This is a genomic window from Bradyrhizobium sp. SZCCT0153, from assembly GCF_018129995.1.
Taxonomy (GTDB): Bacteria; Pseudomonadota; Alphaproteobacteria; order Rhizobiales; family Xanthobacteraceae; genus Bradyrhizobium; species Bradyrhizobium japonicum_G.
Genome location: NZ_JAFCKS010000011.1, coordinates 57,672 through 139,302 on the forward strand (window position 1 = coordinate 57,672; position 81,631 = coordinate 139,302).

Below are 81,631 nucleotides of genomic sequence, written 5' to 3' on the forward strand. Positions count from 1 at the left end.
CGTCGGCGGATTCGCAAAAGGCCGCCGGGAGCCCGCTCGTTTAATGCATCTGCATGAAAATCCCAAGTCGAAAACAATTGCATTTCGAGAAGGGCTGAGGCGGGAGCATTGCATTTCTGGCCGCCTCATCTGACGCGCCAGGCGCGGGTCGACTTGACGGAAATGTGTGCGGCGGCATCTAGCGGCCCGCGGCACTGCGTGATATCTTCGATTTACTCATATTGAGCATATTGACCTCGACGATTCCCCGGCCCTCTCGGCCGGATTTCTCAGGCTTCAAATATGCTCTTATTGAGCATATTTGGTATGCACGGGAGGCTTCGATGCCGATCACTGGAATTTACGGTCCCGACGATTTCGCCAGCCGGCCGCAGGGCCGGGTCGTCAGCTCACCGCGCGCTGCACCCGCGCGAACGGGACCCATACTGCCTGGGCCCTCGCTGGAATGGACACCGGAGGTCGAGCGCGCCACCGCGGCGCTCTATGACCGCGTGAAACACGTGATCCCGCCGATCGAGTGGCCGCTGATGGCGCCGACCATCAAGGCGATCAACGAGCTGAAGCGCACGCGGGGCGCGGTAATCCTCGCGCACAATTACCAGGCGCCGGAGATCTTCCACTGCGTCGCCGACATCGGCGGCGACTCGCTCCAGCTCGCGGTCGAAGCCACCAGGGTGAAAGCCGGCATCATCGTCCAGTGCGGCGTTCACTTCATGGCGGAGACGTCAAAGCTTCTCAATCCGGACAAGACGGTGCTGATCCCCGACTCTCGCGCCGGCTGCTCGCTTGCCGCCAGCATCACGGGTGCCGACGTTCGCCTGCTCCGCGAAAGATTTCCCGGCGTGCCTGTGGTCGCCTATGTCAATACCTCGGCGGATGTGAAGGCCGAGGTCGACATCTGCTGCACCTCGTCGAACGCGGTGCAGGTGGTCGAGAGCCTGGGCGTGCCAAGCGTGATCTTCCTGCCCGATCGGTACCTTGCGACTTATGTGGCCTCGAAAACCGACGTGAAGATCATCGCCTGGAAGGGCGCCTGCGAGGTGCACGAGCGGTTTACGGGCGCCGAGCTGCGCGCCTATCGCGAGGCCGATCCCACCGTGCAGATCATCGCCCATCCGGAATGCCCGCCGGATGTGCTGGCGGAGGCCGACTTCACCGGCTCGACCGCCCACATGATCAACTGGGTGCGCGAAAAGCGGCCGCGGCGGCTCGTGATGATCACGGAATGCTCGATGGCCGACAATGTGCGGGCCGAGCTGCCTGACGTGGAGATGCTGCGCCCCTGCAATCTCTGCCCGCACATGAAGCAGATCACGCTCGCCAACATCCTGGAGAGCCTGCTGACGCTTGGCGACGAAGTGACGATCGATCCCGAGCTTGCAGTGCGTGCACGGCGTTCGGTCGAGCGCATGATCAATCTGAAGAATTGAGAGCGAGCCATGACAAACAACATCCACAATCTCACCAGCAGCACCGACGACGTCGTCATCGTCGGTGGCGGACTTGCTGGATTGTTCTGTGCACTCAAGCTCGCGCCGCGGCCGGTTACGCTGATCTCCGCCGCGCCGCTCGGACAAGGCGCGTCGTCCGCATGGGCACAAGGAGGTATCGCCGCCGCGGTGGCCGAAGGCGACACGCCGGAAGCGCACGCCGCGGACACGATTGCCGTTGGCGGCGGCCTCGTCGATGAAGCGGTCGCACTCGGGATCGCGCGCGAGGCCGGCCCACGGATCCACGACCTGCTCGCCTATAGCGTGCCGTTCGACCGCGATCTCGAAGGCAAGCTCGCAGTCGGGCGCGAAGCCGCACATTCGGCGCGGCGCATCGTGCATGTGCGCGGCGATGGCGCCGGTGCCGCGATCATTGCGGCCTTGAGCGATGCCGTGCGGCGCACGCCATCAATTCGATTGATCGAAGGCTTGGTCGCCGAAGCGCTGTTGACCGAGGACGGCGTCGTCGCCGGCCTTCAGTTGCGCGAAGCCGGCAAGGTCGCCGCACAGCCGATCCTGCTCGCAGCACGCACGGTGGTGCTGGCCACCGGGGGCATCGGCCATCTCTATGCCGTCACCACCAACCCACTCGAGGCCAGCGGATCGGGGCTTGCGATCGCCGCACGCGCCGGCGCTGTCATCGCCGACCCTGAATTCGTGCAGTTCCATCCCACCGCCATCATGGTCGGGCGCGATCCCGCACCGCTCGCGACTGAAGCGCTGCGCGGCGAAGGCGCAACGCTGATCAACGGTCGCGGCGAACGCTTCATGGCGGCGCACCACCCGCTTGCAGAGCTCGCACCGCGCGACATCGTGGCCCGCGGCGTGTTCGCCGAGATCGCAGCCGGACGCGGTGCCTTTCTCGATGCGCGGGAGGCTTTGGGCACGCGCTTTGCCGAAAGGTTTCCAACGGTGCATGCGAGTTGCATCGCCGTCGGCATCGATCCCGAGACGCAGGCCATCCCGATCGCGCCGGCCGCGCATTACCACATGGGCGGCATTGCGGTCGACGATCGCGGCCGCAGCTCGATCGACGGGCTCTGGGCCGGCGGCGAGGTGTCGTCCACCGGCGCGCATGGCGCCAACCGCCTCGCGTCGAATTCGCTGCTGGAGGCCGTGGTCTATGCCGCGCGCATCGCGGACGACATCGCCGGTCGCGCGATCCCTCCGCCTGCCCGGCTTCCCGATGCGCTGGTGACGCCGCGTGGCAGCGCGCCGGATGCTGCGGCCGTGAAGCGGCTGCGGGCGACGATGAGCGCCCATGTCGGCGTCATTCGCGACGGCGACGGGCTTAGAGAAGCGGTTCGCAGCTTTGCGGCTCTCGAACGAGACGCAACGAACATCGCGGTCCGCAACATGGCGTCGGCGGCCTTGCTCGTCGCCACTGCGGCCTGGAACCGGCGCGAAAGCCGCGGCGCGCATTTCCGCTCCGACCATCCCGCCGATGTTCCCGCGCTGGCCCAGCGAACAATGACGACGCTCGCCGCAGTGCGCGTGGTCGCGGAAAGCCTGAGAGAGCGCCCGCTGCCACGCGTTGCCCAACCCATGATCGCCTGAAGGAAGCCCCATGATCACTCCGACCTCACTGCTTTATCCCGATGCCTTCCTGTCTCCGCTCGCGATCAACGAGGCCGTGCACCGCGCGCTCGACGAGGATCTTGGACGCGCCGGCGACATCACCTCGCTGGCGACGATCCCCGAAGCAACGAACGCGCAAGCGATCCTGGTCGCGCGCCAGTCCGGCGTGATCGCCGGATTGCCGCTGGCACTGGCGACGCTGCAAAAGCTCTCGCCCGACATCGAGGTGCGCGCGCATGTACGCGACGCCGCGCGGGCTGCACGCGGACAGCAAATATTGACGATCTCGGGTCCCGCACGCGCCATTCTCACGGCGGAGCGGACCGCGCTGAATTTCGTCGGCCGGCTGTCGGGCGTCGCGACGCTCACGGCGGACTACGTCGCGCGCACCGAAGGCACGAAGATGCGGATCTGCTGCACGCGCAAAACCACGCCGGGGCTGCGCGCGCTGGAGAAATACGCGGTGCGCTGCGGCGGCGGCTTCAACCACCGCTTCGGGCTCGACGATGCGATCCTGATCAAGGACAACCACATCGCGGTCGCCGGCGGCATCCGCCCCGTGCTGGAGCGCGCCCGCGCCCATGCCGGACACCTCGTCAAGATCGAGATCGAGGTGGATACGCTGGCGCAACTGCGCGAAGTGCACGACACCGGCCTTGCGGACGCCGCGCTGCTCGACAACATGGATTTTGCGACGTTGCGTGAGGCGGTGCGGCTCAACGAAGGACGCCTCAAGCTGGAAGCGTCCGGCGGCGTCACGCTGGAGTCGATCGCGGCAATCGCCGCGACAGGCGTCGACTACGCATCATCCGGCGCACTGACGCACTCGGCGCCGAATTTCGACTGCGCGCTGGATATCGAGGCATGAGCGGCTACCGCCGCTCGGTCACGCCCATCTCGGCGGAGCTCTTGGCTTCCTGGGCGAGCTCGGCGGAGAGCGCGGCGGTCTGCGCCGGCGTTCCCCAGCTCGGTTCCTCGCTGCCGTCGCCCCAGGCGCGCGGCCGATAGAAGGTGTGGACGCCGGTCTTGTACATCTTCTTCATCTCGGCGACCCAGGACGGGCGCACCCAATAGGCATGGTAATGCGTGGACTTGCCGACCTCGGGCAACCAGATCTGACCGTCGAGCATAGCCTTCGAAATCTTCTTCGCGCGCTCCCACATCTCGGGCTCGCGGATCACGTCGGCGTTGTTGTCGCAGGCGAAAGTGAACTGGCAGGCAAGATGGCGATGCTTGTTCTGATAGACCGCGCCGCACACGCTATCCGGATATTTGCCGGAGAACACGCGGTTCATCACGACCTGCGCAACCGCTATCTGGCCGCGCACGGCCTCGCCGCGGGACTCGAAATAGACGGCTTCCGCGAGGCATTTTTCAGACTTCGCGCGCGACTTGTCGTCGAGCGCGAGCCGCTCCGCCGGCGATCTGGCGCGTTGGTTATCGGCGTTGACCTCGCCCTTCGGCGCGACGCTCTCGCCGCTCTCGATGTCCCTGGCGATGTCCTCCGTCGGCGGCGACAGTGACGCCGTCACCTTCATGTCGGGGTCGGGCATCACGATCAACGGCTCGGCGCCCGGCTGCCATGTCTCCATGCTTTCGAGATTGCCGCCGAGCGAGGCGCTGCCGAAGAACAGGTTCGAGGTCTTCACCCGGAAAGGATCGCGTGGCGGTGCGGCCGGAAGGGTCGCTTGCTTCAGCGCATCGAGCGGCTGGACCGCGAACGCGCGCGCCGCATCGCTGGCTCGTGGCGGATTGGCATATTGCGGTAGCGGCGGTGCGCGCAGCGCCTCCGCGAGCTCGGGGTCGAGCGCGGCCGCGGACTCCGGCGACATCGCCTGCGGCAACGCGGCAGTCTTGGCGCCGAACACCGAGCTATTCGACGTCGCGGGATTTTCCTGCGCCGGTGCTGAGGTGGGCGCGGCCGTTTCGGGAGACGCCGTCGGCGCAACGATTGCAAGGCGATCACCCTTCATCGAGCGATCGACCTTGGGGAAGTCGGCGGCCTGGTAGCGCGGGGGTGCCTGAAGCGCGGGGTTGCGGCTGATCGCGCCGGTGACATCGCGGCCGTCGAGGCTGGCGAGGCGGACCATCGCGCTCTGCGGAACCGACGTGCCGATGGGGCGGGAAAAACTGTAGGTGGCGAGCTGGATGGAGGACGCCGCCGAAAACACCTGCTTCTGCCAGCGCTCTGCGACGCCGGGCTGGCGCGCCAGCAGCGAGGCAATATCCTGATAGCCGGTCTCTCTCGGCATCAATGCGAAGATGCAGAGACCGATGCCGAAGGACGCGAACCGCGCGCCCTTCGGATGGTTACGCAACAAAAACATCGACACGCTCACGCTACGCTTACGCCAGAAAAATCGAGCCGCAGTACATCCGTGCAATTCGATCTTTATCGTGAGTATCTAATTTAGGTTGCCGGGGCGTTAATCGACGTTGCGCACGGAGCACACTCAAGCAATCGCAGGTGTTTTCACGCGGCGATTGCGTGCGTGGTAAATGCGGACTGACGCGACGGGGTAAACAACTGGTCAACGCGAATGGTGAAGGAACTCTTGCGCGCACGTATCATTACGGGACGCGCGCGAGTTCCCGGTGCTGCAACGACGCGAAGTGGAGACAGCGTTGCGCAAAATGAAAAGAGGCGGAGCCAAAGCCCCGCCTCTCTCGACTCGATCCTGCGCTTCGCCTTACGCCTGGCTCGCGATCGCCTTGCCGAGCGCGGCCTGCGCGGCAGCGAGGCGTGCGATCGGCACGCGGTATGGCGAGCACGAGACGTAGTCGAGGCCGATATCGTGGCAGAAGGCGACGGAGGCGGGATCGCCGCCGTGCTCGCCGCAGATGCCGACCTTGAGTTTCGGGCGGGTCTTTCGGCCGCGCGCGACGCCGATCTTGACCAGCTCACCGACGCCTTCCTGGTCGAGCGCAACGAAGGGATCGATCGGGAGGATGCCCTTGGACACGTAGGTCCCGAGGAAGCTTGCCGCGTCGTCGCGGCTGATGCCGTAGGTGGTCTGCGTGAGATCGTTGGTACCGAACGAGAAGAACTCGGCGCTCTCCGCGATCTCGGCAGCAAGCAGACAGGCGCGCGGCAACTCGATCATGGTGCCGACCTGATAGGCGATCTTGGTGTTGGTGTCGCGCATCACCGCCTTCGCGGTGGCGTCGATGCGCGCCTTGACGAGATCGAGCTCCATCTTGGTCGCAATCAGCGGCACCATCACCTCGAGGCCGACGGCCTTGCCGGTGCGCTTCTCGGCCTCGACCGCCGCCTCGAAGATCGCGCGGGCCTGCATCTCGGCAATCTCGGGATAGGCGATCGCGATCCGGCAGCCGCGGAAGCCGAGCATCGGATTGAACTCCGACAGCTCGCGGGCGCGGTCGGCCAGGCGCCGCGGGTCGGTGTTCATGGCGCGCGCCACTTCCTCGACCTCGGCATGGGTGTGCGGCAGGAACTCGTGCAGCGGCGGATCAAGCAAACGGATCGTGACGGGCAGGCCCTTCATGATCTCGAACAGCTCGACGAAATCCGCGCGCTGCATCGGCAGCAGCTTTGCCAGCGCGGCGCGGCGCGACTGCTCGTCCTCGGAGAGGATCATCTCGCGCACCGTGCGGATGCGCGTCTCCTCGAAGAACATGTGTTCGGTGCGGCAGAGGCCGATGCCTTCCGCGCCGAACTTGATCGCGGTGCGCGCATCCTCCGGCGTATCGCCATTGACGCGAACTCCGATCTTGCGGACCTGGTCAGCCCAGGTCATGAGCGTGCCGAATTCGCCGGAGAGCTCCGGCTCGATCATCGGCATGCGGCCGGCGAGTACCTGGCCGAGCGAACCGTCGATTGTGATGACGTCGCCGGTCTTGAAGGTGCGCGAGCCGATGCTCATGGTGCCGCGGCCGTAGTCGACGCGGATGGTGCCGCAGCCGGAGACGCAGGGCTTGCCCATGCCGCGTGCAACGACCGCCGCGTGCGAGGTCATGCCGCCACGGGTGGTGAGAATGCCTTCGGCGGCGTGCATGCCGTGGATGTCTTCCGGGCTGGTTTCGATGCGGACGAGAATCACTTTACGTCCGTCGGCCTGAAGCTTGGCCGCTTCATCCGAGGAGAACACGATCTCGCCGGAGGCTGCACCGGGCGAAGCCGGCAGGCCGGTCGCGATCACGTCGCGCTTGGCGCCGGGATCGATAGCCGGATGCAGGAGCTGGTCGAGCGAAGCGGGGTCGATCCGCGTCACCGCTTCCTTCTTGGTGATCAGGCCTTCATTGGCGAGCTCGACCGCGATGCGCAATGCGGCTTTCGCGGTGCGCTTGCCGCCGCGGGTCTGGAGCATCCACAGCTTGCCCTGCTCGACCGTGAACTCCATGTCCTGCATGTCGCGATAGTGCTTCTCGAGCAGCGTGTAGATCCGCGTCAGCTCGTTGAAGGCCTCCGGCATCGCCGCTTCCATCGACGCCTTGTCGGAGCCCGATTCCTTGCGCGCTTCCTCAGTGATGTCCTGCGGCGTGCGGATACCCGCCACCACGTCCTCGCCTTGCGCGTTGATCAGGAATTCGCCGTAGAGCTTGCTCTCGCCGGTCGAGGGGTTGCGGGTGAAGGCAACGCCGGTCGCCGAGGTCTCGCCCATGTTGCCGAACACCATAGCCTGCACGTTGACGGCGGTGCCCCAGGATTCCGGAATATCGTGCAGCTTGCGGTAGGTCACCGCGCGCGCGTTCATCCAGGAAGAAAACACCGCGCCGATCGCGCCCCAGAGCTGGTCGTGCGGATCCTGCGGGAAGTCCTTGCCGGTCTCGCGGGCGACCGCGTCCTTGTACTTGCCGACCAGATCGACCCAGTCCTCGGCCGACAGATCGGTGTCGAGCGTATAGCCCTGACTGTCCTTGAAGGTGTCGAGGATTTCCTCGAAGTGATGATGCTCGAAGCCGAGCACCACGTCCGAATACATGGTGATGAAGCGGCGATAGCTGTCATAGGCGAAACGACGATCACCCGACAGTTCCGACAGCGCTTCCACGGTCTCGTCATTGAGGCCGAGATTGAGCACGGTGTCCATCATGCCCGGCATCGAGGCGCGCGCGCCGGAGCGCACGGAGACGAGCAGCGGGTTTTTGGTGTCGCCGAAGATCTTGCCGGTCAACTTGCCGACATGATCCAGCGCCTTCTCAACCTGCGACTGCAACTCCTTCGGATAGGATTTGTCGTGCGCGTAGAAATACGTGCAGACCGAGGTCGGGATGGTAAAGCCGGGAGGCACGGGAAGGCCGAGATTGGCCATCTCGGCGAGGTTGGCGCCCTTGCCGCCGAGCAGGTCGCGCATCTCGGTACGGCCTTCGGCCTTGCCGTCGCCGAATGTGAACACCCATTTGCCGGCCTTGGGAGCGCTCGGCGCTGGCTTGGCAGATGCAGCCTTGGCAGGTGCAACCTTGGCAGTTGCAGCCTTGGCCGGGGCCGGCTTCACAGCGACCTTGGCGGCAACCGGCTTGGTCGCAGCCTTCGCGGCGCGCTTCGCAGCCGGCTTGGCCACGGGCTTCGCAGCGGCCTTGGCGACCAGCTTCGGGGCGCTCTTGGCAAGCGCCTTGCGGGCCGCCGGCGCAGCTTTCGCCTTGGCGGAGGGCTTTGATTTCGCTGGTATTTTCTTAGGCTTCGAGGCGGCTTTGGCCATAGCTTGCACACAACCTGCGAGAGGAATGGGAAATCGCGCGCCTTACACCACTTTGGGCAGGCGCGCGCAAGTCGAAGAGTTCCGCAAAATGAGGCCTAGAGATGGAGCCACTTCAACAATCCGAGCCCGATCGCACCATTTATGATGAGAAAGATCGCGACGATCAGGTTGAGCAGGCGCGGCATGATCAGGATGAGCACGCCCGCAAGCAGCGACAGGATCGGCGAGATGTGGGCGACGGTGATGTGCATGAATTGTCTTTCCGTGACGTGAGGCGAATCGCGGGCGGATCATAGCGGACCAGGTTCCGCGGGTAGAGACGCACCAGCGCCGCACGAGTTCCCGCCTTCGCGAAATCTGCCCGAAATTGCCGCTGATACGGCAGGGCTTTTCCCGGAACATTGCAAAGTCGCAAGCATTGGCAACCAGTCGCGCCACTGGCGCCGGCTCGAAATCACTTCGAAGGGAGTTGCCTATGCGGAACAGGATTCTCGCCCTCACAGTGCTTGGCGTCGCGCTTGGTGCGCCGATCGCGGCGCAGGCGCAAACTGGAATCACGGTGGGACGCGCGCCCGTCGTGGTCGAGAGCGGCCCGACCATTGCAGTCGAACAGCGGCCGGCCTTCCGAGACTATGTCGTCGAACAACGTGTGCCGGCCTTCCGTGTCCCGGATCGCGTGGTGGTCGGCTCTACATTACCCGAGACCGGCATCACCTATTATGACGTGCCGCAACGTTTCGGCGCCACGACCTATCGCTACACGGTCGTGAACGGCGAGACCGTGCTGGTCGAGCCGCGCTCGCGGCGCATCGTCGAAGTGATGGACTAATCAGTTCAACTCCAACGCTCAACTCGATGTCCGGCGCGTCACTTCAGGCTGGCGCGCATCGCGTAGTCGGACATCAGGCTCCGCCCGGTCTTCCCCCCGCCGGGCGGGGCTCTTTTGCGCCCGTCATTCCGGGGCGCGCGGAGCGCGAGCCCGGAATCCATAACCGCGATCGTGAGTATGGATTCCGGGCTCACGGCGTGTCCCGGAATGACGGAAGTATTTGCCGTGCGGCCGCGCCTCAATCCTGGATCTTCGAGAAGTCCGCCACCGCGCGCGTGGCGCTGCGGATCTCGTTGAGCAGCATCAGGCGGTTCTCACGCACCTTCGGATCGTCGTCGTTGACGCGAACCTTGTCGAAGAACGCATCGACCGGCGGACGCAGCTTTGCCATCGCGCTCATCGCGGCGGCAAAGTCCTCTTTGGCGACGGCGGCGCTCGCTTCAGCCCTCACCTCGCCGATCGTCTTGGCCAGCGCCTTCTCTTCACCGAGGCCATAGAGCGCGGCGTCGGGCGCGCCGTCGAACGTGCGCTTGTCCTTCTTCTCCTCGATGCCAAGGATATTGCTGGCGCGCTTGATGCCGGCGAGCAGGTTCTTGCCGTCATCGGTCTCGAGGAATTTGCCGAGCGCCTCGACGCGGCGGACGATCATCAACAGATCGTCCTGGCCACCGAGCGCGAACACGGCGTCGACGAGATCGTGACGCGCGCCCTGCTCGCGGAGCTGCACCTTCAGGCGGTCGGCGAAGAAGGCGAGCAGATCCTCAACCCGAGGCTTCAGCAACTTGTAGACGGACTCCGCGGCCTGGTTGGAAAACGAATTGCTCGGAACTTCCGCATTTCCGGCACTTCCGATCCAATCCGAAAGTTCGACGATCAAATCGGTGTCGTCCTTGTAAATCGCGGACATCACCTGAACTGCATGTTCGCTCAGCAGCTTCCAAAGCGGGAGCCGCAGATCGTTATCGACAATGATTCTGATCACGCCGAGCGCCGCGCGCCGCAGTGCATACGGGTCCTTGCTGCCCGTCGGCTTCTCGTCGATCGCCCAGAATCCAACGAGCGTATCGATCTTGTCGGCGAGCGCCACAGCGATGCTGACCGGATCGGTCGGCACGCGGTCCGCGGGCCCCTGCGGCTTGTAGTGCTCCTCGCAGGCGGCGGCGACGGAAGCATCCTCGCCCTGCGCCAGCGCGTAGTACTTGCCCATCAGGCCCTGCACCTCGGGGAATTCGCCGACGACTTCGGTCAGCAAATCCGCCTTCGCCAGATGCGCGGCGCGCGTGGCCTTGGCGACGTCGGCGCCGACCAGCGGCGCGATCTCGGCGGCGAGACGCTCGATGCGCGTGATGCGCGCGGCCTGCGTCCCGAGCTTCTCGTGAAACACGATCTGATCGAACTTCGGCAGCCGCTCTTCCAGCTTCGTCTTCAGATCCGTCTCGTAGAAGAACTTCGCATCCGACAAACGGGGACGGATCACGCGTTCGTTGCCGGAGACGATGGTCTTGCCGCCGTCCGGCGCCTCGATATTGGCGGTGAGGACGAACTTGTTGGTCAGCTTGCCCGTCTTGGAATCCCTGACGACGAAGCACTTCTGGTTGTTGCGGATGGTGGCGCGGATCACCTCTTCCGGGATCGCGAGATATTCCTTCTCGAACGATCCCATCATGACGACGGGCCATTCGACGAGGCCGGACACCTCGTCCAGCAGCGCCTGATCCTCGACCAGTTCGAACCCTTGCGCGAACGTCAGCTCCTTGGCATCGGCGAAAATGATATCCTTGCGCGCCTGCGGATCGAGGATGACTTTTGCAGCCTTCAGCTTCGCTTCGTAGTCCTCGAAGCGGCGCACGGAAATCGCAGCCGGTGCCATGAAGCGATGGCCGTAGGTGGTCTGGCCGGTCTCGATGCCGTCCACCGAGAATTTGACGACATCGGGCTCTTCGGTCTCGAGCCCGAACGTCGCCGTGATCGCGTGCAGCGGACGCACCCAGCTCAGCGACCCCGGTTTTCCGGAGCGCGCGCCCCAACGCATCGATTTCGGCCAGGGGAATGTGCGGATGATCACCGGCAGGATTTCCGCGAGCACGTCGATCGCGTCGCGGCCGGGCTTCTCGATCAGCGCGATGTAGAAGTCGCCTTTCGGGTCGCGCTGGATCTTGGCCTCATCCAGCGACGTCAAACCCGTCGCCTTCAGAAAGCCCTGCACGGCCGCGTCGGGCGCGCCCATTTTCGGCCCTCGACGTTCGGTCTTCAGGTCAGGCTGGCGTGCGGGGATGCCATGCACGGTGAGCGCGAGACGGCGCGGCGTCGCGAAGGCTTTCGCGCCTTCGTAGACGAGGCCTTCGGCGACGAGCTTGTCGGTGACCAGGCGGCGCAGATCGTCGGCCGCCTTGGCCTGCATGCGCGCGGGAATTTCTTCCGAGAACAGTTCAAGCAACAAATCGGGCATCAGGCCGCTCCGCCCGCTTCGGTATGGATCCAGGCCTCGCCGCAGGCTTTTGCCAGTTCGCGAACACGCAAGATGTAGCTCTGCCGCTCGGTCACGGAGATCACGCCGCGGGCGTCGAGCAGGTTGAAGACGTGGCTCGCCTTGATGCACTGGTCATAGGCCGGCAGCGCCATCAAATGCGCCTCGCGCTTGCCGTCCTTCCAGCCTGCGTCGAGATATTTCCTGCAGGCAGTCTCGGCCATCTTGAACTGCTCGAACAGCATCGCGGTGTCGGCGATCTCGAAATTGTGCTTCGAATATTCCCGCTCGGCCTGGAGGAAGACGTCGCCATAGGTGACCTTGGCGTCGCCGTCGCGGCCGTTGAAGTTGAGGTCGTAGACACGGTCGACGCCCTGCACATACATCGCGAGGCGCTCGAGCCCGTAGGTGAGCTCGCCCGCGACCGGCGCGCATTCGAAGCCCGCGACCTGCTGGAAATAGGTGAATTGGCTCACTTCCATGCCGTCGCACCAGCACTCCCACCCCAAACCCCAGGCGCCCAGCGTCGGGCTCTCCCAATCGTCCTCGACGAAGCGGATGTCGTGCACGGCGGAATCGATGCCGATCGCGGCGAGCGACTTCAGGTACAGCTCCTGAAGGTTCGGCGGCGACGGCTTCATGATCACCTGGAACTGGTAGTAGTGCTGCATCCGGTTCGGGTTCTCGCCGTAGCGGCCGTCCTTGGGCCGGCGCGAGGGCTGCACATAGGCCGCGTTCCAGGGTTTTGGACCCAGCGCGCGCAGCGTGGTCGCCGGATGGAAGGTGCCCGCGCCCATCTCCATGTCGTAGGGTTGCAGGATCACGCAGCCCTGCTCGGCCCAGAACCTCTGGAGCGCGAGGATGAAGCCCTGGAACGAACGTTCCGGGCGCATATGGGCGGGCAATGAGGCGTCCATCGTCAGATCAGGCTCTCGCGGGGGTTTTGAATCGCGCGGGACCGTATCGACGGCGGGGGTGGGAATCAAGGCAAAGGGGCTGCTTCTTACCTCTCCGGCTTGCGGGAGAGGTCGCGCCGAAGGGGCGGGTGAGGGCTCTGTCCTCTGGGGCGGTCTCGCCCGCGGAGATACCCCTCCCCAACCCTCCCCCGCAAGCGGGAGAGGGAGTGCACCGCGCGTGCGGCGGCATCAGCTAACCCGGCCGGTAAGCTCCGGTCGCAGGGTCCTGTTTCAGGGTCTGGATGTCCCCCATATGGGCGGCCTCGGCGACGCGTGACAGGCGCATCTCCTCCAGTTCCTGGTTGATCCGGACAGCGGTCTTGTAGGCCCAGCGGACCACGGCAAGCCCGCCCAGGACGCCCGCGAAAGCGACGAACGGCGGCATCGGTCGTTCCTTGTTCACAATGCTCAGCCCCCACGCCCATTCTTGCGCAGACCGGGCCGCGCCGCAATTGGCTCGGCATCCAGTCCCCTTGGACCAAATGGCGCGGGAGGGACCGCGCCTAGAACCCGAATTTCGCCCAAATCGCCCGCGTTTCGACCGCCGAAATCAGCTCGTCCGGAAGACCGGCCATTGATTCCATGGCCGAAAGCTGGCTCGCGCCGGGCGATTTGCGCCCCAAAAGGCCCGAGAGCAACCCGCTCGGTTGCGCGATCACAGGGGTGAGAACCTTCTCGCCATAGCGGGCACGAAGAGTTGAGCGGAGATCGCCGATGCTGTCGGCAAGCCCCAGCGCGATCGAACTCTCGCCGGCCCAGTATTCGCCCGTGAACAGCGTGTCGTCGGATCCCTTCAGGCGTGCGCCGCGGCTCTCCTTCACCAGCGCAATGAAGATCTGGTGGATCTCGCGCTGGATCGCCTTCAGCTTGGCGACGTCGTCCGGATTTTCCGGGAGAAACGGGTCGAGCATCGCCTTGTGCGAGCCGGCCGTGTAGAGGCGCCGCTCGATGCCGAGCCGCTTGATCGCTTCCTGGAAACCAAAGCTGCCGCCGACCACCCCGATCGAGCCGAGGATCGAGGACGGATCGCAAATGATCTCGTCGCCGGCGCAGGCGATCATGTAGCCGCCGGACGCCGCGACGTCCTCGACGAACACCAGCACCGGCAGCTTCTTCTCCGCGGCGAGCTGCTTGATGCGCAAATAGATCTGGCGCGACTGCACCGGCGAGCCGCCGGGCGAGTTGATCACCAGCGCCACTGCCTTAGCATTCCGGTACGAAAACGCACGCTCCAGCACCCGCGCGACGCCCGCGAGCGACATGCCCGGACGCAGCGGCGTCACCGCGCCGATCACGCCTGACAGCCGCACCACGGGCACGACCGCCGTGCCCGGCCGGAATCGCGCCGGCAGATATTGCATGAGCTTGTCGGCCAGGCCGGAACTCTCACGATCGTTCAATTGTTCGGCCATGCCGTTACCTCTGATTAACCATTTCTTATCACGCGACTGTCATTGGAAGTGCCCGGAACGTGTTTTGCAGATTCCTCGTTGGGAAGCTGCAATGAGGCAGCGGAGAACACCATGAAAATCTATCTGCTGATGCTGCTGGTCGGTGCGCTGTTCATGGCGATCCGCTTGACGACTCCCCAGGAGCAGCAGTCGGAATCGCTTCCGCAATAGGTCAGCACGGTTCCACCAGGGGTAGAATCGCCCGTCCTTCCAGAATATCCATCACCTCTTTTCTAGGCACGCGCGACTCCCCGTTGAGCATGAGGCCCGGCAACAATCGCGTTGGGGCCCTCCCGCCCTTGATCGCGCGCACCAGCACGCGGATCGCGGGCCGCCCGGCTTCACCATGAACCGGCAGAATCGCGAGACTTCCGAAGCCGCGAGACAGCGCCGCCAAGACGTCCGCGATCCCATCGGCGCGCCAAATCAATGTCAGCGCGCCATTCGATCGGAGGATGCGCCGCGCCGCATGCACCCAGGCATTCAGCGTCTCATCCGTCGCCACATGCGCGCTGTGGCGCATCTGATCCGGCGAGCCGCGATGGCGCGCGGGGTCGTTGAAGGGCGGGTTCATCAGGACTACGTCGACGCTATCGGGCTCGAGGCCATTCGCCGCAAACGCCGGCGCGTCGGCCGTGACGTCGAGCACGATGGTCTCGGCGGCAATCGCATTCGCCGCCGCATTGGCGCGGGCGAGCTCCGCCAGCTCCGGATCGATCTCGACGAGGCCAAGCCTGATCCCCGCCACGCGCCGGGCAAGCGCCAGCCCGGCCGTGCCGATGCCGGCGCCGAGATCGACCACGCGGTCGCCGGGTCCCGCCTGCGTCGCCGCCGCAAGCAGAATGGCGTCATGCCCGGCGCGATGGCCGGACCGCTTCTGCTTCAGCCGCAACTGCCCGCCGAGAAAGGCGTCCTCGGTGATGTCTGCCAGGGCGTCAATCATCGCCGCGGAGCTCGTGGCTGAGGCCGGCCTCGGTGAGGAGCAGCCTGGCCTCCTGGGCGTCGTCCTCATGAACCAGGATCCGCCGCGGCAGGATGCCGAGCGAGCCTTCGATGATGCTCATGTTCTGGTCCAGCACCAGATGATGGATGTTGGCACCGTCGAGCAGCGCACCGATCGCCGACACCAGCACCATATCGTTGGTCCGAACCAGTTCACGCAATGCGGGTCTCCTGCCTGACCGGGGTTAAGCGGCAATGTCAATGGTTCCACGGCCCTTGCCGCATCCCCGTCCAGTTTCTATTGTCTTTCCATCAGAATAGCCCTTCCGGGGCAAATATTGGAGACCGGCGTGGCCGTCATCGTACCATTCGAAACTCCCGGCGCGTCGATCGAAGAGCTGGTTGCCCTTGTCGCTGGTGACATGGAGCGCGTCAACGCCACGATCCTGTCGCGGACCGGTTCGGACGTGACCATGATCCCCGAGGTTGCCAACCATCTGATCTCCTCCGGCGGCAAGCGCCTGCGCCCCATGCTGACGCTCGCCATGGCCAACCTCGCCGGCTACACCGGCGACGGCCACATCAAGTTGGCAGCCTCCGTCGAATTCATGCATACCGCGACCCTGCTCCACGACGACGTCGTCGACGAGAGCGAGATGCGCCGCGGCAAGCTCTCGGCGCGCATGCTCTGGGGCAACGAGGCGAGCGTGCTGGTCGGCGACTTCCTGCTCGGCCAGGCTTTCCGCATGATGGTGGAGGTCGGCTCGCTCCGCGCGCTCGACATTCTGTCCGCGGCGGCTGCGACCATCGCCGAGGGCGAGGTGATGCAGCTCGCCGCCGCCAAGAACACCGCGACCACCGAGGACGAATATCTCGCCGTGATCCGCGGCAAGACCGCCGAGCTGTTCGCGGCCGCCTGCGAGGTCGGCCCTGTCATCGCCAACCGCCCGAAGGCGGAGCAGACGGCCTGCCGCTCGGTCGGCATGAACCTCGGCATCGCCTTCCAGCTCGTCGACGACGTGCTCGATTACGGCGGCAAGAGCGCAAAACTCGGCAAGAACACCGGCGACGATTTCCGCGAAGGCAAGATCACGCTGCCGGTCGTGCTCGCCTTCCGCCGCGGCAACGACACCGAGCGCGCATTCTGGATCCGTGCGCTCGAGCGCGGCGAGATCGGCGACACCGATCTCGATCACGCCATCGGCCTGATGAACAAGCATCGCGCGCTCGAGGACACAATCAGCCGTGCCCACCACTACGGCGCCATGGCGGTCGACGCGCTCGCCCTGTTTCCGTCGTCGCCGATGAAGAGCGCGCTGGAGCAGGTCGTGGCGTTCTGCCTGGCGCGGTCGCACTAGGCGGCGGCTTAGCGCTCCGCTATCAGCCCCGTCATCCTGGGGCGCGAGGCATGGACGCAACGCGTCCCATGGGGAGCCTCGAAGGGGAAACGGCCGAGAGCAGCCGGGCCTCCGCCCTTCGAGGCTCGCCGAAGAGGCGAGCACCTCAGGGTGACGGTTATAGATGGGCGGCGCTGCTCCCACCTCGTCATTGCAAACGCAGCGGAGCAATCCGGTCTGTCCCTGCGGCAAGACTCTGAATTGCTTCGCTTCGCGGCGCTCGCAATGCCGGAGCATGGAGCGCAGGTACGGTTCGCCCGACTCGCATCTCAAATCACAGAGGCAGTTTCGCAAGTCCCGCTCCTCGTCCTCCCCTGCGACGAAGCTGCTTTCCTAGTTACTTGCATTTTGCAAGTCACTACCCTACCTTCTTGCCATGCAGCCCAGATCGCCCTCCGTCCTGGAATGCCCGGTCGGCCGCGCCGTGGAGACGGTCGGCGAATGGTGGAGCATTCTGATCCTGCGGGATGCGTTCCAGGGCGCAACGAAGTTCGACGAGTTTTCGCAAAGCCTCGGCATCGCGCCGAACATCCTGTCGCGGCGCCTTGCCCATCTCACGAAGAGCGGCATGTTCGTTCGCCGCCGCTATCATGAGCGGCCACCGCGTTACGAATATGTGCTGACGGACAAGGCGCGGGATTTCTTTCCCGTGATCGTCGCGCTGCTGGCCTGGGGCAACAAGCATCTCGCGCCGAAGGGCGAAGCCATTCTGCTGGCGAACCGCGACGATATTCGTCCGTTCGATCCGGTCATGGTCGACGCCGCCGACATGCGCCCGATCACGCTCGCCAACGCGGTCGTGATCGCAGGTCCCGGAGCGAGCCGCTTGATGCGCCGCCGCCTCACTTCGCTCAAGGCCATGAACCCGGCCCTTGCGCCGGCTGGAGACTGACATGCGTCGTATCGTCGTGACGGGAATGGGCGCGGTGTCGCCGCTCGGCTGCGGTGTCGAACTGTCCTGGCGCCGGCTGCTCGGCGGCCGGAGTGGGCTTCGGCCGCTGCCGGAATGGTCGCAAGTGCTGCCCGCGCGCATTGCCGGGCTCGTGCCTGGAAAGGCCGAGGACGCAGATGGCGGCTTCGATCCCGCGCAGGCCGCCCCGCCAAAGGACCAGCGCAAGATGGACCGCTTCATCCTGTTCGCGCTGCTCGCAACGGCAGAAGCGGTCGCACAAGCCGGATGGACGCCGCAAGACGCGGCCGCGCTGGAGCGAACCGCGACGATTATCGGCTCCGGCGTCGGCGGTTTTCCGGCGATGGCAGAGGCGGTGCGCATCACCGAGCATCGCGGACCGCGCCGGCTGTCGCCGTTCACCATCCCCTCGTTCCTCGCCAATCTCGCCGCAGGCCACGTCTCCATCAAATACGGCTACAAGGGAGCGCTGGGCACGCCGGTCACGGCCTGCGCCGCCGGTGTCCAGGCAATCGGCGATGCCACGCGGATGATCCGCGCCGGCGAAGCCGACATCGCGATCTGCGGCGGCGCGGAGGCCTGCATCGACATCGTCAGCCTCGGCGGCTTTGCCGCGGCCCGCGCGCTGTCGAGCGGATTCAACGACGAGCCGGCACGCGCCTCGCGCCCGTTCGATCGCGACCGCGACGGTTTTGTGATGGGCGAAGGCGCCGGCATCCTGGTGATCGAGGAGCTGGAGCATGCCTTGTCGCGTGGCGCGACGCCGATCGCGGAGATCGTCGGATACGGCACGACGGCGGACGCCTATCACATGACGTCGGGCCCACCGGACGGCGACGGCGCCCGCCGCGCCATGGAGATCGCGCTCCGGCAGGCTCGGCTGGAGCCCGGCGACTTGCAGCACCTCAACGCACATGCGACCTCGACGCCCGCCGGCGACGAGAGCGAGCTCGGCGCGATTGCCACGCTGTTCGGCCGCAATCGAAACATTGCGGTGAGCGCGACCAAATCGGCCACCGGCCACCTGCTCGGCGCCGCCGGAGGGCTGGAGGCGATCTTTACCGTCCTCGCCCTGCGCGACCAGATCGCGCCGCCGACCCTCAATCTGGAAAATCCCGATCCGGGTGCGGACGGCATCGACATCGTCTCGGGCGCGGCGCGGCCGATGCCGATGCAGCACGCCATCTCCAACGGCTTTGGCTTCGGCGGGGTGAATGCCAGCGTGATCTTCCGCCGGATGGGCTAAACGCGAAGGCTTGCAATCGCGCCGGGCATCGCTACCAAAGCAGGATGACCGAAACCAGTTTCTGGCTGTTCCTGGCCGCCGCTTGTCTCATTGCCGCCGTTCCCGGCCCCGGCATCTTCTACGTCGCGGCGCGGACCTTGTCGGAAGGGCGCACCAGCGGCTTTGCCTCGACCGCGGGCACGGCGCTGGGCGGGCTGGTTCATGTGGTGGCGGGCAGCCTCGGCATCTCCGCCATCATTCTCGCGAGTGCCGAGCTGTTTGCCGCGGTGAAACTCGTCGGCGCGCTCTATCTGGTCTGGCTTGGCATCAAGACCTTCCGCAGCGCCGGCCGCACGCCTGCGCTGGGGAGTGAGCCCGTCGGCGACAGGCGCGTATTCCGCGACGGCGTGCTGGTCGAGTCGCTGAACCCGAAGACCGCCGCCTTCTTCCTCGCCTTCATTCCGCAGTTCCTCGATCCCTCGGGACCGAACCCCACTCTGCAGTTCATCGCGCTCGGTGCGATCTCGGTGATGCTGAACACGCTCGCCCACGTCGTCGTGGTGCTGATGGCGTCCGCCACACGGATGCAGCTGATTGCAAGGCCGCATCTGATGCGGCGCCTCACGCAAGGCTCCGGGGTGTTCATCGCGAGCCTCGGCCTCTCTCTTGCGCTGGTGCGGCGGCCGGTCAATGGATAACGCCCCGCAAAGCCGCTTCTATGAGTCACACGGCCTGCGGCTGCACTATGCCGACTGGGGCAACGAGGGCGCGCCCGTCGCAGTCCTGGTCCATGGCGGCCGCGATCATTGCCGAAGCTGGGACCTCATCGCGCGCTCGCTGCAGCCGCACTTTCACGTGCTCGCGCCCGACCTGCGTGGTCACGGCGATTCCGACTGGACCAAAGGCGGCAGCTACGCGCTGACCGAGTATGTCTACGATCTCGCGCAGCTCGTCCGGACCATCGCAGCGCCGCAAGTGACGCTGATCGGCCATTCGATGGGCGGCATGGTGAGCCTGATTTTTTCGGGAGCATTCCCCGAGCTGGTCTCCAAGCTGGTCGTCCTCGATGGTGTGACCATGCTGCCGGATACGCCAAAGCCGCCGGCGCATGAGCGCATTGCCAAATGGATCGGGCAGCTCGACAAGCTGCACGACCGCGCGCCGCGCCGCTATTCGACCCTCGCGGACGCGGCCGCGCAGATGGTGCTTCACAACAAGCGGCTGTCCCGCGACCTTGCGCTGCATCTTGCAACCCACGGCGCGCGGCGGAACGAGGACGGCACCTATAGCTGGAAGTTCGATCCCTACCAGCGCGCCAGTGCGCCGCACCGGCTCTGGCCGGACGACCACGTCGCGCTGTGGTCGCGCATCACATGCCCGACCCTGCTGCTGAATGCCGGCGAAAGCTTTCTCGCGGGCGCCAGGGCCGCTGGCCTGGAGCGCTATTTCCCGCAGGCGCGCGTCGAGACCATCGCCGGAGCCGGACACTGGCTGCAGCACGACAAGCCGCAAGAGGTGCTGGGGGAGATCCGCCGCTTTCTCGAGCTCGGCGAGGACGGCGGCTAGCTCAACGTTCCCGCATGCACCCACCAGCCGGGGTGATCGCGCCGGATCTTTTCGGCGGCGGCATGGGCATCGGTGGACGCGCCATAGATCGCAAAGCAGGTCGCACCCGAGCCCGACATGCGCGCGAGCTTGACGCCTGCGGAAGCGCGCAAGGCCTCCAGCACGCCGCCGATGACAGGCTCGATGCGGAGCGCAGGAGCTTCGAGATCGTTGGCGACGGTCTCGAGAATGTCGACCCAATCGGCAATGGAGGCGCCCTCGTCCGGCCAGGCCGGGGAGTTCAGGACTGACGTGGCGCCAACCAGGAGTTCGCCGTTGCGCAGGCCCAGCGCCTGGAACACGTCCTTGGTCGCGACCGGCACGCGCGGATTGACCATGACGCAGGGCATGGACGGCAATGCGAGCGGCAGCAGCTGCTCGCCGACGCCGGTCATGTCGCAGGCGCGCGAGACGAGGCAGACCGGCACGTCGGCGCCGGTCCCAAGTGCGACCTTCTGCAAGCGCGGATCGCCGAGCGACAGATCGTTGAGACGCGCCAGCAGCCGCAGCGCCGCCGCGGCGTCCGCCGAACCGCCGCCGATGCCGGCCGCCACCGGGAGCACCTTGTCGAGCGCGAAGGCGCCCAGCTTCAGGCCCGGCACGGCTTCGGCCAGAAGCTTGGCGGCCTTGAACACGAGATTGTCGGAGGCATCGCCGCAAGCGGCCGCAAGCGGCCCCGTGGTGGTGAGCTTGAGCTCGCCACCCGGCTCCAGCGTCAGCCGGTCGGCGCAATCGGCGAATGCAACCACGCTTTCGAGATCATGATAGCCGTCGGCACGCCGGCCGACGACGCGAAGGCTCAGATTGACCTTCGCGCGCCCCTCTTCAATCAACGCCGGCATCGGCGACGAACCCCCAAACGCACTCAGAATTTAGCCGCCCTTGCCGTCGTCTTTCTTCTTGTCCGCCTGCGCGGCCGAAGAGTTCGAATCGTCGGTCATGCCGTTGGCGATCTTGGCCTCGATCTTCGGCAATTCTTCCGGCTCGGGCTTGAGATCGCGCGCATGCGCCCACTGGAATTTGGCCTCCAGCGTACGGCCGACACGCCAATAGGCGTCGCCGAGGTGATCGTTGATGGTGGGATCCTCGGGCTTGAGGTCGATGGCACGCTCGAGATTCTTCACCGCCTCCTCGTAGTTGCCGATACGGTAATAAGCCCAGCCGAGCGAGTCGACGATGTAGCCGTCGTCAGGACGCTGCTCGACGGCACGCTTGATCATCTTCATGCCGTCGTCGAGGTTCACGCCCTGGTCGATCCAGGAATAGCCGAGATAATTGAGGACGTGCGGCTGGTCGGGCTGCAGCTCGAGCGCCTTCTTCATGTCGGCTTCGGCCTTGCCCCATTCCTTGGAGCGCTCCTCGCAGATGCCGCGATAATAATACCAGACGCTGTTGGCCTTGTCGGCCCCGGCCGGCAGCACGTCGATGCCACGCGAGTAGGTCGCGCCGCAGTCGCCGAACTTCTTGCGGCCGCGCTCGATGTTGCCGAGCGCCATGATGGCTTCGAGGTCCTTTGCGTCCTCCGTGGTGACGCTTTTGAGAATCTTGATCGCCTCCTCGGTGCGGTCGGCGGCATCCAGATCGATGGCGAGCTGGATCTGGGCGTTGCGCTTCAACGGTGAGGTCGCCGGCACCCTCTCATAGACCTTGATCGCCATCTGCGGCCGCTTCACCGATTCATAGAGATCGGCAAGCGAGAGCAGCGCCAGCGGATGGGTGGGCTGGAGGTAAAGCGAGAGTTGCAGATAGACCAGCGCCAGATCCTCGCCGCCGCGGCGGGTCAGCGTAGCGCCGATGCCGTAGAGCGCTTCCGCGGCGCCCGCCTGCGCGGAATCGACCAGCGGCGGCATCTTCTTGCCGGCCTTGGTGTCGCGCAGGCCTTCCACGATCAGCGGATGGCGGGCGAGCTTCTTGTCGAAGGCCTGGTAGACGGCGGTCGCGGCAGCGGAATCCTTGTTGCGCGAGAGCCAGCGGGCATAGGCCTCGGTGACGCGCAGCATGGAATCGTCGAGCTTGTATGCCCGCTCGAAGCGGGTGCCGGCGTCCTTCTCCTTGCCGGAAAGCTCGAGGATCATGCCGGCGTGGAGATCCTTGAACAGCGGATACCATTCCGGACCGGCCAGCTTGTCGATGGTGGCGACACCGCCCTTGGCATCGCCGGCGCCATAGGCGGCCCAGCCCGACAGCAGCGTGGCGACGAGATCGGTAATCGGGCCGCGGATCGACTGGTTGATGTTGGTCTGCGCGGCCGCGTACTTCTTGAGCTTGAGATCGTGCACACCGACGACCAGACGCGCGACGCGGTTGGTCTTGTCGATGGTGAGGATGCGCTCGGCGAGCTTGACGGCTTCGTCGATGTCACCGTCCGCGACCGACGAGATGAAGGCGCGATCAAGCAGCTCGTTGTTCTTCGGATCGGTGCGCAGAGCGGAGCGGTAGAACGCGGCGGCCGAGGCCGCGTCGCGCTCGACGCTGGCGTGGCGGGCGGCGAGATAACTGCCGGAGGTCGTCAGCGACTTCAGATCGTTCCGGGTCGGAAACTGCGCCGCCGTGTCGGACGGATGATCCGGCGTCTGCGCCAGGACCGCGCCGGGGACCGTCGCGATCGCTGTGCCCATGAGGGCGATGGCGGCAACAGTCCAGCGGTTGAAACGATTTGAAAGCATCAGGGCTCGCCTTGAGTTGGTGGTGCCTGGGTCTGCAGCAGAAGGCCGTCTCGCATGCGAACGCGGCCGGCGACATCGGGACCGGAACCGTCAGGGCCGGACAATGCCGCTTTTGGCGCTTCACCGCAAGGATTCGGACCGGGCGTTCCCCGCCGCACGCCCCAAATCGGCCAAGTGACCGGTCAAGTGCGCCCCAAGACGCTGCTAGTATGGCCTTATCGTGGCCACGGGCCGCACCCCCGGCCCGGTTCTCACGCGAAAGTGCGTCACAATTCCTGGGTCACGCAATCTTGGTCACATTGGGTCTGGCTCGATCGGGCCTGCCTGATCGCGTTGGCCCGATTGCCCGGGCTTACATCGCCTCGTAATTCGGGCCGCCACCGCCCTCCGGGGGAACCCAGGTGATGTTGCCGTTGGGGTCCTTCACGTCGCAGGTTTTGCAGTGGACGCAATTCTGGGCGTTGATCTGGTAGCGCGGGCTCGCCCCCTCCTCGACCCACTCATAGACGCCGGCCGGACAATAGCGATTCGAGGGACCGGCGAACACGTCGTGCTCGGAGGTCTTCTGGAGGTTCATGTCCGTGACCTTGAGATGGACCGGCTGGTCTTCCTCATGATTGGTGTTGGACAGGAACACGGACGAGAGCTTGTCGAAGGAGATCTTGCCGTCGGGCTTCGGATAGGTCCTGGGCGCGTGGCTTTTGGCCGGATCGAGCGTGGCGCGATCGGGCTTCGCATGCGACTGGGTGCCGAACAGCGAAGCGCCGAACAGCGTGTTGCACCACATGTCGAAGCCGCCGAGCGCGACGCCGAGCACGGTGCCGAACTTCGACCACAGCGGCTTGACGTTGCGGACCAGGAACAGATCCTTGCCGACGGAGGACGAGCGCCACGCGTTCTCGTATTCGACGATCTCGTCATTGGCGCGGTCGGCGGCGAGCGCCGCCGCGACATGCTCGGCGGCGAGCATGCCGGTGCCCATCGCATTGTGCACGCCCTTGATGCGGGGCACGTTGACGAAGCCGGCCGCGCAGCCGATCAGCGCACCGCCGGGGAAGCTGAGCTTCGGCACCGACTGATAGCCGCCCTCGGTGATGGCGCGCGCGCCATAGGCGAGCCGCTTGGCGCCCTCGAAGGTGCCGCGGATCGAAGGGTGCGTCTTGAAGCGCTGGAACTCGTCGAACGGCGACAGATAAGGATCGTCGTAGTTCAGATGCACGACGAAGCCGACGGCGACGAGATTGTCGTCATAGTGATAGAGGAACGAGCCGCCGCCGGTCTTCAGGTCAAGCGGCCAGCCGAAGGAATGCTGGATCATACCCTTCTGGTGCTTGGCGGGATCGATCTGCCAGACTTCCTTCAGGCCGATGCCGAACTTCGCCGGCTCGCTGTTGGAATCCAGCGCGAACTTGGCGATGAGCTGCTTGGTCAGGCTGCCGCGTGCGCCCTCCGCAAACAGCGTGTACTTGCCGAGCAATTCCATGCCACGGGTGAAAGAGTCCTTCGGCTTGCCGTCCCGGCCGATACCCATGTCGCCGGTGGCGATGCCCTTGACCTTGCCCTCCTCGTCATAGAGCACCTCGGCCGCGGCAAAGCCCGGATAGATCTCGACGCCGAGCGCTTCCGCCTTTCGTCCCAGCCAGCGGCAGACATTGCCGAGCGATCCGATATAGCAGTGATGGTTGTGCATCAGCGGCGGCATCATGAATTCCGGCAGCTTGATCGCGCCGCCCGCGGTCATCCAGTAGAAGCGATCCTCCTTGACCTGCGTCTTCAGCGGGCAGTCGGAATCCTTGCGCCAGTCCGGAACGAGCTTGTCGAGACCGGCCGGATCGATCACGGCGCCGGAGAGAATATGCGCGCCGACCTCGGAGCCCTTCTCCACCACGACGACGTTGAGATCGGCATTGAGCTGCTTCAGCCGGATCGCGGCCGACAGGCCCGACGGGCCGGCGCCGACGATGACGACGTCGAATTCCATGGATTCGCGCGGGGGAAGTTCTTCGGTGCTCATCTGATCTCAGCCCTTGAGACGGTCCTTGGTCGATTGCGCCCTCTTGTTTCCGATTTTTCCGGGTAGGACAACCTCGGAAATGCATTTCACTGGGATGCAAGGCGGCCCAAGGTGATATAAAAGTCGGACTTTCCCATGATCCCAGAACCCGCCCCCACTGTCCGCGAGCTTCTTGCCTTCTATCTGGAGGCCGGCGTCGATTGCGCGCTCACGGAGGAACCGCTCGACCGCCTGGCGGAATTGGATACCCCGCCTCCGGCTCAGCGCGCGGCACCGCCGGCCGAGGCACCGCGGCCGGTTGCGGCTCCGGCGGTGATGCGCGGCGAGGCCGCACCTGCGCCCGACGTCGCCATTGCGTCCGCACGCGAGGCTGCGCGCACGGCGCCGACGCTGGAGGCGCTGCGCGAGCTGATGCAAGGTTTTGAGGGCTGCGCGCTGAAGCACACCGCGACGCGGCTGGTATTCGCCGACGGCAATCCGCAGGCGCGCATCATGTTCGTCGGCGAAGCGCCGGGGCGCGACGAGGACATCGAGGGGCTTCCCTTCGTCGGACGCAGCGGCAAGCTGCTCGATTTGATGATAGGAGCCATAGGCCTCAACCGCACCACCGCCTATATCGCCAACGTCATTCCGTGGCGGCCGCCGGGCAACCGCACGCCGACACCGCAGGAAACGCAAATCTGCCTGCCCTTCATCCAGCGCCAGATCGAGCTGGTGAATCCCGACGTGCTGGTGACGCTCGGCAATCCCTCGACGCAGACGCTGCTCGGAACGCGCGAAGGCATCATGCGCACCCGCGGACGCTGGTTCGACTACGAGACGGGCGGGCGCACCATTCGCGCACTGCCGACGTTCCATCCCGCCTACCTGTTGCGCTCGCCTTCGTACAAGCGGCTGGCCTGGCAGGATCTGCGCGCGGTCGCGAAGGTGATGGCGGGCGCGTGAGGGGCAGTATGCCCTGTCCCCGTCATTGCGGGCGAGAGAGCACGCGAGCGGCTCAGGTCCCCTTCGGCCGCACGATGGCCCAGCCGATGCGCAGGAGCTGCTGGCGTCCGGTCACCAGCCATTCGAAGGCGCGGGGGACTTCCGGGACGATGCCGGGAAAGCGCGCGAGGATTTCGGGCGGCGGAGTACCGGCCGTGTCGGAGGCACGCCAGACCACGACGCCGCCGGTCTCGCTGAATTTGGCCTGATTCATCCACGGCGTGCGCGCGGGCTGGGCATCGATGAAGAGATGCGGTCGGCCGGAATGCAGCGCGATCAGGCTCGCAAGCTGGGTCTCGCCGGCGACCGCGCGCAGGCGATGGTTGGTGCGGCGGGCAAAGCTCTCGTCGAAGAAATCCGAGATCGCGCGCGCCGGCATCGAGGTCGCGATCTCATTGGCGCCCGTCCAGGGCAGAAACAGCACGGCAAGCACGACGCCGATGGCGGGCGCGACGACGGCGGCGGCCCACACCATCCGCAGCATGCGCGCGCGGCGCATCGCGATGAGATCGCCGGCCATTACGACCACGGCAAGTCCCGACATCACGAGCACGACGCCGGCGCCGCCAACGACGGATTCGAGACCGAGCAGGCCGGAGATCAGGACCGCACCGAGCGCCGGCGCCAGAGCGAAGAAATAGACGAAGTTGCGCGCGAGCGGCTCGACCGGTGGGCGGTAGATGATCGGCGCCTCCTCACTCTTCGGAACGAACAGCCCGGTGTTGAGGAAAGTCAGCGCCGGGATCGCCGCGGCGCCGAGCGCGAGCCCGCCGAGCAGCCAGGCCGCGTGCAGCGCGCGGGCGTTCAGCTCGGCAATCTCGGGCAAGCTCGGCATCACGAGCGTCTCGGCGCGCATCAGCCAGACCGCATAGGGCAGCGCCAGCACGGTGACGACGATCAGCGCGAACAGCGGATCGAGCGCGCGCAGGGTCCGCCGGCCGCCGGCGGTCGAGAGCGCGAAGACGGCGACCAGCAGCAGGAGGAAGATCGCGGCCGGCGTCGTCAGCAGCAACAGGCCCGCCTCGATCGACCAGGCGAACCACGCGTTGCCGCGGCGCTGGCCGATGATCTGCCAGGAATGCAGCAGCAGCAGCGCCCAGAGCGGCCGCGCCAGCACCAGGGGGCCGAAGTCGAGCGCGGGCGAGGAGAAGGCCAGCACCGTCATGGTCAGCAGCACGGCGAGCACCGCCTGCTGCGAACCGACCACGGCGCGGGAGAGATGATAGAGCGTGACGAAGGTCGCGATCTCGCAGAGCTCGGCCAGGACATAGACGCCGAACATATGGCCACCGGCGGCGCGATAGGCGATGTCGGCGAGCCAGACCGGCAAGGGCGGGCCCAGATCAGTACCGACCTGGTATTCCCGGCCGAACGCCAGCAGCGTCGCAAGGGTGCCGGGCGGGCTGCGGTAGAACACCAGCGCCACGAACAGCCACATCGCGGCCTGGAGCAGCACGGCGATCCACACGATCAGCCGCGGCCGGGCGCGAATGAGCTCGATGACCAGGGAGGTAAACCGCATGCATTGCCTGAAAGATGCAGCCAACCCGTCCAGCCGGCTCTATTCGCTCATGTCTGTTTTGATAAAGGGCGCTGCGCGTCGTGGCAACCGCGTCTCGTCTAGAGATTCGCCGGCAGGTCGGCTTCCACGCTCGTCTCCACCTGCACCTCGACTTCGGTGACGGTGAACAGGTCCTGCACGGGCTCGACCGTCCAGGGCATATGCTTGGCACGCGCCGCCGCGACCGGGGCAAAGAAGCTGCGGTGGTGGACGGTGGGACCGAGGCGGTCGAGCGCGTCCAGGTGCTCGGGAACGGCGTAGCCCTTGTGCTGCTCGAAACCGTAGCCGGGGCAGTCCTGCGCCAGGGCGCACATCAGGCGGTCCCGCGTCACCTTGGCGATAATCGAGGCCGCTGCGATCGACAGCACGATGCCGTCGCCGCCGATCACGGCCTCACAGTCGCAGGAGGTGTCGAGCCGGTCGCGGCCGTCGACGAAGACGTGACGAGGCGGTTCGGGCAGCGCTCCCACGGCACGCTTCAGAGCCCACAGCGAGGCGCGCAGAATGTTGTCGCGATCGATCCGCGAGCGCGAGGCGACGGCGACCGAGACCTGCGCGGTGGCGCAGATCTTGTCGAACAGCCTTTCGCGCTGCTCCGCCGTCAGCCGCTTGGAATCGTCGATGCCGCGCGGGATGCGGTCGGGGTCGAGAATTACCGCGGCCGCCACCACGGGACCGGCGAGCGGCCCGCGGCCGGCCTCGTCGCAGCCGGCGACCGGCCAGACGCCGCGCTTGATCAGCGCCCGCTCGCGGCGGAAGCTTGGCGCGGCCTTCTTGACTGGCTTGTTGGCGGACTTGTCCCGAATCATGGCCGGGATCGTGCGCAAGCGACATGGCCTGCGCAACCGGGAACCTCGGACAATTCCCGTTATTCAGATCAGCCGCCCTACTCGGCCAGATGCACCCGCCGGTCCTCGCCGACCTCGATGCCGGGCGCGACCACGACCTCCCAGGGATGGCCGTCGGGATCGGCAAAATAGCCGGAATAGCCGCCATAGTCGGTCTCATGTGCGGCCTTCAGCAGCACCGCTCCCTTGTCGACGGCGAAGGCCAGCACGCTGTCCACCTCGTCGCGCGCGCGACAGTTCCAGGCGAGCGTGATGCCTCGGAAGGTCGATGGCCTCGGCTGGTCCGGCAATTCGGCATCGGCCGCGAGCTCGCACCACGGAAACAGCGCGAGCACGGGGCCACCGGTATCGTAGAACGCAACGGCATCGCCAGTTGCCTTCAGTCGGCGCGAGAAGCCGAGCGCATCGTAAAAGGAGATGCTGGCGCGGATGTCGCCGACGCCGAGCGTGATGACGGTGAGCCGCGGCACCGGGGCCGGAAGTTTTTGACTCACGCTGAGCCTCCGTCCACTTCCCGCTCAGAACAGGCTGAGCTGATCGCCGTTCCGCTGCGGCTTGGCAAAATGGTCCGTCGTCAGCCTAGAGCGCCGCTTGTTGAGACCTAGCCTGTCGCAGGCGATCTCGAAGCGGCGGCCGATGGTCCAGGCCATCGGTCCGGTGCCCTTCATCCGCTCGCCCCATTTCGCATCGTAGTCGCGGCCGCCGCGCATATCGCGGATCAGGGTGAAGACGTGGCGGTAGCGGTCCGGATAGTTGGCCATCAGCCATTCGCGGAAGAGGTCGCGCACCTCCAGCGGCAGCCGCAGCAGCACGTAGGAAGCTTCCTTGACGCCGGCATGGGCGGCGGCATCCAGGATGCGCTCGATCTCGGAGTCGTTCAGCGCGGGGATCACGGGCGCGACCATCACCGTTGTCGGGATGCCGGCCTCGGAGAGTTGCTTCAGCGCCTCCAGCCGCTTCGGCGGCGTCGACGCCCGCGGCTCCATGGTGCGCGCCAGCTTCGGATCGAGCGAGGTGACGGAGATCCCGACCTTGGCGAGGTTGCGCCTGGCCATGCGCGCGAGAATATCGATGTCGCGCACGACCAGCGCCGACTTGGTGACGATGCCGACGGGATGGCCGGCGCGCTCCAGCACCTCGAGAATGCTGCGCATGATTTTGCGCTCGCGCTCGATCGGCTGATAGGGATCGGTGTTGGTGCCGATCGCGATCATCCGCGGCTCGTAGCCGGGCGCCGCAAGCTCCTTCTCGAGCAGCGAAGGCGCCTCGGGCTTCACGAACAGCTTCGACTCGAAGTCGAGCCCCGGGGACAGGCCGAGATAGGCATGGGTCGGCCGCGCGAAGCAATAGACGCAGCCGTGCTCGCAGCCGCGATAGGGATTGATCGAGCGGTCGAAGCCGATGTCGGGGGATTCGTTGCGGGTGATCACCTTGCGCGAGGTGTCGACGCCGACAATGGTCTTGAACGGCGGCAGCTCTTCCAGGCTCTGCCAGCCGTCGTCGAAGGCGACGCGGGCCTCGGCCTCATAGCGGCCGCTGGCGTTGGACTGCGCGCCCCGCCCTCGCCTGCGCTGCTTGTCGATGGCAACAGCGAGCTCGGGAAAATCGGAAAGCGCACCCGCCGGCTCGGAGGGCGCCGTGACCGGCGGGTGCTTGAGAGCATGAGAGGATGCTGGACTCATGAAGCCAAGATAGCACGCCGAAGGAACAAATCAAGAACGTAAACAAAAAACTGCAAAACAACCCCATGCACAGTAGCCGCCTAAATTTGCGGCGGGCGTCCTTGACCTCACGCAACACGCCCGTCGTGTCGATTTCGTTTGATGCAGGCCAGGGATCAATCGCCGCAGATCAATGTTGGTGACAATCGCTGGGTGAAGGTCGGCAAGAACATGACAAATCAACGACAATCGGCCGCGGCGAGCGGCGACCTCGATCTGCTCGATCGCTACTGGCGCGCCGCGAACTACCTCTCCGTCGGGCAAATCTACCTGCTCGACAACCCGCTGCTGCGCGAGCCCTTGCGGCCCGAGCACATCAAGCCGCGTTTGCTCGGCCATTGGGGCACGACGCCCGGCCTGAACTTCATCTACGTCCATCTCAACCGCGCCATCCGCGCGCTGGACCTGAGCGTGCTCTATGTCTGTGGCCCCGGCCATGGCGGGCCGGGCATGGTCGCCAACACCTATCTCGAGGGCAGCTACAGCGAGATCTATCCTGATATCGCGCGCGATACGGACGGGTTGCGCAAGCTGTTCCGGCAGTTCTCCTTCCCCGGCGGCATTCCGAGCCACGTAGCGCCGGAAACGCCGGGGTCGATCCACGAAGGCGGCGAGCTTGGCTACGCGCTGGTGCACGCCTATGGCGCGGCATTCGACAATCCCGACCTGATCGTCGCCTGTGTCGTCGGTGACGGCGAGGCCGAGACCGGCCCGCTCGCGGCCTCCTGGCACTCCAACAAATTCCTCAATCCCGTCCATGACGGCGCGGTGCTGCCGATCCTGCATCTCAACGGCTACAAGATCGCCAACCCGACTGTGCTCGGGCGGATGCGCGACGAAGAAATCCGCGACCTGTTCCGCGGGCTCGGCCACGAGCCGCTATTCGTCGAGGGCGACGATCCCAGGCTGATGCACCAGGCCATGGCCGATGCGCTCGATGTCGCGTTCGCCAGCATCCGCTCGATCCAGCAGCACGCCCGCGACGGCCGCAACAGCGTCGAGCGGCCGCGCTGGCCGATGATCGTGCTGCGCAGCCCGAAGGGCTGGACGGGCCCGAAAGAGGTCGACGGCAAGAAGGTCGAAGGCTTCTGGCGTGCGCATCAGGTGCCGGTCGCAGGCTGCCGCGAGAATCCGGCGCATCTGAAGATCCTCGAAGACTGGATGCGCAGCTACGAGCCGGAAAAGCTGTTCGATGCCGGCGGCGCACTCATCCCCGAGCTCCAGGCACTGGCGCCCGAAGGCATCCGCCGCATGGGCGCCAACCCGCACGCCAATGGCGGCCTCCTGAAGAAGGAGCTGAAGCTGCCGGATTTTCGCAGCTTTGCGGTCGAGGTACCGCAGCCCGGCGCCGTTACCGGCGAAGCAACCCGCGAACTCGGCAAATTCCTGCGTGACGTCATCCGCCTCAACGCCGAGGCGCGTAACTTCCGTATCATGGGCCCGGACGAGACCGCGTCAAACCGGCTGGACGCGCTGTTCGAGGCGACCGAACGCGTCTGGATGGAGCCGATCGAATCCTACGACGTGCATCTCGCGCAGGACGGACGCGTGATGGAAGTCCTGAGCGAGCATCTCTGCCAGGGTTGGCTGGAAGGCTATCTGCTCACGGGCCGGCACGGCTTCTTCTCCTGCTACGAGGCCTTCATCCACATCGTGGATTCCATGTTCAACCAGCACGCCAAATGGCTGAAGGTGACGCGGCATCTGCCGTGGCGGCGCCCGATCGCCTCGCTCAACTATCTGCTGACCTCGCATGTCTGGCGACAGGACCACAACGGCTTCAGCCATCAGGATCCCGGCTTCGTCGACTTCGTCGCCAACAAGAAGGCCGATATCGTCCGCATCTATTTTCCGCCGGATGCCAATACGCTGCTCTGGATCGCCGATCACTGCCTGCGCACCTATGACCGCGTCAACGTGATCGTCGCCGGTAAGCAGCCCGCGCCGCAATGGCTCTCGATGGAAGCAGCGGCCCCCCATTGCGATGCCGGCATCGGCATCTGGACCTGGGCCGGCACGGAGGACGCGAGCAGCGAGCCCGATTTGGTGATGGCCTGCGCCGGCGACGTGCCGACGCTGGAGACGCTCGCCGCCGTCGACCTTCTGCGCAAGACGCTGCCCGATTTGAAGATCCGGGTCGTCAACGTCGTCGACCTGATGACGCTTCAGCCCAAGGAGCAGCATCCTCATGGTCTTTCCGATCGCGACTTCGACAGCCTGTTCACGCGCGACAAACCGGTGGTGTTCGCCTATCACGGCTATCCTCACCTGATCCACCGGCTGACCTATAACCGCACCAACCATGCCGGCCTGCATGTCCGCGGCTTCATCGAAGAAGGCACCACGACCACGCCGTTCGACATGGTCGTGCTCAACGAGCTCGACCGCTATCACCTCGCGATCGAGGCGATCGAACGCGTGCCGGGCCTTGCGACCAGAGCCGCGCCTGTGAAGCAGCAGTTCCGCGACAAGCTGATCGAGCATTCGCGCTACATACGCGAGCATGGCGAGGACATGCCCGAGATCCGCGACTGGGCCTGGCCGGGCAAGACGGGCTGACATCATGCCGGCGTCGGCCTCAGTTCTCGTCCTCAACTCCGGATCGTCGAGTATCAAGTTCGGCCTGTTCGATATCTCGGCGGCCGAGCCCGTCCTGCTCTGCAGCGGCCTGCTCGACGAGCACGAGGCCAAGCCCCGGCTCGTCGTGAAAAATCCGGCAGGCGAAGTCCTGTTCCAGAAGCTGAGGGAAGCGTCGGACACGGACAGCGGTCATCTGTTCGCCGACGTGCTCGGCTTCATCGAGGACCATTTTGGCAAAGGCTGCTTGCGTGCCGTCGGCCATCGCATCGTCCATGGCGGACCGGATTATTCAGGGCCAGTCGAGCTGACGGAAGAGGTCACCGCGCAGCTGGCGGCGCTGACGCCGCTGGCGCCATTGCATCAGCCCCGCTGCCTCGCGCCGGTCCGCACCATCAGAGCGATCCAACCTGCGCTGGCGCAGATCGCCTGCTTCGATACCGCCTTTCATCACCCCCTCGCGCCGCCCGCGAGCCGCTTCGCCATACCGAGGCGCTTCGAGGCGCGCGGCATCCGGCGCTACGGCTTCCATGGGCTCTCGTTCGAATATGTCGGGGGCCGTCTCGCCGGGATCGCGCCGGACCTCGCAGCCGGCCGCACGGTCATCGCACATCTCGGCAATGGCGCGAGCCTGTGCGCGCTGCGCGATGGCTGCAGCGTCGACACCACGATGGGACTGACGCCGCTCGATGGCCTCATGATGGGCACACGCTGCGGCACGATCGATCCCGGCGTGCTGCTCTATCTGCAACAGCACGACAAGATGTCGGCCGAGGCGGTGCAGCACCTGCTCTATCACGAGTCCGGCCTGCTCGGCGTGTCCGGGCTTTCCTCCGACATGCGCACGCTGCTCGCAAGCAGCCAACCCGCCGCGCGCGAGGCTATCGATCTCTTCACCTTCCGCGCAGCGCAGCAGGTCGCGGTGATGGCGAACACGCTCCAGGGACTGGATTGCCTGGTCTTCACCGGCGGCATTGGCGAGCATGCGAAGGAAATCCGCAGCGAGATCGGCAAGCGGCTCGCATGGCTCGGCGTCCGCATCGAGGCTGCGGCGAACGACGCGTCGCGCGAGCGCATCAGCACGGGCGACAGCACCGTCGGTATCTTCGTCATCCCAACGAACGAGGAGTTGATGATCGCGCGCCATTGCGCGGCGGCGCTGCAGCAGGCTCAGTGAATGCCGGTATAGATCTGGAAGCAGCCGATCGCGACCTCGATCACGATCAGCACCACCACCGCGATTTCGAGGCGGAGCGAGCGCTGGGTGTCGATGATGTCGGTGAGCGCGTTGGCGGTTTCCGACACGGCCGTGAGCTTGCGCTCGAGCGTGTCGAGGCGCTCCTTCAATTCGTACTCGTCTTCGAGACGGGCATAGAGCCGGTCGAGCTCGGGCTTCTCCCAGAGCACGTCGGGTTTCTCGGCCACCGCGACACGGCCGGCGACGCGCTGCTGGACCAGAAGCGCATTGCCGATCAGTTGCAGAATGCCCTTGCGCCGGGGCGGCGTGCGGCCCTGCTCGGCAAGCGTGCGCGCAAAGGGCTCGATCACGTCGAAGACCGCGGCGACGCGCCGCTCGTCGCGCGCGAGCGAGGTGCTCTTGGCGAGTGCGTCCGCGATCAGCAGCAGCCGGTCGTCGGAGAATTTGGCGAGGCGGATCGGGCCGCCCGGCTGGATCGCCTCACTGCTTTCGTCCTTGCAGAGCTGCGCCTGCGCGATCTCCTCCTCATGGGGGCTGAACTCGCCGATGACGCGGGGCTTCAGGCTGTCGATCAGCACCTTCTCCTCCGAAGGGAGGAGACCGATCAGGACGACGACGCCGTAGCGGAAGATCACAACGAGGCCGGCATGGACGCGAAAGGCAGCCGGCGTCGAGGAGATGGGCGGACCGATCTCGAGCCCGGAGGGATTGATGCGTTCGCCGAGCATCACGGCCCGAATCCGCAGGGTCGGCGCACCATCCGGCTTGGGAGACGCGGCCGGCACATTGACAGCAAGTTGATCGGCGTTCATTCGAAGCCTCGTCTGATTGCACGTTTTTCCTGATCCGGTGCTCGTTCTCTATCGCATCCTCGCTTTGCAGGATTGCGAACGGCCCCGGGCGGCGCGCAATATCGCGGCAAATCTCCGGATTAATACGGTCAGGACGCGTTGGGCGCCGAAACATTCGGAAATATCGCCACCCCGCGCGAGACATATTTGGATGCGATGGCTCGAGCGGTTTACCATCGAATACCGAAGCACGGCCGAAAAGTTGCACTCGGCGACGCCTCGTGTTTATGACAACATCATAACAAGCTACGCTTCTCCCGAAGTGCAGACATCGAAGCCGTAATCATGCTGAGCGTCATCATTCCGACCGAAGGCGTCGAGCAGACGGCGGTCGCAACTCTGGCCGCGCTGGTGCCCGGTGCCGCTGCGGGCATCATCCGGGAAGTGCTCCTGGTCGACGGCACCCGCAACGGCGTCATCGAGCGGGTTGCCGACGTCGCAGGCTGCCGTTTCATCGGCTTCGAGGGATCCTCGCAGGGTGCCGCGCTCGCCGCCGGCGCGCTCCAGGCCCGTTCACCCTGGCTGATGTTCCTGCCCGCAGGCGCCGTGCTGGAAACCGGCTGGATCGATGAGACCACCCAGTTCATCCAGAGCGTCTCGAGCAGCGGCAGGGACCGTGCGGCGGTATTTCGCTATGCACGCTCGCCATACGCCAATACCGGATTCCGCGACATCCTCCAGGCCGTGACGCGCAAGCTGGTCGGCCCGTTCGGCGATCAGGGACTCTTGATCGCCCGCGATCATTACGACCGGATCGGCGGGTATCCGCCCCAGGCCCGCCACTCCGAGGCGCGGCTGCTCCGGCGACTGGGCCGTTCGTCCCGGATCATGCTGCGCAGCCGGATCGTGATGATCGGCTAAGGCCACCGATACTTGCCATTGTCAAATAATTATTTGACAATGGCAAGTATCGAGGTGTCCTCATGTCATCTAACGGTACCGACGACCCCATCGCAGCGGTCCGCGCCTTCAACCGCTTCTACACCCGCAAGCTTGGCGTGCTCGACCAGCACCTTGGAAAGAGCCCGTTCTCGCTCAGCGAGGCCCGCGTGCTCTACGAGCTCGCGCAGCGAGACGACCTCGCGGCAAAGGAGATCGGCAATGAGCTTGGCCTCGACCCCGGTTATCTCAGCCGCATCGTGCAAAGCTTCGACGAAAAGGGGCTGATCACCCGCAGGCCCCTGCCCGCGGATCGCAGGCAATACCAGCTCAGCCTCACCGCAAAGGGCCGCCAGACCTTTGCCAAGCTGAACCTGGGCTCGCAAAATGAGGTCGCCGCAATGCTGGCTCAGCTTTCGGCCAGCGATGCAACGCGGCTCACGCAGGCCATGGGGACCATCGAGGCTGTGCTGGAGCAACGTCGAAGCCAGCCTGCGGCTTTCATGCTGCGCAGCCATCGCGTCGGTGACATGGGCTGGGTCATCTCCCGGCAGGCCGCCGCCTATGCCGCCGACTACAACTGGGATATCAGCTACGAGGCGCTGGTCGCCGAGATCTGCGCACAGTTCATCAAGAACTACGACGCCATGCGCGAGCACTGCTGGATCGCGGAAGTGGGGGGCGAGGCGGTCGGCTCGATATTCCTGGTCAAGGCCACCGACGAGATCGCCAAGCTGCGCCTGTTGCAGGTGGAGAAGAAAGCACGGGGGCTCGGTGTCGGCCGCGCGCTGGTCGAGCAATGCATCCAGGGCGCACGCGAGAGGGGCTACGGCAAGATGACGCTGTGGACGCAGAGTATTCTGGTGGCGGCCCGCGGCATCTACCAGAGCGCCGGCTTCAAGCTCGTGAAGGAAGAGAAGCACCACAGCTTCGGTGCAGATCTGGTGGGCGAGACCTGGGAGCGGGATCTGTAACGATTTGCGATAAGCGCGATGCGCGTGAATGCGCCCTCGCCCCTTGCGGGAGAGGGCAGCGACGCTGGTAGACGCGACCTCACTTGGGTGAGGGGTATGCCTCCGCGAACTTCGGCGCTTGCAGATAGATACCCCTCATCCGGCGCTTCGCGCCACCTTCCCCCACAAGGGGGGAAGGAAGAAAGAGCAAGCTACACCGTCGCGCCCTGCGCCTTCGGCCTTCGCAGATGCTCGTCCAGGCGCGGCATGATCTCGACGAAATTGCAGGGGCGCGTCCGGTAGTCGAGCTGGGCAGCCAAGATGCCGTCCCAGCCGTCGCGGCAGGCGCCGGGCGAACCCGGCAGGCAGAAGATGTAGGTCGCGCCAGCAACGCCTGCTGTGGCGCGGCTCTGGATCGTCGACGTGCCGATCTTGGCATGGCTCAGCAGGTGGAATGCGATCGAGAACCCGTCCATGCGCTTCTCGAACAGGGGCTCGATCGCCTCAGGCGTGACGTCCCGCCCGGTGAAGCCGGTGCCGCCGGTGGTGATGACGACGTCGATGCCGGCATCCGCGATCCAGCGGCGGATCACGGCGCGGATCGCCTCGACATCGTCGGTGACGATTTCGCGCGCGGCAAGGTGATGGCCGGCAGCGGCGAGACGGTCCGCCAGCGTCTGGCCGGATTTGTCATCGGCGAGCGCTCGCGTGTCGGAGACCGTGAGCACCGCGATGTTGAGCGGGATGAATTGTTTTGCTTCGTCGATGGAGGCCATTGGTGCTTCCTCACGTGTCCCGGACGCGATGCAGCGTCATAAGCGCGTTCACGCGCGTCTTCAACGCGCTATGGCGGTGCAGCGCATAGCCGGGACCCCACCCACTGATCTTGGGAGACCGGCGTTGTGGGCCCCGGCTCTGCAGCGCACCGCTGAAGAAGCGCTGCGCTGGGTCCGGGGCTCGAGGTCGGACAACTACTGCTGCCCGCCGCCGAACGTGTTGCAGGCCTGGACCGAGCCCTGCTGGTAGCCGGTCATGAACCATTGCTTGCGCTGCGCCGCCGAGCCGTGGGTGAAGGAATCGGGCACGACGCGGCCGGTGGCCTGGCGTTGCAGCGTGTCGTCGCCGATCGCGCTCGCCGTGGTCAGCGCAGCATCGATATCGCCCGCCTCCAGGAAATTCGGCCGCTTCTTCGCCTCGCGGTTGACCCAGACGCCGGACAGGCAGTCGGCCTGCAACTCGACCTTCACCTGCAGCGCATTGGACTCGGCCTTGCTGCCGGCCTGCTGCTGCAGCCGCGTCACGCGCGGAATGATGCCGAGCAGGTTCTGGATGTGATGGCCGGCCTCATGCGCGATGATGTAGGCGGTGGTGAAGTTACAGGCGGACTTTCCGGAGCAGCCGCGGAAGCGCGTCTCGACCTCGCGGAAGAATCCGGTGTCGAGGAAGATGGTCCTGTCGGGCGGACAATAGAACGGTCCCATCGCCGACTCTGCCCGGCCGCAGCGGCCGCCGTTGGTGACGTTGCGGAACAGCACGACCTTCGGACCGGTGTAGGACTGGCCCGAGGCCTGGAAGATCTCGCTCCAGCGGTCGTCGATCTCGCCGAGGATGCCGGAGATCATGCTGCCCATCTCGTCGGTTGGCGCGCCGCGCTTGGCAGAGGTCGACTGGCGATCGGTCTGATAGCTCGGCGCCTGGCCACCGCCGGTGAGGATCTCGGCGCCCCCGATCAGGATGCGCGGGTCGATGCCGAAGGCATAGCCGACCAGGCCGAGCACGATGATGGTGCCGATGCCGAGCCCGCCGCCGCCCATCGGCAGGCCGAACCCACCTCCGCCACCGCCCCCGCCGCCATCGTCGCGACGATCCTCGATATCGTCGCTGCGGCGGAAATCATCATAGCGCATGGCGGCTTCCCTCGGTCCTGGATGGCATCATTTGGGCGCAAGGCGCCGAAGCTCAACGCGCCACTCACGTAAAATTTCCATTGCGTTAATCAATATCCCGCTCGGCAATTATTGCCTAGTGCGACAGCATGGCAATGCCAGCAATTTTTTCCGAGGGTCGTGCATTTTTTTCCGAGGGAAATCCGGAGTCATTTTGCGCTCCGGCCGCTCCCGCAACGCGAAGGCACGCGAAATACACTGCAAAACACGGCGATTGCGCGCAACAAACCGCACATCACGCGCGATGCGAGAATTGCTCACGAAAGCGGCGGGTTAAGTCGATTTTTACTTTGCCGCTTCAATGTAACGGTCAGTCGGTTGTTTGGTCCCGCGTCGCCGACAGCGTCGCCTGAGTCAGAGTTCTTGAGTCATGGTAGAGTCGCGTCGCGGGGCGTCTGCAAGGGCGCCCCGCACAAATTTTGAGTCTCCCGCGCATCGCATCATTCTCGGCGATTGCGTCGCCGAGATGTCGAAGCTTCAGGCTGGTTCGGTCGACCTCGTGTTCGCCGATCCGCCCTACAATCTCCAACTCAAGGGCGACCTCAAGCGCCCCGACGAATCCCATGTCGATGCCGTCGACGACGACTGGGACAAGTTCGATTCGTTTTCCGCCTATGACGATTTCACCCGCGCGTGGCTGCTCGCTGCCCGCCGCGCAATGAAGCCGTCGGCGACGATCTGGGTGATCGGCTCCTATCACAACATCTTCCGCGTCGGCGCGATCATGCAGGACCTCGGCTTCTGGCTCCTGAACGACATCGTCTGGCGCAAAACCAACCCGATGCCGAATTTCCGTGGCCGCCGCTTCACCAACGCGCACGAGACCATGATCTGGGCCGCGCGCGACGAGAAGGCCAAGGGCTACACGTTCAACTACGAAGCGCTGAAGGCCGCCAACGAGGACGTGCAGGCACGGTCCGACTGGCTGATCCCGCTCTGCACCGGCGAGGAGCGTCTCAAGGGCGCCGACGGCAAGAAAGTGCATCCGACGCAGAAGCCGGAAGGCCTGCTCGCGCGCGTGCTGCTGTCGTCCTCCAAGCCCGGCGATCTCGTGATCGATCCTTTCAACGGCACCGGCACCACCGGCGCTGTCGCCAAGCGCCTCGGCCGCTCCTATATCGGGTTCGAGCGCGACAAGACCTATGCCAAGGCTGCCGAAGCGCGTATCGCCGCGGTCGAGCCGCTGCCGGAAGCAAGCCTCGCCCCGTTCATGACCGCGCGCGAGGCGCCGCGGGTGGCGTTCTCCGAGCTGATCGAGCGCGGCATGATCATGCCCGGCACGAAATTGTTCGACGCCAAGAAGAAGCTCGGCGCACTCGTGCGCGCCGACGGCGCCATCATGCTGGGAGACAAGGTCGGCTCAATCCATCGCATGGGCGCGGTCGCACAAGGCGCGCAAGCCTGCAACGGCTGGACCTTCTGGCATGTCGAGACCAAGAAGGGTCTCAAGCTGATCGACGAGCTCCGCGCCGAGATCCGTGCCGGCATGGCGGCAGGGTAGGCTTTCCGCGATCTTGCAGGGTGGGCACGGCGCTTTGCGCCTTTGCCCCGCCCTGCGGCTCCTTGAATGAAGCGACGGCCGGGACTAGATTGAGCGGGTCAGTCCCGACCGGCGGGCTCCCATGCGACGACAGTCCGAAACATTGCTGCTGGTGCCGCTGCTGCCGATCTTCCTGGTCGGCATGTTTCCGATGTTCCTGATCGCGCTATTGGGATTTTTCGGCCTCGCCTTGTTCGGCGTGCTGGTGGTCTGCGTCGGGCTCGCCGGCAGCAACGAGGCGCACGACAATTTCAATCACGACGTCATCGTTCACGGCTATGCGCGGGGATCGGAGCGCGCGGCGCGGGCTTCCGACATGCATCTGGCGGCGCGGCTCGGGCTGCGGCTGGAGGCCGTGGGCGCGGCCATGGTCATTACGGCGGCGATCGGCCTTTGTTACGCCGGCTGATCTGCGCGGCGCGCAGATACCGCCCGGCAAACTCGCCGGTTGCCCTCCCGGACAAGGTTCAGGCAAGAGAGGCCGTCGGCGGCAGTGACGCTGCGTTCGCTCTCGGCCGGCAACAATGGGGAGATGCCCGATGCTCAAGTTCTATTTCAACGGATCGCCGAACCCGACCAAGGTCGCGCTTTATCTCGAGGAGTCCGGTCTGCCCTTCGAGCCGGTCAAGATCGACACCCGCAAGGGCGAGCAGTTCACGCCGGAATTCCTGAAAATCAATCCGAACGCCAAGGTGCCTGCGATCGACGATGGCGGCACCATTGTTTTCGACAGCAACGCCATCCTGCTCTACCTCGCCGAGAAGACCGGAAAATTCCTGCCCGCGGCCGCCGTTCGCGGCGAAACGCTGTCATGGCTGATGTTCATCGCCACCGGTGTCGGGCCCTATTCGGGCCAGGCCGTGCACTTCAAGCATTTTGCGCCGAAGGACCAGAACCACGACTACGCCCATAACCGCTACCAGTACGAGACCGATCGCCACTACAAGATCCTCGACGGCCACCTTGAAGGCCGCCGCTACATGGTCGGCGATGCCTATTCGATCGTCGACATGGCGCTGTGGGGCTGGGCGCGGATGGTGCCGTTCAAGCTCGGCGACGAGGCCTTTGCGCGCTACCCGAACGTGAAGCGGCTGGTCGACGAGATCTCGGCGCGGCCGGCGGCGGCGCGTGCGATCGCGCTGAAGGACAAGTTCACCTTCAAGGCCGAGATGGACGACGAGGCCCGCGGCAACATGTTCAAGCACATGACGACCAAGGTCGCCTGATCGCACTGGATTGTTTTGGAAGGCCACGCGCATGCGCGTGGCCTTTTGCTTTTACGCGGCGTGGACCGAGCTCAGGAATTTTGCGACTTCCTGCTTCAACCGGTTGCTGTCGGCCGACAGCGAGCGCGCCGCCGACAGCACCTGCGAGGAGGCCGAACCGGTCTCGGAGGCGCCGCGCTGGACGTCACCGATGTTGGACGACACGCGCTGCGTGCCACGGGCCGCCTGCTGGACGTTGCGGGAGATCTCCTGCGTGGCCGCGCCCTGCTCTTCCACGGCGGCGGCAACCGTCGAGGAGATTTCCGACAGCCGCTCGATGGTGCCGCTGATCTCCTTGATCGAACCGACCGATTCCTCCGTCGCGGCCTGGATGCCGGAGACCTGCTGAGCGATCTCGCCGGTGGCCTTCGCGGTCTGCTCGGCGAGAGCCTTGACCTCCGAGGCCACCACGGCAAAGCCGCGGCCGGCTTCGCCCGCGCGCGCCGCCTCGATGGTGGCGTTCAGCGCCAGCAGGTTGGTCTGGCCGGCGATGGTGCTGATCAGCTCGACCACGTCACCGATGCGGGCGGCGGCCTTGGAGAGCTCGCCGACGCGCGCGTTGGTCCTGCTCGCCTGACCGACGGCTTCGCCGGCGATGCGGGCCGACTCCTGCACCTGTCGCGCGATCTCCGTCACCGATGAGGACAGCTGTTCGGTGGCCGAGGCAACGGCCTGCACGTTTGCCGTGGCTTCCTGCGATGCGGAGGCGACTTCCGTCGACAGATCCTGGGCACGCGAGGCGGTCGTGGTCAGGGTGCCGGCGGAGGCTTCGAGCTCGTTCGACGCCGACGACACGGTGTTCACGATCTCGCCGACGGCCTGCTCGAACTGGTCGGCCAGCTTGACCATGTCGGCTTTGCGCTGCCCGGCCTGCCGCGCCTCGACCTCGGTCTGCTCGTGGCGCATGCGCTCGGTCTCGACCATGTTGTCCTTGAACACCTGGATCGCCATCGCCATGTCGCCGATCTCGTCGGCCCTGCCGCGACCGGGTATTTCGACCGCGAGATTGCCGCCGGCAAGCAGTCCCATCGCCCGGGTCATCGAGGTCAGAGGACCCACGATGCTGCGGGCGATCAGCACGGCGACGAGGCCGCCGAACAAGACGGCGAGGCCGCCCGCGATCTCCTGGATCGACGTCGTTCCGGCAATCACGGCTTCGGCATTGCTGCGCGAGTCCTTATAGTCCTTCTTCAAGGTGGTTTCCGCGACCTTGAGCTTGCCGATGCTCTCGACGATGAGCGGCGCGAGGTTCTTGTGATAGATCTCGTCGGCCTGAAGCATCGCAGCGGATGTCGTCTCGAACGCGGATTTGTAGATTCCGAGCGAGGTCTTCACCGGCGTGAGCGTGGTCCGCAATTCCGTCGCCTGCGGGCTCTTTTCGATCGCCGTGAGCCGCTGCATCGCCCTGTCGACGTTGGTCCTGAAGTTCGCGGGCCCCTTGACGTCGCGCAGGGCCAGGAAACGCCAGTTCGCGATCTGGACGAGAAGCAGCCTGGATTCGAGGTCCGCGACGAGGGACGCGGTGTCTTCGTCGACGGCCGCACGCGCCGTGTCGACCAGCTTGGCCATCTTGACGGTCAGTTCGTCGCCACTCGGCAGCAGCGTCGCCTTGCCCGTTCTCGCCTCGTTGACGGCGTCACTCAGATTGTCGCGCAGGCTCCGCATCCTGGCGATGTCGCCGATGAGCCCCTCGTAAAGCTTTCGCCGCTCCTGCGACAGCGTACCCTTCGCCCCGACCTGCAACAACTCGGTAGCTGCGGTCTCCCGCTCCGCGGCCTCCTTCATCGCGGGCTCGCTGGCGTCGTAGATGTATCGCAAATTGGCGCGCTGGATGGCCTGAAGGTGGGTCGAAATCTCCAGCACCCGCGCGGTGCTGTCCGAAAGCGCCGATTGTCGCCCGACCTGATCCTGGACCTCCCGCAAATTCCAGACGGCAACCACCGCCATCACGAGACCGACCGCCACCAGGGCCATGAAGCCTGCGTACAGGCGTCCCCTGATCCGCAAACGAAACTTCGGCATTCCCACTATCCACCCAGATGCATGTCACTTCGAGCGGCCGAACGTCCGGCGATCGTCACCGGCCACCCTGGCAGCCGCGCGTCGCATCCATGCGACCCACGCTGCACCGCGGCACAATGGGGGACACTTGTTAATTGAACCTTCCAATTTTTCGCGTGCGAATGCATCCGCCCGCCGAAATCTGCTGATTTTATCGGCAGCCATGCACAGATTGCGGTGTGGCCCGCGGCGGCATGCAGGGTCCTGCATGCGTTGCCTGAAAGCATGCGTTGCCTGACGAATGGCTATTGCGCGCTCTCTCGCTGCAATTTGCCGAGCGCGTTCTCGACCACTTCCAGCGTGTACGGCTTCTGAACCACAGGCGCCGAAGCCAGCTCCACCGGAATCGGGGCGCGCTCGCCATAGCCGGTCGCGAAGATGAAGGGCACGCCGATCTCCTTGAGCTTCTGCGCCACCCGGATGCTGCTCTCGCTGCCGAGGTTGAGGTCGAGCAGAGCAAAGCTCGGGCGCATGCGCTCGATCGAGCGCAGCGCCTGGTCGACGCTCGCGGCGGTGTCGACGTGGCGGGCGCCGAGGTCGAGCAGGATGACCTCCGCCGCCATCGCGATGATCAGATTGTCCTCGACGATCAGCGCCGTGTCGGAAATCCGCGGGCGGGACGATTGCTGCTCTTCGATGCGCATGGCGGCTCCTGCGATTGATGACACGAGTTGGACGAAGTTGGGGGGAATGATGAACGTCGCTTGCACGCCCAGCAGGTCGAAGCGGATTTCGGCTTCGCCCTTGAGGTCGAACGGGACCGAGCGCTCGATGATCGTGGTCCCGAAGCCGCGCCGCGACGGCGGCTGCACCGGGGGGCCGCCGCTCTCCTTCCAGTCGATGACGAGGCTCGACGACGGATCGAGGCGCCAGGCCACCTCGACGCTGCCGGTGGAATCGGCGAGTGCGCCGTATTTGGCGGAATTGGTCATCATCTCGTGCACGACGAGGGCCAGCGTCGCGAACGCCCTGGGATCGAGCGCTACGTCGGGTCCGCCGATCTTCACCCGGTCTGCGCGCGCGCCCAGATAGGCGCCGGCCTCGGATTCGAGGAGCGAGCGCAACGCGACAGGCGCCCAGTTCAGATTGGTGATCTGGTCGTGAGCGCGGGCGAGGGCCTGGATGCGGCCGCCGAGCACGCCGGCGAACTCCTCGACGCTGGCCGCGGTGTCCTTGCTCTGCGCCACCAGAGCGCGGACGAGGCTCAGGATGTTGCGAACGCGGTGATTGAGTTCGGCGATCATCAACTCCTGCCGCTCCTGCGCGCCGCGCCGCTCGCGCGCGGCAAGATCGGACAGTTGCAGGATCACCTCGAGCAGCGTCACCCGCAGGCTCTCGGCGATACGGATGTCGGCCGACGACCACGGCTTGGACTGGCCCGCCACCGTCTCCTGCCACAGCTCGAAACTCTTGCGCGGCGTGAGGCGCGGCCCGTTCGGACCCTGGTCGTAGACCTTGTTGGGATCGCCGGCCCAATTGACGGAGCGTGTGACCTCGCGACGGAAGAAGATCAGGCAATCGCGCGGCGTGCGCGAGATCGGGATGGCGAGAAAGCCCGCCGCGCGGTCGCGAAAGGACTGGCCGGCGGCATAGACCTTGGCGATCTCGGCGCTGGCGAAGATCCGTCCCGGCGTGGTCCGGTTGATGAAGGCAACGAGTTCCTTCACCTCATCCTCGGTCGGCGTCTCGCCCTGAAGCGCAATCCTGTTGTCGGACCACACCGCCACGCCGTCGCAATCGATCATGTTCCCGTAGTCGCCGAGGAAATCGACGATCGCGCGCCGGCTGTGCTCGTGCAGGGCCGCGGTCTCGATCAGCCGCTCCTGCACCTGGTGGGCGCGTGTCTCGTAGGCGACGTCGCCCTCGCGCTCGCGACCCTCCACGATCCAGGAGAACATCTGCCCGAACAGCTCTGATGCCGTGCGCTTCTCGAACGAGATGTAGCGCGGCGAATAATGATGGCAAGCGAACAGGCCCCACAGCTTGCCGTCACGCAGGATCGACACCGACATCGAGGCGCCGACGCCCATGTTGCGCAGATATTCGATGTGGATCGGCGACACCGAGCGCAGTACGCTCATCGAGAGATCGAGCAGCGCCGCATTGTGCGTGGCCGTCGACACCAGCGCGGCCGGCTGCGCATCGATGTCCGCGATGATGCGCAGCCAGTTGCGCTGATAGAGAACGCGGGCCTGCCTCGGGATGTCCGACGCCGGATAATGCAGGCCGAGAAACCGTTCGAGCCCCGCTTCCGCAGCCTCCGCGATCACCTCGCCCGATCCGTCCGGATGAAACTGATAGACCATGACGCGGTCGAAACCGGTCAGCACCTTGAGCTGCCGCGCGGCCTCCCGAGCGAGCTCGTTCATGCCGCGCGTCTTGCGGATCCGCTCCAGCATCAGGCGCACGAGCTCGCCGGAATTGACGCCGGGCTCGATGACGCTCGGCTCGGCTTCCACGACCAGATAGGCGCCGGAAAAATGGATCGAGAGATCAAAAGGCGGCTTGCCCGACCGGAGCTCGACGCCGAACACGCGTTCGGTCGCGTCCGGCCCGCTCAGATGGTCGACGCGGCTGCGAATGGTCTCGACGGCGGCTTCCGAGATGACGCTCGACAGCGGTCGCTGCAGCAGGTCGGCGGCGTCAGTGCCGAGAAAACTCGCGACGTTGCCCGATGCCATGCAGATCGTGAAATCCGACAGCACCGTAAGCAGGAAGCCGAACGGCTGCACGCTGCCGGGAATGTGGATCGGCTCGCGATCGCAATTGGTGAGATTGACGGCCTCGTTCATGCCCGGTCTGCCGCCTGCTCGAACGCGGCGAAGGCGATGCGGGCCGCCTCGATCACTTCTTCCTGGTCGCAGGCCACCTCGCTGGCGAGCCTTGCCAGAAAGCTCTGCCAGAGCCGCTTGCCGGCGCCGTGATTGAGGTAGGCGGTGGCCTCGCCGATGCGTGGATCGCCCGCATCCGCAACCGTCTTCAGCAGGAACTTGGCCCCGAGCCGGGAGCCCTCCAGCACGTACATGGTGCCCAGCACACCACTGCGCGTCAGCGGCGGCACCGACACGGTGGATTGCACGGCGCTGCCGAGCCGCCCGAGGTCGGCCGCAATGGCGGCCCTGCGCACCCGCTCCGGCCAGTCCGGAAACATCCGGGCAACGCCGGCCTCGTCGAGCGCGGCTTCGAGCGGCAGCAGCGCGCCGGCGCTGGCTTGCAGAAAGCGGCGGTAGCCGGAAAAGACGGTGAGATCGAACGACGAAAGCTGCGCATCGAGCTCGCGGTGCGCAGCAGCCGTCTCATCTCTCAGTCGTTCGCGGAGTCCGGGAAAGCTGCGGCCCACCTGTGTCGAAACGTCCGAAGCCCCAGCCAGCATGAAATTCCCAAAACGCGCGCAAAGCCGGCGCGCGATTGCCCCGGAGCCGAAGGAACGCAGGGGGAATCCAAAGGTTCCGCCAGCTCCGGAAAAACCGGGCATAAGAAGGACGGCTCGCGCCCACTCCTCTGGCCCGCACGACCATCGCTGGCTGCGACGGACAAAATCGGCTGGCGGACGCGACGTCGTTCAATCGGGTCAGCCCGCGGCCCTCACCGTTGCCTGCGGAAAAGGACCCAGCGCCTTCTCGGTCAGGATCGAGTCGCAATACTCGCGGATCTCCTTGATCTTGCCGTCCTCAAGGCGAAACACCAGACAATAGTCGTTGTCGTAGCGGACGTCCTCGGGCGTGACGTTGTCGCCCTTGGCTTCCACCACGACGATGTCGCCGTCGGCGATGAAGCGATGGGCGACCGTGCGCGTGCGGTCGCGAAGGCGGGTGCGCACATAGCCGTGCAGATCGTTGAGGATCGCCTCCTTGCCCGCGAACGTGCGCGACCATGAATATTGACCGGTCACGACCCATTTGGCGTCGTCGGCCAGGCTTGCGGTGAACAAAGCGCGGTCGCGCACGGACGGATCGGGGCTGGCGGCAGCGGCAAAGATATCCTGCATCAGTTGCTTGTTGGCGCTCGCGCTCATGGCGGCATCTCCTTGTGGTGGCATCGCGGGGAGATCATCGCGGCGAGATGAGAATTCTTCAAATCGATAGAGGATATGATATCTATTCGCCTCATGAATTTGAATTCGCTTGACCTCAACCTCCTCACCGCACTCGACGCGCTGCTGCGCGAGGCCAATGTCAGCCGCGCCGCGTTGCGGATCGGGCTGTCGCAGCCGGCAGCGAGCCACGCGCTGCAGCGCCTGCGCGACATTTTCGGCGACCCGCTGCTGGTGCGTACCGGCGCGCGGATGGAGCTGACCCCGCGGGCACAAGCGCTGCGCACGCCGCTGGCACAGGCGCTCGACCAGGTGCGCGGGCTGTTCGTGCCGGATGATTTCGACGCCGCACGCAGCGAACGGCAATTCCGGCTGATGATGCCGGATCTCGCGGTGGAGCTGTTGATGCCGCCCTTGATGGAGAAGGTGACGCGCCTCGCACCCAACGTCCGCATCGACGTCGTGCCTTGGCGGGGACCGGCCATCTTCCACGCCGAGTTCGCCCGCACCATCGACCTCGTGATCTCGATCGGCAACGCCTTCAAGGGGTTTCACCGCCAATTGCTCTGCACCGACGGCGATGCACTGGCGGTGCGGCGCGGCCATCCCATGGGCGCGAAGCTGAAGCGGCGCGAAACCTTCCTGGCCGCGCGCCATGTCGGCGTGATCATCCGTGGCCAGCCCGAGGATCTGATCGACACCTGGCTGCGCAGCAAGGGCATCGAGCGGCACATTTCGCTGGTGGTGTCGGGCTATCTGGAGGCGCTGCACGTCGCCGCCCGCACCGACCTCGTCGCCTTCGTGCCGCGCCGGCTGATCGCGGCGCTGTCGAAGCAGCTCGGCCTCGTCACGGTGACGCCGCCGCTCGACCCCGGCATCGACGAGCAGTTCATGTTCCATCCGACCCGCGCGCAGATGGACCCCGGCTCGATCTGGCTGCGGCGGCTGATGCTGGAAACAGGACGGGAGCTGGAGAAGAAGGGGCGTGCTGGGTAGGACGCAGCTTCAAAGCAAATGGTGTCGTCCCGGGTCTGCGCTTACGCTTGCCCGGGACGACAGGGGAATATGCGGCCGCGCTCTTACGCCTTCTGGGCGTCCATCACCTTGCGCACGGCGGGGCGCTCGGACATGCGCTTGAAATGATCGGCGATCTTTGGTGTCGCGTTGATGTCGACGCTGTCGCCTTCGAGCCAGTGCGAGATCGTATGGAGATAGGGATCGCAAATCGTGAACTGATCGCCCATCACCCACGGTCCCTTGAACATCTTCTGCTCGATCAAGGAGAAGGAGGCGCCCATGGTCTTCGGGATCATCGCCTTCATGTCGGCGAACGAGCTCTCTTGCGTCGCCCAGCGCGCGCCACGCATCTTGTGCGCATGGTTGATGTGCACGGTCGAGCAGAGATAGGAGTTGAACGATTGCACCTGGGCGAAGTCGAAGGGATCGTCGAGCGGCGCGAGTTTCGCCTTGGGGAAGGTCTGCGCGATATAGGCCAGCATCGCCGGCGTCTCGGTGAGGACGCCACGGTCGGTCACCAGGGCCGGCACGCGGCCCTTCGGGTTGATCGCGAGATAGTCCGGGCTGGTCTGCTGGTTGTCCTTGAAGCTGAGCCGTTCAGCCGTGTAGTCGGCGCCGGCCTCCTCCAGGGCCATGTAGGTGGCGAGCGCGCAGGTGCCGGTGGCGTAGTAGAGCTTGAGCATGTCGGACCTCATGGGAAAATTGGAAACTAACGGCTGCGGGCCTTCAGGTCCATAGCACGACATTCTCTTCGCAGTTGCCCACATCCGCCCGCCTGTGCCAAGACGCTCGCGGTCGGAGGGGTTTTGTCATGACGGTACTCATCGCCGGTGGCGGCATCGGCGGGCTGACGCTTGCGCTCAGCCTGCACGGAATCGGCGTTCCCGTAAAAGTGTTCGAGAGCGTCGCCGAGCTGAGGCCGCTCGGCGTCGGCATCAACGTGCTGCCGCACGCGGTGCGCGAGCTGATCGAGCTCGGGCTGATGGACAAGCTCGACGCCAGCGGCGTGCGCACCCGGGAGCTCGCCTACTTCTCCAAGCGCGGCAAGCCGATCTGGAGCGAGCCGCGCGGGCTGGAGGCCGGTTATAAATGGCCGCAGTTTTCGATCCATCGCGGCACGCTCCAGCAACTCCTGCTCGACGCCGCAGTCGAACGCCTCGGCCGCGACAACATCCTGACCAGCCATCATCTGACCGGCTGGAGCGAAACCGCTGACGGCGTGCGCGCCGATTTCATCGACAGGGCGACCGGCAAGGCCGCCGGGACCTACGACGGCACCATCCTGATCGCGGCCGACGGCATCCATTCCGCCGCGCGCGAAAAACTCTATCCCAACGAAGGCCCACCGATCTGGAACGGCCGCATCCTCTGGCGCGGCGTCACGCCGGCAAAGGCGTTCCTTACCGGCCGCACCATGATCATGGCCGGGCATGAGATCCTGAAATTCGTCTGCTACCCGATTTCGAAGCAGCCGGATGCGGCGGGCAATCATCTGATCAACTGGGTCGCCGAGCGCCACATGCCCCCGACCTATCAATGGCGTCGCGAGGACTATAACCGCACCGCGCGGCTGGAGGAGTTTCTGCCCTGGTTCGAGAGCTGGCAGTTCGACTGGCTCGATGTGCCCGGCCTGATCAAGAACTGCCCGCACGCCTATGAATATCCGCTGGTCGACCGCGATCCGGTGTCGCAATGGACCTTTGGGCGCGTCACGCTGATGGGCGATGCCGCACATCCGATGTATCCGATCGGCTCCAACGGCGCGTCCCAGGCGATCCTCGATGCCCGCACCATCACCCGCGAGATCCTGACGCACGGGCCGACGCAGGCCGCCCTGCTTGCGTATGAGGCCGAGCGGCGCCCGGCGACCACGGACCTCGTGCTGCTCAACCGCAAGAACGGGCCTGAGCAGGTGATGCAGCTCGTCGAGGAGCGCGCGCCCGACGGCTTCGAGGTCGTCACCGACGTGCTGTCGCAGAAGGAGCTGGAAGACATCGCTGCCAACTACAAGCGCGTCGCCGGCTTCCAGGTCGAGGCGCTGAATGCGAAGCCTGCGATCGTGAGCGCGGGTGCGAAGCGGGCGGGCGGTTGAGCAAGCCGCCCGTCGAGCCGCGGGGTCCTCTTCACCTCTCCCCGTAAGAACGGGGCGAGGGAGCGAGAGACCGGTGCTCGCCTCACCGCACCACCCTCGCCGCTTCGAGCAATCGCTCGGTGGCGCTTGCCGTCGCCAGCAGAGTCCCGTCTTCCGCCGTCAGCCTGGCCTCGACGAACGCAATCGTCTTGCCGAGCTGCGTCACCCTGGCCTCGCCGATGATCGGTCCGGGCTTTGCGGGGGCCAGGAAATTCACGGTCATGCTGATGGTGGTGGTGTAGAGTCGGCCCTCGCTCATCACCAGCACGGCGGGGCCCATCGTGTCGTCGAGCATGGCCGAGAGCATGCCGCCCTGGATGAATCCGGCCGGATTGCAGAACTCCGGCTTGCCGTCGAAGGCGAGCTTGATCCAGCCTTCCTGGGGGCGGGCATCGAGCAGGCGCCATCCGAGCAGCTCGGCGCAGGGTGGCCTTGGAAAGTTGTCGAGCGCGGTCTTGACCATGCAAACCTCCGGTGCGGCCAACCAATAGATCAGGCCTGCTGACACCATGGTGGCAGCAGCGCCACGCCGCATCGCTCCAGGGAACTACGGAAAATTGCACGGATTCAAGGCATTCCGCACCCCGTTAAGCACACTTCAACCAAGCGTTTTCACGACCGATTCAATACGATCCAATTGGCCTATCCGCCGGTAAGCGGTTGGAAGTTACCTCATGGGACAAGCGGCGGCGAAACCGGAGCCTTCCATGAGAGCCCTTTTGCAGCGGGCAGCAGATCGCCTGCACGCGATCGAAGATCGACTGACCGTTCGGACGCAGATCGCTGCGGCCCTCGCCGCGATGTCCATCGTGCTGGTGGGCACGCTCGCCGCCGGCGCAGCTCTCATCAGCTACAAGCACACTGCCTCCCTTATCGAGAGCAACCTTGCCGGGATCGCGTCCAGCACCTCCGCCCGGCTCGACCGCTTCATGGCGACGCGGCAGCAGGAGATGAAGCTGTTCGCGGAGCTCGAGCCGATGCAGCGGCTGTGGCAGGGGAATCCCGATGAATTGCGCAGCGCGCTCGAGGCGCTCCAGCACTCCTTCGATTTCACCTGGATCGGGTTTGCCGATCTCGACGGCAACGTCGTGGCCTCAACCGGCGGCCTGCTGCAAGGCAAATCCGTGGCCGCCCGCCCCTGGTTCAAGCAAGGTCTCGAGAGAATTGCCGTTGGCGACGTGCACGAGGCCATGCTGTTGGCCTCGCTGCTGACGCAGCGCGCCAACAACGAGCCTTATCGCTTCGTCGACATCGCCGTTCCCGTACGTGACGCCTCCGGCCGGCTGCTCGGCGTGCTCGGCGGGCATCTGGACTGGAATTGGGCCAGCAATTTGATCAAGGACGTCGAAGCCAATGACGGCAACACCGACACCCGGCTCTCGATCCTGAGCAAGGGCGGAATGGTCCTGGTCGGGCCTCGACAGGAAACCATCCGTTATGGCGGCGACGAGCTTACCGGCATTTTGAAGGCCCGCGACGGCACCTTCCGCGAAACGACGGAGGGACGGCAGACCCTGACGGCGTTCCACGTCGGCAGCGGCTATCGCGATTATCAGGGGCTGAACTGGATCGTCACCGCGAGCCAGCCGGCGAGCGTAGCGCTGGCGACGGCGATCTCGTCGGCGCAGACGATCCTGGCGATCGGCGTCGTCACCGCCGTGATTGCGCTGTCGCTGGCCATGCTGGTCTCGCGCCGGATCGCCGCCCCGATCATCGCCATCACGCAGGAAGCGGACCGCATCGGGCGCGCACACGGTCCGACCATGCTGGCGCGGCAGAGCGGTTCTGCCGAAGTCGTCCAGCTCTCGCGCGCCCTGCGCTCGCTGCTGCGCCGCATCGGCCTTGCCGAGGAGCGCACCAAGGAGGCCGAATTGCGCGCGACCGAGAACGCGATGCAGCTCCAGGAAGACCTGCTGAAGCTGCGCCAGCTCGCCGACACCGATTTCATGACCGGCCTGATGAACCGCCGCTCGTTCCTGGCCGTCGCCGACGACGCGGTGGCGTTCTGTCGCCGCTACAAGCGCAACATGGCGACCTTGATGATCGACATCGATCATTTCAAGAAGATCAACGACAGCCATGGCCACGCCGCCGGCGACGACGCGATCAAGAGCATCGCCGAGATCATCAGCCAGTCGATCCGGACCACCGACAAGGCGGCCCGCTTCGGCGGCGAGGAGTTCGTGGTGCTCTTGCGCGAGATCGACCAGGAGACCGCCGTGCTGCTGGCCGATCGCATCAGGACGTCGATCGAGAGCGCGACGGTGCGCCATGGCGACACCGTCATCCCCGTCACCGTGTCCGTCGGGCTCGCGCTGTTCGACGAGAGCGACCGCGACGTCCAGGACGTCATCGAGCGCGCCGATCAGGGCCTCTATGTCGCCAAGAAAACGGGGCGCAACCGCATCTTCCTGATGCCGGCGGAAGACGAGCGCGCCGCGCGCGCCGCCTGACGATTTTCAGCCCAGCGCGTGCGCGATCACCTTGCGCATGACGTTGGGCAGCGCTTCGCCGGCAAGGGTCGCGACCGGCACCCAGCGCATGCCTTCCGGCGCGCGCGTGCGCGCCTCGGCCCTCGCCCTGTAGACCACCAGCTCCAGCGGAAAATGCGTGAAGACGTGGGTGACCACGCCCACCTTGCGCTGCCAGCGCGACAGCCCCTTCAGCGCGGGCGCCTGCCGTTTTGCCCGGGCGTCGTCTTGGCCGGCCAGCCAGTCCGAACCCGGCACTTCGGTCATGCCGCCGAGCAGGCCTTTTTCGGGCCTTGAGCGGACGAGCAACTCGTCGCCGCGCGTCACGACGAAGGCGGCGCCGCGCCGCAGCGTCCCGCTTTTCTTCGGCGCCTTGCGCGGAAAGGTCTCCTGCGTTCCCTGTGCGAGCGCCGTGCAGTCCTCGTTCAACGGGCACAGCGAGCAGGCCGGCTTCTTCGGCGTGCAGATCGAGGCGCCGAGATCCATCAATGCCTGCGCGCTGTCGCCGGCGCGAGAGTCGCCAAGCAGAGTTGCCGCCAATTGCTGGATCCGCGGCTTTGCCTGCGGCAATTCCTCCTCGACCGCGAACAGGCGCGACACCACCCGCTCGATATTGCCGTCGACCGGCATGGTGCGGCGGTCGAAGGCAATCGCCGCGATCGCCGCCGCCGTGTAGGGCCCGATCCCCGGCAGCGCGCGCAGGCCTTCCTCGGTATCGGGAAACACGCCGCCGTGCTCGCGCGTCACAGCGACCGCGCAGGCATAAAGGTTTCGCGCGCGAGAGTAATAGCCGAGCCCGGCCCACATCCGCAGCACGTCGTCCTGCGAGGCCCGCCCCAGCGCCGCGACATCCGGCCAGCGCGCGACGAATTTTTCGAAGTAAGGGCCGACCGCCTTCACCGTGGTCTGCTGGAGCATGATCTCCGACAGCCAGACTCGATACGCGTCCGAGGCCTCCCCGGGCGCGGCGCGCCAGGGCAACCGGCGGCGGTGGCGGTCGTACCATTGGAGGAGCGCCTGCGGGCGTGCCGTGCTCCCCGGCTGAGGAGGTTCCGATTTTGCCTTCAGGGCGGCTTTGGGGCTCATGCTGTCACTGTAGCGGCGTCGCACCGATCTCTCCACGTCATGCCCGCGCTCGCCGCCGGCATCCACGCTTTTCTTCGCCCCCACGAGCCTGTGGTCCGCGCGCCGAAGTGCTATAAGAGTCCATGTCGAAGTTTCCCCCCAAACCCGGTCCCATCAGCGCCAAGCCGCTCGCGGTCCTGCTCGACGACGTCTTTGCCGAGGCCTATGCCAAGCAGGGTTTTGCCGCGCGCGAGCTGGTGACGCGCTGGGCGCAGATCGCAGGACCCGAGATCGCGGCCCATGCCGAGCCCCTGAAGATGCAATGGCCGCGGCCGGTCGAGGGCCAGCCGCAGGAGCCGGCGACGCTGGTGCTGCGGGTCGAAGGCCCGATGGCGCTGGAGATCCAGCACTCCGCCGACGTCATCCTAGAGCGGGTCAACCGCTTCTTCGGCTGGAGCGCGGTCGGCAAGCTGGCGTTCCGTCAGGCTCCGCTGTCGCGCGCCCGGCGACCGGTCCGTCCCGGCCCGCCGGACGCCAAATCGGTGGCGGAGGTGGCGGGGAGCCTGGGCGACATCGAAGATGAACAGCTCAAGTCGGCGCTGGCGCGGCTCGGGGCTGCCATCAAGCGAAATTGAGCCTCATTCCGCCGCTAATCTGGACCCGCCCTCGCCGCTCGCCATTGCCTCAAACGTCGTTTCAAGCTAGCGACAGGCCGCCCGGAGGACCTTGTTGGGATCCCTGGGCGAGACCACGCCAATTCGGGAGCCGACCTTGACCATCACCCGCCGCGCCTTCACCACGATGCTGTCGCTGACCGGGCTTGCCGCGCTCGCCGGGCTCTCGCCGCTGCGGTTCATCTCCAAAGCAATGGCGCAGGCCGCCACCGATGTCGCCAAGCCGGTGTCGCTCCCCGACATGATGCTCGGCTCGAAGGATGCCGCCGTCACCATCACCGAATACGCCTCGATGACCTGCCCGCACTGTGCGGCGTTCAACGAGCAGGTGTTCCCGAAGATCAAGTCGGAATACATCGACACCGGCAAGGTGCGTTACATCTTCCGCGAGTTCCCGCTCGACATCAAAGCCGCCGCCGGCTCGATGCTGTCGCGCTGCATCGCCAAGGACGACGCGCCGAAATACTTCGCGGTCACCGACATGCTGTTCCGCCAGCAGAGCGACTGGGTGATGAAGAACACCACCGAGACCCTGACGCGGATCGGCAAGCAGGCCGGCCTCACCCAGCAGCAGGTCGAGGCCTGCCTGAAGGATCAGGCGCTGCTCGACAAGATCGCCGCCGACCAGAAATATGCCAGCGAGGTCTTGAAGGTGGATTCGACGCCGACGTTCTTCGTCAATGGCGAGAAGATCAAGGGCGAAACCTCGTTCGAGGAATTCGCCAAGAAGATCAATCCGCTGCTCAAGAGCTGATTCGCACGCCACAATCCTGATTCGCGCATCTCAAAGCCGTTTCTTTCCCGGCGTAAATCCCTTGGGAAAAGCGGCTTTCGCCGGTTGCCCTCGCGGCGCACCGCGGCCATTGTCCAGCCGCATGAGGCGCCTCGCGCGACTCACCCAGAGAGTGACACTGCCTTCCATGGTATTGTCCCGGCAGGGGGATTCGCGCCTGCCAACAGAGATGCGTGCTTATGAAAATCACCCGCCTGCGCCTTCACGGCTTCAAGTCCTTCGTTGAGCCGACCGACTTCGTCATCGAGCCCGGCCTGACCGGCGTGGTCGGACCCAACGGCTGCGGCAAGTCGAATCTCGTCGAGGCGCTGCGCTGGGCGATGGGCGAGACCTCGTACAAGTCGTTGCGCGCCGCCGACATGGACGCGGTGATCTTCGCCGGCTCCGGCAATCGTCCGGCGCGCAACCACGCCGAAGTGACGATGACGATCGACAATGCCGATCGCACCGCGCCGGCGGCGATGAACGACAGCCAGCTGCTCGAAATCTCGCGCCGCATCGAGCGCGAGGCCGGTTCGGTTTATCGCATCAACGGCCGCGACGTGCGCGCGCGCGACGTGCAGATCCTGTTCGCGGACGCCGCCACCGGTGCGCGCTCGCCGGCCCTCGTCCACCAGGGCAAGATCGGCGAGATCATCCAGGCCAAGCCCGAGCAGCGCCGCCGCGTGCTGGAAGACGCCGCCGGCGTCGCCGGCCTGCATGCCCGCCGCCACGAGGCCGAGCTGCGGCTCAAGGCGGCCGAAACCAACCTCACCCGCGTCGAGGACGTGATCGGCCAGCTCGCAGGCCAGATGGAAGGCCTGAAGAAGCAGGCCCGCCAGGCCGTGCGTTATCGCGAGGTCGCGGCCAAGGTCCGCAAGGCCGAAGCCACCCTGTTCCATCTGCGCTGGATCGGCGCCCATGCCGACGTCAACGAATCCGGCCAGACTCACGATCTTGCGGTCCGCGAGATGGCCGAGCGCACCCAGCACCAGGCCGAGGCCGCCCGCATCCAGGCCATTCGCGCCGCCGAAATGCCGGCGCTGCGCGATGCCGAAGCACGCGCCGCGGCAGGCCTTCAGCGCCTGACCAATGCCCGCGAGCTGCTCGACCGCGAGGAAGAGCGCGCCAAGGAGCGCGTCGCCGAGCTCGAGCGCCGCCTCGCCCAGTTCGAAGGCGACATCTCGCGCGCCCAGCAGCAGACCATGGACGCCGATGTCGCGCTGCAGCGGCTCGACGCCGAGGACGCTGAGCTGAAGGAAGAAATCAAGTCGCGCGTCGAGAAGCGCTCCGGCGTCGATGAGCGTGTCGCGGAAGCCGAGGCCGTGCTGACCGAAACCGAGCAGCAGTTCGCCGAGCTCACCACCGCGCTCGCCGACCTCACCGCCAAGCGCAATCAACTCGAAGCCAACGTCCGCACCCACCGCGACAAGCTCGCCCGGCTCGACCAGGAAATCGCGAATGTCACTGCGGAAGAGCAGAAGCTTGCCGACGAGACCGGCGGCTTCGGCGATCTCGACGAGCTGACCGCGACGGTCGAGACCGCCGAGCAGACACTCGCGGCTTCGGAAGCCGCGGCGCAGGCGAGCGAAGCGGCCCACGTCGCCGCGCGCCAGACGCTGGAATCCTCGCGTTCGCCGCTGGTCGAGGCCGACAAGCGCGTGCAGCGGCTCGAGACCGAGGCGCGCACGATCTCCAAGATCGTCAACGGCGAGACCAAGAACCTGTGGCCGCCGATCATCGACGGCATCACCGTCGACAAGGGCTTCGAGAAGGCGATCGGTGCCGCGCTCGGCGACGATCTCGATGCGCCGATCGACCCGTCGGCGCCGATGCGCTGGACCAATGTCGGCATCACCGACGGCGATCCGGAGCTGCCCGAAGGCGTCGTTCCGCTCGCGAGCCACGTGCAGGCCCCGGCCGAGCTGACCCGCCGCCTGGCGCAGATCGGCGTGGTGCCGCGCGAGCGCGGCGCCGAGCTGGTCTCGCAGCTCAAGACCGGCCAGCGGCTGGTTTCGCCCGAAGGCGACGTCTGGCGCTGGGACGGCTTCGTCGCCGCGGCTCACGCACCGACCGGCGCGGCGCGGCGCCTTGCCGAGCGCGCCCGCCTCGTCGACATCGAGAACGAGCTGGAGCAGGCCCGCATCGACGCGCAGATCAAGCGCCAGGCGCTGGACAACGCCGAGTCCGAGCTGCAGATGGCGGCGAGCACCGAAGGCGCGAGCCGCGAAGCCTGGCGCGCCGCGCAGCGCGAGCTCAACGTCGCGCGCGAGCGCCATGCCACCGCCGAGCGCGAGATCAGCCGCCGCGCCGCGCGCAAGGCCACGCTGTCGGAGGCGCACAGCCGTCTCGCCGCCGACCGCGCCGAGGCCGAAGCCGCCTACGAATATGCCGAAGCCGGCATCTCCGAGCTGCCGTCGAGCGAGGACACCGAGACCCGTCTCGCCGCCGTCCGCAGCGACATCGAAGGCCACCGGCGCATGGCCGCCCAGGTCCGCGCCGAGGCGCAGGCGCTGGCGCGCGAAGCCGAGCTCGCCGACCGCCGCGTGCAGGCGATCCTCGCCGAACGCACCGAGTGGCAGAACCGCAAGGAGAGCGCGGCCTCGCACATCGACACCATCCAGGCCCGCATTGCCGAACTCACGATCGAACGCAGCGATCTCGAGAACGCCCCCGCCGTGTTCGCCGAGAAGCGCAGTGCGCTGATCACCGAGATCGAATACGCCGAGAACGACCGCCGCATGGCCGCCGACGCGCTCGCCACCGCGGAAACCGCGATGGCGGAGACCGATCGCGTCGCCAAGCTGACGCTCGAGGCGCTCTCCAGCTCCCGCGAGGCCACCGCCCGCGCCGAGGAGCGCATGGAAGGCGCAAGGCGCCGGCTCGAGGACATCGAGCGCGAGATCCGCGACATGCTGGAAGTCGAGCCGCAGGCCGTGGCCGGCCTTGCCGAGATCGAGCCCGGCGCGGAGCTGCCGCCGCTGCACGACATCGAGGAAGACCTCGAAAAAATGCGCCGCGATCGCGAGCGCCTGGGCGCGGTGAACCTGCGCGCCGAAGAGGAGCTGCGCGAGGTCGAGACCCAGCACACCGGTCTCGTCACCGAGCGCGACGACCTCGTCGAAGCCATCAAACGACTGCGCCAGGGCATCCAGAGCCTCAACAAGGAAGCACGCGAGCGGCTCCTGACCTCGTTCGAGGTCGTCAACAACCACTTCAAGCGCCTGTTCGTCGAGCTGTTCGGCGGCGGCGAGGCGGCGCTGCATCTGATCGAGAGCGACGACCCGCTGGAAGCCGGTCTCGAGATCATCGCAAAGCCCCCGGGCAAGAAGCCGCAGACGCTGTCGCTGCTCTCGGGCGGCGAGCAGGCACTGACCGCGATGGCGCTGATCTTCGCGGTGTTCCTCACCAACCCTTCCCCGATCTGCGTGCTGGACGAAGTCGACGCGCCGCTCGACGACCACAATGTCGAGCGCTACTGCAACCTGCTCAACGAGATGACCAGTTCGACCGACACGCGCTTCGTCATCATCACCCACAACCCGATCACGATGGCGCGGATGAACCGCTTGTTCGGCGTCACCATGGCCGAGCGCGGCGTGTCGCAGCTGGTGTCGGTGAGCCTGTCAGAGGCGGTGGACATTCTCGACCAGAACGTAGCGTGATACGGCTGGCCCAGAAATGACGGTGGGCGGACATGATCTCGCCCACACTCCCCTCTGAACTGAAGGCCGCCCTCGACGGCAAGCTCCAGGGTTTTTCGCGCACCGACGCCGCACAGCGATCGCAGAAAATCTCGACCACCTATCGCGCCGGCGGCGGCTCCGGCACGATCAGGTCCGAAGCCGATGCGCTCGCCTACGCGCTTGCGCGGATGCCGGCGACCTACGCGGCCGTGGCCGCGAGCCTGAACGCTTTGACCGAGATCGCGCCGGACCTCGTCCCGGAGACACTGCTCGACGTCGGAGCCGGTCCGGGCACCGCAAGCTGGGCCGCCGCGGAGGCGTTTCCCTCGCTGCAGGACTTCACCCTGCTCGACGCCAACGCGACCCTGAGCCGGCTTGCGCTCGAACTCGCGCGTGACAGCACGCGTCTGGCGGAATGTCGCTATCTGCCGGGCGATGCCGGCGCAAACCTCGCCCAAGCCTCGCAAGCCGATCTCGTCATTGCGAGCTATATCATCGGCGAGCTCAGCGAGGGCGATCAACGCAGCCTCGCCGATGCGATGTGGACGAAGGCGCGCCACGCGCTGGTCGTGATCGAGCCCGGCACGCCGGCCGGCTACGCGCGCATCCTCGCGCTCCGCCAGCAACTGATCGCAGCCGGCGCCTTCGTCGCCGCCCCCTGCCCGCACGAAAAGCCATGCCCGCTCACGGCGCCGGACTGGTGCCATTTCAGCCAGCGCCTGCCACGCTCACAGGCGCACCGCCAGATCAAGGGCGCCGACGTGCCGTTCGAGGACGAACGCTTCATCTACGTCGCCCTGACCCGCACGCCGCCCGAAAGCCGCGCGTCGCGCGTGCTGGCGCCGCCGGATCTCGGCAAGGCCGAGATCACGGCGAAGCTCTGCACCGAGGGCGGCGTCGCCACGACGAAGGTGCCGCGCCGCGACAGGGCCGCTTATGCAAGCGCCCGACGCTGGCGCTGGGGCGATGCCGTCCTGTCCGAAAGTTAACCTCGTCACCCGCTTTTGCCTTGAACTCGGATGGCTCTCCATCCGACCAAATCCTACCTCCCCTCCGCGCCGGGGCTCTCGCCCTGCGCCATTTTGGTCTAGGCTAGGCTCGCCTTCTTCCCCCATCAGGAGTTCTCCATGTCGACCGGCTGGATCGTTCTCGGCGTCATCGTCGTACTCGTGTTCTTGGCCTTCAGCGCCTACAACCGCCTGGTGGCGCTGGGCCAGCGCGTCGGCCAGGCCTTTGCCGACATCGACGTGCAGCTCAAGCAGCGCCACGACCTCATCCCGAACCTGGTCGAGACCGTGAAGGGCTATGCCTCGCATGAGCGCGGCACGCTCGACGACGTCATCAAGGCGCGCAATTCGGCGATGTCGGCGCAGGGCCCGGCGCAGGTGTCGGCGGCCGAGAACCAGCTCTCCGGCGCGCTCGGCCGGCTGATCGCGCTGTCGGAGGCCTATCCCGACCTCAAGGCCAACGCCAATTTCCAGCAGCTCGCCAGCGAGCTTTCCGACCTCGAGAACAAGATCGCGGCAAGCCGCCGCTTCTTCAACAGCGCGGTCCAGGAATACAACACCGGCATCCAGCAGATGCCGGCCGCGTTGTTCGCCGGCATGTTCGGCTTCACCAGGAAGGACTTCTTCGATCTCGGCGCCAGCCGCACTGAGGTCGAGGCGACGCCGCAGGTGAAATTCTGAGTTGAGCCGATAGGCCGGCAGGGCATCGCGTCATGGCCGCGTATGGTCTCTACACGCACATCGCCTCGAACAAGTTTCGTTCGACGCTGCTGCTCGCCGGCCTGTTCGCGCTGGTCTACGTGCTGGTCTACGCGGGTGCGCTGGTCGCCGAAGTCGTCATCAACGGCAACGGGACCGTCGCTTATTATCTGAACCGGGCCTTCTACGACCTGCTTAAGGCCGCGCCGTTCGCGACGATCGCAGCGGCCGTCTGGGTCGTGATCGCCTATTTCTTCCACCAGTCGATGATCGACGCGGTGACCGGCGGCCACGACGTCACCCGGCAGGAAGAGCCGCGGCTCTACAACCTGCTCGAAAATCTCTGCATCTCGCGCGGCATCACCATGCCGAAGCTGAAGATCATGGAGAGCCCGGCGCTGAACGCGTTCGCGACCGGCCTGAACCCGCGGCAGTATTCGGTCACTGTCACCACCGGTCTCCTCGATGCGCTGAACGACAAGGAGATCGAGGCGGTGCTGGGCCACGAGCTGACCCACATCAGGAACGGCGACGTGCAGCTGATGGTCGTCGCCGTCATCATCGCCGGCGTGGTCGGCTTCTTCGGCGAATTGTTCTTCCGCGTGTTCACGAATTTGAGCTGGAGCTCCGGCGGCTCGTGGTCGTCGGGGTCCTCCTCGTCGTCGCGATCGTCCTCTTCGTCGAGCGACAGCAAGAGCTCAGGTGGCGGCGCCGTGATCGTCATCATCATCGCGGTCGTCCTGATCGTGGTGGCCTGGCTGCTGTCGCAGGTGGTGAAGCTCGCACTGTCGCGCTCGCGCGAATACCTCGCCGACGCAGGCTCGGTCGAGCTGACGAAAGATCCTGATGCCATGATCTCGGCGCTGCGCAAGATCGAGAACCGCGGCGAGTTGCCGGGCGCGACCTCGGCGGTCATGGAACTGTGCGTCGACAACCCGCGCGAGGGCTTTGCCGATCTGTTCGCGACCCACCCCTCGGTGCAGTCACGGGTCGATGCGCTGGTCAAGTTTGCCGGCGGCCACGATCCCGGTCCGCTGCCGCCGCCTGCGGACGAGCCGGACGAGCCTGAGGCTCAGGCCAACGAGCAGGACGGTCCGCCGCCGCTGCGCCAAGGGCCTTGGGACGATACAGGCGGCTCAGCCAGTCCACCGCCCGTGCCTGCACCCAGCTCCGCCGGAACCGCGGGCGGTAATCCGGTGGACAATCCCATGGGTCCCTGGGGCCGTCATTGAGCAGGCGATTTCCCGCCACGCGCGACAGTTTCACCGCGGTTGGGAAAAACCTCGGGAATTGCCGCAACCGGGGCCTCCGGAATTGAATTCTCCCTTGTTTCTGCCATGTTCGCGCCCAACAGCAGACTTGGGACATCCTTGGGACATCGATTTGGGGCCCGGCCGATTGCGACCTCGCGATCGGGGGCGCGCGTTAGGGGACAGCAATGGCAAAGCCGGCAGTGGTTGTGGTGGGCGCAGACAAGGGCGGGGTCGGCAAGACCACGGTGTCGCGCACCTTGCTCGATTATTTTTCCGCCAACAACGTGCCGACCCGCGCCTTCGACACGGAGTCGCCGCGCGGAACCCTGAAGCGCTTCCACCCTGACATCACCGAGATCGTCGACATGACGACGACGGCCGATCAGATGAAGATCTTCGATACGCTCAACGCGACGAGCCCGTCGGTCACCGTGATCGACGTCCGCGCCGGCCTGCTCTCGCCGGCGCTCGCCTCGCTGCGTGACATCGGTTTCCTCGACGCCGCCAAGGCCGGCCAGATCACCTTTGCCGTATTCCACATTCTCGGACCCTCGATCGCCTCGCTGGACGAGATCGCCGAGACTGCGGGTTTCATGACCGGCGCAAAATATTTCCTGGTGAAGAACTTCATCAACGACACCCAGTTCTTCCAATGGGACCAGGCGACCTACAATTCCTACTTCCACCGCATCAAGGACGCCACCGAACTGACCATCCCCAAGCTCAACGAAATGGCCTATGAGCAGGTCGAGGTGTCCTCCGTCCCGTTCCTGAAATTCGTCGCCAACAAGGGCATCAACGACGAGGCCGCGAATTATTCGTTCGTGCTGCGCGGTTATGTCCGGCACTGGCTCGCCAACGTCTGGAGCGAGTTCGACCGCATCCACCTGACTGACATCGTCGGATCCAAGCCCAGCTCCCGCAACAGCGAAAAATAGTTGCGCAAGCCGGGCGGATGCGGCTGGATTGGGCGGCAAGTTGGCCTGATATAGCTGTCGATGCCCGCGACACCCGTCTACATCATTTGCTCGCCCCGCCCGCAGGTCGGCAAGACCCTGCTGGCGCGGCTGCTCGCCGAATTCCTGCTGCTCAAGAACGGCAACGTCGCGGCCTTCGACGTCAACCTGAAGGAGCCGTCACTGCTCGACTATCTGCCGAAGATCACGGAAACCGCCGACGTGATCGACACCTACGGCAAGATGCAGCTGATGGACCGCGTCATCGTCGATGACGGCCTTGCCAAGGTGATCGACCTCGGCTTCCACGCCTTCGACGAGTTCTTCAAGATGGCCGGCGAGATCGGCCTGTTGAAGGAGGCCGCGCGCCGCCATGTCGCGCCGATGATCCTGTTCGTTGCCGACACCGACCGCGTCTCGGCCCGCGCCCACGAGATGCTGCGCGACCAGATCCCGCGGATGAACCTGATCACCGTGGACAATGAGTACATCGTGCGCGGCGAGCTGCCGGTCGCGATGGCTACCGGGCGGGTATTCCGCCTGCCAGCGCTGCCCGGCTTCCTGAAGACCTATGTCGACCGGCTCAACTTTTCCTTCACCGGCTATCTGCGCCAGGAGAAGGACGCCTCGACCGAGCTGCACCAGTGGACCCGGCGCAATTACCTTGCTTTCCGCGAGCTCGAGCTCAGCCTGATCCTGCAACGGTCCTGAATATTTACCCGGGCAATATTGACGTCTGGCGTCCCAAGCCGTACTGAGTGCGCATCAGCGTCCCTCAGCAAGGCCCTTCACCGTGAGCATCGACCGGAAAGCTGCGATCGCCGCCTACAAGGAGCGCAAGACCGTTGCGGGCATCTACGTCGTCCGCTGCGCGGCCTCAGGCCAGGCCTGGGTCGGCCAAGCCCCGAACCTCGAGACGATTCAGAACCGCATCTGGTTCGCGCTGCGCCAGGGCAGCCACACCTGCCGCAGCCTCCAGGCCGCGTGGAACGCGCATGGCGTGGCGGGACTGACGTTTGGCGAATGCGAGCGTCTGGAGGACGAGGAGACGGCCTATGTCAGGAACGCGCTGCTGAAGGAGCGCGCGCTGCACTGGCGGGCCGAGCTGAAGGCCGAAGCGATCTGAACCTCTCAGTGCCCTTCGAACGTCATCAGCGTGCGCACCGGCACGTCCATGGAGCGCAGCTTGGCGGCGCCGCCGAGCTCGGGCAGGTCGATGATGAAGCAGGCAGCGACGACATTGGCGCCGATCTGGCGCAGCAGCTTCACCGCGCCTTCCGCAGTGCCGCCGGTGGCAATGAGGTCGTCGACCAGGATGACGCGCTCGCCGGGCGAAATGGCGTCGACATGCATCTCCATCTCGTCGATGCCGTATTCGAGCGAGTAGGCGATGCGCACGGTGGTGTGCGGCAGCTTGCCTTTCTTGCGGATCGGCACGAAGCCGGCCGAGAGCTGGTGCGCCACCGCGCCGCCGATGATGAAGCCGCGCGCCTCCATGCCGGCGACCTTGTCGATCTTGTTGCCGGCCCAGGGATTGACCAGCTCGTCGACCGCGCGGCGGAACGCGCGCGCGTCCGCGAGCAAGGTCGTGATGTCGCGGAACATGATCCCCGGTTTTGGATAATCGGGAATGGTACGGACGCTCGCCTTCAGATCGTGGTCAAAGGTCATTGGTGCCTCTCAATCAACGCGTGCGTCCAGCCGGAACGCATTCTCGACAATCCTCAAGCCCACCTCGCCACTGAGCGACATCAGCGATTCCGGGTGGAATTGCACGCCGGCGACCGGCAGGGTCTTGTGCTCCAGCGCCATGGCGACGCCGTCCTCGGTGCTGGCCGTCACGTTCAGCACGTCGGGCATGCTGTCGCGCTCGACAAAGAGCGAGTGATAGCGGCCGATGACGATCTCGTTCGGCAGATTGCGCATCAGCCGCCCGCCGCGGACCTGCACCCGCGAGGGCCGGCCGTGGGCGGGATGCGTGAGCTGGCCGAGCTCGCCGCCGAAATATTCGCCGATCGCCTGCACGCCGAGGCAGACACCGAACACCGGCAGCTTGTTTTCCAGCGCGGCATCGATCGTCTTCTTGATCCCAAAGTCCTCAGGGCGTCCGGGTCCGGGTGACAGCACCAGCAAATCCCACGTCTTTCGCTTGAGCATGTCGAGCGCATGCACATGGCGGACCACAGTGACGTCGGCACCGACCTGGCGGAAATAATCCGCCAGCATGTGCACAAAACTGTCGTCATGATCGATCAGCAGCACTCGCTTGCCGCTTCCGGTCGCATCGGGTGCAAAGGCCGACAGCGGCTTCGGCGGATCGCCGCGCAGCGCCTGGAACAGGGCCGCCGCCTTGACCTGGCATTCGCGGTCCTCCGCCGCCGGATCGGAATCGAACAGGCAGGTCGCACCGACCCGCACTTCGGCCAGACCGTCCTTCATGCGGATGGTGCGGATGGTGAGGCCGGTGTTGATGCTGCCGTCGAAATTCACCGCGCCGATCGCGCCGGCATACCAGCGCCGCGGCGAACGCTCGTGATCCTCGACGAACTGCATCGCCCAGAGTTTGGGTGCGCCCGTGACGGTGACGGCCCAGGCATGGGTGAGGAACGCATCGAGCGCGTCGAAGCCGGGGCGCAGCATGCCCTCGACATGATCGACTGTGTGGAACAGCTTTGAATAGGTCTCGATCTGCCGCCGCGCCAGCACCTTGATCGTGCCGGGAACGCAGACGCGCGCCTTGTCGTTGCGGTCGACGTCGGTGCACATGTTGAGCTCGAACTCGTCCTTCTCCGAGTTCAGGAGCTGGCGGATCTGCTCGGCATCGCCGATCGCATCGGTGCCGCGCGCGATCGTGCCCGAGATCGGGCAGGTCTCGACGCGGCGTCCGTCGGAGCGCACGAACATTTCGGGCGACGCCGAGACGAGAAACTCGCCGTCGCCGAGATTCATCAGCGCGCCGTAGGGCGAGGGGTTGATGACGCAGAGCCGCTGGAACACTTCGGCCGGCGAGCGGTCGCAGGGCTCGGCGAAGAGCTGGCCCGGCACCGCCTCGAACAGGTCGCCGCGGGCAAAAGCCGCGCGCGCGGTCTCGACGGTGGCCTGATATTCGCCGGGCGCGTGATCGGCAAAGCCTTGACGCGGCGTCTTGAGGTACGGGCTCTCCGCGGTCTCGTGCGGCAGGCCTGCGGTGGATTTGCCCTTCCAGGCGAAATCGTAGGTGAGCACGACGCCGCGGCCGGTGGCGCGGTCATAGGCGAGCAGGCGATCAGGAACGTAGAGCACGATGTCGCGCTGGTCGCTCTCACGCGCGCGCTTCTGCACGAGGTCCTCGATCTGGAACACGAGGTCGTAGGCGAAGGCGCCGAACAGGCCGAGCAGCCCGTCGTCATTGGCGGAGAAGGCGGCGACGAGATCGCGCACCAGCGACATCACGCTGGCGCGCCGCGTGCGCTGGTCCTCTTCGATCGGCGCGTCGCCCCGGATGATATGGCCGCCAAGGCGCGTGGCAGTCTTCTCGGAGATCACCACGCAGGGATCGCGCAACACGTCGGCGAGGAATGCGATCAGCACCTGCCCGCGCTCGTTGAGCGCCTCCAGCGCAAAATTGAAGCCCGTGGTCTCGAGCTTGAGCGGCGGATCGGAAAAGCCGAGATCGAAGCTCTCGTATCGACCCGGCACAGTCGTGCCCGACGACAGCACCACGCCGCGGCGGCGGTCGAGCAGGTTGACGAGGTCGTCGAGCCTGTTGGCACCGCCGGTAAATTGCTCCGCCACGCGCGTGATCGCTAGACCGGCGCGGGTCACGTAATCGCTTTTGGGCGGGAGGGCAAAGACTGTCCTGTTCATGTCGTCCTCTTACGAAACTTGCCGAGGGAACGCCACACAGGACAAACGATCAGGCCGCCGCACTGCGTGGGCGACCTTGGACGATTTTGGGAAAAGAAATCGCACCGGCCACCTCTCAGGAGGTGCGCCACCAAAGACGGGCTGGGCGGACGGCGGTGCTCATAGGGCGGATACTCACCATGGCCCGGGGATGGCGTCAAGGGTGGCCAGACCGCCTCGATCACCAAAATGGCGCTGACCGCGTTGCGGATTATGCCCGGATCTGCAGGCTGTCGCGCCCCACAGCCGCCTCGGCGGCATGTCGTTCGATTTCGGCTCGCGTCACTATGAGCGCGGCCTTGCCGTCAGATCCAATCATGTTGGCGCGGTCGCTCAAGGTTTCAATCAAAACGCAGGTATTCCCTGTGACCGCATACCATGCCGCCCGGTCGTCGCTCACGTTCAATGCCGTGATCATCGCCGCCGGATCCAGACCTGACTTCCGCAACAGCAGATCGATCGCTTCGGCCGCAAAGTTTTGCTCGGCGATTCTCGAGAAATTCCGGATTGTGTCAGCCCCCACAGTTGACAGCCGCGCGCCCACTAGCGGACTGCGCGTGGCAAGTTCATAAAGTCGTCCACCCGCCTCGTCAAAGACGCATAGCCGCGAGCCCTTGTTGGTCTTAACGCCGAAGGCCCTGCATGGCTCTCCCTCCACATCCATGTCGAATCCCGGAAGAATCATGAGATTGAGTTCCGGGTCAGGCATCACGGCCCCACACGCCGCGGCGACGGTCAGCTCCAGGCGGTCGGTCATCTGGTAGCTGATCTGGCGAACACCCAGCCAGATCCGGCGTTGCGACAGATGCGGATTGAGCTGCGCAAGCCGCTCGATTTCGGAGGCGTATTGCTCCTTTGCTACGGCGCGCAATTCGGGCCAGTTCGCGATCCATCGGGCCGCGAGTGGCGTCATCGGCTTAAGTCGCTCGGCCTCATAGAAGCGAGTGTCAAGCGCGTTGAGTTCCGCAGCGCGATTTTCGAAACCGTTTTGTAGCGCAGCCTCGCCGGGGTGTGCCTCCACCCACGCGATCATCTCCTGCAATATCTGGTGTTGCGCGCTCGCTCCCATGGCCTTCAATCCAGCGACCGCATCGCCGGATGTCGTCGGCAGCATCGCGATGCCCGTGTTGCCGATGAACTGACTGTGACCGCCATTGTTGACCTGAGCGAGATAAAAGTCCGCGTGATAGGCTTGTATAGCCACGGCCGGTAGCTCACGTCCCGAGTAAACGCCGACACGTTGAATTTCGTTGACGTAGTCGACCACAGCGCCAGTCAGATATTTGGCCTCCGCGGGGTCCAGAGCCGCTTCCAGCGCCTTGCGAGGCACGACAACCGTCGTCAAGCGTCCCTCTACAATCATCAACCACCCCCACAGTCGCCATGGCGACACGCCACCCGACTACAGCCTATAATTGCATCAGGCTCGTTTCAATAGCGACGCGGCAAGAGCGTTGATGACCGACGCGCGCCCCGCAGCCCCTATCCCAGATGCTTCCGGAAAAACTCCGTCGCCCTGCCCCAGGCGAGCTCGGCGGCTTCGCGGTCGTGCACGGCCTGGCGCTGCTCGTTGACGAAGGCGTGCTCGGCGTCATAGCGGAACAGCTCGAGCGACTTGCCGGCGGCCTTCATGGCCTTTTCGAAACCGTTGACCAATTCCGGCGTGCACCAATCGTCCTTGTTGGCGAAGTGGGCCTGGAGCGGGATCTTGACGTCGGCCGGCTTGGCCGCCTGCTCCGGCGGGATGCCGTAGAACACGACGCCAGCCGAGAGCTCCCGCACATGCACCGAGCCGATGATGGTGACGGCGCCGCCGAGGCAGAAGCCTGTCAGCCCGACCTTGGCACCGTTGCGCGACAGATATTGCGTGGCGCCGCGCACGGTCTGCGTGGTGGCATCCATGAAGTCGAGCGAGTTCATTTCCTTGCCGGCCGCGTCCGTGTCGTGATACGGCACCACCTTGCCCTTGTAGAGATCGGGCGCGAGCGCATCGAAACCGGCCAGCGCGAAGCGATCGCAGAGGCCCTTGATCTGGTCCGACAGGCCCCACCATTCCTGGATCACGACCACGCCCGGCGCATTGCCGCGCGCGGCGTTGGCAAGATAGCCCGAGGCGTCCTTGCCGTCCGGGCGCTTGAAGGTGATGGCGGTTCCCATGGTGTCCTCCGACGAGTTTCTGGGGAGCGGTTGGCGGCATTTTGGCCGCTGCGAGCGCGATAGGCAATCGCGCCAGACAACACACGCGCGTGTGCAACAAAAAAGCCCCCTTGCGGGGGCCTCTTCATTCTCGTCTCGCCTCCGGCCCCTCAGTGGGAGTCGGCCCAGACCTTCTTCTTGGTGAAGTACATCAGGCCGGCGAAGATGATCAGGAAAATGAACACCTGGAAGCCCATGCGCTTGCGCGCTTCCATGTGCGGCTCGGCGGTCCACATCAGGAACGTGGTGACGTCCTTGGAATATTGCGCGATCGTGGTCGGCGAGCCGTCGTCATAGGTCACCTGGCCGTCGCTGAGCGGCTTCGGCATCTTGATGGCGTGGCCCGGGAAGTACTTGTTGTAGTAGGAGCCCTCCGGGATGGTCACGCCTTCCGGCACCTTGTCCTCAAACCCCTGGAGCACAGCCGAGACGTAGTCCGGGCCCTGCTCCTGATACTGGGTGAAGAAGTCGAAGATGAACATCGGGAAGCCGCGGCCGTAGGACCGCGCCTTGGTGATCAGCGACAGATCCGGCGGCGCCGCGCCGCCGTTCGCCGCACGCGCGGCCTGCTCGTTCGGGAACGGCGAGGGGAAATAGTCGGCCGGCCGGCCCGCGCGCTCGAACATGTCGCCGGCATCGTTCGGACCATCCTTGATCTTGTAGTCGGAGGCGAAGGCCGCAGCCTGCGCCACCGAATAGCCGGGGCCGCCGGCTTCCGCGAGATTGCGGAAGGCGACGTAGGACAGGCCGTGGCAGTTGGAACAGACTTCCTTGTAGACCTTCAGGCCGCGCTGCAATGCGCCGCGATCGTACTTGCCGAAGGGACCGGCAAACGACCATTTGTTGCCCGGCGGCTTGTCGCTGCCTTCGGAGGCGCGCGCATCCTGCAGGCTGCCGAGGAACAGCGCACCGGCTGCGACGAGCGCGATGGCGACGGAGGCCACCGCCTTGCCGCTCTTGGCGAGGATCGCCTCCGAGATCGAATTCGGCACCGGCCGCGGCTTCTCGATGCGCGCGAGCAGCGGCAGCACGATCAGGAAGTAGGCGAAGTAGCAGACCGTCAGGACCCGGCCGGCGATCACGTAGATGCCTTCCGGCGGCTGCGCGCCGAGATAGCCGAGCAGGATGCAGACCGCGACGAAGATCCAGAAGAACTGTTTTGCCAGCGGCCGGTACTTCGACGATTTGGTCTTGGCGGCATCGAGCCAGGGCAGGAAGCACAGGATGATGATCGCCGAGAACATCCCGATCACGCCCGCGAGCTTGTTCGGGATCGAGCGCAGGATCGCGTAGAATGGCAGGTAATACCATTCCGGCACGATGTGCGGCGGCGTCACCCCCGGGTTCGCCGGAATGTAGTTGTCGGCGTCGCCGAGATAGTTCGGCATGTAGAAGATGAACCAGGCATAGAGCAGCAGGAAGCAGGCGACGCCGAAGCCGTCCTTGATGGTCGCGTGGGGCGTGAACGGGACCGTGTCCTTTTCCGTCTTCGGCTCGACGCCGTCAGGATTGTTCTGGCCGGCGACATGCAGCGCCCAGACGTGCAGCACGACAACGCCCGCGATCAGGAACGGCAGCAGATAGTGCAGCGAGAAGAAGCGGTTCAGCGTCGGATTGCCGACCGAATAGCCGCCCCACAGCAGCGTCACGATGCTCTCGCCGACATAGGGAATGGCGGAGAACAGGTTGGTGATGACGGTGGCGCCCCAGAAGCTCATCTGGCCCCACGGCAGCACGTAGCCCATGAAGCCGGTCGCCATCATCAAGAGGTAGATGATGACGCCGAGGATCCACAGCACCTCGCGCGGCTCCTTGTAGGAGCCGTAATAGAGGCCGCGCAGCATGTGGACGTAGACCGCGAAGAAGAACATCGACGCGCCGCAGGCGTGCATGTTGCGCAGCAGCCAGCCGTAATTGACGTCACGGACCAGAAGCTCGACCGACTTGAAGGCGAGATCGGCATGCGGCGTGTAGTGCATCGCCAGGATCACGCCGGTCAGGATCTGCATCCCCAGCATGAAGGAGAGGATGGCGCCGAACGTCCACCAGTAGTTCAGATTGCGCGGGGTGGGGTAGACGACGAAAGAGGAGTGCATGAGGCCGAGGATCGGCAGACGCCGCTCGATCCATTGCAGGGCCGGATTGCTCGGCTGGTAGTCGGATGGTCCGCTCATGATGCGATCCTGAGGAAATGTACGGCGAGACGGCGCGAAGCTTCGGACGGCGGTCCGAAGCTCAGCCGATCTGGATTTTGGTGTCGGAAACGAACTGGTACGGCGGCACCGGCAGGTTCGCGGGCGCGGGCCCCTGGCGGATGCGGCCGGACGAATCGTACTGCGAACCATGACAGGGGCAGAAGAACCCGTCGTAATTGCCCTCATGAGCGATCGGGATGCAGCCGAGATGGGTGCAGATGCCGATCACGACCAGCCATTGCTCATGGCCGGACTTGACCCGAGCCTCGTCGGTCTGCGGATCGGGCAGGCTCGCCACGTTGACGGCGCGCGCCTCGTCGATCTGCTTCTTGGTGCGGTGGCTGATGTAGATCGGCTTGCCGCGCCAGAACACCTTGATGTCCTGTCCCTCGGCGACCGGGCTGAGATCGACCTCGATCGGCGCACCGGCGGCGATGGTCGACGCATCAGGATTCATCTGGGAGATGAAGGGCCAGAGCGCAGCTGCGCCCCCTACTGCTGCAGCCGCCCCCGTTGCAACGAATAAGAAATCACGGCGTGTCGGATGGTCCGCCGAAGACGCTGTCGTCACGATTCCAACCCTTTCTTCTTATGCTGCCGGCGGAACCGCCCCAGGAGCCCCCAAGGTCCCCAGAACAGCCTGCCGGCGCCCGCGGCCCCCCGCGGCGGCAGAACTTCACTCGTCCCCACCAAAACAAGGCGAAAACAGCAGTCCAGAATCGTTCTATTGGCACCCTTGCCGGGCGAGCGCAAGCCCGCTAACGGCGGGGAAGCGTGCAATGCACGAATTCCCGCGCTAGCGATGTTTTATTGAGACATTTCCGGCCCGCACCGCCCCCGATACAGCCTAAGCACAGCCCATGCAGATAGCGCTTTTCCAACCCGACATCCCCCAGAACACCGGCACGATTCTCAGGCTCTGCGCCTGTCTGGGCGTGGCCGCCCATATCATCGAACCGGCAGGCTTCCCGGTCTCCGACCGGCATTTCCGCCGGGCGGGAATGGATTACCTCGATCAGGTCAGCATCACCCGCCACGACTCCTGGTCGAAATTCGAGGCGTGGCGCGCGGCCCAGGGCTGCCGCCTGCTGCTGTTCACCACCAAAGGGGCCACCGACTATCGCGATTTCCGTTACCAGACGGCGGACATCCTGCTATTCGGGCGCGAGAGCGTCGGCGTCACCGACGCGGTGGTCGAGGCCGCCGATGCGCGGCTGGTGATCCCGATCACGGCCGGGCTGCGGTCGCTCAATGTCGCCATGTCCGCGGCCATGGCCGCCGGCGAAGCGCTGCGGCAGCTCCGGAACCCCAAGGGCCCACAGGAAGGGCCCACAGGATTGAGGAGAGACGGTTGAGTTACGCGGTCAAGGAAATCTTCCTGACCCTGCAAGGCGAAGGCGCCCATGCCGGGCGCGCGTCCGTGTTTTGCCGTTTTGCCGGCTGCAATCTCTGGAGCGGGCGCGAGGCCGACCGTATGGATGCCACCTGCAAATTCTGCGATACGGATTTCGTCGGCACCGACGGAACGCTCGGCGGGCGCTATGCCTCGGCCGTGGAACTTGCCGACACCATCGCCGCGCAATGGACGGCCTCCACCGCCAACCGCTACGTGGTGCTCACCGGCGGCGAGCCGCTGCTCCAGGTCGACGACGCGCTGATCGACGCACTCCACGCCAATGGCTTCGAGATCGGCGTCGAGACCAATGGCACGATCGCCCCGCCCGCGGGGCTCGACTGGATCTGCGTCAGCCCCAAGGGCGGCAGCGATCTGGTGATCCGGCGCGGCCACGAGCTGAAGCTGGTCTATCCGCAGGCCCTCGCCGCGCCGGAGACTTTCGAGGATCTCGCCTTCGAGCGCTTCTCGCTGCAGCCGATGGACGGACCGGAGGTCACCGAGAACACCGCGCGCGCGATCGATTACTGCCTCAATCATCCGCAATGGCGGCTGAGCGTGCAGACGCATAAATCGCTCGGCATCAGATAGGATTGGTTTTCGAACAGATGTGGGAATTGACGAAATCGTTCCGCTTCGAGGCGGCGCACTCACTGTCGGGAACGACGTTCGGCGCCGCCAGCGAAGAGATCCACGGCCACTCCTTCCGCGCCGAGGTGACGGTGCGCGGCACGCCCGATCCCAAAACCGGGATGGTGGTCGATCTCGGTCTCGTCCAGCGCGCGATCGAGGACGTCAGGCTGACGCTCGACCACAAGTACCTCAACAAGATCGAGGCGCTGGGCACGCCGACGCTGGAGAATCTGTCGCGCTTCGTCTGGGAGCGGCTGGCCCATATCGGCAAGCTCACCCGAGTCAGCATCCATCGCGACAGTTGCAACGAGAGCTGCAGCTATTACGGTCCGCAAGGGTTGACGCGATGACATCTGCAATGGACCCCAATTTGATCGAAGACCGCAAGAGCCGCGCACGAACATGGTTCGAAGCCTTGCGCGACGACATCTGCGCGAGCTTCGAGCGGCTGGAGGATGACGCGCCGCAAAGCCTTTATCCGGGCAAGGCCGGCCGTTTCCTGCGGACACCCTGGCAGCGCACCGATCACACCGGCGCGGCCGGCGGCGGCGGCGTGATGTCGATGATGCATGGCCGCCTGTTCGAGAAGGTCGGCGTGCATTGCTCGACGGTGCACGGCGAGTTCGCGCCCGAGTTTCGCGCGCAGATTCCGGGCGCGGCGGAAGACCCGAGGTTCTGGGCCTCCGGCATCTCACTGATCGCCCACTTGCGCAATCCGCACGTCCCCGCCGTGCACATGAACACGCGCTTCGTCGTCACCACGAAAGCATGGTTCGGCGGCGGCGCCGATCTGACGCCGGTGCTCGACCGCCGGCGCACGCAGGACGACGCCGACAGCATCGCCTTCCATGCCGCGATGAAACAGGCCTGCGCGCAACCGAACGGCATCGCCGATTACGACAAGTACAAAAAATGGTGCGACGAGTATTTCCATCTGCCGCACCGCAAAGAGGCGCGCGGCATCGGCGGCATCTTCTACGACTGGCACGACAGCGGCGACTGGGACGCCGACCTCGCTTTCACCCAGGACGTCGGCCGTGCTTTCCGGAATATCTACCCCGAGATCGTGCGGCGCAATTTCGCGAGCGCCTGGACCGCTGATGACCGCGAGGAGCAACTGGTCCGGCGCGGACGCTATGTCGAATTCAACCTGCTCTACGACCGCGGCACCATCTTCGGGCTCAAGACCGGCGGCAATGTCGATTCGATCCTGTCGTCGCTGCCGCCGGAGGTGAAATGGCCATGACCGTGATGAAGCCCGCCATGACGCCGCTGCCGCGCGCCATGCTGATCGACATGGACGACACCATCCTGTCGGCCTATGGCCGGCCCGAGATCGCGTGGAATACGATCACGGCCGAGTTCGCCGAGGAGCTCGCGCCGCTGCCGCCGCATCAGGTCGCCACCGCGGTGCTGGCCTTCGCGCGAAACTTCTGGGCCAATGCGGAAGCCGCGTGGCGGCTGAAGCTTGCCGAGGCCCGGCACATCACCGTCAAGGGCGGCTTCGCCGCGCTCGCGGCGGCCGGCCACCGCGCCCTGCCCGACGACCTCGCCATTCGCCTCGCCGACCGCTTCACCACCTATCGTGAGGAGGAGATGTTCGTCTTCCCCGGCGCGCATGAGGCGATCGACCAATTGAAGGCGCTCGGCATCAAGCTCGCGCTGGTGACCAACGGCGCCGCCGACACCCAGCGCGCCAAGGTCGAGCGCTTCGAGCTGGCGCACCGCTTCCATCACATCCAGATCGAGGGCGAGCACGGTTTCGGCAAGCCCGAGGAGCGCGCCTATCTGCACGCGATGGAGGCGCTCGGCGTCACCGCCCAGGACACCTGGATGATCGGCGACAATCTGGAGTGGGAGGTCGTGACGCCGCAGCGCCTCGGCATCTACTCGATCTGGATCGACGTGCACGGCGACGGCCTGCCCGAAGGCTCGACCGTCAAGCCCGACCGCATCATCCGCTCGCTGACCGAGCTGGTGCCGGACCGGCTCTAACTGGTGCGCGAAGAAACAATTTCGAAAACAACCCCATGCACAGTAGCCGGCTGCTGCAAAATCAACGGCTTGCCGCAAACGCGGCAGATTGCGGATTTTGCGAAATCATTTGACCCGTCGGGCAAAACAGGCGCATGATGCCATCATCGCGGCGCATGGGACGGAAAAGCCCCTGCGCAACCCATCGAGCAGGTACCTTGTCTCCGTCATGGTCCCGCTCCCGGCCTGAGGCTCCATCATCGGCGTTTCAGCAGTCTGGTGGCGGATGCGCGCTGCCGCAGCACATCGACTGATCCGGCGATCCGTGATCGGCGTGTCATGCCGGCCTGCTAGCTTCTTAAGTCAATCAACCCGAAAGGACCATCCATGGAACTGAAAGCCGGCGATATCGTCATGCTGAAATCCGGCGGCCAGCCGCTGACCGTCGCGGACGTCAAAGGCGACGACGTCATCTGCCTCTGGATGGGCGTCGAAGGCGACTTGTTTCGCGAGACGCTGCCGCTCGCCGTGCTCGAGCGACTGGAAGAACTGGACGAAGACGACGAGGATGAAGACGAGGACGATGAAGACGAGGAGTAGGCACGCCTAACGCCGCGTCCTGATTGGATCGAAACGGAGTACTACCTCCGACGCGCGATGTCCGCTTATCCGCCGAGAACGGCGCGATAGCGGACATCGGCCACCCCCCACGGAAGTTACCGCCGAAGGAAAATACGGCCCGGAGACAGCCAGTCGTTCTCTCCACTGAAAGGAACTGGAAGCATTTCCACCGGCCGCTGGCGACGAAGCGAACGTCGTCACGCAACGCGCCAATGCCCCTTGTGAATATCGAACTTCACGGCGCCGTCGTCACGCATCTTCAGCAGGAGCGATTGACAGTCGTCTTGATTTTTTATGTTCACACGCTTCATGATTTCGAAAGTCTTCAGAGGCTTTTCGCGCAGGGCAATTAGAATCTTTTCTCGATCAGTCATTGGGGTTCCTTGCATCGGCATCGGCGACGGTACGCGTTGTACAGGTCGTCAGCAACGGGTCCGTTCGGTTGACGAGGTTCGTTCCGGGGCAGTGACGGCTGTCGCCGTGTCAGGCGGGCCGCTTTCGTCAAGATAGTGCCAAGATAGTTCCGGTCACCAAGATAGCCTCTCGATCAAAGCTCGGGAAACAATGGCATCAACAGGAACGTTCAAGAAGCTCGCTGAGTTGAAAGTCATGCGCCTCGCACTCCGGACAAGGCCGCACCGCGCGGGCCTGGTCGAGGTCCAGCAAGGGGCGGAATATGCTCTCCAGCGTGCGCGGCACCGCCGCACGAGGATCGTGATGTACACGACTGCGATATACGATGAGCTGAGCCAGATAGAGCGCGATGTCGTCGAAGGAGAACGGCGACTCGCAGAGCAAGAGGCGCTGATTATCGAGATGAAGCGCCAGAACCAGGAGACAACCAAAGCAGAAGGCGAACTTGAACGGATGCGCATAGATCAGCGACGTCGCGATCAGGATCGACAACGTCTGCTCTCACGGCTGCAACCCTGAAACAACCGCCCCGCAATGACGCGGCACTCTCGCCGTAATTCTTCACCGACGCGACGAGCCCACGGGCGGAACCAAGCCGATTCGTCCTCCGACCGTTTCGCCGACGCAGGTCGGCATGTTGATTCAAATCAATTGTTGTCCAACCGCTTCGAAGTCAACTGCTGGCGATGTCACCCGGACGGGAGAGTCACATGTGGTTGCGGGTCATAGCGGCTGCGCTGAGCTTTACGCCGGTTTCGGCTTTTGCCGTCTCTGACTGCCGGGTCACAGGCCATCCATCAGCGTTCGGTGTCGACATGACTGCCTACGTCGCGGTCAAGACGGGCGAAACGTGCAATTTCCCGATGCGAATTCCAGGCGTGATGAATAGCTCGGGCGTTTCCCGCAAGCCTGCACACGGGACGCTGAGGCAGCTTAACGTAACGACGTTCAGATACACGGCGACATCCGGATACAGGGGCAACGACACCTTTGCCATATATGGCGAAGGAAAAGGTCCGTACGGCTCGGGCAGATCGGTCATGACGGTGAACGCAACGATTGAATAGCAGTGATAGAACAGGCAGCGGCAACCGAACGACGCGGGAAGGCGGGGCAAGCCGTATGCCCGCTTCGGGTCACTCGGACCTCCCAGGAGCTGATGACAAACTTCTGCAATACGATAGGAACGATATCGCGCAATGCCGGATTGGTGCTTGCCGTTGGGGCAGCAATTCGCTAGCCATTCAGCGACCGGCTCCCTTTTCCAGGCGCCAGCTTTTTCCGGCGCCGTTCGGCTGACATGATGGAGTATCTCATGCGAATCGCCGTGCTGGTTGTCTTCATGGTGGCGGGGCTTGCTCCCGCGGCACACGCCGAGCGCGACTACCCCTGGTGCGTCTTTGGCGGAGAGCTCGGCGCTTCCGGCGAGTGCATGTATGAGACCCGAGAACAGTGCATGGCCTCGGCATCCGGGCGGTGGAACACCTCTTGCGCTGTGAACCCGCGCGTGAGGTTCAGACCGCCGGCTCCGCCCCGGGCGCGCTGATCACACGAACGCCGCGACGCGCTGAGCACGGCCGAACTCAAGCGACCAAGGCTTACGCCCGTGTTGTCAAAGTCGACAACTGATCGGTGTCGTAACGGTCGCGGAGGTCGGAGAGAACCCCTGGATCCGGCGCACCCTGCGCCGCGAGTTTCGCAAGCTGTTCGAAATAGTGCTCGTGGCCGGGCGGGGAGACGGTCATCAGCACGCGGGCCGGTTTGTCACTGACATTGGTGATGTTGTGAGGGACCCCCGGCGGGATGAACAAATAGGTCCCCGGGCTTGCGCGCAGCGTCTTGTCGCCAACATGCCACTCACACTCCCCCTCGAGTAGATAGAAGGTCTCCTCCTGCACCCGATGAACATGCAGCCCGGTGGCGAAGCCCGCCGGGATCGTCCAGTCGAACATGCTCGTGTATTTGGTATCCTCGCCAGTGACGAGGAAAACCATGGGATGACCACGGAGCATGACGCCCTTCTTCTCGTCAGGCATACGAATGACAGCATCGGCGCTCATGACATTCCTCCATCGTCCAGGTGCGTGCTCCCACGGGCACTGAAGCAACATCGCCCATCTGTGTCGGAAGTCGTGAAACAGTTCCCAAAAATTTGCTAAAAGCATCGAATGGCAACGGCGGATCTCTACCAGTTCGGCCCGTTCCGCCTCGACCCGGAGGCGGGCATTCTCTACCATGGGGCCAGGCCCACCATGCTCGGGCAGCGCGCCGTCGCGCTGCTGCGGCTGCTGCTGGAGAACGCGGGCGTACCGGTTTCCAAGGATGCGCTGGTCGAGGCCGGCTGGGGCGGACTGGCCGTTGCCGACAACAATCTCACGGTGCAGATCGCCGCCCTGCGCCGGGTGCTCGCCGACGAGAAGGCCGATAGCTGGATCGAAACGCTGCCGCGCCGCGGCTATCGCTATGTCGGACCGCCCGTCGCCACCCATGGTCCGGATGCGTCACCTGCCGCCCGTGCGGCGTACGCACCGACGTTGCCCGACAAGCCGTCCGTCGCGGTTCTGCCGTTTTCGAACTTGAGCGGCGATCCCCAGCAGGACTACTTCGCCGACGGGATGGTCGAAGACATCATCACCGGCCTGGCCCGCATCAAGTGGTTGTTCGTCATTGCGCGAAACTCGACCTTGACCTACAGGGACCGTGCCGTGGACGTGAAGCAGGTCGGCCGCGAGCTCGGCGTGCGCTACGTTCTCGAAGGCAGCGTGCGCAAGGCCGAAGGCAGCGTGCGCGTGACGGGCCAGATGATCGACGCCTCGACCGGCGCTCATGTATGGGCCGAGCGCTACGACCGCAGCTCCGACGATATTTTCGCACTCCAGGATGAGATTGCGCTCTCGGCGGTGGGCGCGATTGCGCCGAGCTTGCGCCGTGCCGAAATCGACAGGGTCAAGCGGAAGCGCCCCGACAGCCTGGATGCCTACGATCTCGTTCTGCGGGCCCAGCTCGACGTCGATTCCGGGATGCCAGAGCAGGTGTCTCGAGCGCTCGTGCTGCTCGAACGTGCCATTGAACTCGATTCCACCTACGCGCTGGCACATGGCAACGCGGCGATGTGCCACCATTGCCTCTTCCTTCGCGTCGGCTTGCGGGAGACGAATCGTGCCGCTTCGATCCGACATGCCCGTTCGGCGATCCTTCACGGCCAGGACGACGCGACTGCGCTGGCGCTTGCGGGTTTTTCAATCGGCATGGATGGGCATGATCGCGACGCGGCTTTCACCGCATTCGAAGCCGCGCTTGCCGTCAGCCCCTCCTCGGCGCTGACCTACATCCTCGGCAGCGTCATTCTCGGATGGAGCGGAGAACCCGAGCGCGCCATCGAGTGGAGCGAGCGAGGCATGCGGCTCAGCCCGTTCGACCCGTGGGCTTTCGCCGCATTCGACGCGCAGGCGATGAGTCATTTGCTGCGCGGCCGCTACGAAGAGGCCTGTCGCGCCGCCTACAAGTCCGTTCAGGCCAATCCCGCACACAGCATCACCTATGTCCAACTGGCCGCTGCGCTTGCCAAACTCGGACGGCTGGATGAAGCGAGGGCGGCCGCGGAGCGGGTGCTCGAACTTCAACCGACCTTTCGCTACAGCCGCCAGTTCGCGGGCGTGAACTGTGCCCCGGCGCTTGCGGAAACTCTTGGCGATGCGCTGAAGACGGCCGGGCTCCCGGAGTAACGTGAAGTGGGAATGCGATGACCGCTTGGAGGCAAAATCCGGTCGATCCGCCAATAGCCAGGGGATGACAGCCAAAGGTTGGCATGGGACCCCGCGCGCGTGATGCCAACGATGTGACCAATCGTGAACCCGCTCATCGCTGGAGCGACGTGACCTGTTTCCTATCTAGGCAGGGGGCGGCTCTCGATTGGAGAAGAAGCAATGCGTTCTATTTTGGCGTTGAGCCTTTTGATTAGCCTCGCGGGCGCTGCGAACGCGGCCACGGTGCACCATTCGCACCGGTCGCATGTTGTTGTTCGTCCCGCCTCGGACCCCGCCTGGAGTTCGGCCTACGCACAATCCGCGCCGCCGATACACTACGGGCCCGCACCCGACCAAGGCCAAAGTGAACCGTATTTTGGCGCTTCGCAGGGTTACGCGCCGGGCGAAAAGGAGCGCTTTCTCCACAGTGTATTCAGCCCATGAACGCCCGTAGCCGGCAAATCACCAACATCTCGTCGGCGATACCTTCGAGAGAAGACCTCGGGGCGATCTGTCAGGTGCATTGACGCTCCGCGGCCGGGGCACGAATTCCGATTGGAGCCGGCTCATCCAGGCGATGAGTTGCCTCGCCGCCACCGAGATTATCGCCAGCCCGCCGGTGACATGGCGACGTCGAGGATCGCGGAGTGAACATGCACCGGCATTCGCCCGACGAAAGCTTTTGCCAGGAACGCGCGCATTGTCACTGACAATTGCCATTTCCGGTCAATGACAATGCAACAGTTCAAATCAGCAAGTCATGAGGCGTAGCTATAACGACATGATGCAGACCGCTATTGCCGTGGTCGGCCGCGTGTCCGTCCAGTGCATTGGGGAGTATATTGACGATGACCTCGAGGTTCTCCTGACCGGGCGGAACGTGCGGATGATTCAGCTCTTCAGGCTCAGCTACCGCGACGGGAGTGGAGGGAGTTACCTCGCTATCGAAGCGGAATACCAGTTCTTGATCCGCGGCGTTTGCAGAGGTCGAGGATAAATCGTGCCCCGAATTGCCGTGCTCCACGACGGCCGGCTCTGTGGTCTGCACTGCCGCTGACACGCTCGCAGTGTCCGAAGCCGCAGCGTGGTTCTCGGCGCCTTTGCCGACGCCGTTGCCCGGTGCGGAATCAGCTTCAGTCGACTCCATGGCTGCCGCCTGTGCAGACCCTGGCTCCGAAGCGTGCTCCGAGTTACCGTGGCCCGCGCTGTCGGCCGTTGCGACGCCCGGTTCGACGA

Annotated in this window: 73 protein-coding genes and 2 pseudogenes; 38 read left to right on the forward strand and 37 right to left on the reverse strand. The window is 65.2% G+C overall.

All coding sequences use genetic code 11. The features are described from left to right. Positions 1–323: 323 nt before the first annotated feature. Genes nadA through nadC form a run of 3 tightly spaced genes read left to right on the forward strand, consistent with a single transcriptional unit; the run spans position 324 to position 3,936 of the window. Entirely contained in the window at positions 324–1,430 is a 1,107-nt protein-coding gene (gene nadA / locus JQ572_RS31680) for a quinolinate synthase NadA (RefSeq protein WP_211386765.1), read from the forward strand. A 9-nt stretch (positions 1,431–1,439) separates the two neighbouring features. Next, positions 1,440–3,047: an L-aspartate oxidase gene (locus tag JQ572_RS31685; RefSeq protein ID WP_211386766.1), complete on the forward strand. Its 1,608-nt coding sequence runs from the start codon at positions 1,440–1,442 to the stop codon at positions 3,045–3,047. A gap of 10 nt (positions 3,048–3,057) precedes the next feature. Continuing rightward, positions 3,058–3,936 carry a carboxylating nicotinate-nucleotide diphosphorylase gene (gene nadC, locus JQ572_RS31690; protein WP_211386767.1) on the forward strand — a complete coding sequence of 293 codons (879 nt, stop codon included), beginning with the start codon at positions 3,058–3,060 and terminating at the stop codon, positions 3,934–3,936. A 4-nt stretch (positions 3,937–3,940) separates the two neighbouring features. Here nadC and JQ572_RS31695 read toward each other — a convergent pair whose 3' ends face one another. The 3 genes from JQ572_RS31695 to JQ572_RS31705 form a co-directional block, all read right to left on the reverse strand. Further along, the gene (locus JQ572_RS31695) at positions 3,941–5,395 is read right to left on the reverse strand and encodes a cell wall hydrolase (RefSeq protein WP_211386768.1); all 1,455 of its coding nucleotides are present in this window, start codon (positions 5,393–5,395) and stop codon (positions 3,941–3,943) included. Positions 5,396–5,758: 363 nt separating this feature from the next. Next, positions 5,759–8,728: a pyruvate, phosphate dikinase gene (ppdK, locus tag JQ572_RS31700; RefSeq protein WP_211386769.1), complete on the reverse strand. Its 2,970-nt coding sequence runs from the start codon at positions 8,726–8,728 to the stop codon at positions 5,759–5,761. Between the two features lie 95 nt (positions 8,729–8,823). Then, the gene (locus JQ572_RS31705) at positions 8,824–8,979 is read right to left on the reverse strand and encodes a DUF3096 domain-containing protein (RefSeq protein ID WP_007594951.1); all 156 of its coding nucleotides are present in this window, start codon (positions 8,977–8,979) and stop codon (positions 8,824–8,826) included. A 224-nt stretch (positions 8,980–9,203) separates the two neighbouring features. On the opposite strand from JQ572_RS31705, the gene JQ572_RS31710 reads away from it, so the two are divergent. Continuing rightward, positions 9,204–9,557 (forward strand): DUF1236 domain-containing protein, encoded by a 354-nt coding sequence (locus tag JQ572_RS31710; protein ID WP_211386770.1) that lies wholly within the window; start codon positions 9,204–9,206, stop codon positions 9,555–9,557. 238 nt (positions 9,558–9,795) lie between these two features. Here JQ572_RS31710 and glyS read toward each other — a convergent pair whose 3' ends face one another. The 6 genes from glyS to JQ572_RS31740 form a co-directional block, all read right to left on the reverse strand. Continuing rightward, complete coding sequence (glyS, locus tag JQ572_RS31715) at positions 9,796–12,006, reverse strand: glycine--tRNA ligase subunit beta (protein WP_211386771.1); 2,211 nt, start codon at positions 12,004–12,006, stop codon at positions 9,796–9,798. After that, the gene (locus JQ572_RS31720; RefSeq protein ID WP_211386772.1) at positions 12,006–12,941 is read right to left on the reverse strand and encodes a glycine--tRNA ligase subunit alpha; all 936 of its coding nucleotides are present in this window, start codon (positions 12,939–12,941) and stop codon (positions 12,006–12,008) included. Before JQ572_RS31720 ends, glyS begins: the two co-directional genes overlap by 1 nt. Positions 12,942–13,173: 232 nt before the next feature. After that, entirely contained in the window at positions 13,174–13,365 is a 192-nt protein-coding gene (locus JQ572_RS31725) for a hypothetical protein (protein WP_211386831.1), read from the reverse strand. Between the two features lie 118 nt (positions 13,366–13,483). Next, entirely contained in the window at positions 13,484–14,392 is a 909-nt protein-coding gene (locus tag JQ572_RS31730) for a S49 family peptidase (RefSeq protein WP_211386773.1), read from the reverse strand. Between the two features lie 211 nt (positions 14,393–14,603). Further along, positions 14,604–15,374: a tRNA1(Val) (adenine(37)-N6)-methyltransferase gene (locus JQ572_RS31735; RefSeq protein ID WP_211386832.1), complete on the reverse strand. Its 771-nt coding sequence runs from the start codon at positions 15,372–15,374 to the stop codon at positions 14,604–14,606. Further along, a complete protein-coding gene (locus tag JQ572_RS31740; protein WP_211386774.1) occupies positions 15,367–15,594 on the reverse strand; it encodes a putative signal transducing protein in 228 nt (75 codons plus the stop codon). Before JQ572_RS31740 ends, JQ572_RS31735 begins: the two co-directional genes overlap by 8 nt. Before the next feature lie 129 nt (positions 15,595–15,723). Here JQ572_RS31740 and JQ572_RS31745 point away from each other — a divergent pair, with 129 nt between their 5' ends. From JQ572_RS31745 to JQ572_RS31765, 5 genes are all read left to right on the forward strand, one after another. Continuing rightward, complete coding sequence (locus JQ572_RS31745; protein ID WP_211386775.1) at positions 15,724–16,731, forward strand: polyprenyl synthetase family protein; 1,008 nt, start codon at positions 15,724–15,726, stop codon at positions 16,729–16,731. 415 nt (positions 16,732–17,146) lie between these two features. Further along, complete coding sequence (locus tag JQ572_RS31750; protein WP_211386776.1) at positions 17,147–17,662, forward strand: winged helix-turn-helix transcriptional regulator; 516 nt, start codon at positions 17,147–17,149, stop codon at positions 17,660–17,662. Between the two features lies 1 nt (position 17,663). Beyond that, positions 17,664–18,926 (forward strand): beta-ketoacyl-ACP synthase II, encoded by a 1,263-nt coding sequence (gene fabF / locus JQ572_RS31755; RefSeq protein ID WP_211386777.1) that lies wholly within the window; start codon positions 17,664–17,666, stop codon positions 18,924–18,926. A 44-nt stretch (positions 18,927–18,970) separates the two neighbouring features. Beyond that, on the forward strand, positions 18,971–19,603 hold the full coding sequence (locus tag JQ572_RS31760; RefSeq protein WP_211386778.1) for a LysE family translocator: 633 nt from the start codon (positions 18,971–18,973) through the stop codon (positions 19,601–19,603). Beyond that, positions 19,596–20,471, forward strand: coding sequence for an alpha/beta fold hydrolase (locus JQ572_RS31765; RefSeq protein ID WP_211386779.1), 876 nt, complete (start codon positions 19,596–19,598; stop codon positions 20,469–20,471). The genes JQ572_RS31760 and JQ572_RS31765 overlap by 8 nt, the downstream gene beginning before the upstream one ends. Here JQ572_RS31765 and JQ572_RS31770 read toward each other — a convergent pair. The 3 genes from JQ572_RS31770 to JQ572_RS31780 all read right to left on the reverse strand — a co-directional run bounded on the left by JQ572_RS31770 (position 20,468) and on the right by JQ572_RS31780 (position 25,190). Then, complete coding sequence (locus tag JQ572_RS31770) at positions 20,468–21,352, reverse strand: 4-(cytidine 5'-diphospho)-2-C-methyl-D-erythritol kinase (RefSeq protein WP_211386780.1); 885 nt, start codon at positions 21,350–21,352, stop codon at positions 20,468–20,470. The genes JQ572_RS31765 and JQ572_RS31770 overlap by 4 nt on opposite strands. A 30-nt stretch (positions 21,353–21,382) precedes the next feature. Further along, a complete protein-coding gene (locus JQ572_RS31775) occupies positions 21,383–23,176 on the reverse strand; it encodes a tetratricopeptide repeat protein (RefSeq protein ID WP_211386781.1) in 1,794 nt (597 codons plus the stop codon). Between the two features lie 352 nt (positions 23,177–23,528). Next, positions 23,529–25,190 carry an electron transfer flavoprotein-ubiquinone oxidoreductase gene (locus tag JQ572_RS31780; RefSeq protein ID WP_211386782.1) on the reverse strand — a complete coding sequence of 554 codons (1,662 nt, stop codon included), beginning with the start codon at positions 25,188–25,190 and terminating at the stop codon, positions 23,529–23,531. A gap of 135 nt (positions 25,191–25,325) precedes the next feature. Between JQ572_RS31780 and JQ572_RS31785 the strand changes: the two genes are divergently transcribed. After that, entirely contained in the window at positions 25,326–26,135 is an 810-nt protein-coding gene (locus tag JQ572_RS31785; protein WP_211386783.1) for a uracil-DNA glycosylase, read from the forward strand. A gap of 52 nt (positions 26,136–26,187) precedes the next feature. On the opposite strand, the gene JQ572_RS31790 is transcribed toward JQ572_RS31785, so the two are convergent. The 4 genes from JQ572_RS31790 to JQ572_RS31805 all read right to left on the reverse strand — a co-directional run bounded on the left by JQ572_RS31790 (position 26,188) and on the right by JQ572_RS31805 (position 30,265). Beyond that, positions 26,188–27,696, reverse strand: coding sequence for a glycosyltransferase family 39 protein (locus tag JQ572_RS31790; RefSeq protein WP_211386784.1), 1,509 nt, complete (start codon positions 27,694–27,696; stop codon positions 26,188–26,190). A gap of 98 nt (positions 27,697–27,794) precedes the next feature. Further along, positions 27,795–28,544: a ribonuclease HII gene (locus JQ572_RS31795; protein ID WP_211386785.1), complete on the reverse strand. Its 750-nt coding sequence runs from the start codon at positions 28,542–28,544 to the stop codon at positions 27,795–27,797. A gap of 77 nt (positions 28,545–28,621) precedes the next feature. Next, a complete protein-coding gene (locus JQ572_RS31800; protein WP_211386786.1) occupies positions 28,622–29,077 on the reverse strand; it encodes a VOC family protein in 456 nt (151 codons plus the stop codon). A gap of 24 nt (positions 29,078–29,101) precedes the next feature. Next, on the reverse strand, positions 29,102–30,265 hold the full coding sequence (locus JQ572_RS31805; RefSeq protein WP_211386787.1) for a PA0069 family radical SAM protein: 1,164 nt from the start codon (positions 30,263–30,265) through the stop codon (positions 29,102–29,104). 210 nt (positions 30,266–30,475) lie between these two features. Here JQ572_RS31805 and JQ572_RS31810 point away from each other — a divergent pair, with 210 nt between their 5' ends. Next, positions 30,476–32,863: a phosphoketolase family protein gene (locus tag JQ572_RS31810; protein ID WP_211386833.1), complete on the forward strand. Its 2,388-nt coding sequence runs from the start codon at positions 30,476–30,478 to the stop codon at positions 32,861–32,863. A 4-nt stretch (positions 32,864–32,867) separates the two neighbouring features. Further along, positions 32,868–34,058 carry an acetate/propionate family kinase gene (locus JQ572_RS31815; RefSeq protein ID WP_211386788.1) on the forward strand — a complete coding sequence of 397 codons (1,191 nt, stop codon included), beginning with the start codon at positions 32,868–32,870 and terminating at the stop codon, positions 34,056–34,058. Here the strand turns inward: JQ572_RS31815 and JQ572_RS31820 are convergent. After that, a complete protein-coding gene (locus JQ572_RS31820; protein WP_211386789.1) occupies positions 34,052–34,891 on the reverse strand; it encodes an RMD1 family protein in 840 nt (279 codons plus the stop codon). The genes JQ572_RS31815 and JQ572_RS31820 overlap by 7 nt on opposite strands. A 324-nt stretch (positions 34,892–35,215) precedes the next feature. On the opposite strand from JQ572_RS31820, the gene JQ572_RS31825 reads away from it, so the two are divergent. Continuing rightward, positions 35,216–35,791, forward strand: coding sequence for a glycosyltransferase family protein (locus JQ572_RS31825; protein ID WP_211386790.1), 576 nt, complete (start codon positions 35,216–35,218; stop codon positions 35,789–35,791). A gap of 62 nt (positions 35,792–35,853) precedes the next feature. Then, the gene (locus JQ572_RS31830; RefSeq protein ID WP_211386791.1) at positions 35,854–36,783 is read left to right on the forward strand and encodes a bifunctional helix-turn-helix transcriptional regulator/GNAT family N-acetyltransferase; all 930 of its coding nucleotides are present in this window, start codon (positions 35,854–35,856) and stop codon (positions 36,781–36,783) included. Between the two features lie 191 nt (positions 36,784–36,974). Here JQ572_RS31830 and moaB read toward each other — a convergent pair whose 3' ends face one another. After that, the gene (gene moaB, locus JQ572_RS31835) at positions 36,975–37,538 is read right to left on the reverse strand and encodes a molybdenum cofactor biosynthesis protein B (protein WP_211386792.1); all 564 of its coding nucleotides are present in this window, start codon (positions 37,536–37,538) and stop codon (positions 36,975–36,977) included. A 195-nt stretch (positions 37,539–37,733) separates the two neighbouring features. Beyond that, entirely contained in the window at positions 37,734–38,669 is a 936-nt protein-coding gene (gene ypfJ, locus JQ572_RS31840) for a KPN_02809 family neutral zinc metallopeptidase (protein WP_211386793.1), read from the reverse strand. Between the two features lie 409 nt (positions 38,670–39,078). On the opposite strand from ypfJ, the gene JQ572_RS31845 reads away from it, so the two are divergent. The 3 genes from JQ572_RS31845 to JQ572_RS31855 all read left to right on the forward strand — a co-directional run bounded on the left by JQ572_RS31845 (position 39,079) and on the right by JQ572_RS31855 (position 41,474). Next, positions 39,079–40,209 (forward strand): site-specific DNA-methyltransferase, encoded by a 1,131-nt coding sequence (locus JQ572_RS31845; protein ID WP_283814105.1) that lies wholly within the window; start codon positions 39,079–39,081, stop codon positions 40,207–40,209. 121 nt (positions 40,210–40,330) lie between these two features. After that, positions 40,331–40,657 (forward strand): hypothetical protein, encoded by a 327-nt coding sequence (locus JQ572_RS31850; protein WP_211386795.1) that lies wholly within the window; start codon positions 40,331–40,333, stop codon positions 40,655–40,657. A 130-nt stretch (positions 40,658–40,787) separates the two neighbouring features. Continuing rightward, on the forward strand, positions 40,788–41,474 hold the full coding sequence (locus JQ572_RS31855; RefSeq protein ID WP_211386796.1) for a glutathione S-transferase family protein: 687 nt from the start codon (positions 40,788–40,790) through the stop codon (positions 41,472–41,474). Between the two features lie 51 nt (positions 41,475–41,525). On the opposite strand, the gene JQ572_RS31860 is transcribed toward JQ572_RS31855, so the two are convergent. The 4 genes from JQ572_RS31860 to JQ572_RS31875 all read right to left on the reverse strand — a co-directional run bounded on the left by JQ572_RS31860 (position 41,526) and on the right by JQ572_RS31875 (position 47,589). Beyond that, on the reverse strand, positions 41,526–43,535 hold the full coding sequence (locus JQ572_RS31860) for a methyl-accepting chemotaxis protein (RefSeq protein WP_211386797.1): 2,010 nt from the start codon (positions 43,533–43,535) through the stop codon (positions 41,526–41,528). A 284-nt stretch (positions 43,536–43,819) separates the two neighbouring features. Further along, positions 43,820–46,366: an HWE histidine kinase domain-containing protein gene (locus JQ572_RS31865; protein ID WP_211386798.1), complete on the reverse strand. Its 2,547-nt coding sequence runs from the start codon at positions 46,364–46,366 to the stop codon at positions 43,820–43,822. Continuing rightward, complete coding sequence (locus tag JQ572_RS31870; RefSeq protein ID WP_211386799.1) at positions 46,363–46,947, reverse strand: biliverdin-producing heme oxygenase; 585 nt, start codon at positions 46,945–46,947, stop codon at positions 46,363–46,365. The genes JQ572_RS31865 and JQ572_RS31870 overlap by 4 nt, the downstream gene beginning before the upstream one ends. Before the next feature lie 198 nt (positions 46,948–47,145). Continuing rightward, complete coding sequence (locus tag JQ572_RS31875) at positions 47,146–47,589, reverse strand: nuclear transport factor 2 family protein (RefSeq protein ID WP_211386800.1); 444 nt, start codon at positions 47,587–47,589, stop codon at positions 47,146–47,148. Positions 47,590–47,682: 93 nt separating this feature from the next. On the opposite strand from JQ572_RS31875, the gene JQ572_RS31880 reads away from it, so the two are divergent. Continuing rightward, the gene (locus tag JQ572_RS31880; RefSeq protein ID WP_211386801.1) at positions 47,683–48,603 is read left to right on the forward strand and encodes a LysR family transcriptional regulator; all 921 of its coding nucleotides are present in this window, start codon (positions 47,683–47,685) and stop codon (positions 48,601–48,603) included. A gap of 83 nt (positions 48,604–48,686) precedes the next feature. Here JQ572_RS31880 and JQ572_RS31885 read toward each other — a convergent pair whose 3' ends face one another. Then, positions 48,687–49,307 carry a glutathione S-transferase family protein gene (locus tag JQ572_RS31885; RefSeq protein ID WP_211386802.1) on the reverse strand — a complete coding sequence of 207 codons (621 nt, stop codon included), beginning with the start codon at positions 49,305–49,307 and terminating at the stop codon, positions 48,687–48,689. A 128-nt stretch (positions 49,308–49,435) separates the two neighbouring features. On the opposite strand from JQ572_RS31885, the gene JQ572_RS31890 reads away from it, so the two are divergent. Then, positions 49,436–50,716: a flavin-dependent oxidoreductase gene (locus JQ572_RS31890; RefSeq protein ID WP_211386803.1), complete on the forward strand. Its 1,281-nt coding sequence runs from the start codon at positions 49,436–49,438 to the stop codon at positions 50,714–50,716. An 82-nt stretch (positions 50,717–50,798) separates the two neighbouring features. Here the strand turns inward: JQ572_RS31890 and JQ572_RS31895 are convergent, their stop codons facing one another. Further along, a complete protein-coding gene (locus JQ572_RS31895) occupies positions 50,799–51,218 on the reverse strand; it encodes a PaaI family thioesterase (protein ID WP_211386804.1) in 420 nt (139 codons plus the stop codon). Positions 51,219–51,462: 244 nt separating this feature from the next. On the opposite strand from JQ572_RS31895, the gene JQ572_RS31900 reads away from it, so the two are divergent. Continuing rightward, complete coding sequence (locus JQ572_RS31900) at positions 51,463–53,208, forward strand: sensor domain-containing diguanylate cyclase (protein WP_211386805.1); 1,746 nt, start codon at positions 51,463–51,465, stop codon at positions 53,206–53,208. A gap of 6 nt (positions 53,209–53,214) precedes the next feature. Here the strand turns inward: JQ572_RS31900 and mutY are convergent, their stop codons facing one another. Further along, a complete protein-coding gene (gene mutY, locus JQ572_RS31905) occupies positions 53,215–54,312 on the reverse strand; it encodes an A/G-specific adenine glycosylase (protein ID WP_211386806.1) in 1,098 nt (365 codons plus the stop codon). A 122-nt stretch (positions 54,313–54,434) separates the two neighbouring features. On the opposite strand from mutY, the gene JQ572_RS31910 reads away from it, so the two are divergent. From JQ572_RS31910 to JQ572_RS31950, 9 genes are all read left to right on the forward strand, one after another. Continuing rightward, positions 54,435–54,926, forward strand: a complete 492-nt coding sequence (locus JQ572_RS31910) for a DUF721 domain-containing protein (RefSeq protein ID WP_211386807.1) — start codon at positions 54,435–54,437, stop codon at positions 54,924–54,926. A 136-nt stretch (positions 54,927–55,062) separates the two neighbouring features. Next, positions 55,063–55,719 carry a DsbA family protein gene (locus tag JQ572_RS31915; protein ID WP_211386808.1) on the forward strand — a complete coding sequence of 219 codons (657 nt, stop codon included), beginning with the start codon at positions 55,063–55,065 and terminating at the stop codon, positions 55,717–55,719. Positions 55,720–55,937: 218 nt separating this feature from the next. Continuing rightward, positions 55,938–59,402, forward strand: coding sequence for a chromosome segregation SMC family protein (locus tag JQ572_RS31920; protein WP_211386809.1), 3,465 nt, complete (start codon positions 55,938–55,940; stop codon positions 59,400–59,402). 32 nt (positions 59,403–59,434) lie between these two features. Beyond that, a complete protein-coding gene (locus JQ572_RS31925) occupies positions 59,435–60,412 on the forward strand; it encodes a small ribosomal subunit Rsm22 family protein (RefSeq protein WP_211386810.1) in 978 nt (325 codons plus the stop codon). 138 nt (positions 60,413–60,550) lie between these two features. Continuing rightward, positions 60,551–61,111, forward strand: a complete 561-nt coding sequence (locus JQ572_RS31930) for a LemA family protein (RefSeq protein ID WP_211386811.1) — start codon at positions 60,551–60,553, stop codon at positions 61,109–61,111. Positions 61,112–61,143: 32 nt separating this feature from the next. Then, entirely contained in the window at positions 61,144–62,361 is a 1,218-nt protein-coding gene (locus JQ572_RS31935) for a M48 family metallopeptidase (protein WP_211386812.1), read from the forward strand. Positions 62,362–62,567: 206 nt separating this feature from the next. Continuing rightward, positions 62,568–63,320 carry a P-loop NTPase family protein gene (locus JQ572_RS31940; RefSeq protein WP_211386813.1) on the forward strand — a complete coding sequence of 251 codons (753 nt, stop codon included), beginning with the start codon at positions 62,568–62,570 and terminating at the stop codon, positions 63,318–63,320. Positions 63,321–63,380: 60 nt separating this feature from the next. Beyond that, positions 63,381–64,049: a P-loop NTPase family protein gene (locus JQ572_RS31945; RefSeq protein WP_211386814.1), complete on the forward strand. Its 669-nt coding sequence runs from the start codon at positions 63,381–63,383 to the stop codon at positions 64,047–64,049. A gap of 82 nt (positions 64,050–64,131) precedes the next feature. Next, positions 64,132–64,464, forward strand: coding sequence for a GIY-YIG nuclease family protein (locus JQ572_RS31950; protein WP_211386815.1), 333 nt, complete (start codon positions 64,132–64,134; stop codon positions 64,462–64,464). Between the two features lie 5 nt (positions 64,465–64,469). On the opposite strand, the gene JQ572_RS31955 is transcribed toward JQ572_RS31950, so the two are convergent. The 6 genes from JQ572_RS31955 to petA form a co-directional block, all read right to left on the reverse strand. Next, positions 64,470–65,009 (reverse strand): adenine phosphoribosyltransferase, encoded by a 540-nt coding sequence (locus tag JQ572_RS31955; RefSeq protein WP_211386816.1) that lies wholly within the window; start codon positions 65,007–65,009, stop codon positions 64,470–64,472. Between the two features lie 9 nt (positions 65,010–65,018). Beyond that, positions 65,019–67,184 (reverse strand): anthranilate synthase component I, encoded by a 2,166-nt coding sequence (locus JQ572_RS31960; RefSeq protein ID WP_211386817.1) that lies wholly within the window; start codon positions 67,182–67,184, stop codon positions 65,019–65,021. A 250-nt stretch (positions 67,185–67,434) separates the two neighbouring features. Further along, positions 67,435–68,568 (reverse strand): DMP19 family protein, encoded by a 1,134-nt coding sequence (locus JQ572_RS31965; protein ID WP_249129594.1) that lies wholly within the window; start codon positions 68,566–68,568, stop codon positions 67,435–67,437. Between the two features lie 137 nt (positions 68,569–68,705). Next, complete coding sequence (locus JQ572_RS31970) at positions 68,706–69,380, reverse strand: dienelactone hydrolase family protein (protein WP_211386819.1); 675 nt, start codon at positions 69,378–69,380, stop codon at positions 68,706–68,708. A 149-nt stretch (positions 69,381–69,529) separates the two neighbouring features. Further along, positions 69,530–71,593, reverse strand: a complete 2,064-nt coding sequence (gene fbcH / locus JQ572_RS31975; protein ID WP_211386820.1) for a cytochrome b/c1 — start codon at positions 71,591–71,593, stop codon at positions 69,530–69,532. A 61-nt stretch (positions 71,594–71,654) separates the two neighbouring features. Further along, positions 71,655–72,185, reverse strand: a complete 531-nt coding sequence (gene petA / locus JQ572_RS31980) for a ubiquinol-cytochrome c reductase iron-sulfur subunit (protein WP_128924114.1) — start codon at positions 72,183–72,185, stop codon at positions 71,655–71,657. Positions 72,186–72,474: 289 nt separating this feature from the next. On the opposite strand from petA, the gene JQ572_RS31985 reads away from it, so the two are divergent. From JQ572_RS31985 to JQ572_RS32010, 6 genes are all read left to right on the forward strand, one after another. Then, entirely contained in the window at positions 72,475–72,969 is a 495-nt protein-coding gene (locus tag JQ572_RS31985; RefSeq protein WP_211386821.1) for a tRNA (cytidine(34)-2'-O)-methyltransferase, read from the forward strand. Further along, a complete protein-coding gene (gene queE / locus JQ572_RS31990) occupies positions 72,966–73,598 on the forward strand; it encodes a 7-carboxy-7-deazaguanine synthase (protein WP_211386822.1) in 633 nt (210 codons plus the stop codon). The genes JQ572_RS31985 and queE overlap by 4 nt, the downstream gene beginning before the upstream one ends. Before the next feature lie 17 nt (positions 73,599–73,615). Further along, entirely contained in the window at positions 73,616–73,990 is a 375-nt protein-coding gene (locus JQ572_RS31995; RefSeq protein ID WP_211386834.1) for a 6-pyruvoyl trahydropterin synthase family protein, read from the forward strand. An 8-nt stretch (positions 73,991–73,998) separates the two neighbouring features. Beyond that, positions 73,999–74,886, forward strand: a complete 888-nt coding sequence (gene hemF / locus JQ572_RS32000; RefSeq protein WP_211386835.1) for an oxygen-dependent coproporphyrinogen oxidase — start codon at positions 73,999–74,001, stop codon at positions 74,884–74,886. Further along, a complete protein-coding gene (locus tag JQ572_RS32005) occupies positions 74,877–75,635 on the forward strand; it encodes an HAD family hydrolase (RefSeq protein WP_211386823.1) in 759 nt (252 codons plus the stop codon). The genes hemF and JQ572_RS32005 overlap by 10 nt, the downstream gene beginning before the upstream one ends. A gap of 366 nt (positions 75,636–76,001) precedes the next feature. Continuing rightward, positions 76,002–76,214 (forward strand): DUF2158 domain-containing protein, encoded by a 213-nt coding sequence (locus tag JQ572_RS32010; RefSeq protein WP_211386824.1) that lies wholly within the window; start codon positions 76,002–76,004, stop codon positions 76,212–76,214. A 218-nt stretch (positions 76,215–76,432) separates the two neighbouring features. Here the strand turns inward: JQ572_RS32010 and JQ572_RS32015 are convergent, their stop codons facing one another. Next, positions 76,433–76,609 (reverse strand): hypothetical protein, encoded by a 177-nt coding sequence (locus JQ572_RS32015; RefSeq protein ID WP_211386825.1) that lies wholly within the window; start codon positions 76,607–76,609, stop codon positions 76,433–76,435. A gap of 196 nt (positions 76,610–76,805) precedes the next feature. Beyond that, entirely contained in the window at positions 76,806–77,141 is a 336-nt protein-coding gene (locus JQ572_RS32020) for a hypothetical protein (protein WP_211386826.1), read from the reverse strand. 218 nt (positions 77,142–77,359) lie between these two features. Between JQ572_RS32020 and JQ572_RS32025 the strand changes: the two genes are divergently transcribed. Further along, positions 77,360–77,716 carry a hypothetical protein gene (locus JQ572_RS32025; RefSeq protein WP_211386827.1) on the forward strand — a complete coding sequence of 119 codons (357 nt, stop codon included), beginning with the start codon at positions 77,360–77,362 and terminating at the stop codon, positions 77,714–77,716. A gap of 248 nt (positions 77,717–77,964) precedes the next feature. After that, positions 77,965–78,195, forward strand: a complete 231-nt coding sequence (locus JQ572_RS32030) for a DUF3551 domain-containing protein (protein WP_211386828.1) — start codon at positions 77,965–77,967, stop codon at positions 78,193–78,195. Between the two features lie 52 nt (positions 78,196–78,247). Here JQ572_RS32030 and JQ572_RS32035 read toward each other — a convergent pair whose 3' ends face one another. Continuing rightward, a complete protein-coding gene (locus tag JQ572_RS32035; RefSeq protein WP_211386829.1) occupies positions 78,248–78,709 on the reverse strand; it encodes a cupin domain-containing protein in 462 nt (153 codons plus the stop codon). A 108-nt stretch (positions 78,710–78,817) separates the two neighbouring features. Here JQ572_RS32035 and JQ572_RS32040 point away from each other — a divergent pair, with 108 nt between their 5' ends. Beyond that, positions 78,818–80,374: a winged helix-turn-helix domain-containing tetratricopeptide repeat protein gene (locus JQ572_RS32040; protein ID WP_211386830.1), complete on the forward strand. Its 1,557-nt coding sequence runs from the start codon at positions 78,818–78,820 to the stop codon at positions 80,372–80,374. Between the two features lie 597 nt (positions 80,375–80,971). Here the strand turns inward: JQ572_RS32040 and JQ572_RS35210 are convergent. Together JQ572_RS35210 and JQ572_RS32045 are read right to left on the reverse strand one after the other, a co-directional pair. After that, positions 80,972–81,090 (reverse strand): annotated as a pseudogene (locus JQ572_RS35210) (sulfite exporter TauE/SafE family protein); the annotation flags it as partial. Between the two features lie 50 nt (positions 81,091–81,140). Beyond that, a pseudogene (locus JQ572_RS32045) lies at positions 81,141–81,631 on the reverse strand (LuxR C-terminal-related transcriptional regulator); the annotation flags it as partial.

What these genes read in the sequence shown, in the direction of transcription:
- nadA (WP_211386765.1), top strand. Translation starts at nt 324, where the DNA reads ATGCCGATCACTGGAATTTACGGTCCCGACGATTTCGCCAGCCGGCCG.
- JQ572_RS31685 (WP_211386766.1), top strand. Translation starts at nt 1,440, where the DNA reads ATGACAAACAACATCCACAATCTCACCAGCAGCACCGACGACGTCGTC.
- nadC (WP_211386767.1), top strand. Translation starts at nt 3,058, where the DNA reads ATGATCACTCCGACCTCACTGCTTTATCCCGATGCCTTCCTGTCTCCG.
- JQ572_RS31695 (WP_211386768.1), bottom strand. Translation starts at nt 5,395, where the DNA reads ATGTTTTTGTTGCGTAACCATCCGAAGGGCGCGCGGTTCGCGTCCTTC.
- ppdK (WP_211386769.1), bottom strand. Translation starts at nt 8,728, where the DNA reads ATGGCCAAAGCCGCCTCGAAGCCTAAGAAAATACCAGCGAAATCAAAG.
- JQ572_RS31705 (WP_007594951.1), bottom strand. Translation starts at nt 8,979, where the DNA reads ATGCACATCACCGTCGCCCACATCTCGCCGATCCTGTCGCTGCTTGCG.
- JQ572_RS31710 (WP_211386770.1), top strand. Translation starts at nt 9,204, where the DNA reads ATGCGGAACAGGATTCTCGCCCTCACAGTGCTTGGCGTCGCGCTTGGT.
- glyS (WP_211386771.1), bottom strand. Translation starts at nt 12,006, where the DNA reads ATGCCCGATTTGTTGCTTGAACTGTTCTCGGAAGAAATTCCCGCGCGC.
- JQ572_RS31720 (WP_211386772.1), bottom strand. Translation starts at nt 12,941, where the DNA reads ATGGACGCCTCATTGCCCGCCCATATGCGCCCGGAACGTTCGTTCCAG.
- JQ572_RS31725 (WP_211386831.1), bottom strand. Translation starts at nt 13,365, where the DNA reads ATGCCGCCGTTCGTCGCTTTCGCGGGCGTCCTGGGCGGGCTTGCCGTG.
- JQ572_RS31730 (WP_211386773.1), bottom strand. Translation starts at nt 14,392, where the DNA reads ATGGCCGAACAATTGAACGATCGTGAGAGTTCCGGCCTGGCCGACAAG.
- JQ572_RS31735 (WP_211386832.1), bottom strand. Translation starts at nt 15,374, where the DNA reads ATGATTGACGCCCTGGCAGACATCACCGAGGACGCCTTTCTCGGCGGG.
- JQ572_RS31750 (WP_211386776.1), top strand. Translation starts at nt 17,147, where the DNA reads ATGCAGCCCAGATCGCCCTCCGTCCTGGAATGCCCGGTCGGCCGCGCC.
- fabF (WP_211386777.1), top strand. Translation starts at nt 17,664, where the DNA reads ATGCGTCGTATCGTCGTGACGGGAATGGGCGCGGTGTCGCCGCTCGGC.
- JQ572_RS31760 (WP_211386778.1), top strand. Translation starts at nt 18,971, where the DNA reads ATGACCGAAACCAGTTTCTGGCTGTTCCTGGCCGCCGCTTGTCTCATT.
- JQ572_RS31765 (WP_211386779.1), top strand. Translation starts at nt 19,596, where the DNA reads ATGGATAACGCCCCGCAAAGCCGCTTCTATGAGTCACACGGCCTGCGG.
- JQ572_RS31770 (WP_211386780.1), bottom strand. Translation starts at nt 21,352, where the DNA reads ATGCCGGCGTTGATTGAAGAGGGGCGCGCGAAGGTCAATCTGAGCCTT.
- JQ572_RS31775 (WP_211386781.1), bottom strand. Translation starts at nt 23,176, where the DNA reads ATGCTTTCAAATCGTTTCAACCGCTGGACTGTTGCCGCCATCGCCCTC.
- JQ572_RS31780 (WP_211386782.1), bottom strand. Translation starts at nt 25,190, where the DNA reads ATGAGCACCGAAGAACTTCCCCCGCGCGAATCCATGGAATTCGACGTC.
- JQ572_RS31785 (WP_211386783.1), top strand. Translation starts at nt 25,326, where the DNA reads ATGATCCCAGAACCCGCCCCCACTGTCCGCGAGCTTCTTGCCTTCTAT.
- JQ572_RS31790 (WP_211386784.1), bottom strand. Translation starts at nt 27,696, where the DNA reads ATGCGGTTTACCTCCCTGGTCATCGAGCTCATTCGCGCCCGGCCGCGG.
- JQ572_RS31795 (WP_211386785.1), bottom strand. Translation starts at nt 28,544, where the DNA reads ATGATTCGGGACAAGTCCGCCAACAAGCCAGTCAAGAAGGCCGCGCCA.
- JQ572_RS31805 (WP_211386787.1), bottom strand. Translation starts at nt 30,265, where the DNA reads ATGAGTCCAGCATCCTCTCATGCTCTCAAGCACCCGCCGGTCACGGCG.
- JQ572_RS31810 (WP_211386833.1), top strand. Translation starts at nt 30,476, where the DNA reads ATGACAAATCAACGACAATCGGCCGCGGCGAGCGGCGACCTCGATCTG.
- JQ572_RS31815 (WP_211386788.1), top strand. Translation starts at nt 32,868, where the DNA reads ATGCCGGCGTCGGCCTCAGTTCTCGTCCTCAACTCCGGATCGTCGAGT.
- JQ572_RS31820 (WP_211386789.1), bottom strand. Translation starts at nt 34,891, where the DNA reads ATGAACGCCGATCAACTTGCTGTCAATGTGCCGGCCGCGTCTCCCAAG.
- JQ572_RS31825 (WP_211386790.1), top strand. Translation starts at nt 35,216, where the DNA reads ATGCTGAGCGTCATCATTCCGACCGAAGGCGTCGAGCAGACGGCGGTC.
- JQ572_RS31830 (WP_211386791.1), top strand. Translation starts at nt 35,854, where the DNA reads ATGTCATCTAACGGTACCGACGACCCCATCGCAGCGGTCCGCGCCTTC.
- moaB (WP_211386792.1), bottom strand. Translation starts at nt 37,538, where the DNA reads ATGGCCTCCATCGACGAAGCAAAACAATTCATCCCGCTCAACATCGCG.
- ypfJ (WP_211386793.1), bottom strand. Translation starts at nt 38,669, where the DNA reads ATGCGCTATGATGATTTCCGCCGCAGCGACGATATCGAGGATCGTCGC.
- JQ572_RS31845 (WP_283814105.1), top strand. Translation starts at nt 39,079, where the DNA reads ATGGTAGAGTCGCGTCGCGGGGCGTCTGCAAGGGCGCCCCGCACAAAT.
- JQ572_RS31850 (WP_211386795.1), top strand. Translation starts at nt 40,331, where the DNA reads ATGCGACGACAGTCCGAAACATTGCTGCTGGTGCCGCTGCTGCCGATC.
- JQ572_RS31855 (WP_211386796.1), top strand. Translation starts at nt 40,788, where the DNA reads ATGCTCAAGTTCTATTTCAACGGATCGCCGAACCCGACCAAGGTCGCG.
- JQ572_RS31860 (WP_211386797.1), bottom strand. Translation starts at nt 43,535, where the DNA reads ATGCCGAAGTTTCGTTTGCGGATCAGGGGACGCCTGTACGCAGGCTTC.
- JQ572_RS31865 (WP_211386798.1), bottom strand. Translation starts at nt 46,366, where the DNA reads ATGAACGAGGCCGTCAATCTCACCAATTGCGATCGCGAGCCGATCCAC.
- JQ572_RS31870 (WP_211386799.1), bottom strand. Translation starts at nt 46,947, where the DNA reads ATGCTGGCTGGGGCTTCGGACGTTTCGACACAGGTGGGCCGCAGCTTT.
- JQ572_RS31875 (WP_211386800.1), bottom strand. Translation starts at nt 47,589, where the DNA reads ATGAGCGCGAGCGCCAACAAGCAACTGATGCAGGATATCTTTGCCGCT.
- JQ572_RS31880 (WP_211386801.1), top strand. Translation starts at nt 47,683, where the DNA reads ATGAATTTGAATTCGCTTGACCTCAACCTCCTCACCGCACTCGACGCG.
- JQ572_RS31885 (WP_211386802.1), bottom strand. Translation starts at nt 49,307, where the DNA reads ATGCTCAAGCTCTACTACGCCACCGGCACCTGCGCGCTCGCCACCTAC.
- JQ572_RS31890 (WP_211386803.1), top strand. Translation starts at nt 49,436, where the DNA reads ATGACGGTACTCATCGCCGGTGGCGGCATCGGCGGGCTGACGCTTGCG.
- JQ572_RS31895 (WP_211386804.1), bottom strand. Translation starts at nt 51,218, where the DNA reads ATGGTCAAGACCGCGCTCGACAACTTTCCAAGGCCACCCTGCGCCGAG.
- JQ572_RS31900 (WP_211386805.1), top strand. Translation starts at nt 51,463, where the DNA reads ATGAGAGCCCTTTTGCAGCGGGCAGCAGATCGCCTGCACGCGATCGAA.
- mutY (WP_211386806.1), bottom strand. Translation starts at nt 54,312, where the DNA reads ATGAGCCCCAAAGCCGCCCTGAAGGCAAAATCGGAACCTCCTCAGCCG.
- JQ572_RS31910 (WP_211386807.1), top strand. Translation starts at nt 54,435, where the DNA reads ATGTCGAAGTTTCCCCCCAAACCCGGTCCCATCAGCGCCAAGCCGCTC.
- JQ572_RS31920 (WP_211386809.1), top strand. Translation starts at nt 55,938, where the DNA reads ATGAAAATCACCCGCCTGCGCCTTCACGGCTTCAAGTCCTTCGTTGAG.
- JQ572_RS31925 (WP_211386810.1), top strand. Translation starts at nt 59,435, where the DNA reads ATGATCTCGCCCACACTCCCCTCTGAACTGAAGGCCGCCCTCGACGGC.
- JQ572_RS31930 (WP_211386811.1), top strand. Translation starts at nt 60,551, where the DNA reads ATGTCGACCGGCTGGATCGTTCTCGGCGTCATCGTCGTACTCGTGTTC.
- JQ572_RS31935 (WP_211386812.1), top strand. Translation starts at nt 61,144, where the DNA reads ATGGCCGCGTATGGTCTCTACACGCACATCGCCTCGAACAAGTTTCGT.
- JQ572_RS31940 (WP_211386813.1), top strand. Translation starts at nt 62,568, where the DNA reads ATGGCAAAGCCGGCAGTGGTTGTGGTGGGCGCAGACAAGGGCGGGGTC.
- JQ572_RS31945 (WP_211386814.1), top strand. Translation starts at nt 63,381, where the DNA reads ATGCCCGCGACACCCGTCTACATCATTTGCTCGCCCCGCCCGCAGGTC.
- JQ572_RS31955 (WP_211386816.1), bottom strand. Translation starts at nt 65,009, where the DNA reads ATGACCTTTGACCACGATCTGAAGGCGAGCGTCCGTACCATTCCCGAT.
- JQ572_RS31960 (WP_211386817.1), bottom strand. Translation starts at nt 67,184, where the DNA reads ATGAACAGGACAGTCTTTGCCCTCCCGCCCAAAAGCGATTACGTGACC.
- JQ572_RS31970 (WP_211386819.1), bottom strand. Translation starts at nt 69,380, where the DNA reads ATGGGAACCGCCATCACCTTCAAGCGCCCGGACGGCAAGGACGCCTCG.
- fbcH (WP_211386820.1), bottom strand. Translation starts at nt 71,593, where the DNA reads ATGAGCGGACCATCCGACTACCAGCCGAGCAATCCGGCCCTGCAATGG.
- JQ572_RS31985 (WP_211386821.1), top strand. Translation starts at nt 72,475, where the DNA reads ATGCAGATAGCGCTTTTCCAACCCGACATCCCCCAGAACACCGGCACG.
- JQ572_RS31995 (WP_211386834.1), top strand. Translation starts at nt 73,616, where the DNA reads ATGTGGGAATTGACGAAATCGTTCCGCTTCGAGGCGGCGCACTCACTG.
- hemF (WP_211386835.1), top strand. Translation starts at nt 73,999, where the DNA reads ATGGACCCCAATTTGATCGAAGACCGCAAGAGCCGCGCACGAACATGG.
- JQ572_RS32005 (WP_211386823.1), top strand. Translation starts at nt 74,877, where the DNA reads ATGGCCATGACCGTGATGAAGCCCGCCATGACGCCGCTGCCGCGCGCC.
- JQ572_RS32010 (WP_211386824.1), top strand. Translation starts at nt 76,002, where the DNA reads ATGGAACTGAAAGCCGGCGATATCGTCATGCTGAAATCCGGCGGCCAG.
- JQ572_RS32015 (WP_211386825.1), bottom strand. Translation starts at nt 76,609, where the DNA reads ATGACTGATCGAGAAAAGATTCTAATTGCCCTGCGCGAAAAGCCTCTG.
- JQ572_RS32025 (WP_211386827.1), top strand. Translation starts at nt 77,360, where the DNA reads ATGTGGTTGCGGGTCATAGCGGCTGCGCTGAGCTTTACGCCGGTTTCG.
- JQ572_RS32030 (WP_211386828.1), top strand. Translation starts at nt 77,965, where the DNA reads ATGCGAATCGCCGTGCTGGTTGTCTTCATGGTGGCGGGGCTTGCTCCC.
- JQ572_RS32035 (WP_211386829.1), bottom strand. Translation starts at nt 78,709, where the DNA reads ATGAGCGCCGATGCTGTCATTCGTATGCCTGACGAGAAGAAGGGCGTC.
- JQ572_RS32040 (WP_211386830.1), top strand. Translation starts at nt 78,818, where the DNA reads ATGGCAACGGCGGATCTCTACCAGTTCGGCCCGTTCCGCCTCGACCCG.